123 protein-coding genes, 1 tRNA gene, 1 pseudogene and 1 riboswitch (1 of these 126 cut by a window edge) are annotated in these 115,343 nt (G+C 39.5%); of the genes and pseudogenes, 89 read left to right on the top strand and 36 right to left on the bottom strand.

What is annotated here, in order from left to right; genetic code table 11:
- From CEF22_RS13810 to pepF, 10 genes are all read left to right on the top strand, one after another.
- Positions 1-1,572, top strand: the 3' portion of a protein-coding gene (locus CEF22_RS13810; RefSeq protein ID WP_100403320.1) for a peptide ABC transporter substrate-binding protein. 75 nt of this gene lie to the left of the window's left edge; only the last 1,572 of its 1,647 coding nucleotides appear in the window; the start codon falls outside the window, past its left edge; its stop codon occupies positions 1,570-1,572.
- Between the two features lie 129 nt (positions 1,573-1,701).
- On the top strand, positions 1,702-2,631 hold the full coding sequence (gene opp3b / locus CEF22_RS13805) for an oligopeptide ABC transporter permease (RefSeq protein ID WP_100403319.1): 930 nt from the start codon (positions 1,702-1,704) through the stop codon (positions 2,629-2,631).
- 5 nt (positions 2,632-2,636) lie between these two features.
- The gene (opp3C, locus tag CEF22_RS13800; protein ID WP_100404022.1) at positions 2,637-3,659 is read left to right on the top strand and encodes an oligopeptide ABC transporter permease; all 1,023 of its coding nucleotides are present in this window, start codon (positions 2,637-2,639) and stop codon (positions 3,657-3,659) included.
- A gap of 16 nt (positions 3,660-3,675) precedes the next feature.
- Complete coding sequence (locus tag CEF22_RS13795; RefSeq protein ID WP_100403318.1) at positions 3,676-4,743, top strand: ABC transporter ATP-binding protein; 1,068 nt, start codon at positions 3,676-3,678, stop codon at positions 4,741-4,743.
- A 1-nt stretch (position 4,744) separates the two neighbouring features.
- Positions 4,745-5,677, top strand: a complete 933-nt coding sequence (locus CEF22_RS13790; protein ID WP_100403317.1) for an ABC transporter ATP-binding protein — start codon at positions 4,745-4,747, stop codon at positions 5,675-5,677.
- 199 nt (positions 5,678-5,876) lie between these two features.
- Positions 5,877-6,446, top strand: a complete 570-nt coding sequence (locus tag CEF22_RS13785; protein ID WP_100403316.1) for a GNAT family N-acetyltransferase — start codon at positions 5,877-5,879, stop codon at positions 6,444-6,446.
- Between the two features lie 276 nt (positions 6,447-6,722).
- Positions 6,723-7,118 carry a transcriptional regulator SpxA gene (gene spxA, locus CEF22_RS13780; protein WP_095479844.1) on the top strand — a complete coding sequence of 132 codons (396 nt, stop codon included), beginning with the start codon at positions 6,723-6,725 and terminating at the stop codon, positions 7,116-7,118.
- A 245-nt stretch (positions 7,119-7,363) separates the two neighbouring features.
- On the top strand, positions 7,364-8,020 hold the full coding sequence (gene mecA, locus CEF22_RS13775; RefSeq protein ID WP_100403315.1) for an adaptor protein MecA: 657 nt from the start codon (positions 7,364-7,366) through the stop codon (positions 8,018-8,020).
- A gap of 106 nt (positions 8,021-8,126) precedes the next feature.
- Positions 8,127-9,260, top strand: coding sequence for a competence protein CoiA (locus tag CEF22_RS13770; RefSeq protein ID WP_100403314.1), 1,134 nt, complete (start codon positions 8,127-8,129; stop codon positions 9,258-9,260).
- A 61-nt stretch (positions 9,261-9,321) separates the two neighbouring features.
- Positions 9,322-11,139: an oligoendopeptidase F gene (pepF, locus tag CEF22_RS13765; protein ID WP_100403313.1), complete on the top strand. Its 1,818-nt coding sequence runs from the start codon at positions 9,322-9,324 to the stop codon at positions 11,137-11,139.
- A 214-nt stretch (positions 11,140-11,353) separates the two neighbouring features.
- Here pepF and CEF22_RS13760 read toward each other — a convergent pair whose 3' ends face one another.
- The 5 genes from CEF22_RS13760 to CEF22_RS13740 form a co-directional block, all read right to left on the bottom strand.
- The gene (locus tag CEF22_RS13760; protein WP_100402120.1) at positions 11,354-12,712 is read right to left on the bottom strand and encodes an IS1182 family transposase; all 1,359 of its coding nucleotides are present in this window, start codon (positions 12,710-12,712) and stop codon (positions 11,354-11,356) included.
- 587 nt (positions 12,713-13,299) lie between these two features.
- Positions 13,300-14,094 (bottom strand): ClpXP adapter SpxH family protein, encoded by a 795-nt coding sequence (locus tag CEF22_RS13755; protein ID WP_100404021.1) that lies wholly within the window; start codon positions 14,092-14,094, stop codon positions 13,300-13,302.
- 59 nt (positions 14,095-14,153) lie between these two features.
- The gene (locus tag CEF22_RS13750) at positions 14,154-14,552 is read right to left on the bottom strand and encodes a globin domain-containing protein (protein WP_095479840.1); all 399 of its coding nucleotides are present in this window, start codon (positions 14,550-14,552) and stop codon (positions 14,154-14,156) included.
- 194 nt (positions 14,553-14,746) lie between these two features.
- Positions 14,747-15,376 carry a lytic transglycosylase domain-containing protein gene (locus CEF22_RS13745; RefSeq protein ID WP_100403312.1) on the bottom strand — a complete coding sequence of 210 codons (630 nt, stop codon included), beginning with the start codon at positions 15,374-15,376 and terminating at the stop codon, positions 14,747-14,749.
- Positions 15,377-15,388: 12 nt separating this feature from the next.
- On the bottom strand, positions 15,389-15,979 hold the full coding sequence (locus CEF22_RS13740; protein ID WP_100403311.1) for a CYTH domain-containing protein: 591 nt from the start codon (positions 15,977-15,979) through the stop codon (positions 15,389-15,391).
- Between the two features lie 156 nt (positions 15,980-16,135).
- Here CEF22_RS13740 and CEF22_RS13735 point away from each other — a divergent pair, with 156 nt between their 5' ends.
- From CEF22_RS13735 to CEF22_RS13720, 4 genes are read left to right on the top strand one after another with little or no spacing between them, the layout of a single operon-like run.
- Positions 16,136-16,510 (top strand): UPF0738 family protein, encoded by a 375-nt coding sequence (locus CEF22_RS13735; RefSeq protein ID WP_100403310.1) that lies wholly within the window; start codon positions 16,136-16,138, stop codon positions 16,508-16,510.
- Between the two features lie 30 nt (positions 16,511-16,540).
- A complete protein-coding gene (locus CEF22_RS13730) occupies positions 16,541-17,185 on the top strand; it encodes a GTP diphosphokinase (RefSeq protein WP_100403309.1) in 645 nt (214 codons plus the stop codon).
- A 20-nt stretch (positions 17,186-17,205) separates the two neighbouring features.
- Positions 17,206-18,000 (top strand): NAD kinase, encoded by a 795-nt coding sequence (locus CEF22_RS13725; RefSeq protein WP_094834650.1) that lies wholly within the window; start codon positions 17,206-17,208, stop codon positions 17,998-18,000.
- A 17-nt stretch (positions 18,001-18,017) separates the two neighbouring features.
- Positions 18,018-18,890, top strand: coding sequence for an RluA family pseudouridine synthase (locus CEF22_RS13720; RefSeq protein WP_332849174.1), 873 nt, complete (start codon positions 18,018-18,020; stop codon positions 18,888-18,890).
- Positions 18,891-18,978: 88 nt separating this feature from the next.
- On the opposite strand, the gene prpE is transcribed toward CEF22_RS13720, so the two are convergent.
- Positions 18,979-19,716 (bottom strand): bis(5'-nucleosyl)-tetraphosphatase PrpE, encoded by a 738-nt coding sequence (gene prpE / locus CEF22_RS13715; RefSeq protein WP_100403307.1) that lies wholly within the window; start codon positions 19,714-19,716, stop codon positions 18,979-18,981.
- 139 nt (positions 19,717-19,855) lie between these two features.
- Here prpE and CEF22_RS13710 point away from each other — a divergent pair, with 139 nt between their 5' ends.
- The 3 genes from CEF22_RS13710 (at position 19,856) to CEF22_RS13700 (ending at position 23,397) form a co-directional block, all read left to right on the top strand.
- The gene (locus CEF22_RS13710; protein ID WP_100403306.1) at positions 19,856-21,709 is read left to right on the top strand and encodes a monovalent cation:proton antiporter family protein; all 1,854 of its coding nucleotides are present in this window, start codon (positions 19,856-19,858) and stop codon (positions 21,707-21,709) included.
- Between the two features lie 291 nt (positions 21,710-22,000).
- A complete protein-coding gene (gene fabI / locus CEF22_RS13705; RefSeq protein WP_100403305.1) occupies positions 22,001-22,777 on the top strand; it encodes an enoyl-ACP reductase FabI in 777 nt (258 codons plus the stop codon).
- A gap of 122 nt (positions 22,778-22,899) precedes the next feature.
- Entirely contained in the window at positions 22,900-23,397 is a 498-nt protein-coding gene (locus tag CEF22_RS13700) for a CotO family spore coat protein (RefSeq protein WP_100403304.1), read from the top strand.
- Positions 23,398-23,434: 37 nt separating this feature from the next.
- Here the strand turns inward: CEF22_RS13700 and CEF22_RS13695 are convergent, their stop codons facing one another.
- Positions 23,435-23,944: a CotY/CotZ family spore coat protein gene (locus CEF22_RS13695; RefSeq protein ID WP_095479829.1), complete on the bottom strand. Its 510-nt coding sequence runs from the start codon at positions 23,942-23,944 to the stop codon at positions 23,435-23,437.
- Positions 23,945-24,049: 105 nt separating this feature from the next.
- Between CEF22_RS13695 and CEF22_RS13690 the strand changes: the two genes are divergently transcribed.
- Positions 24,050-24,412 (top strand): DUF1360 domain-containing protein, encoded by a 363-nt coding sequence (locus CEF22_RS13690; RefSeq protein ID WP_100403303.1) that lies wholly within the window; start codon positions 24,050-24,052, stop codon positions 24,410-24,412.
- Positions 24,413-24,451: 39 nt separating this feature from the next.
- On the opposite strand, the gene CEF22_RS13685 is transcribed toward CEF22_RS13690, so the two are convergent.
- Positions 24,452-26,125, bottom strand: coding sequence for a methyl-accepting chemotaxis protein (locus CEF22_RS13685; RefSeq protein ID WP_100403302.1), 1,674 nt, complete (start codon positions 26,123-26,125; stop codon positions 24,452-24,454).
- 163 nt (positions 26,126-26,288) lie between these two features.
- Here CEF22_RS13685 and CEF22_RS13680 point away from each other — a divergent pair, with 163 nt between their 5' ends.
- The 6 genes from CEF22_RS13680 (at position 26,289) to CEF22_RS13655 (ending at position 28,539) form a co-directional block, all read left to right on the top strand.
- Positions 26,289-26,741, top strand: coding sequence for a YhcN/YlaJ family sporulation lipoprotein (locus CEF22_RS13680; protein WP_100403301.1), 453 nt, complete (start codon positions 26,289-26,291; stop codon positions 26,739-26,741).
- Between the two features lie 14 nt (positions 26,742-26,755).
- Positions 26,756-27,232 carry a stage V sporulation protein AC gene (gene spoVAC / locus CEF22_RS13675; RefSeq protein WP_100403300.1) on the top strand — a complete coding sequence of 159 codons (477 nt, stop codon included), beginning with the start codon at positions 26,756-26,758 and terminating at the stop codon, positions 27,230-27,232.
- 1 nt (position 27,233) lies between these two features.
- Positions 27,234-27,590 (top strand): stage V sporulation protein AE, encoded by a 357-nt coding sequence (gene spoVAE, locus CEF22_RS13670; protein WP_100403299.1) that lies wholly within the window; start codon positions 27,234-27,236, stop codon positions 27,588-27,590.
- Between the two features lie 80 nt (positions 27,591-27,670).
- On the top strand, positions 27,671-27,805 hold the full coding sequence (locus CEF22_RS13665) for a YjcZ family sporulation protein (protein WP_100403298.1): 135 nt from the start codon (positions 27,671-27,673) through the stop codon (positions 27,803-27,805).
- A gap of 112 nt (positions 27,806-27,917) precedes the next feature.
- Positions 27,918-28,175: a sporulation-specific transcription regulator SpoVIF gene (locus tag CEF22_RS13660; protein ID WP_095479823.1), complete on the top strand. Its 258-nt coding sequence runs from the start codon at positions 27,918-27,920 to the stop codon at positions 28,173-28,175.
- Between the two features lie 109 nt (positions 28,176-28,284).
- Positions 28,285-28,539: a hypothetical protein gene (locus CEF22_RS13655; RefSeq protein ID WP_100403297.1), complete on the top strand. Its 255-nt coding sequence runs from the start codon at positions 28,285-28,287 to the stop codon at positions 28,537-28,539.
- A gap of 83 nt (positions 28,540-28,622) precedes the next feature.
- Here CEF22_RS13655 and CEF22_RS13650 read toward each other — a convergent pair whose 3' ends face one another.
- The 3 genes from CEF22_RS13650 to CEF22_RS13640 form a co-directional block, all read right to left on the bottom strand.
- Positions 28,623-29,045 (bottom strand): GNAT family N-acetyltransferase, encoded by a 423-nt coding sequence (locus tag CEF22_RS13650; protein ID WP_100403296.1) that lies wholly within the window; start codon positions 29,043-29,045, stop codon positions 28,623-28,625.
- A gap of 6 nt (positions 29,046-29,051) precedes the next feature.
- Positions 29,052-29,567: a YjcG family protein gene (locus CEF22_RS13645; RefSeq protein WP_100403295.1), complete on the bottom strand. Its 516-nt coding sequence runs from the start codon at positions 29,565-29,567 to the stop codon at positions 29,052-29,054.
- Positions 29,568-29,679: 112 nt separating this feature from the next.
- Positions 29,680-30,405, bottom strand: coding sequence for an alpha/beta hydrolase (locus tag CEF22_RS13640; RefSeq protein WP_100403294.1), 726 nt, complete (start codon positions 30,403-30,405; stop codon positions 29,680-29,682).
- 121 nt (positions 30,406-30,526) lie between these two features.
- On the opposite strand from CEF22_RS13640, the gene CEF22_RS13635 reads away from it, so the two are divergent.
- The 4 genes from CEF22_RS13635 to CEF22_RS13620 all read left to right on the top strand — a co-directional run bounded on the left by CEF22_RS13635 (position 30,527) and on the right by CEF22_RS13620 (position 34,420).
- Positions 30,527-31,081 (top strand): phosphatidylglycerophosphatase A family protein, encoded by a 555-nt coding sequence (locus tag CEF22_RS13635; protein ID WP_100403293.1) that lies wholly within the window; start codon positions 30,527-30,529, stop codon positions 31,079-31,081.
- A gap of 116 nt (positions 31,082-31,197) precedes the next feature.
- A complete protein-coding gene (locus tag CEF22_RS13630) occupies positions 31,198-32,001 on the top strand; it encodes an ABC transporter ATP-binding protein (RefSeq protein WP_100403292.1) in 804 nt (267 codons plus the stop codon).
- Positions 31,998-32,672, top strand: coding sequence for a hypothetical protein (locus CEF22_RS13625; RefSeq protein WP_100403291.1), 675 nt, complete (start codon positions 31,998-32,000; stop codon positions 32,670-32,672). The genes CEF22_RS13630 and CEF22_RS13625 overlap by 4 nt, the downstream gene beginning before the upstream one ends.
- Before the next feature lie 83 nt (positions 32,673-32,755).
- Positions 32,756-34,420, top strand: a complete 1,665-nt coding sequence (locus tag CEF22_RS13620) for an ABC1 kinase family protein (protein ID WP_157843237.1) — start codon at positions 32,756-32,758, stop codon at positions 34,418-34,420.
- Between the two features lie 45 nt (positions 34,421-34,465).
- On the opposite strand, the gene CEF22_RS13615 is transcribed toward CEF22_RS13620, so the two are convergent.
- Positions 34,466-34,538: transfer RNA gene (locus CEF22_RS13615), tRNA-Val, on the bottom strand.
- Between the two features lie 324 nt (positions 34,539-34,862).
- On the opposite strand from CEF22_RS13615, the gene CEF22_RS13610 reads away from it, so the two are divergent.
- The gene (locus CEF22_RS13610) at positions 34,863-35,231 is read left to right on the top strand and encodes a hypothetical protein (RefSeq protein ID WP_095479814.1); all 369 of its coding nucleotides are present in this window, start codon (positions 34,863-34,865) and stop codon (positions 35,229-35,231) included.
- Between the two features lie 124 nt (positions 35,232-35,355).
- On the top strand, positions 35,356-35,739 hold the full coding sequence (locus CEF22_RS13605; protein WP_157843236.1) for a universal stress protein: 384 nt from the start codon (positions 35,356-35,358) through the stop codon (positions 35,737-35,739).
- Positions 35,740-35,972: 233 nt separating this feature from the next.
- Here the strand turns inward: CEF22_RS13605 and CEF22_RS13600 are convergent, their stop codons facing one another.
- Positions 35,973-36,317, bottom strand: coding sequence for a hypothetical protein (locus CEF22_RS13600; protein WP_100403288.1), 345 nt, complete (start codon positions 36,315-36,317; stop codon positions 35,973-35,975).
- A 66-nt stretch (positions 36,318-36,383) separates the two neighbouring features.
- On the opposite strand from CEF22_RS13600, the gene CEF22_RS13595 reads away from it, so the two are divergent.
- The 18 genes from CEF22_RS13595 to CEF22_RS13505 all read left to right on the top strand — a co-directional run bounded on the left by CEF22_RS13595 (position 36,384) and on the right by CEF22_RS13505 (position 56,178).
- Positions 36,384-36,779: a cupin domain-containing protein gene (locus CEF22_RS13595; protein ID WP_232726126.1), complete on the top strand. Its 396-nt coding sequence runs from the start codon at positions 36,384-36,386 to the stop codon at positions 36,777-36,779.
- 167 nt (positions 36,780-36,946) lie between these two features.
- On the top strand, positions 36,947-37,201 hold the full coding sequence (locus tag CEF22_RS13590; RefSeq protein ID WP_100403287.1) for a hypothetical protein: 255 nt from the start codon (positions 36,947-36,949) through the stop codon (positions 37,199-37,201).
- Entirely contained in the window at positions 37,191-37,577 is a 387-nt protein-coding gene (locus CEF22_RS13585; protein ID WP_095479808.1) for a retropepsin-like aspartic protease, read from the top strand. Before CEF22_RS13590 ends, CEF22_RS13585 begins: the two co-directional genes overlap by 11 nt.
- Before the next feature lie 103 nt (positions 37,578-37,680).
- Entirely contained in the window at positions 37,681-38,442 is a 762-nt protein-coding gene (locus CEF22_RS13580) for an SDR family NAD(P)-dependent oxidoreductase (protein ID WP_100403286.1), read from the top strand.
- Positions 38,443-38,521: 79 nt separating this feature from the next.
- Entirely contained in the window at positions 38,522-39,559 is a 1,038-nt protein-coding gene (gene cobT / locus CEF22_RS13575) for a nicotinate-nucleotide--dimethylbenzimidazole phosphoribosyltransferase (protein ID WP_100403285.1), read from the top strand.
- Between the two features lie 297 nt (positions 39,560-39,856).
- On the top strand, positions 39,857-41,122 hold the full coding sequence (gene eutH, locus CEF22_RS13565; RefSeq protein ID WP_095479804.1) for an ethanolamine utilization protein EutH: 1,266 nt from the start codon (positions 39,857-39,859) through the stop codon (positions 41,120-41,122).
- Between the two features lie 156 nt (positions 41,123-41,278).
- On the top strand, positions 41,279-44,506 hold the full coding sequence (locus CEF22_RS13560; protein WP_100403283.1) for a winged helix-turn-helix domain-containing protein: 3,228 nt from the start codon (positions 41,279-41,281) through the stop codon (positions 44,504-44,506).
- A 144-nt stretch (positions 44,507-44,650) separates the two neighbouring features.
- Positions 44,651-45,250 (top strand): TetR/AcrR family transcriptional regulator, encoded by a 600-nt coding sequence (locus CEF22_RS13555; protein WP_442857372.1) that lies wholly within the window; start codon positions 44,651-44,653, stop codon positions 45,248-45,250.
- Positions 45,251-45,275: 25 nt separating this feature from the next.
- Positions 45,276-46,793 (top strand): o-succinylbenzoate--CoA ligase, encoded by a 1,518-nt coding sequence (gene menE, locus CEF22_RS13550; RefSeq protein ID WP_100403282.1) that lies wholly within the window; start codon positions 45,276-45,278, stop codon positions 46,791-46,793.
- Between the two features lie 2 nt (positions 46,794-46,795).
- Positions 46,796-47,800, top strand: coding sequence for a 3-oxoacyl-ACP synthase (locus tag CEF22_RS13545; protein WP_100403281.1), 1,005 nt, complete (start codon positions 46,796-46,798; stop codon positions 47,798-47,800).
- A gap of 246 nt (positions 47,801-48,046) precedes the next feature.
- Complete coding sequence (locus CEF22_RS13540) at positions 48,047-49,276, top strand: substrate-binding domain-containing protein (protein ID WP_100403280.1); 1,230 nt, start codon at positions 48,047-48,049, stop codon at positions 49,274-49,276.
- A gap of 73 nt (positions 49,277-49,349) precedes the next feature.
- The gene (locus tag CEF22_RS13535) at positions 49,350-50,105 is read left to right on the top strand and encodes an ABC transporter ATP-binding protein (protein ID WP_095480180.1); all 756 of its coding nucleotides are present in this window, start codon (positions 49,350-49,352) and stop codon (positions 50,103-50,105) included.
- Positions 50,102-50,809, top strand: a complete 708-nt coding sequence (locus tag CEF22_RS13530; RefSeq protein ID WP_100403279.1) for an ABC transporter ATP-binding protein — start codon at positions 50,102-50,104, stop codon at positions 50,807-50,809. The genes CEF22_RS13535 and CEF22_RS13530 overlap by 4 nt, the downstream gene beginning before the upstream one ends.
- Before the next feature lie 18 nt (positions 50,810-50,827).
- Complete coding sequence (locus CEF22_RS13525) at positions 50,828-51,688, top strand: branched-chain amino acid ABC transporter permease (RefSeq protein WP_095480182.1); 861 nt, start codon at positions 50,828-50,830, stop codon at positions 51,686-51,688.
- A gap of 5 nt (positions 51,689-51,693) precedes the next feature.
- Positions 51,694-52,698 carry a branched-chain amino acid ABC transporter permease gene (locus CEF22_RS13520; protein WP_232726125.1) on the top strand — a complete coding sequence of 335 codons (1,005 nt, stop codon included), beginning with the start codon at positions 51,694-51,696 and terminating at the stop codon, positions 52,696-52,698.
- A 175-nt stretch (positions 52,699-52,873) separates the two neighbouring features.
- Complete coding sequence (gene phaZ / locus CEF22_RS13515; protein ID WP_100403278.1) at positions 52,874-53,770, top strand: intracellular short-chain-length polyhydroxyalkanoate depolymerase; 897 nt, start codon at positions 52,874-52,876, stop codon at positions 53,768-53,770.
- Between the two features lie 10 nt (positions 53,771-53,780).
- Positions 53,781-54,521, top strand: coding sequence for a 3-oxoacyl-ACP reductase FabG (gene fabG / locus CEF22_RS13510; protein WP_100403277.1), 741 nt, complete (start codon positions 53,781-53,783; stop codon positions 54,519-54,521).
- A 142-nt stretch (positions 54,522-54,663) separates the two neighbouring features.
- Positions 54,664-56,178 (top strand): acyl-CoA synthetase, encoded by a 1,515-nt coding sequence (locus tag CEF22_RS13505; protein ID WP_100404017.1) that lies wholly within the window; start codon positions 54,664-54,666, stop codon positions 56,176-56,178.
- 58 nt (positions 56,179-56,236) lie between these two features.
- Here CEF22_RS13505 and CEF22_RS13500 read toward each other — a convergent pair whose 3' ends face one another.
- Positions 56,237-56,374, bottom strand: a complete 138-nt coding sequence (locus CEF22_RS13500; protein WP_100403276.1) for a YpzI family protein — start codon at positions 56,372-56,374, stop codon at positions 56,237-56,239.
- 105 nt (positions 56,375-56,479) lie between these two features.
- Between CEF22_RS13500 and CEF22_RS13495 the strand changes: the two genes are divergently transcribed.
- The 15 genes from CEF22_RS13495 to CEF22_RS13425 all read left to right on the top strand — a co-directional run bounded on the left by CEF22_RS13495 (position 56,480) and on the right by CEF22_RS13425 (position 75,031).
- On the top strand, positions 56,480-56,659 hold the full coding sequence (locus tag CEF22_RS13495; protein WP_094834764.1) for a YjzC family protein: 180 nt from the start codon (positions 56,480-56,482) through the stop codon (positions 56,657-56,659).
- Between the two features lie 19 nt (positions 56,660-56,678).
- Positions 56,679-56,843 carry a small, acid-soluble spore protein K gene (locus tag CEF22_RS13490; protein ID WP_095480186.1) on the top strand — a complete coding sequence of 55 codons (165 nt, stop codon included), beginning with the start codon at positions 56,679-56,681 and terminating at the stop codon, positions 56,841-56,843.
- 105 nt (positions 56,844-56,948) lie between these two features.
- Entirely contained in the window at positions 56,949-57,401 is a 453-nt protein-coding gene (locus CEF22_RS13485) for a hypothetical protein (protein ID WP_100403275.1), read from the top strand.
- Between the two features lie 215 nt (positions 57,402-57,616).
- Positions 57,617-62,185, top strand: a complete 4,569-nt coding sequence (gene gltB, locus CEF22_RS13480; RefSeq protein ID WP_100403274.1) for a glutamate synthase large subunit — start codon at positions 57,617-57,619, stop codon at positions 62,183-62,185.
- Between the two features lie 22 nt (positions 62,186-62,207).
- On the top strand, positions 62,208-63,692 hold the full coding sequence (locus CEF22_RS13475; RefSeq protein WP_100403273.1) for a glutamate synthase subunit beta: 1,485 nt from the start codon (positions 62,208-62,210) through the stop codon (positions 63,690-63,692).
- A 21-nt stretch (positions 63,693-63,713) separates the two neighbouring features.
- Positions 63,714-65,048 carry a type I glutamate--ammonia ligase gene (gene glnA, locus CEF22_RS13470; protein WP_100403272.1) on the top strand — a complete coding sequence of 445 codons (1,335 nt, stop codon included), beginning with the start codon at positions 63,714-63,716 and terminating at the stop codon, positions 65,046-65,048.
- A gap of 52 nt (positions 65,049-65,100) precedes the next feature.
- Entirely contained in the window at positions 65,101-66,936 is a 1,836-nt protein-coding gene (gene asnB, locus CEF22_RS13465) for an asparagine synthase (glutamine-hydrolyzing) (RefSeq protein ID WP_100403271.1), read from the top strand.
- Positions 66,937-67,003: 67 nt separating this feature from the next.
- Positions 67,004-68,278 carry an ammonium transporter gene (locus CEF22_RS13460; protein ID WP_100403270.1) on the top strand — a complete coding sequence of 425 codons (1,275 nt, stop codon included), beginning with the start codon at positions 67,004-67,006 and terminating at the stop codon, positions 68,276-68,278.
- 27 nt (positions 68,279-68,305) lie between these two features.
- Entirely contained in the window at positions 68,306-69,280 is a 975-nt protein-coding gene (locus CEF22_RS13455; protein ID WP_100403269.1) for a DUF294 nucleotidyltransferase-like domain-containing protein, read from the top strand.
- Positions 69,270-69,998 (top strand): exonuclease domain-containing protein, encoded by a 729-nt coding sequence (locus CEF22_RS13450; protein ID WP_100403268.1) that lies wholly within the window; start codon positions 69,270-69,272, stop codon positions 69,996-69,998. The genes CEF22_RS13455 and CEF22_RS13450 overlap by 11 nt, the downstream gene beginning before the upstream one ends.
- 374 nt (positions 69,999-70,372) lie before the next feature.
- Complete coding sequence (locus CEF22_RS13445) at positions 70,373-71,518, top strand: acyl-CoA dehydrogenase family protein (RefSeq protein ID WP_100403267.1); 1,146 nt, start codon at positions 70,373-70,375, stop codon at positions 71,516-71,518.
- Between the two features lie 19 nt (positions 71,519-71,537).
- Entirely contained in the window at positions 71,538-72,689 is a 1,152-nt protein-coding gene (locus CEF22_RS13440) for a thiolase family protein (RefSeq protein WP_100403266.1), read from the top strand.
- Between the two features lie 32 nt (positions 72,690-72,721).
- Entirely contained in the window at positions 72,722-73,492 is a 771-nt protein-coding gene (locus CEF22_RS13435) for a 3-hydroxyacyl-CoA dehydrogenase (RefSeq protein ID WP_095480196.1), read from the top strand.
- A 150-nt stretch (positions 73,493-73,642) separates the two neighbouring features.
- Positions 73,643-73,921 carry an AbrB/MazE/SpoVT family DNA-binding domain-containing protein gene (locus CEF22_RS13430; protein WP_095480197.1) on the top strand — a complete coding sequence of 93 codons (279 nt, stop codon included), beginning with the start codon at positions 73,643-73,645 and terminating at the stop codon, positions 73,919-73,921.
- A gap of 74 nt (positions 73,922-73,995) precedes the next feature.
- Positions 73,996-74,082, top strand: a riboswitch (cyclic di-GMP riboswitch).
- Positions 74,083-74,128: 46 nt separating this feature from the next.
- On the top strand, positions 74,129-75,031 hold the full coding sequence (locus CEF22_RS13425) for an amidase (protein WP_232726124.1): 903 nt from the start codon (positions 74,129-74,131) through the stop codon (positions 75,029-75,031).
- 166 nt (positions 75,032-75,197) lie between these two features.
- Here the strand turns inward: CEF22_RS13425 and CEF22_RS13420 are convergent, their stop codons facing one another.
- The gene (locus tag CEF22_RS13420; RefSeq protein WP_095480198.1) at positions 75,198-75,284 is read right to left on the bottom strand and encodes a YjcZ family sporulation protein; all 87 of its coding nucleotides are present in this window, start codon (positions 75,282-75,284) and stop codon (positions 75,198-75,200) included.
- Between the two features lie 189 nt (positions 75,285-75,473).
- Here CEF22_RS13420 and CEF22_RS13415 point away from each other — a divergent pair, with 189 nt between their 5' ends.
- Genes CEF22_RS13415 through CEF22_RS13400 form a run of 4 tightly spaced genes read left to right on the top strand, consistent with a single transcriptional unit; the run spans position 75,474 to position 78,166 of the window.
- On the top strand, positions 75,474-75,854 hold the full coding sequence (locus CEF22_RS13415; RefSeq protein ID WP_198508071.1) for a GntR family transcriptional regulator: 381 nt from the start codon (positions 75,474-75,476) through the stop codon (positions 75,852-75,854).
- Positions 75,851-76,735: an ATP-binding cassette domain-containing protein gene (locus tag CEF22_RS13410; RefSeq protein WP_100403265.1), complete on the top strand. Its 885-nt coding sequence runs from the start codon at positions 75,851-75,853 to the stop codon at positions 76,733-76,735. Before CEF22_RS13415 ends, CEF22_RS13410 begins: the two co-directional genes overlap by 4 nt.
- Positions 76,719-77,462, top strand: coding sequence for a hypothetical protein (locus CEF22_RS13405; RefSeq protein ID WP_157843235.1), 744 nt, complete (start codon positions 76,719-76,721; stop codon positions 77,460-77,462). Before CEF22_RS13410 ends, CEF22_RS13405 begins: the two co-directional genes overlap by 17 nt.
- Positions 77,463-77,464: 2 nt before the next feature.
- Positions 77,465-78,166 carry a hypothetical protein gene (locus CEF22_RS13400; protein ID WP_100403263.1) on the top strand — a complete coding sequence of 234 codons (702 nt, stop codon included), beginning with the start codon at positions 77,465-77,467 and terminating at the stop codon, positions 78,164-78,166.
- A 17-nt stretch (positions 78,167-78,183) separates the two neighbouring features.
- Here CEF22_RS13400 and CEF22_RS13395 read toward each other — a convergent pair whose 3' ends face one another.
- Entirely contained in the window at positions 78,184-78,447 is a 264-nt protein-coding gene (locus CEF22_RS13395; protein ID WP_100403262.1) for a YtzC family protein, read from the bottom strand.
- Between the two features lie 114 nt (positions 78,448-78,561).
- Here CEF22_RS13395 and CEF22_RS13390 point away from each other — a divergent pair, with 114 nt between their 5' ends.
- From CEF22_RS13390 to CEF22_RS13355, 8 genes are all read left to right on the top strand, one after another.
- The gene (locus tag CEF22_RS13390; RefSeq protein WP_100403261.1) at positions 78,562-78,696 is read left to right on the top strand and encodes a small, acid-soluble spore protein L; all 135 of its coding nucleotides are present in this window, start codon (positions 78,562-78,564) and stop codon (positions 78,694-78,696) included.
- A 149-nt stretch (positions 78,697-78,845) separates the two neighbouring features.
- On the top strand, positions 78,846-79,400 hold the full coding sequence (locus tag CEF22_RS13385; RefSeq protein ID WP_100403260.1) for a biotin transporter BioY: 555 nt from the start codon (positions 78,846-78,848) through the stop codon (positions 79,398-79,400).
- A gap of 166 nt (positions 79,401-79,566) precedes the next feature.
- On the top strand, positions 79,567-80,412 hold the full coding sequence (locus tag CEF22_RS13380; RefSeq protein ID WP_100403259.1) for a MurR/RpiR family transcriptional regulator: 846 nt from the start codon (positions 79,567-79,569) through the stop codon (positions 80,410-80,412).
- A gap of 22 nt (positions 80,413-80,434) precedes the next feature.
- Positions 80,435-81,565: a M20 peptidase aminoacylase family protein gene (locus tag CEF22_RS13375; protein WP_100404014.1), complete on the top strand. Its 1,131-nt coding sequence runs from the start codon at positions 80,435-80,437 to the stop codon at positions 81,563-81,565.
- Between the two features lie 5 nt (positions 81,566-81,570).
- Entirely contained in the window at positions 81,571-82,401 is an 831-nt protein-coding gene (locus CEF22_RS13370) for a GNAT family N-acetyltransferase (RefSeq protein ID WP_100403258.1), read from the top strand.
- Between the two features lies 1 nt (position 82,402).
- Complete coding sequence (gene menC, locus CEF22_RS13365) at positions 82,403-83,506, top strand: o-succinylbenzoate synthase (protein ID WP_100403257.1); 1,104 nt, start codon at positions 82,403-82,405, stop codon at positions 83,504-83,506.
- A 196-nt stretch (positions 83,507-83,702) separates the two neighbouring features.
- Positions 83,703-84,797 (top strand): aromatic ring-hydroxylating oxygenase subunit alpha, encoded by a 1,095-nt coding sequence (locus CEF22_RS13360; protein ID WP_100403256.1) that lies wholly within the window; start codon positions 83,703-83,705, stop codon positions 84,795-84,797.
- A 93-nt stretch (positions 84,798-84,890) separates the two neighbouring features.
- On the top strand, positions 84,891-86,324 hold the full coding sequence (locus tag CEF22_RS13355) for an amino acid permease (protein ID WP_100403255.1): 1,434 nt from the start codon (positions 84,891-84,893) through the stop codon (positions 86,322-86,324).
- Positions 86,325-86,419: 95 nt separating this feature from the next.
- Here CEF22_RS13355 and qoxD read toward each other — a convergent pair whose 3' ends face one another.
- From qoxD to CEF22_RS13330, 5 genes are all read right to left on the bottom strand, one after another.
- The gene (qoxD, locus tag CEF22_RS13350) at positions 86,420-86,704 is read right to left on the bottom strand and encodes a cytochrome aa3 quinol oxidase subunit IV (protein ID WP_094834787.1); all 285 of its coding nucleotides are present in this window, start codon (positions 86,702-86,704) and stop codon (positions 86,420-86,422) included.
- A 2-nt stretch (positions 86,705-86,706) separates the two neighbouring features.
- The gene (gene qoxC / locus CEF22_RS13345; protein ID WP_100403254.1) at positions 86,707-87,303 is read right to left on the bottom strand and encodes a cytochrome aa3 quinol oxidase subunit III; all 597 of its coding nucleotides are present in this window, start codon (positions 87,301-87,303) and stop codon (positions 86,707-86,709) included.
- Positions 87,300-89,246 carry a cytochrome aa3 quinol oxidase subunit I gene (gene qoxB, locus CEF22_RS13340; protein ID WP_100403253.1) on the bottom strand — a complete coding sequence of 649 codons (1,947 nt, stop codon included), beginning with the start codon at positions 89,244-89,246 and terminating at the stop codon, positions 87,300-87,302. Before qoxB ends, qoxC begins: the two co-directional genes overlap by 4 nt.
- 33 nt (positions 89,247-89,279) lie before the next feature.
- Positions 89,280-90,200 (bottom strand): cytochrome aa3 quinol oxidase subunit II, encoded by a 921-nt coding sequence (qoxA, locus tag CEF22_RS13335; protein WP_100403252.1) that lies wholly within the window; start codon positions 90,198-90,200, stop codon positions 89,280-89,282.
- Positions 90,201-90,608: 408 nt separating this feature from the next.
- Positions 90,609-90,983: a nucleotide excision repair endonuclease gene (locus CEF22_RS13330; RefSeq protein ID WP_100403251.1), complete on the bottom strand. Its 375-nt coding sequence runs from the start codon at positions 90,981-90,983 to the stop codon at positions 90,609-90,611.
- A gap of 165 nt (positions 90,984-91,148) precedes the next feature.
- On the opposite strand from CEF22_RS13330, the gene CEF22_RS13325 reads away from it, so the two are divergent.
- A complete protein-coding gene (locus CEF22_RS13325; RefSeq protein ID WP_100403250.1) occupies positions 91,149-91,856 on the top strand; it encodes a DNA alkylation repair protein in 708 nt (235 codons plus the stop codon).
- 65 nt (positions 91,857-91,921) lie between these two features.
- Here the strand turns inward: CEF22_RS13325 and CEF22_RS13320 are convergent, their stop codons facing one another.
- The 9 genes from CEF22_RS13320 to CEF22_RS13280 form a co-directional block, all read right to left on the bottom strand.
- A complete protein-coding gene (locus tag CEF22_RS13320; RefSeq protein ID WP_100403249.1) occupies positions 91,922-93,112 on the bottom strand; it encodes a DHH family phosphoesterase in 1,191 nt (396 codons plus the stop codon).
- Positions 93,113-93,261: 149 nt separating this feature from the next.
- Positions 93,262-93,558 carry a DUF3817 domain-containing protein gene (locus CEF22_RS13315; RefSeq protein WP_100403248.1) on the bottom strand — a complete coding sequence of 99 codons (297 nt, stop codon included), beginning with the start codon at positions 93,556-93,558 and terminating at the stop codon, positions 93,262-93,264.
- Positions 93,559-93,794: 236 nt separating this feature from the next.
- The gene (locus tag CEF22_RS13310) at positions 93,795-94,421 is read right to left on the bottom strand and encodes an FMN-dependent NADH-azoreductase (RefSeq protein ID WP_100403247.1); all 627 of its coding nucleotides are present in this window, start codon (positions 94,419-94,421) and stop codon (positions 93,795-93,797) included.
- Positions 94,422-94,534: 113 nt separating this feature from the next.
- Complete coding sequence (locus tag CEF22_RS13305) at positions 94,535-94,969, bottom strand: MarR family winged helix-turn-helix transcriptional regulator (protein WP_332849173.1); 435 nt, start codon at positions 94,967-94,969, stop codon at positions 94,535-94,537.
- A 113-nt stretch (positions 94,970-95,082) separates the two neighbouring features.
- Positions 95,083-95,658, bottom strand: a complete 576-nt coding sequence (locus CEF22_RS13300; RefSeq protein ID WP_100403245.1) for a hypothetical protein — start codon at positions 95,656-95,658, stop codon at positions 95,083-95,085.
- 41 nt (positions 95,659-95,699) lie between these two features.
- Entirely contained in the window at positions 95,700-96,122 is a 423-nt protein-coding gene (locus CEF22_RS13295) for an Hsp20/alpha crystallin family protein (protein ID WP_100403244.1), read from the bottom strand.
- Between the two features lie 36 nt (positions 96,123-96,158).
- Positions 96,159-96,662 carry a spore coat protein gene (locus CEF22_RS13290; protein ID WP_100403243.1) on the bottom strand — a complete coding sequence of 168 codons (504 nt, stop codon included), beginning with the start codon at positions 96,660-96,662 and terminating at the stop codon, positions 96,159-96,161.
- Between the two features lie 21 nt (positions 96,663-96,683).
- Positions 96,684-96,926 (bottom strand): spore germination protein, encoded by a 243-nt coding sequence (locus CEF22_RS13285; RefSeq protein WP_100403242.1) that lies wholly within the window; start codon positions 96,924-96,926, stop codon positions 96,684-96,686.
- A 72-nt stretch (positions 96,927-96,998) separates the two neighbouring features.
- The gene (locus tag CEF22_RS13280) at positions 96,999-97,241 is read right to left on the bottom strand and encodes a spore germination protein (RefSeq protein WP_100403241.1); all 243 of its coding nucleotides are present in this window, start codon (positions 97,239-97,241) and stop codon (positions 96,999-97,001) included.
- 190 nt (positions 97,242-97,431) lie between these two features.
- Here CEF22_RS13280 and CEF22_RS13275 point away from each other — a divergent pair, with 190 nt between their 5' ends.
- The 4 genes from CEF22_RS13275 (at position 97,432) to CEF22_RS13260 (ending at position 102,455) form a co-directional block, all read left to right on the top strand.
- Complete coding sequence (locus CEF22_RS13275; protein ID WP_100403240.1) at positions 97,432-98,055, top strand: superoxide dismutase; 624 nt, start codon at positions 97,432-97,434, stop codon at positions 98,053-98,055.
- Between the two features lie 316 nt (positions 98,056-98,371).
- Positions 98,372-99,982 carry an FMN-binding glutamate synthase family protein gene (locus CEF22_RS13270; RefSeq protein ID WP_100403239.1) on the top strand — a complete coding sequence of 537 codons (1,611 nt, stop codon included), beginning with the start codon at positions 98,372-98,374 and terminating at the stop codon, positions 99,980-99,982.
- 177 nt (positions 99,983-100,159) lie between these two features.
- The gene (locus tag CEF22_RS13265) at positions 100,160-100,957 is read left to right on the top strand and encodes an NUDIX domain-containing protein (protein ID WP_232726123.1); all 798 of its coding nucleotides are present in this window, start codon (positions 100,160-100,162) and stop codon (positions 100,955-100,957) included.
- Positions 100,958-100,988: 31 nt separating this feature from the next.
- The gene (locus tag CEF22_RS13260; protein WP_100403238.1) at positions 100,989-102,455 is read left to right on the top strand and encodes a nicotinate phosphoribosyltransferase; all 1,467 of its coding nucleotides are present in this window, start codon (positions 100,989-100,991) and stop codon (positions 102,453-102,455) included.
- A 93-nt stretch (positions 102,456-102,548) separates the two neighbouring features.
- Here the strand turns inward: CEF22_RS13260 and CEF22_RS18560 are convergent.
- Positions 102,549-102,668: pseudogene (locus CEF22_RS18560) on the bottom strand (VOC family protein); the annotation flags it as partial.
- A 158-nt stretch (positions 102,669-102,826) separates the two neighbouring features.
- On the opposite strand from CEF22_RS18560, the gene megL reads away from it, so the two are divergent.
- Positions 102,827-104,014 carry a methionine gamma-lyase gene (gene megL / locus CEF22_RS13255; RefSeq protein ID WP_100403237.1) on the top strand — a complete coding sequence of 396 codons (1,188 nt, stop codon included), beginning with the start codon at positions 102,827-102,829 and terminating at the stop codon, positions 104,012-104,014.
- A 74-nt stretch (positions 104,015-104,088) separates the two neighbouring features.
- Here the strand turns inward: megL and CEF22_RS13250 are convergent, their stop codons facing one another.
- Complete coding sequence (locus CEF22_RS13250; RefSeq protein ID WP_232726122.1) at positions 104,089-105,567, bottom strand: sensor domain-containing diguanylate cyclase; 1,479 nt, start codon at positions 105,565-105,567, stop codon at positions 104,089-104,091.
- 294 nt (positions 105,568-105,861) lie between these two features.
- Between CEF22_RS13250 and CEF22_RS13245 the strand changes: the two genes are divergently transcribed.
- The 3 genes from CEF22_RS13245 (at position 105,862) to CEF22_RS13235 (ending at position 107,774) form a co-directional block, all read left to right on the top strand.
- Positions 105,862-106,425 (top strand): hypothetical protein, encoded by a 564-nt coding sequence (locus CEF22_RS13245; protein ID WP_100403235.1) that lies wholly within the window; start codon positions 105,862-105,864, stop codon positions 106,423-106,425.
- Between the two features lie 82 nt (positions 106,426-106,507).
- The gene (locus CEF22_RS13240; protein ID WP_095480229.1) at positions 106,508-106,948 is read left to right on the top strand and encodes a peptidylprolyl isomerase; all 441 of its coding nucleotides are present in this window, start codon (positions 106,508-106,510) and stop codon (positions 106,946-106,948) included.
- 115 nt (positions 106,949-107,063) lie between these two features.
- Positions 107,064-107,774 (top strand): DsbA family oxidoreductase, encoded by a 711-nt coding sequence (locus tag CEF22_RS13235; RefSeq protein ID WP_100403234.1) that lies wholly within the window; start codon positions 107,064-107,066, stop codon positions 107,772-107,774.
- Positions 107,775-107,836: 62 nt separating this feature from the next.
- On the opposite strand, the gene CEF22_RS13230 is transcribed toward CEF22_RS13235, so the two are convergent.
- Positions 107,837-109,573, bottom strand: coding sequence for a sensor histidine kinase (locus CEF22_RS13230; protein WP_100403233.1), 1,737 nt, complete (start codon positions 109,571-109,573; stop codon positions 107,837-107,839).
- Positions 109,570-110,283, bottom strand: coding sequence for a response regulator transcription factor (locus CEF22_RS13225; RefSeq protein WP_100403229.1), 714 nt, complete (start codon positions 110,281-110,283; stop codon positions 109,570-109,572). Before CEF22_RS13225 ends, CEF22_RS13230 begins: the two co-directional genes overlap by 4 nt.
- Before the next feature lie 150 nt (positions 110,284-110,433).
- On the opposite strand from CEF22_RS13225, the gene CEF22_RS13220 reads away from it, so the two are divergent.
- The 4 genes from CEF22_RS13220 to CEF22_RS13210 all read left to right on the top strand — a co-directional run bounded on the left by CEF22_RS13220 (position 110,434) and on the right by CEF22_RS13210 (position 113,105).
- Positions 110,434-111,630 carry a DUF418 domain-containing protein gene (locus tag CEF22_RS13220; protein WP_100403228.1) on the top strand — a complete coding sequence of 399 codons (1,197 nt, stop codon included), beginning with the start codon at positions 110,434-110,436 and terminating at the stop codon, positions 111,628-111,630.
- Position 111,631: 1 nt separating this feature from the next.
- Complete coding sequence (locus CEF22_RS18555; protein WP_157843233.1) at positions 111,632-111,799, top strand: hypothetical protein; 168 nt, start codon at positions 111,632-111,634, stop codon at positions 111,797-111,799.
- A 152-nt stretch (positions 111,800-111,951) separates the two neighbouring features.
- On the top strand, positions 111,952-112,416 hold the full coding sequence (locus tag CEF22_RS13215) for a helix-turn-helix transcriptional regulator (protein WP_100403232.1): 465 nt from the start codon (positions 111,952-111,954) through the stop codon (positions 112,414-112,416).
- Complete coding sequence (locus tag CEF22_RS13210) at positions 112,413-113,105, top strand: hypothetical protein (RefSeq protein WP_100403231.1); 693 nt, start codon at positions 112,413-112,415, stop codon at positions 113,103-113,105. The genes CEF22_RS13215 and CEF22_RS13210 overlap by 4 nt, the downstream gene beginning before the upstream one ends.
- 52 nt (positions 113,106-113,157) lie before the next feature.
- Here CEF22_RS13210 and CEF22_RS13205 read toward each other — a convergent pair whose 3' ends face one another.
- Together CEF22_RS13205 and CEF22_RS13200 are read right to left on the bottom strand one after the other, a co-directional pair.
- The gene (locus CEF22_RS13205) at positions 113,158-114,291 is read right to left on the bottom strand and encodes an anti-sigma factor (RefSeq protein WP_100403230.1); all 1,134 of its coding nucleotides are present in this window, start codon (positions 114,289-114,291) and stop codon (positions 113,158-113,160) included.
- Positions 114,291-114,773: an RNA polymerase sigma factor gene (locus tag CEF22_RS13200; RefSeq protein ID WP_100403227.1), complete on the bottom strand. Its 483-nt coding sequence runs from the start codon at positions 114,771-114,773 to the stop codon at positions 114,291-114,293. The genes CEF22_RS13205 and CEF22_RS13200 overlap by 1 nt, the downstream gene beginning before the upstream one ends.
- A 202-nt stretch (positions 114,774-114,975) precedes the next feature.
- Between CEF22_RS13200 and CEF22_RS13195 the strand changes: the two genes are divergently transcribed.
- Positions 114,976-115,343, top strand: a 368-nt coding sequence (locus CEF22_RS13195) for a saccharopine dehydrogenase NADP-binding domain-containing protein (RefSeq protein WP_198508109.1), incomplete at its 3' end; no start/stop codon positions are given.

Here is a 115,343-nt window from a genome sequence, read left to right as displayed (position 1 = left end):
GGTGAAAAGAAGGAAAGTACAGAAAGCGACAAAAAGACAGGTAGTAACAAACAAATATTAAATTTAACTAACACACAAGATATTCCTTCAATGGATGCGAGCATTGCAACGGATGCAGTTTCTTTTGAAGTCCTAAACAATACGATGGAAGGTCTTTATCGCTTAGGCGAAAATGACAAAGCGGTTGAAGGGATCGCAGAAGGCGAACCAACAATTAGCGAAGACGGTAAAACGTGGACGTTCAAATTAAGAGATGCGAAATGGTCGAATGGGGATCCAGTAACGGCTAATGATTTCGTTTATTCTTGGAGACGTGCATTAAATAAAGACACAGCTGCTGAGTATGCTTATATTATGTATGATATTAAAAACGCTCAAGCGGTAAACGAAGGAAAAATGAAGCCAGAAGAGCTAGGTGTCAAAGCATTAGATGACAAAACATTAGAAGTTCAATTGGAAAATGCTGTTCCTTACTTTAAAGAATTAACAGCGTTCGGAACATTTATGCCATTGAATGAAAAATTTGTGACGGAACAAGGCGATAAGTTCGGTCTTGAACCAGAGACAACGCTATACAACGGTCCGTTCACACTATCTGAGTGGAAAAAAGAAGATAAATTCGTGATGAAGAAAAACCCAGAGTATTGGGATGCGAACACAGTTAAGCTTGAAGAAATTCATACGAAAATCGTAAAAGATGTACAAGCAGATGTTAACTTGTTCGAAAGTGGAGATGCAGATCGTATTATTGTAGCATCTGAATTTGTGGACAAGTATAAAGATCGAGAAGAATTCTTTACATTTGATCAAGCTTCTACATTCTTCTTACGTTTAAATCAGAAGAATGAAGTATTGAAAAACGTTGATGCTCGTAAAGCAATTGCAATGGCTTTTGACAAAACAGGTGTTACAGACGTCATTTTAAATAACGGTTCAAAACCAGCTGATTACTTTGTACCAGCGAATTTCGTTCAAGGTCCAGATGGGAAAGACTTCCGTGAAACGGCTGGAAATTACTTAACAACAGATATTAAAAAAGCACAAGAGCACTGGAAAACAGCGAAACAAGCGCTTGGTCAGGACAAAGTAACGTTAGAATTACTTACTTATGATGACAGCACAGCTAAAAAAGTATCTGAATATTTAAAAGAACAGCTTGAGACAAACTTAGAAGGCTTAACAGTGAACATTAAGCTACAGCCATTTAAGCAAAAGCTTGATCTTGAGACAAAAATGAATTACGATTTCTCAATCTCTGGTTGGGGTCCAGATTATCTTGATCCGATGACATACCTTGATATGTTTGTGACAGGTGGGGCGCATAACCAACAAGATTATTCAAATCCAGAATATGACAAGTTGGTTAAAGAAGCAAAAACAACACTTGTAATGGATCCGGAAAAACGTTGGGAAAACTTAGTGAAAGCTGAGAAAATCTTATTAGAAGAGGACGCAGCGATTGCTCCGATTTATCAAAGATCACGTGCTTATTTACAAAATACGAATGTAAAAGGTATTCTACTTCACAATGCTGGTGGAGATTACTCTTACAAGTGGGCGGAAATTCAATAAGAATGTTCCAGAAATAAAAGGGGAGGGTATATGCTTTTTTAAAAGCATATACTCTCCTTTTTCCCGAATTGAGGGTTTTTGTCAGAATTAAAAGAATTTTTTAAATTACAAAGTAAAGGAGGGGTAAAAGTGTTAAGATACACGCTTAAACGTTTATTTTATATGCTTATCACTTTATTAATTATTGCAACGATTACATTCTTCTTAATGAAACTTCTTCCTGGGTCTCCATTAACGAATCAAGAAAAACTTACTCCAGAGCAACAAGAAATTATTCTTGATAAATATGGACTCAATGATCCTCTTCCAGTTCAATATGTGAACTACATGACAGGTTTATTCCAAGGAGATTTAGGTTTGTCTTTCCAATATGATAACCGCCCTGTATCAACGATGATTATGGAACGAATTGGGCCTTCTGCCTTATTAGGTTTTCAGGCGATTGTTTTAGGAACAATTATCGGTATGATTTTAGGATTAGTAGCAGCATTAAAACATAACACGACAGTTGATTACGTAGCAACAACCTTGTCTGTTCTAGGTATTTCAATCCCTTCCTTTGTATTTGCTGGATTTTTACAATATTATTTAGCAGTTCAATTGGATCTATTTCCTGTCTTAGGTTGGGAAGACTTCTCTTATTCAATCTTACCAACGATCGCGTTATCGGTCTTTGTTATCGCCACGGTTGCCCGCTATATGCGATCTGAACTATTAGAAATATTAAGCTCAGATTATATTATGTTGGCTCGTGCGAAAGGAATTAGCGCGACTAGTATTATGGTGAAACATGCCCTTCGTAATGCACTAATTCCAATTATTACATTACTTGGTCCTCTTGCCGTTAACATTATGACAGGTTCCCTTGTGGTTGAACGAATTTTTGGTATACCAGGTTTAGGTGATCAATTTGTGCGCTCCATTACGACAAATGACTTTACGGTGATTATGGGGACTACTCTTTTCTATAGTGCTTTATTTATATTTGTTGTCTTTGTTATTGATATTCTATATGGAGTAATCGATCCACGTATCCGTATAAGTGGAGGGAAGAAATGATGAACATGGATAAATTACAGACGAACGATCAACTTTCTAAAGATCTTTTCCGACCTGCGGATAGACGTGAAAAGGACGCTGAAAAAATTAGCAGACCAAGCTTGAATTTTTGGCAAGACTCTTGGTTGAGATTAAAAGGAAATAAAGGGGCTATTATTGGTCTTATCCTAATTATCTTGATTTCATTTATGGCGATCTTTGGACCATCGATGAATGAGTACACGTATAAACAGCAAAATATTTCTCATGCAAAGTTACCTCCGAAAGTTCCAGGTCTTGAAAATATTAGCTGGTTGCCGTTTGATGGGAAAGACAAAGATGGTTTTGATATGTATGAATCAAAGAATGTCAAAGAATATTACTGGTTTGGAACAGATGATTTAGGTCGAGATTTATGGACGAGAACATGGTATGGAACACGTATTTCTATTTATATCGGGGTGCTTGCGGCGGTCATTGATTTAATTATCGGGATTGCTTACGGAGGGATTTCAGGCTTCTACGGTGGCCGAGTTGATAACATCATGCAAAGGATTATCGAGATTTTAATAGGAATTCCGAATCTCATTGTTGTCATTCTATTTATTCTCATTTTTGATCCAGGTATTTTCTCCATTACGATGGCGATGGTTATTACTGGTTGGGTGAGTATGGCTAGGATTGTACGTGGACAATTCTTGAAATTAAAAAACCAGGAGTTTGTGTTAGCTTCACGTACGCTCGGTGCATCAAACAACCGTTTGATTTGGAAGCATTTAATGCCGAACGTTATGGGACCGATTATCGTAACAACGATGTTTACGATTCCGAGTGCGATTTTTACAGAGGCGTTCTTAAGCTTTATCGGTTTAGGTATTCGTCCACCGGAAGCGTCTCTTGGATCATTAGTTAATGATGGTTTTAACTCATTGCAAATGTACCCACATATGTTAATTATTCCAGCAGTTATTATCAGTATGTTAATTTTAAGCTTTAACTTACTAGCTGATGGATTACGAGATGCACTCGATCCGAAAATGCGTAAATAGAAAGGAGAGAACAACAATGAATAAAGTACTTGATGTAAAAAATTTGCACGTCTCCTTTGATACGCATGCGGGCGAAGTGAAAGCAGTGCGTGGAGTGGACTTCCACTTAACAAAAGGAGAAACGTTGGCAATCGTAGGAGAGTCCGGTTCAGGGAAATCGGTGACGACGAAAACATTAATGCGATTAATTCCGAATCCTCCAGGACGTATTAAAGAAGGACAAATGCTATTTGAAGGAAAAGACTTAGTGAAATTGTCTGAAAAGGAAATGGAGAAAGTTCGCGGGAAAGAAATTTCGATGATTTTCCAAGACCCGATGACGTCATTAAACCCAACAATGACGGTAGGAAAACAAGTAATGGAGCCATTGATTAAACATCAAAAGATGAGCAAAGATGCGGCAAAAAAACGAGCAGTTGAGCTACTGAGTCTCGTTGGATTGCCGAATCCAGAGGAGCGAGTAAAGCAATATCCGCATCAATTCTCTGGCGGTCAGCGTCAACGTGTCGTGATTGCCATTGCGCTTGCTTGCAATCCGAAAATTTTAATTGCGGATGAACCAACAACGGCTCTAGACGTAACGATTCAAGCACAAATTTTAGAGTTAATGAAAGATTTACAGAAGAAGATTGATACATCGATTATTTTTATTACTCATGACCTTGGTGTCGTAGCGAATGTTGCGGATCGGGTAGCGGTGATGTATGGTGGTCAAATTGTTGAGACAGGAACGGTTGATGAAATTTTTTATGACCCACGTCATCCGTATACATGGGGATTGCTTTCCTCTATGCCAAGTTTAGAGGCATCGGAAGAAACAGCGTTATATGCCATTCCGGGGACGCCGCCAGATTTGTTGAATCCACCTAAAGGAGACGCATTCGCCCTTCGAAGTGAATACGCAATGGAAATCGACTTTGAGAAAGAACCACCAATTTATCAAGTGTCTGATACTCATTTTGTGAAATCATGGCTTTTACATCCTGAAGCACCTGAAGTTGAACCACCTTTAATGGTGCAACAGCAAAAGCGTCCAATGCCAGGCAATTATGCTAAGCCTGTATTGTTTGAGGAGGCTCGTTAACATGGCTGAAAAATTATTAGAAATTAAACATCTAAAGCAATATTTTAACGAAGGCAAGCCAAATATGGTGAAAGCAGTCGACAATGTCTCCTTTGACATTTATCGCGGCGAAACGCTAGGGCTTGTTGGAGAATCAGGATGCGGAAAATCAACGACGGGCCGCACCATTATCCGTCTATATGATGCCACGGACGGTCAAGTGCTGTTTGATGGAAAAGATGTTCACGGTAAAAAATCAAAATCTGAGTTGAAACAGTTTAATCGTAAAATGCAAATGATTTTCCAAGATCCATATGCCTCGCTGAATCCGCGTATGAAAGTAGCAGATATCATTGCAGAAGGTCTCGATATTCACGGGCTTGTGAAGTCGAAAAAAGAGCGTATGGAAAAAGTATACGGGCTGCTTGAGACAGTTGGGTTGAATCGTGAGCATGCTAATCGTTACCCTCATGAATTTTCCGGCGGTCAGCGTCAACGTCTTGGAATTGCGCGTGCGCTTGCTGTTGAGCCTGATTTTATTATTGCTGATGAACCGATCTCAGCGCTTGATGTATCGATTCAAGCACAGGTCGTAAATCTATTACAAAAGCTTCAAAAGGAAAAAGGGTTGACGTACTTATTTATCGCCCATGATTTATCGATGGTGAAATATATTAGTGATAGAATTGGCGTGATGTATTTTGGGAAGCTAGTGGAGCTTGCGCCGAGTGATGTGTTATACGAAAAACCGCTTCACCCGTATACGCAATCTTTACTTTCAGCTATTCCGCTGCCAGATCCGGATTATGAAAGAAATAGAGTGAGAAAAACATATAATCCTAGCATGCACCAATACACGGAAGTAGATGACGTTCAAATGCGAGAAATCGCACCTGGTCACTTTGTCTACTGTTCAGAAAAAGAAATGAAAAGGTATCAAGAAACATATAAATAAGATATGTTTATAAGGGGCTAACTTCTGAAGCGAGAAGTGACCCCTTATTTTTTATGCAAAATATATGTTTATTCATCTCGCTCGTGGGAAAAGATACACATGGCTGTTGTTTTTGCTATACTTCGCCTTTAAATCAATGACAAGTGAGTTCTATGAAAGTAAGGCTTGATAAAGTCGAAGAAGGAGAGAATTTAATTTTATGCATTGGTATGAGAAGCTAAATCAATATTTTCCGATTGAGGAAATGAAGTCAAAGGAACATATGGAAACATTATTAAAAGAACGCGGAGATATTTATCACAAAGATGAAGGACCTCATCATGTCCTTATTTACGTGGAATTCGATGAATTTGTCTTTGTTGATTATTTATTCGTATCTAAGGCTGCACGCGGTCAAGGACTTGGTCATCAATTAATTAACAAGTTAAAGAGAAAAGAAAAACCAATTATATTAGAAGTTGAACCGGTTAATTACGAAGATACGGATACGGAGAAACGGTTGAAGTTTTATGCTCGAGAAGGGTTCGATCATGCGACAAGCATCGGATACCGTCGACGCTCTTTAGCGACAAATGAAGTGAATGATATGGAGATTCTTTATTGGTCACCAACACATGAATCCGAAGAAATGATCTATGAAGGTATGGTGAAAACATATCGTCTTATTCATAAATATAAAGATGAGGAAATATATGGTGAGCCATTTGATCCAGTTCATGAAGTGTTATCTTTAGAAGAAGAGGAGAAAGATGATATATTAAAAAAATGAATCAATAGGAAAAAATTGATGAAATAAATAAAATGACGGGATAAAAGTTTAAAGTGATTATGTTTAGGGTATATAGATATTAAGTTTGCTGAGGGTTAAACGATTTATTTTTTAAAATTATTATTACAAAGTAATGAAAAGTATATTCAACGATCTTCTGTTCATGGTATAATACATACTGTAGCCGTATTTAAAGATTTGTAAGTCTTTATGAACGAAGATTCCTCATGATAAACAACTGGTATTATATTTTATTTTAAGGAGTGTGATTGAGGAATGGTTACTCTATATACATCACCTAGTTGTACTTCATGCCGTAAAGCGAAAGCTTGGTTAGAAGAACATGAAATTCCTTACGTTGAAAGAAATATTTTTTCCGAGCCTTTGAGCATCGAAGAAATTAAAGGAATATTGAGAATGACTGAAGATGGCACGGACGAAATCATTTCGACGCGCTCAAAGATCTTTCAGAAATTAAATGTAGATCTTGAGATGTTGCCACTGCAAGATTTGTTTGAATTAATTCAAAATAATCCCGGATTGCTACGCCGTCCGATTATTATGGATGAAAAACGATTGCAAGTCGGTTATAACGAGGATGAAATTCGTCGTTTCCTTCCAAGGAAAGTCCGCACATTTCAACTTTTGGAAGCTCAGCGGTTGGTCAACTAACATGTATAGAATCCCCCATGCAATTGTGTGGGGGTTTTTATTTTTGGCATTCCCTCTTGAAATAATGAAAAGATTCAGATAGAATTGCCACACACTGATATTTTTTCTAATCTTTATATTTTCTTTTATGGCTCCTTTGTCATACAATAATGATAAGGTGATGTATACCATCAGGCCATTCTGGGAAAAGCCTAATAACAAGGGGAAAATCCTCAAGTACCCTTAGAGGGAAGGGAGAGGTAGTTATGGAAATTGAGCGCATTAATGACCACACAGTTAAGTTCTACATTTCTTACATTGATATAGAGGAGAGAGGCTTTGATCGTGATGAGATTTGGTATAATCGTGATCGCAGTGAAGAGCTTTTCTGGGATATGATGGAGGAAATTCATGACGAAGAAGGATTTACTGTCGATGGGCCGTTATGGATTCAAGTTCAGGCCTTAGATAAGGGATTAGAGATTTTAGTCACTCGAGCTAATTTAACGAAAGATGGACAGCGTATTGAACTGCCGCTTCCCGGAGACAAATATCGGGATTTCCCGGTAGATGACCGTCTTGAAGAATTTTTAGATGAACATTTTAATGTCAACGAAGAAGGAGAAGAAGAGACAGGGTTAGAGTTTCTTCTTGTATTTAATGACTTTGAAGACATCATTCAGCTAAGTAAACGTTCGGATTTAGATGATCTCTTCACGCAGCTATACTCTTTTGATAACAAATACTATTTATATGTTGAGTTTGATGAAGAAGAGTTCGAGGAAGATGATATTGAAGATACATTAAGTATTCTTTTAGAATATACCCATGAATCGGGTATGACTATCTATAGGCTTCAAGAGTACGGAACATGCGTAATGGAAAAGGATGTATTCCAAACGGTCCGTCAATACTTTGACTAATATGTTCGCTGATTTCAATTTGAAATCAGCTTTTTTTTGTGTATTGAAGGGATTTTCTAATAAAAGTCGAATATCAAGTGTAGACTAAATAACAAGGAGTGAAAAGATGCTTGTTGCGTTAGATGCAAATGGAAAGCCGGTGAATCTTGCGCTCAAATGGTCACAGGAGCAATTAAGCAAGTTAAGGAAATCTTCTTATTCTTGTCCTCAATGTCGTCATCCCGTCATTTTTAAAGCGGGAGCGATCAAAATTCCTCATTTTGCTCACAAACACACTTCCACCTGTTTTTCTTTTTCCGAAAGTGAATCAGCCCGCCATTTGAAAGGAAAAGCTGATTTGTATGCTTGGATGAGTCATTATAGTTCAGTGCGACTTGAACCGTTTTTGGCGCCGCTCTCTCAACGGCCAGACATATTGGCAGCGGATCAAATCGCCGTTGAATTCCAATGCTCCTCGCTGTCTACGCAATTGTTTGTCGAGCGGACAAACGGGTATATCCAACATGGGTATTTCCCTTTTTGGATATATGGAGGCTCTGCGATTGCTAGGCAAGGAAACTATTTTAAATTTACCGCTTTCCACCGATTGTTTTTTCGGTACTCTGAAGCTTTCGGATTTTGGTTTCTAGCTTATTGCCCTGAGACAGAAATATGTACCTTTTATTCACGACTTACTCCTGTTACTTCCTCGTTGTATACAGCCTCTGTGCAAAATATTCCGCTTTCTCACTTAGCTTTTCCCCCTCTATTTTCTCAACAGCAATCCGTCCGAGCATTTTCCTTAGCTCATTGGTTAAAGCAAAAACATCAATGGATTCACAAACAACTTTATTTTCAACAAGGAAAATATCATCCTTTTTTCAGTGATGTCTATGAGTCAGGAAACAATCCGTTTTTATTACCTGAATGGGTTGGTATTCCTGTTCGGTATATGGTCCTTTTTAAAAGTCATCCATTAGAGTGGCAGTTTTATTTATGGAAAGAAGGGCTTTTGCATACAATAGAGGAAGCGGTAGTGTGCTTAGAAACCTATATAGAAAAAGGGAGACTGCAGCTGAATGTATTTCCGCTCATTCAGTCACCTAAGTTATATCAGTTAGTCGAAGAATATATCTCTCTTCTACAAAAGGCTAGTCCTGAAAGTTTAAAAAGTAGTACGCATACGTATCAACAAATGGACAGAGAAAAAAGGTTTACCGAACAATATGAAGAATTGCTTATTAGTCGGCTTTTTCTTTGAATTTCGGTAGGCGAAATAATATGATAAAGTAGTGAAATAGTAGATGTAGGAGGGATTTTAGATGACAAATAATCAAACGGCAAAACAGTTACCTTTAAGAAGTGAGGTACCCGAGGAATTAACATGGAAGTTAGAAGATATTTTTGTAAATGACGAGGCGTGGGAGAAAGAATACGCAGAAGTGAAAGAGCTTTCTAACAAAGCGCAGAGCTTCCAAGGGACACTTGGTGAGAATGCAGAACAGCTGTATCAATTTTTCACATATCAAGATCAATTGTTAGAACGTATGGGCAAAGTATATACGTATTCACATATGCGTTATGACCAAGATACGACGAATGCACACTATCAAGGAATGGACGATCGAGCGAAAAATTTATATACACAAATTGCGAATGCATTATCATTTGCTACACCTGAATTGTTAGCGATTGATGAGGAGAAGTTAAAAGCATTTGTAGATCAAGATGAAAAGTTGCAAGTGTACAAGCAGGCGATTGCTGAAATTAATTTACAGCGACCACATGTGCTGTCTGCGGCAGAAGAAAGCTTGCTTGCTCAAGCATCAGAAGTAACTTCAGCATCCAGCAATACATTTGGGATGTTAAACAATGCGGATCTTGAGTTCCCGACAATTAAGGATGAGAATGGAGAAGAGGTGCAAATTACGCACGGACGCTTTATTCAATTTTTAGAGTCAGACGATCGTCGAGTGCGTGAAGAAGCGTTTAAAGCTGTGTATGAAACGTATGGCAAGTTTAAAAATACATTTGCTAGTACGTTGAGTAGCCAAGTGAAAAAAGATAATTTTTATGCTCGCGTCCGTCATTATCAAAGTGCGAGAGAGTCTGCTCTTTCTAATAATCATATTCCAGAAACGGTGTATGATAATCTAGTAACGACGATCAACAAACATTTACCTTTGCTTCATCGCTACATTAAGCTACGCAAAAAAGTGCTTGGTGTCGATGAGTTGCATATGTATGACCTTTATACACCGCTTGTGAAAGACGTAAAAATGAAAGTCAGCTACGATGAGGCAAAAGAATATATGGTGAAAGGATTAGCCCCGTTAGGAGACGAGTACATTAGCGTATTGAAACAAGGACTAGATAATCGCTGGGTCGATGTCGTTGAAAATAAAGGAAAGCGCAGTGGTGCCTATTCATCTGGCGCATATGGTACACATCCATATATTTTAATGAACTGGCAAGATAACGTGAATAATTTATTTACGCTTGCTCATGAGTTTGGCCATAGCGTGCATAGCTACTATACACGCGCTTCTCAACCTTATGTGTACGGCAATTATTCTATTTTTGTGGCCGAAGTGGCTTCTACGTGCAATGAAGCGCTGTTGAATGATTATATGTTAAAAAATCTTGATGATGAGAAGAAGCGTTTATATATTTTGAATCATTATTTAGAAGGCTTCCGCGGCACAGTCTTCCGTCAAACGATGTTTGCTGAGTTTGAACATTTAATCCATGAGAAAGCACAAAATGGACAAGCATTGACGGCAGATGTCTTAACAACAGCTTATTATGAACTAAATAAAAAGTATTTTGGTGAGGACATGGTGGTTGATGAAGAAATCGGCCTAGAGTGGGCGAGAATTCCTCATTTCTACTATAATTACTACGTGTATCAATATGCGACAGGTTTCAGTGCGGCAACGGCTCTAAGTGCTCAAATTTTAGAAGAAGGTCAGCAGGCTGTTGAGCGTTACATTAATGAATTTTTAAAAGCGGGTAGCTCGGACTTCCCAATCGAAGTACTCAAAAAAGCCGGGGTCGACATGAACACAGCCGCTCCAATCGAAGAAGCATGTAAAGTCTTCGAACAAAAACTAGAAGAAATGGAAAAGATGTTAGGTTAAAAGCGGAAGGTGCTTGCTCATCGGCTTTTGACCTCGAGCCGATAGCGCCTGTAGCTAGATAGGTTAAAAGTGAAAGGCAAAAAAGTCTCTACTATTTAGAGACTTCAGTTTGTAGACAAAAGGGATTCGGAATGCTCTCATTCCGAATCCCTTTTGAATTTTTATTAGATTTGAAGCCCATAGAGAGAAGAACAGACCTCTTCGAGACCGTTTCTTAGGCTGTTTCTGGACCTTGCCAAGTCCAGCTTGCCAGCTTCTTCAAATTCATGGAAGCGAAAGTAAGCATCGCTTGCATCGACAATTTTTTAAGTCCCCTTAACGTTGTCCAACGCATGCCATGCTTTTCTTTTGCATCTGCGAATACACGCTCAACGGTTTCTTTGCGTTTCGCATAGATTGGTTTAACCTCTTGGTGATGGCGCAGATGTTCCGCCTCTTCCACGTATTCTTGCCAAATATGACGTGTCACCACTTTTTGATGATCTTTACTGGCTGTACAGCGCTCTAAGAAAGGGCACGTCGCACAAATATGCTTGGGCGATTTATACTCACGATAGCCCTCTTTATTCGTGGTCGAATAGTTCAACACTTCACCTGCCGGGCAAAGATAACAATCAAAGTATTCATCGTACACATATTCATGCTTTCGGAAGAACCCTTCTTTCGTACGTGGGCGTGTGTAAGGTAAGGCAGGTGTGATGTCATTTTTCAATAAGTAACTTGTAATCGCTGGTGTTTTGTATGCGGCATCTGCGGCCACAGCTTCAGGCTTCCCTACTTTTTCAATCACTTTCTCTACCAATGGCTCTAACATCTGACTGTCGTGTGTATTTCCAGGCGTCACCATCGTGCCGAGTACAAAACCTTTGCGATCCGTAGCTGCGTGAAAGGAGTAGGCGAACTGTTTCGTACGTTCGTCTTTCACATAGTAGCCACTCTCTGGATCAGTCGTGCTTTCTTTGATTTCTTTGGATTCTTCTTTATCAAACTTGTCCGGTGGAAACGGCTTTTTTCCATGGTCTTCACGATCTTGATTAATCTCTTCTTGGAGGCGTTCTTGATACGCTCTTGTTTCTTTGCGAACCACTTTCTTTTCGAATTTGCGCTTATTCGCACTCGCCTTCACATGAGTAGAATCCACAAAAACGTGTTCGGCACTGATTAACTTCTTCTCCGCAGCTACCTTTAATATACGATAGAAAATTTGTTCAAACAGGTCGGTATCTTTAAAACGACGCTCATAATTTTTCCCGAACGTAGAGAAGTGTGGCACTTTATCATGAAAGCCGTAACCTAAGAACCAGCGATAAGCCATGTTCGTTTCCACTTCTTCAATTGTTTTACGCATCGAGCGAATCCCGAAGGTGTATTGAATGAATGTCAGCTTCACCAAAATCACTGGATCAATGCTCGGACGACCTACTTCTGAATACATATCCTTCACTAAGTCATAAATAAAAGAGAAATCAATCGCGGCCTCAATTTTACGAACTAAATGATTTTCCGGCACTAATTGATCGAGAGCGATCATTTCTATTTGATCTCGTTGAATAGGATTATGTTTCGAAAGCATGGTCCTCACCTCAAAATTTATATTACTTCCATTTTATATTAAAAAAGACTGTAGGCAAACTCCATAAAATCGAGTTTGTCTACAGTCTGAAGTCTCTACTATTTAGAGACTTTTTTTGTTTTTTCTGTTCAAAAAATAGATAGGAACAAACAGGACGATGAAAAGTAGCGGTGCCGTTACATATAAAGGATATAATCTCATTAAACCTAATAAATTAAATAGAAAAGCGATCACGATCAAGCTGACGTAGAGCCAAAAGGCTAGCCATTTCATGCTTCCTCCCCCTTGAAAAATTGTGCCAGTTTATGTTAGTTTACGCTTACTATTCCATTGTTATGACAAATATGTGAAAGGTTATACAAAGTGTTGTCAATTACTATGTAAGGTGATAATATATAAAACGTGAAGTTGATCACAAACAAACATATACCCCTTTGTTTGACCGTGAAAAATTTCTCCCATCCCCTTTGTTCGTTAGAAAAGACCTTGTAGCTGATACAAGGTCTTTTCTTATGTATTCGGCTCTAAAGAAATAGCCGCTTGAGATCATAAGTTAAGCTTACGATCTCAAGCGGCTTGATTTTTTGTTATCCCTCTATATATTCCCAAAAAGATCCGTACTTTGCGGTGATTTTTCGGACTTTTCGCTGCAATTGGAGTTTTTTCATGGTCATTTCTACTTCTTTGATCGATAGATTATATACTTCACTAATTTCTTTCGTAGCGACTAGGCGAAAGTATTGTAAAAACTCTTCTAAAGAAGGAGGAGCTAGCGGCTCTGGGAGTTCCTCAAGCATCTCCTGCAGAATTTGCACATAAATCTCATAAGAGTAAAGACCAGAAATTTTAATGCCTTCTTCCTCGATATTTTCATTAAAGAAAACGAGGGTCGGTACTTCCTCTACGTCCATTTCTGCTGAGATCTTCATATCGCATTGAAAAGCTTTAGCTGCACTGGAGGAATGAATATCATTTAAAAACTCTGCTTTATCAAGCCCTGATTGATTAGCGCAATCTGTTAATATGGTAAGGTCAGAAATATTCTCATTTTCCAAAAAAAGCATTTCCTGTAATTTTCGTAGAAAACGGCTTCCATATTGTCGTCCTTGCAACTCAGCGGCTTTAATAGCGATTGAAGCAATGAAAGGGGAGGCAATCGGGTTATCGATCCAAAGACTCCCGTCACAAGACATTCCTGTTTTAGTAGCAGTCGTTTGCCATTGCTTCGCTAAGCTATTGCATTTATGTTTTTGCAGGTTCAAGGTCGACAGTCTGCCCGTGAGCACTTTTTTTAAACTGAAATAATGACCATACTCCATTTGTAGCTTTCGAATAATCGGCTCTAAAGCCCAACATTCTGGGCATAGGGGATCAACAAACATATAAATTTCCAATGGTTTTTGTTGAGTTGAACAAATTCGGTTAAGTAATACAGATGGCTTCAATCTTCTTCACCTGGTTCTTCGGGCTGATTTGTCATATGATGAGCGGTTAATTCGAGCCGATGATAAAAGAATTCGCGAAACTCTCCGTCTATTCCCGTTTCATCCATTGCCTCTGACATGCATTGAAGCCATGCGTTGGCACGTTTAGGAGTGATTGGAAAAGGCATGTGACGAGCGCGAAGCATGGGATGACCATGCTCATCTGTGTATAAAGGTGGTCCGCCTAAATATTGAGTTAAAAACTGTTTTTGCTTACGAGCAGTTTCAGTTAGGTCATTAGGGAAAATTGGAAATAAGTCAGGATGCTTGCTTACTTTTGAATAAAATAAATCGACAAGCTCCGAAAGTTTCTCTTCTCCGATAAATTCGTATGGTGCTATTGATTTTTCGGCCATACCAATAACTCCTTTTTTCCTTGTAGTAGTAAATTCATTTTAACAAGGGGGATGGTATAACACAAACAAAGTGCCTGCTCAAAAATAGTCTTTCAACAAAATCTATAAAAAGTGCTGAGCGACCTTTGGTGTTCTCGCATAGGATTCATCATGATAGAGAATCCTATGCGAAGGCAAACAGGGAAGCTTAGCACTTATGAATAGTAGGTATTCGTTACTTTTTGGACGTAGTTTTGTGTTTCTTTAAACGGCGGAATTCCTCCATATTTTTTCACATTACCAGGTCCAGCATTGTATGCAGCTAGGGCAAGTTTAATGTTTCCATCAAACTTATCTAACATTTGCCGCAAATATTTCGCGCCACCAAAGACATTTTGCTCAGGATCAAATGGATTAGTTACACCGAGGAAGCGAGCAGTAGATGGCATTAATTGCATCAAGCCTTTTGCTCCGGCGTGGCTGACGATATTTGGATTGAAATTGGATTCTTGCTTAATGACTGCTTGGATCAGCTTTTTTGGAATATTATATTTTTCCGCTGCTCTTGCAATAATGTCATCAAAATTAGTTTTTATCGGTTTCCCACCGGGATTAATTACATCGGCACCAGGCTTTGTAGGCAACAACTCTGGTAACGACATTCCCGTAGCTGGAGGTGACAAAGGAGCCCCATTCTCAAGCTTCAGCCCTTGCATCAATGCTTGCTGTAGCACTGCGCCGAATATTTGTGACGGATTCGTTGATGTAAGAGGGCTAGTAGGGAGCGCTGACATACCTTGCAACATACCTGTTTGAATAATTGTTTTAAAAAAATCGTTACTCATCGTTCTCTCCGATCATTTTTCATTTAATTGGCGTAATTTTTCTAAGAAGAATCTTCTAACTTTATTATCGGTCATTCGCCTAGGAATTTGAAATTTTTTTAGTAAATGGTCGAATATTTCTTTCCCTTTTTGCTCTTCTGTTACTTCATATTCTAATTCATAATCCTCTTTTCCTAAATAGAAACTATTGTCAAAAGTAAGAATTCCTACTTCATAAGGTATTTCTGCTCTTTTCGTTGATAACGTGCCGAAGTGATGGAAAGAATCGAAATCTAGTAAAAGTGGTTGAAGGACTTCTTTCACGATTCCTTCTGGAAATTCTCCTTTCATCAATAGCGCTTCTGCTTCTTCCTTCAGCAATAATTGATTTGTTTCTAGGAGTCCAATTTCCGCTGGCTGTTTAAGAGTAAGTTCAAACGTGCCTTCTTTTTCTCGAACGCGAAGGGCGCAGGCTTGTTCTTCTAGATGAAAAGATTTTGTGTCTAAGTAGTGGTTATGTTGTAAAGCGAAATCTTCTTCTTGTACTTGAAAGACTTGAAGGAACTGAAGGAACTCCTCTTTTGTTAGTAAGTTTTTAAACTCAATCTCCAATTGTTGACTCATACTTGCTTCCTCTTTTCCTATAGTTTATTCTGTACTTCTTATTCTAAAGGTCATGTATCTATATTTGAAAGGAAAAGATGTGTTAAAATATATAATGGGTTTTTTCGATAAAATGTACAAAACGAAACAACAGCAAGAATTAAAGGGGGAATTAGGATGAGAAAGACGATTCATTTTACAAATGCTATATGGAATGAGGAAGAGCTAGGTTTACTTTCGGAGCATCCAGTTTCATTGTCTACAGTGAAAGCAAGCGGACAAATGATTGTTGATTCAGACCAAAAAGCATTTGTTTATTTAGCAGAAGAAAATGATGAATTCATTTATTTATACATACATGAAAGTGTTTGGACGGAGTTGCAGACGGCGATGAAAAAAGAAGCTAGCCTGTTTGCTATTGGAGCGGATGCTCGTCTTCAGCTAAGCAACTGGAGCGAAGAACTTTCTTATTTAATCAATAATATTGAAGGCAATAGCAACTACGGAGAAGAGATGGTTGAAGCTGTAGAGAAGATCTTTTTGCATCAATAACGATGCAACTATGTTTGAGAGGGAAGATAGATGATACGTTGGGATGAGTTTTTATCACCTTATAAACAAGCGGTAGAAGAGTTGAAAGTGAAGCTTAGGGGGATGCGGACTCAATTTGAGCTTGAGGATGAGCATTCGCCAATCGAATTTGTGACTGGCCGCGTCAAGCCGATTGCCAGTATTCTTGAAAAAGCATATGAAAAGGGCATTCCATTCGAGCGCTTGGAAACAGAAATTCAAGATATTGCAGGCGTACGGATGATGTGCCAGTTTGTCGATGATATTAAAAAAGTGGTGCAGAAGCTGCGAATGCGTAAAGACTTTACGATCGTAGAGGAGAAAGATTATATCTCTTATAAAAAGCCGAGCGGTTACCGATCTTATCATTTAGTGATTGAATATCCAGTTCAAACGATTAATGGCGAAAAGAAAATTTTAGCTGAAATTCAAATTCGCACGTTAGCGATGAACTTTTGGGCAACGATTGAACATTCTTTAAATTATAAATATGATGGGCAGTTTCCAGAAGAAATTCAAATGAGGCTGCAGCGAGCGGCTGAGGCAGCTTTCAGGCTCGATGAGGAAATGTCTTTAATTCGCGAAGAAATAAAGGAAGCTCAAGCTTTTTTTACAAAGAAAAAAGAGCAAACGAATGAGCACAGGAAGAAAGAATAAACGGAAAAAGGGTGGCTGACATGAAATTTGCAATTACGTCTAAAGGCGATGCAAAATCCAATGCCTTAATGCATAAAATTCGCACTTATTTGCTTGATTTTAAGTTAACGTATGATGAAAAACAGCCAGATATCGTTATTTCTGTTGGTGGGGATGGGACGCTCTTATATGCCTTTCATCGCTATAGTTCTAGGCTTGATAAAACGGCATTTGTCGGTGTTCATACCGGTCATTTAGGCTTTTATGCGGACTGGGTGCCTGACGAAATTGAAAAGCTCGTCATTGCCATTGCTCGCACGCCTTATCAAATTATTGAATATCCGTTGTTAGAAACGATTATTCGATATCAGCATGGCGGTAAAGAAACGCGATACCTTGCCTTAAATGAATCCACGGTGAAAAGTGTGGAAGGCACATTAGTAATGGATGTGGAAATTCGTGGCGATCATTTTGAACGGTTCCGAGGTGACGGTCTATGCGTATCAACTCCTTCAGGAAGCACCGCGTATAACAAAGCACTTGGTGGAGCGATTCTACATCCGTCAATTCGTGCTCTGCAATTGGCAGAGATGGCTTCTATTAATAACCGAGTGTTTCGTACAGTAGGCTCCCCACTCATTTTGCCCGCTCACCATACTTGCATGCTAAGACCTGTGAATAGACCAGATTTCCTTGTGACGATTGATCATTTAACGTTGCTTCATAAAGATGTCAAATCTATTCAATATCGGGTAGCTAATGAAAAAATTCGCTTTGCTCGTTTCCGTCCATTCCCTTTTTGGAAGCGAGTTCATGATTCGTTTGTTAGTAGCTAATGGATAAGAGATTTCGTTTGATTTGGACCGTTGAAGCAAGTGATTGCGGGAAACTGTTGCGAGAATTTTTAGCTAGTAAAAAAATCTCTAAGCGAGCATTGACCGATATTAAATATAACGGCGGCCAAATTTTAGTGAATGGTCAAGAGGAAAATGTCCGTTATTGCATAGAAGTAGGAGACCGAATTGAACTGGTTTTTCCTCGGGAAATACCGAGTGACGGGATAAAAGGAGAAAGATTGCCGCTGTCGATCGTTTTTGAAGATGATTATGTGCTAGTGGTAGCAAAGCCCGCTGGCATGAATACGATTCCGTCTAGGGAGCATCCAACAGGAAGTTTGGCCAATGCTTTAATCGGCTATTATGAACAACAGGGAATCGAGGCCACTGTGCATATTGTTACACGGCTTGATCGTGATACGTCAGGTCTTGTGTTAGTAGCGAAACATCGACATATCCATCATTTATTATCAGATATGCAAAAAAAACGGCTTATTTCTCGATCGTATGTGGCTCTTGCTTCTGGTTTGCTTGCTCATACAGTTGGTGTGATTGAACAACCTATTGGTCGAAAAGAGACGAGCATTATTGAGAGAGAAGTAAGAGCGGATGGTCAATATGCCTGCACTCGATACGAAGTATTAGCCCAATATGAAACCTTTGCTCAAGTTCGATTAAAGCTAGAGACTGGTCGCACTCATCAAATACGGGTACATCTTTCTTATATTGGGCATCCATTGTTAGGTGACGACCTGTATGGGGGGCCTATGGAGAAAATTGATCGTCAAGCTCTTCATTGTAGTGACTTAGCTTTTCTTCATCCTGTCACTGAAGACGAGCTACGGTTCCACTTGCCGCTCGCTACTGATTTGCAGAGGCTACTAGGGTAAAGAAGTAGCTGGAAAGTCGAAGAAAGTATCGCGAAGGTCGAAGAAACTCATAGTAAAGCCCGCCAATTGAATGAGGCGGGCTTGTTTTTTACTCAAAGCTTCGAAATTTTTCTGGAACGAAAGGCATAGATGATGGGACAGAGACGATCTCTTTTTCAGGATAACGGAAGGCGGAGAGCTTTCCACCAAAGACGGCGCCTGTATCGATGTTAGCGGTATGGTGGATAAGTCGCACTTCTTTTGTTGGTGTATGACCGTAAATAATCCAAGGCTGCCCTTTATATTGCTTAGCCCAGTCCCGGCGTACGGGAGAGCCATCGGGATGTTTTTCTCCTGTGATATCACCATATAGGACAAATGTTTTTACTTTGGAAGTGAATTTGCCGATATCTTGCTCGCGGATGCCAGCATGAGCGATAATTAATTGACCTTCATCTAAAATTTGATAAAGTGGCGATTGTTCATAAAGGTTCATAAATTTCTTCTTCACACGCTTAAAGTCTCGATTGTCTAGCTGTTCTAGCTCGGCTACGGTCGTTTCTAGTCCATGTGTGACTTGAACGTTGTTTCCGCAAAACCACCGATACAATTTATTACAATGGTTGCCAGGGGCATAATAAGCCAATTGTTTTTCCCATAAGTCATGCACCACTTCGACCACTTGAAGAGAGGCGGGACCGCGATCAGCTAAATCGCCGACAAATCCAAGGACTCGTCCTTTGGGATGGAGAGGGAGTTCGCTATCCCATGAATAACCAAGCTTAATCGTTAACTGTTTAAATTCTTGAAAGCACCCGTGGATGTCTCCGATAATATCGATATTCATAAGTATGACACTCCTTTAATCATTAGTTTTTCCTAGTTAAAACTTAATATAAGATTAATCTTTTTTAAAAGACAACTTCAAATGATTTTGATAGTATAGTGAGTACAGCTTAATTAATGAGTGGGGAAGGAGAGAATTTATGGAAGAACATGCTTCGTTATTTTCATTACTAATCGTTGTTGTGGCTGCTTTTTTCACACCGATATTATTACACCGATTGAAGTTAAATTTCATTCCGGTCGTCATTGCAGAAATCATCGTAGGTCTTATTTTAGGAAAAAGTGGCTTTGATATAGTTGAACCCGATGCTTGGTTGGAGATTCTATCAACACTTGGATTTCTTTTTCTTATGTTTTTAAGTGGACTTGAGATTGATTTTTCTGCATTTTCCTCAAATAAAAAGCGAAAGAAGAAGCACTTGAAAACAAATGAGGAGCCGAATGCCTTTGTAGCAGCGACTATGGTGTTCATTGGAATACTCGTTTTGTCGTACGGGCTATCCTATTTGTTTGTTTTGTTAGGTTTAATAGAAGATGCATTTTTGATGACGTTAATTATTTCGACAATTTCACTAGGTGTGGTTGTTCCAACGCTAAAAGAAGCTCATTTAATGAAGACGGTTATCGGGCAAATTATTTTACTTGTGGCTGTTATTGCCGATCTAGTGACAATGATTTTGCTAGCTGTTTATGTGTCGGTTAATGGTACGGAAGGTGGCAATATGTGGCTACTCCTTGTTCTCTTTGGAGTGGGTGTCCTTCTTTACTTTATCGCTAAAAAGTTTAAAAATAATCCTTTTTTCGAAGTGTTATCGACTGGTACCGTGCAAATTGGTACTCGCGCCGTCTTTACATTAATGCTTGTGCTTGTGGCTCTATCTGAATATGTAGGTGCTGAAAATATTCTTGGTGCCTTTTTAGCCGGAGTGCTTGTTTCATTGTTAGCACCGAAAAACGAGCTAGTACGTCAACTTGACTCATTTGGATATGGCTTTTTAATTCCAATTTTCTTTGTGATGGTCGGGGTAGAACTTGAGTTATGGTCTCTTTTAAGTGATAAAAAGACGTTATTGCTCATTCCATTATTAATATTGGCTTTATTTATTTCCAAAGTATTGCCAATGTTATATTTGAAAAAATGGTACGATATGAAAACCATTATAGCATCGTCTTTCCTATTAACATCAACATTGTCACTAGTGATTGCGGCAGCTAAAATTGCCGAGGGTCTTGGTGTAATCACGGCACAAATGAGTGGAACGTTGATCTTAGTTGCAGTTATCACTTGCTTAATTACGCCAGTCGTCTTTAAAAAGCTATTCCCGCCATATATGAGGGAAGAAAAGCAAATTAAAGTGGCTTTCGTTGGAGCGAATCAGTATACTATGCCGATCTCTAAAGAGTTGAAGTCTTCTTTATACGATACGGTTGTTTACCGCAAAAAACCAGAAATCCAAGAGGGACATTTAAGCAAGTCTGTTTTTGATATTATCGAACTAGATGAATTATCAGTAGGCTTATTGGCTGAAAATGGTGTGTTTGATGCTGATATTCTCGTGATCACAACAGGGGATGAAGCACATAATGCGCATCTAGCTATTGAAGCGAAAGAAAGAGGCGTCGAACGAGTCATCGCTCATGTGGAAAGAGAAGAACAAGAGAAGCGGATGATTCAAGAAGGCATCGAAACGTTCTCTTATTTCCTTTCTTCAAAAGCGTTGCTAAGAGCGCTTATTGAATCGCCAAGTATTATTAGCATCTTAACGAACAAAGAAACATCTCTATACGAAATCGAGTTGCATAATGCTGACTATGAGGGAATTTCACTTAGAAAATTCCCATTTACAGGGGATGTCATCTTCGTTCGAATCTTCCGTGGTAACGAATCGATCGTTCCTCACGGGGATACAGAATTACACTTAAATGATCGCCTCATCGTCACCGGCTCCAAAGAATACGTAGACGAACTAAAACGCGAACTAGAATTTGATTAATAGAAAAGTGGAAGGCGCTGCTCAGCGGCGTATGGACTGGAACGATCCGCACGAGATAAAGGAAACACGATGAACGATAGTGAATCGATGTTGACTTATCGCAAGGAGGATTGTGGAAGTCCACTAGTCGTTAGCGCCTGAAGCTGGACAAAGAAAAGCGGAAGAGCTCTTAAAGTAGCAAACATTGTGGACTTTAAGAGCTCTTTTTTCATTCATTGCTTTTCATTTTCAATAATTCCTGTTAATATTATTACTAGGTACTAATAACTTGTAATAACAGGGGGAACGAAAATGACACTTTCATTAGCTGGAAAAACATTTGTTGTGATGGGTGTAGCCAATAAAAGAAGTATTGCTTGGGGAATTGCTCGCTCTTTACACGCAGCAGGTGCTCGCCTTATTTTTACCTATGCAGGTGAACGCCTTGAGAAAAATGTCCGTGATCTGGCAGAAACGTTAGAAGGAAATGAATCAATTATTTTACCGTGTGATGTGACGGTTGATGCTGATATCGAAAAATGCTTTGCACAAATTAAAGAAGAAGTTGGCACGATTCATGGGTTAGCTCATTGTATCGCTTTTGCGAATAAAGAAGATCTAGATGGCGAATTCGTTGATACTTCACGCGAAGGTTTCCTCCTTGCTCATAATATTAGCTCTTACTCACTAACGGTTGTAGCAAAATATGCAAAGCCTTTAATGACAGAAGGAGGCAGCATTGTCACATTGACCTACTTAGGCGGAGAGCGAGTGGTGAAAAATTACAACGTGATGGGTGTGGCGAAAGCTTCTTTAGATGCGAGCGTTCGTTATTTGGCAGCTGACCTTGGTAAAGATGGAATTCGTGTGAACTCCATTTCTGCTGGTCCGATCCGTACGCTAGCGGCGAAAGGTATTAGCGACTTTAACTCTATTTTAAAAGATATCGAAGAAACAGCTCCGCTTCGTCGTACAACAACACAAGAAGAAGTGGGAGATACGGCTGTCTTCCTATTCAGCGATATGTCTCGTGGAATTACAGGTGAAAACCTTCATGTTGACTCTGGCTTCCATATCATTGCACGATAATATTATTCTGAAAACCCGCTTATTGAAGCGGGTTTTTTTATTGCGTTTGAAAACATCAGTTTTTATTCTTATCTAAGAGTCACAGACATATATTTAACAAGAGCCTTGCAGGAGGTGTTTATATGAAAAAGAAGCAGGAGAAGCGTGAGCCGCTTATGTATATTGAACAGCCTTCTTTACATTACCCGGAAACTAATATGCAGCAATCTTTTCATGCGAAAAATGTGGAGGTAACAAGTGTAGAGCAGAAAAAGAAAAGAGGGAAAAGTCATCATTTAGTTGAGAAGTGGGATGTCGAAGAGGATGTTTATCAGGAAGCGAAAGAGCAAATAAAGCCGGAGCAGCCAATAGAAGAGTCGATTGAAGAAAAAAAGCAGCCGTCTTGGTTAGGAATTAAGCCAGTGAAATCTTTTCAAGACATGACGATTGATGAAAAGTTGGAACACTTGTCTAGACAATTTATTCCTTTTCCATGTGAGTTTATTTGTAAAGATCAGTCTTATCGAGGTGTGTTAAAGGAGTGGGACAATAAACAGATGAAGGTGAAAAGCTTCAAAGAGGAGATTGTGATGATCGATCGAGAGGATTTAAAACAGATTAAGCTTATTGGTCCAAGATAAAGACAGGCGGCGGATTATCGCCCGCTGCCTGTTTGAATTAATCACAAATATTTAAGTTTACGTCTCTAATACATTGTACAGCGCAGAAGCAGTTCAGATCGACAGTTACACAGCTGCGAGTCGCACGGAAGTTTCTTACTTTACACACTTTTTTCAAGTCCACGCAACAGTCATCAGTAATATTTACTGGATCTCTCTCATCATCTAGTGGCACTAATACACGAAGACGAGCACAGCAGTTATCGAATACTTCTTCTACACGGAAGAAAATGGATACGCAAACTTCATCACAATGATGATGGTTGCCATCCTCAATTGGTCCAAAGAAAGCGAAAAATGGATTTCCCTCTTTCGTTGTTAATGTAAATACGCGAGTGTCGGCGTTACGACGACGAGGACCTGCTAGGTCACCAAGTGGTTCCACTAAACAATCCTTACAATCTAAACAATCATCACCAATATTTGCGTTTTGAAGGTCATTAATGGCACGCACCACTTCACAAACACAGCCTCTTTGAGCAGAACCAACATTATCTTTGCAACTCATATAAAAGCTCCTTTCCTATTTTTCTTACAGTATTAACATATGGCTTAGGTGGGTTAAAGGTATGGATAAATAACCTAGAAAATAATATTTTTTAAAAGGTGAAGCATGGATATGACGGTATTGGAAATACTTATTTTCATTTTAGCTTCCTTTCGTCTTACAAGATTAGTGGTGTTCGATGAGATTACAGAGCCGTTGCGAAGGCCATTTTTTATAGAAATGATGGAACAAACGGAAAATGGTGAGACGGAAACGTTTATCGTCCCGAAAGAAAAAGGAGTTATTGGCTTTTTAGGGAGGCTACTTAGCTGTTACTGGTGTACGGGTTTTTGGGTATCTGTCTTTTGGGTTCTCTTCTATTTTTTCTTTCCGATAATGGCTGAGCCGTTGCTGTTGATTTTTGCGATTGCAGGAGGGGCGGCGTTAGTTGAAACGGTCGTTCAATATTTGATCAAGGATAACGAATAATAAACACGCAGATGATCAAGTGGTCATCTGCGTGTTTATTTATATTTTAAACTTCGAAATCATGGCATGTAATTCATCTGATAAACGTGAGAGGGAAGAAGCCGCTTGAGTGATTTCTTCCACAGAAGCGAATTGTTCCTCTGTCGCTGAGGCGATGTCCTCTGTATTGTTTGCTGTCTCTTTGGAATGCTCTCCGACTTCTTCAATTGACTGTTGAACCAGTTCAAAGCTAGAAGAGATTTGTTGGGTAGTAGCGGCCGCTTCTTGAATTTTCGCTGTCACTTCATCAATTGAATGAAGGATATTCGTAATTCCAGTTACCGTTTGTTTAGAAAGTTCGATTCCAGATGAGACATTTTCTTTTACGAATCGAAGGCTGTTGACAGTGTCGGCTGATTCACTCTGGATCGTCGTCACGAGTTGATGAATATGGCTAGCTGATTGGCTCGTTTCGTCCGCTAATTTTCTCACTTCTTCGGCAACAACGGCAAATCCTTTCCCATGTTCTCCTGCTCTTGCGGCTTCAATGGCAGCGTTGAGTGCTAACAAGTTCGTTTGAGCAGAAATGTCGGTAATCAATGAAGAGATTTGGCTAATTTCTGTTGCGCTTGTCGCTAAAGAGTGAAGGCCTTTATCTGCTAATTCAACGGATTGATCAATCGATTGCATTTGGGCTAATACTTCATTGACTGAATTGGCCTCTGAATTGGCTTGCTCTTTCATCATGGTCGAAAGTGAGGCGACATGATGAGTATTGGAAGCAACATCGCTCATATGACGAAGAGAGTCTTTCAGTGAAGTTAAACTATTTTCCATCACATCATGTTGTTCATTGTTATGGCTAACGATTAATTGCATCGAATGGCTCACTTGTTCCGCTGTCTCTTTTGAGTGCTCTGCGCTCGCCGTTAACTCTTGAGACGAAGCCGATACTTGATCTGATGAATGACTAATTTGGACAACGAATGTTCTTAATGATTCAACAAATGCATTAAAGGAGAGCGCTAATTGACCAAATTCATCCTCTCGGTTCACATCCATTTTTTTCGTTAAATCTGCCTCGCCACGAGCAATTTCATCAAGCTGACGGTTCACTCGTTTTAAAGGTGTCAGAATGGCCCGGATCAGTAAGCCACCGAAGATTATGCCAGCAATGGTTGAAACGATGGTCACGATTAGCAACATCGTTTTACTCCGACTCGCTTTATTTTCAATCGCCTCTTTTAAATGAGTGACATCTTGATCTAACTGATTGACGATGTCATCTACAGCAGGGTCTAATACTTCTTTTCTTAATTTGCGTTCTTCACCGAAGTGTAAAGCTTTTGCGACTTCTGGTTTCGAAGCATAGCTTGTGATGACTTGTTGATTTATCGTCCAAAATTGCTGAAAGCTTGTTTCTAATGCTTGTCTTTCTTCTCGATAATAATTTTGATTCAATTGCTCGATCGTTTGCTGAATATTTTCGGCCTTTTCTTTCATTCCGTCTGCAAACTCTTGTTTGCCTGTGATAATATAAGCGCGTTCATCGTTAGATAAACCAGCTAATCGAAATTGAATATGCTTCACATTTTTTTGCATTTCCATTTTGTCTTTTAACACGCTGTTGTTATGGATGGTTGAATTGATGATATAAACGGAAAACGATCCAAGACAGACGATGGTTATGATGAAAATGGAAATAACAGATATTAATTTTGTTTTGATGTTCATATTATTTTCCCTCTTTACATAGTGCTAACGTTGGTAAAACTCCCAATCATTATTATCGGGATTTTCGACAATTTTTTTAGAGGGAAAGAAGAATTTTATAAATAAAAATGACAAAACAGGCGAAATATAAAAGATAAACGGCGGTTCGAATGGAGGAATCAGCATGAAGTGGGTCGTTTTTTTTATGAGTGTAATTTTGTTAATGGGCTGTAATGCGAACAAAGACCAAGAAGACAGTAAGTTGGCACTCATTAAAACAACAAATCCGACGCCTATACAATTAGAGGAAAAGGGACCGAAAGTGGAGGAAATCAAAAAAGAAGTCGAGCGGATAGATGAAATATATGATGTGGCTGTCATTAAAGATGATCATCATATTTTGATCGCCTATAAAGTAAAGCATTTACAGCGATTTCGGATGAAGAAAATCGAGAAAGAATTAAACAAGCGCTTAGAAAAAGAGTACAAGGATGAAGAGTTTATCGTTTCTAGTGATTATAAAATTTTTCTTGAAGTCGTTAGGTTAAGGGAGAAAATAGATGCAGGGACAATTAATAAAAAAGAAGCTCAGAAACGGTTTAATGAAATTCTCGAATTAAAGAAAGAAATGACGTAGAGGGAGGATATACAGTGGCAAACAACAATGAAAAAAAGACCCCTGCTCAACAACAATATGACAAATTGAGTAAAAAGCATGAAGTGAAAAGGCCACTTATGAAAAATTGTTTAAGGGCTTTCTTTGTTGGGGGGATCATTTGCACAATTGGTCAAGCCATTACTTATTTCTACATTTACTTTTTTAATTTCACGGAGCAGACAGCTGGCAACCCAACGGTGGCGACGGTTGTTTTCCTATCAATGTTGCTTACAGGGTTTGGGGTATATGACCACCTTGGACAATATGCGGGAGCAGGGAGTGCAGTGCCGGTCTCTGGTTTTGGAAATGCGGTGATCTCTGCTGCAATTGAGCATCGAACAGAAGGATTTGTGCTTGGAGTAGGAGGCAATATATTTAAACTAGCGGGGTCCGTCATTGTATTTGGGGTATTTGCTGCCTTCATTGTCGCCCTTATTAAAACCATTCTTCTGCAATGGGGAGGTTTGTGACATGCTAGGTATGTTTTTTTGGGCATTTGTTATCGGAGGATTGATTTGTGTCATTGGTCAACTCATGATGGATGTAGGTAAGCTTACTCCTGGTCATACGCTTAGCTATTTAGTTGTCGTGGGAGCCATACTTGCAGGCTTTGATCTTTATGAACCACTGATCGATTTTGCTGGAGCAGGCGCGACCATCCCAATAACAAGCTTCGGAAATTCATTGGTAGCTGGAGCGATGCAGGAATCGGAACAGCATGGGCTTGTGGGAGTGCTATCAGGGATGTTTGAAGTCACTAGTTCAGGGATCTCAGCTGCCATCGTTTTTGGATTTATGGGAGCTCTATTATTTAAACCAAAGGGATAATAATTATAAATATTCGCCCAAACAAAATTAAACTTTTCTCATATAGTAACAGTGAGCTAAGAAAAAGCGAGGTGAATAGTATGGGTTACGGCTTTGGAGGCTACGGTTGTGGAGGTTACGGTGGCTACGGAGGATATCGCGGAGGATCTACATTCGTGTTAATCGTCGTGCTGTTTATTTTATTGATTATTGTTGGTGCGAGTTTCTACAATTAAAAAAGAAAAAAACAGACTTAAACATTTTTCCGTTTAAGTCTGTTTTTTTGTTTGCTTTCAACATTTCGTGGTTTCTGCATAAGATGAAAAGGAGTAAAAGGAGGATGAAAACATGGATAACGGATTATTTAAAAACATTGAGAAAAAGACGGGCGTGAATATGAAAGATGTCATTGACCTTGCTAATTCTTTGCAACATGCCAATTTTAAAGATGAAAAGACGGTTAGAGGTGTCATCCAAAAAGTATCAAGGCTAGCCAATAAATCGGTTCCGAAAGAGCTTGAAAATCAAATTGTACAGACAATTGTTAAGGATGGCAGTAAGCTAGACATTCAAACGATTACGGACATGATCAATAAAAAAAGATAATAATATTTTATTTTTCAAGCTCGGATTTCCGGGCTTGAATTTGTTTACTATCGAGAAAAAACGGGTAAAGATAAGTAAGAAGCAAAGTGGATTAAAGGAGGCGAGAAAAATGGGCTACATATTACCGATTCCCAACTATCAATATCAACAATATCGTGAGCGGGTAGTAAAGGCACATGAAGTGAATTATTCCTTTATTGACCCAGTTCAAAAAGCGGCCTTTCAAAAAGAGTTAGACGAACGCGAGAATGTACCTAGTCACAACGCTAATCCAAACGCTGCAAAAAGAAAGAGCTATAATCCATTTGAAGCACAACTAGCGAAAATTAGCGGTAAGGGAATGCAGTTAAACAAACTGGCTTAAGTAGAAAGGAGATTTAACTTGACCATGGAAGAACATTCATAAAAAGGCTTATTCTCATCGACTAGAGAATAAGCCTTTTTCATTTAAAATACTTTTTTCATCGTTTTATGTGGAATACCTGCATCCATATATTCTTCAGAGATGATATCATATCCTAGTTTTTCATAGAACGGAATAGCGTGAATTTGAGCGCTTAATATGACTCCAGGTAGGTGCTGTTCCTTTGCAACATCTTCAAGCGCATTCATAATGAGTTGTCCAGCCCCTTTACCACGGGCATCTGATAATACACAAATTCTTTCCGCTTTTCCCATGCCATCTTTCGTCCGAAAACGTCCCGCTCCACACGGCTTTTCTGCATCATATAACACAAAATGGGTAGATGAATTCTCATACTCATCAATTTCTAAATCAAGAGGAACAAGTTGTTCTTCTACAAATACTAGTTTGCGAATGTGAAGAGCATCCTGCAACTCTTTTTCCGTCTTAACTGTGATTACTTGCACTATATTTTATTCCTTTCCTAACAGAAATGTTTCATGCACGGTCCAAGCACCGTTTTCTAATTGGTAAAGTAAGTGGAAACGATCGACCGTTTCTTCTTGATCAAATGCAAGCATATTTAATGAATTATAAACATCTGCATGTTCAGCATTTGAAAGCTTTTGGGCAACTGTTAGATGGGGAACGTAAGCATATTCAGCTGGTCCGCCCACTACATTGTCACCATGAAGCTCTTCGTTCATCATTGTCAATGTTTCATTCGGTTCTACTTTAATATAAATAACATTATTTAGTGGTTGGAAAGACTTCACTTTACTAAGCTGGTACGTGAATGGCTGATGTTTTTTCGCAGTATCTTTTAACTGTTCGACTAGCTTTGGTAGGTCACTTTCTTCTGCATCGAATGGACCTTTTAAAGTCAAATGTGGTGGAATTAGAGAGTAATGAGGATCATATCGCTTACGATAAGAATTAACTAAATCTTGTGTCTTTTTTGATGGGAAAATAACTACGCCAAATTTCATATAACTTCACTCTCCTCAAAAGTAAAAAAATTGACTTGCATTGTTAGAATATTATATCAAATTTTTCGCAATTGCGATAGAAAAGTGAATTTTCTATCGCAAATAGTTATTATTACTCAAACATTCTCAAAAGAGCTCTCTTTAAATCTGGCTGCCAGTATTTCCATGTGTGAATACCATCAAATTCGTCATAAAACGAATCAAAGCCTTTTTCATCTAGTAAAGCATGGAGTTTGCGATTTGGTGTAAGGAAGTCGGCAATCGTACCATTTGTCGTCTTCACTTCAGTTTCTCCTGTACCGATCACATGATAAAGACTTAAATGTTTATAGTCTTCGGCTACTTCAACAGCTTGAAGCACTTTGTCATCGACATAAGGGGAATGCATAATGACTTTGCCAAAGGTATGAGGGTAACGAAGCGCTGTCATTAAAGAAACGGTGGCAGCTAGTGAGTCACCAGCTAGAGCGCGTCCGTATCCGACATGGTACACTGGGTATTTTTCATCAAGAAATGGCACAAGCTCATGAGCTAAAAAGCGAATGTATGCTTCTTGCTGTTCGCCATCGGGATGATATTTTCTTCGACGGTCCTCCACATTAGCATAAGGAACGCCAACAATAATTACGTTTTCAATCTCTTCTTCTGCAAGTAGCTCATCAGCCACTCGTGGAATTCGCCCCATTTGAAAGTAATCCTTACCGTCTTGGGCGATTAACAAGGCATACTTATATAATGGTGAGAAGTTTGCCGGAAGATACACGAGTAGCTCGATTTCCTCTCCCAGCTCTTTAGAATAAATTTTTTCATCTTGAATGGTGCCACGTTTGATCGTCATATTTCTCCTCCCAATCACTTCAACAGGTTCACCTAATTTTAGCATAAAACCGATGAAAGTGAATTTGACATGACTTGTTTGCTCATTTTCATTATAATGGTCATGGGAGGAGAGAACTAAGATGAAAAAAAGAGTACATTCCCAAGAAGTAACTGAAGCAGCAAAACAACGCTTGCTCGAACGTGGCGTCACAGTGGAAGATATTGCTGAGATCGTGCTGAAAATGCAGCTACCATTTAACACAGAGCTCACACTGCTTGAATGTATCGATAGTGTGGAAAAAGTGCTATTAAAACGAGAAATGCAGCATGCGATCCTTGTTGGCATCGAACTGGATGTACTAGCTGAACAAAAAAAGCTATCTGAACCATTGCAAACGATTATTGAAACAGATGAAGGCTTATTTGGTGTGGACGAAACGATTGCGCTCGGTGCAGCATTAGGCTATGGAAGCATTGCTGTCACTACGTACGGCTTCTTAGATAAAAACAAAGAAGGAATTATTCGTAAGCTTGATACAAAAACAGGCGGAGGCGTTCACACTTTTTTAGATGATATCGTTGGAGCCATTGCGGCAAATGCAGCTTCTCGAATTGCACACCGTATTCGTGACTATGAAGATAGCATCGCTGAAGCGACAATGGTAGAGAAAGATGAAGAAGAATTAATAGGATGATACTTAATTGGGACCCTTCATTTAAAGGGTCCCTTTTTGATTGACATGACTAGGAATAATTATGGTAGGATTTGAGAGTTGAAGGTGGTCGATAAAATGTGTGAAGGGGACAAAAGATGATGATCGAGGCGATTCAAGCCAATATTACTCGAAATGGACAACCGATTTTATCTCAGATCGATGTGAAGATTACGAAAGGGATGTCCGTTGTCGTAACGGGTGCCAATGGTTCAGGGAAAAGCTCGTTGATTAAGTTATTAGCGGGTATGTATGAGCCAGAGCAGGGGAGCGTCAACAGAAGTTTTCAATCGTATGCTTACGTGCCAGAACATTTTCCTGAGCATTTGCCGTTTACCGTTGAAAAGTATTTGAATTTAATGATGGAGATGGGAAGAGGTGTGGATAAAGCGAAGCTCGATTCATACATAGATCTTTTCCAGCTACAACCTTTTTTGCATACATCGCTTAAGAAATGCTCAAAAGGGACGAAGCAAAAGGCAGGAATCATTCAAGCATTAATGAAAGAATCCGCTGTGCTTTTCCTTGATGAACCATTTACTGGACTAGATGAATCAATATGCGAGACAGTAGTGGAGGTACTACTTGAATTAAAAGGAAAGAAAACGATGGTGTTTGTGTTACATGAAGAACAGCTTGTTCAAAAGCTAGCCACACATCGAGCCAAGTTGGAAAATGGTCGTTTAGTGGATTTCTCTCCCATACAGCTGGCCAACCCGAGTCTACATATCACTTTTTCTACAAAACAACCTTTGTCCAAAAGCCTGCAACAAAAGGTGAAACAGGTATCGGACGAAAAAATGAAACTAACGGTGGCAGAGGCAGAATCAGATTTTGTCTTAACAGAGCTGTTGAAGCAAGGTGCTCACATTCTTGAAGTGAAAGAGGGGGAGAATGAATGAAATCATTGATAAAATATCAGCTCCTGTCCTTTTTTTACTCACTTCAATGGATTGCACCAGTTGTTTTATACATTTGTTGGATTTTCACTCAATATTATTATCAAGGTTTACCGATTACTGAGAGCTTCTCTATTTCTGCTCTGTTTTTATTTCCCACGATGGTGTGGGTTTCAATGAAGCTGTTTTCCTTGGAAAAAGGTAGTGAAAAATCGATTTTGCTATCGTATGTACAGAAAAAGCAATCGTTTCTTTATGGAAAAATGATCGTTATTGTGATCATCGGCTTGTTGTTAATGGGTGTATCCTTTAGCACTCCACTCATTCTCCGTACCTTTACTGAATCATTAACGATACAGCATATTGGAGCTTTCCTATATAGCCATCTGCTCTTTTTATTCTTTGGCTTGTGGATCGGTGGGCTATTTAGTGTGACAGACCTTGCCGGGAAGAAATATTCATGGGTCGCCGCAGCCTTTTTCACATGCGCATCGATCGTTGGCGAATCTTTAATGGAAGATTTGCCGTCAGTTCTTAAATGGCTCGTTTATTTGTTGCCGCCAGTGTCCGTCGTTGAAGCGGATGTGACGGGAAATATGTGGGCTGTTGTGTATGTAGGTTGTTCTTTATTATTGCTTGTCGTCCTATTTTTAAGGAAAGAGCGGATAGGTTGAGGAGTTTTTTATATTTTAGCGTGGCTTTCATTCGCAGTTTCATGGAATAATTGCTATCATTTGAAAAAATGGAGGGGGAGTTTATGACAACTTGGAATGCATTAACAAGGCTTCCTGAAATCATCACCATCTTGATGAGGCACGGTTTTACCGGCTATTTAAAAGATCTCGGATTAAGTGAAAAAATTCCGTTTCATAAGCGGGGAACAACAGAAGAAAAGAAAGAGCATGTCAAAGGAGAAGAACTGCGAGCGGCATTTGAGGAACTAGGACCAACGTTTATGAAGCTCGGTCAATTTATAAGTACGCGGACGGACATTCTTTCATCGGAGTGGACAGTGCCTTTGTCTAAGCTGCAAAGTAATGCACCTCCGATTCCTTTTGACGACATTAAACAAATTATCGAATTCGAATCAGGCGGTCCGCTCGAAAGTTCTTTTATCGAATTTGATGAAACGCCCATTGGCACTGCTTCCCTCGGTCAAGTTCATCGCGCGGTCCTATATTCAGGAGAACAAGTAGCAGTCAAAGTTCGCAGACCACATATCGAAATGGTCGTGAACCAAGACATTCAAGTGCTACGTCATTTAGCGGCGATTGCCGAGAAAAATTCAAGCTTAGCGCGGCAATTTAGCTTGAGAGAAACGATCGATGAGTTTGCGTCCTCTTTGTTAAAAGAAATGAACTATCGATTAGAAGCGGCTGAAGCATTGAGTGTGAAAGCACAAATTGACAACGAGTGGATATATGTCCCGGCAATCTTTCCAGACTACACAAGCGAGCGAGTTCTTGTGATGGAACTAGTAGAGGGTAAAAAATTAACATCAGAAACGATCCATCAACTTAGTTCACAAAGGAGAAAAGAATTAGCGGAAGCCCTAGCGGAATCGGTGCTAGCACAAGTGTATGTGAAAGGCGTGTTCCATGCCGACCCCCATCCAGGAAACTTAATTTTATTAAAAAATGAAACGCTTGCCTTAATTGATTTTGGCAATACGGGACGTCTTTCTGAAGAAATGAAACAATTGTTAGCAGAATGCCTGTTTTCTTTAAATGATCGCGACTCAGTATCATTATCACTCGCTATTCAATCGTTGGGGGCTAATCGGGAAGTTGATACGAAAGCGATGCGTCGCGACCTTGATACTTGGATGAACACATATTTAGATCGCGCTTTACAAGAAGTAAAAATGGGGACGATGTTCCAAGAACTATTTGCACTGGCTGCTAAACACGGCATCCGAGTTCCACGCGAATTTATCCAAGTCGGCCAAGCTTTTTTAAAGGTAGAGCAAACGGTCTCCGCACTAGACCCTGACATCCGCTTCAATGTTATTTTAAAAGATACCGGCGAACGACTCATGTGGGAACAATTGCATCCGAAGCGGCTACTAAGGGAAACACGCAAACTGACTCGCCAAGTCCAACTATCCGCCCGCAAACTGCCAACCGTCCTTAACGAGACAATAAGAAAATGGGAAAACGGCGAGCCGCACTTGCAAATGAACATCAAACCAGACGATGATATGATGAGTCGCATCGAACGCATCGCCCATATGCTCATACTGAGTATTATGATGCTTGCCTTTAGCATTATCATTGCCGGTGTGATCATCGGCATCAAAATCAGTGGGGATAACTCACAGCTAACTAACGTGTACACCTTTCAAATCGTCCTATCCATCGCTTTTTTGATTACCATCTTATTTTTAATTACGATTTATATGATGTGGCGAAAGAAGAAATGAAAAAAAGGCATCAATCCCAATCGAGGATTGATGCCTTTTAACGTATGATTCCGACTGGGTTCGAACCAGCGACCTCTACCCTGTCAAGGTAGCGCTCTCCCAGCTGAGCTACGGAATCGTTTAACTGACAAGTATCATTTTATGAAAATTGCGAAGGAAAGTCAATGGTTTTTAGAAAAAATTTTCGATTCATGATGAATTAAGTATCATTTGATTGATATGTTTCATTCTTGCTTGTCGCATGAAATGTTAAGTTTTTTTAAATGTGACCAATTCGTTAAAAATTATGACAATAGTCCCTCAATTATTTTATATAATAGTATTATAATATTAGTTGTGTAGAGGGTTAAGGTGGTAATCATTAGAAAAAAGGGTATTTAATACTGGTAATATATGATTAAAATCAAGAAATAGGTAAATAATTTTTAGGGGGAGAATTGCTTTGGAGTTAAAGCATTTAATAATTGAGATTAATCGAAGTGTGGATGAGTTAGACTATGTTAAAGCTAGAAAGTATATTGAAGATAATATGGAAGTGTTGGAAGGAAATAGAACTAGCTTGAAAAGCAATGCTAGAGAAATTATGAAGTTTGTCAAAGAGAGGGTTAATTCAGGGATTGAGCCTATTTCTCGACAAGAGTTAGCGATTATACAGGCGGTTAACACATACGCTAATAAATTCGATTTGCGAGGAATTAAGACTGTTTTGAGAGATAAAGCAAAAGTATTTCAACGTGAGGATATTATTGATTTTCTAAATAGCGATGCTAAAACAATTTTAGAAAGTTTAGGTGTTATTAAGAAGCATTAATGAAAAGTCGACTAAAGAGTTGGCTTTTTTTTATTTAGCAATTTTAAAGAAAGAGCCTTTTCTTGCTACTAGAAGGCGAAAAAACTAAGATGGAGTTATGAATCAGATAATGGAGGGAACTCAAGTGGCGAAAACAATTATTGTACCAGTAGACGGCTCCGATGCAGCGTTGAAAGTAATCCCCTATGCAACCGAACTAGCTCAAGCATATGGAGATGATCTTCTATTGCTCAACATTCAAGCAACATTAAAAGAGTTAGGGATGCCAGCGATTACAAAAGCAAGTAGCATGATTGACCATAGTGAATATACCGTTGCTACAAAAATTAGAGTCGGTATTCCAGCAATAGAAATCGTTACAGAAGCACATGACCCAAACGTTCGATGTGTCGTCATGGCGATCGGAAAAGGACACCAAGAAGAAATAGGAAGCGTTAGCAAGCAAGTATTAGAACTGGCAACATGCCCGGTGATGTTAGTGCCTGAACATGCGGAAAATAGAAAGTGAGAGATAAAGAGATCGTTTTGAAAACCTGTTGCTTAGTTGGTAGGCAGCGGGTTTATTAAGTGTGTTCAAAAAAGTCGAAGAAATCGCTCGTAAAGTCAAAGAAACAGCTAGAAAGTCGAAGAACCTGCTCGTAAGGTGAAAGAAACGGCTAGAAAGTCGAAGAATCTGCTCGTAAGGTGAAAGAAGCAGCCAGAAAATCAATGAAAACTGACTTTCTGGACAGCTCCATCGTGTCATTTTTGTCTGAAATTTGGCTTGATTTTTATAGAAGTGTTTGCGCTAGCTGATATAGCTAATAAGTCCATTAAATATTTAGTGTTTGATTGTTGGTCACTAAGCTTTGCCTTTTCTGATGAAATTTCAATTTTAGATTCTTTTATTTCTGAAATTAATATTTTTGAGCCATCTTGCTTAATGATGTATTGCCTAATATAACCGTTTTCTCTTCGGGTTTCAAATTTCCCCTTTTTTCCTTTCCCATCTTTATCTTCTGGTAGTTTAAAATCTTCGAGTGTATAGGATTTGTTTTCGTTTCTTGAGTTTTTGTAGGACATAGAATCGATATTTCCGATTTTCATTTTGATTTCACCTCCTAATTATTTGTATCGGTAATATTTGGTGGATTTTGAGGCGTGTGTTGATTTATGATGGAATGGAAGGATTTAGAGTTAATCGATTTTTCTATCCTTGATGTAACAACATTGATTATTAAAACTTTAAAAAATGGGGGAAGATTAATTATGAAAATTGTTCATACACCGAATCATTTAGAGGCAAAAAATAAGCATGTGGAGAAATGTATTCAGTTTAATGAAACAAACGTGTTGAACATTCAATTAAAAGCCAATGAATTCATCCCAGAACACGACTTCAATGGCAATGTTTTAGTCATTGTCAGAAAAGGAAAAGTCCTTTTTGATGTAGAAGGCGAACAAGTAGAATTAACAAATGAGAATGTATTACAAATCGCTCCTCTCGAAAAACATGGATTGAAGGCGTTGGAGGATTCTGATATTTTGGTTGTTAAAACTTTGAGTTGAGTTTTTGGGGAAGGGATAGCGCAAGGTTTTATTGTAAAATTTGTTAAAGAGAGCGTTACCTTGACAGGGGAGAGGTCGTTAGTTCGTTCGAATCTAGTGGGTTGTTCTTTTTTTCTTTTTATTGGTAATGCTATAATAAAGCTAAAGAACAAGTTGAGGTGATCGAAATGGAATGGAAGGAAGTACGTTCATTGTATCCGAATCAATTTGTGAAATTGCAGGTGTTGAAATCTCGTTTAGATGGTAATCAGGAATTCATCGAAGATATAGCTGTTATTGGCACGGTCTCTGACGATAATGCGACTCTTGAGTTATTGCAGTCAAAAGGTGATCAACTTGTTTATCATACGAGTCACGAGGAGATTATTCTAAAAGTTCGTGGAGCTATTGGCTTACGAGGAAAAATGCGTTATGCAGATTGAGTATCGTGATGGTTTATTATTTACATCAATGGTGATTGTTTATCGAGGGAAGTCTAAGCTTATTGACAATATGGTTATTGATACAGGGGCAGCTAAAACATTGATTTCTCAAAATGTCGTAGAGGATATTGATCTTCGAGTAGAGATGGGAGATCATGTTGTTACGTATTATGGAATTGGTGGAAAAGAGCATGCTTTTACCAAACAAATTGACTCTATTTTTTTAGGGACGTTTCATAAAAGAGAGTATGAAATTGATTTTAGTGGAATGGATTATGAAGGTATCAATGGTTTATTAGGATTAGATATATTACTAGATGCTGGGTTTACGTTAGATTTAGAGAGATTAGAAATGTATCAAACTGGACAAAAATAAAGTCTGTTCCTTCATTCACAAGGAATCAGGCTTTTTTTACTTAGCTCCTTCCCTCCAAAAGGTTATAATAAATCCATCATCAAAATCTCTAGGAGGTTATTCAATGGATCTACAACTACAAGGAAAAAACGTTCTAATCACTGGCGGCTCTAAAGGAATCGGCAAGGCGATTGCTGAGGTGTTTTTGGCTGAGGGAGCGAATGTGTCGATTGCCGCTCGTGGGCTAGAGGCATTAGAGCAGGCGAAAGAGGAGCTTGGTGAGAACGTCGCTATTTATGCAGCGGATTTGACGAAGGCAGATGAGCGGGGAAAGTTGATGTCGTCTTTTATTGCTGAACATGGAACGATGGATGTGCTGGTTAATAATGCAGGTGGCAGCAACGGCGGTAAAGCGATGGAGACGGAGATGGATTTGTTTTATGAGGCGATGGAGCTGAATTATTTTTCAGCCGTTCATTTAAGTAAGTTAGCGGTGGTACATATGAAGCAAGCAGGCGCTGGGTCGATTGTGAACATTACGTCGATTTTTGGAAGAGAGAGCGGGGGCAAGGCGACGTATAATAATGCGAAATCGGCGTTGATTAGTTTTACGAAGTCGTTGGCCGATGAAGTGATTGCGGATGGTATTCGAGTTAATAGCATTGCGCCGGGGAGTGTTTTGCATGAAACGGGCAATTGGAAAAAGCGGTTAGAGGCAGATCCGGAGGGAATTCGAACGTTTGTGGACAATGAGATTCCAGCGGGGCGTTTCGGTACACCGGAAGAAGTGGCAAATGTGGCTGTTTTTCTTGCATCTGAAAAAGCATCTTGGATTGTCGGAGCGAGTATTAATGTCGATGGTGGTCAATCGCGAATGAATTTTTAAAATTATGTATTTTTCGAAAAAACGATAACTGGTATGATGATTATATTCGATATTTTCATCAGGAAAGAGAGGAATACAGATGTTAAAACAGCAAATTTCTCCATTGAATAAAGAGGTTGGTCAGCAAGTGGCCGCTTATATTGATACGTTAACGAAGCCGAAAGGGAGTCTTGGTCGTTTAGAAGAGTTGGCGATTCAGCTCGCTGAAATGACAGGACAGTCTTTTCCAGAGGTGACGCCACCGGGAGTGATCGTGTTTACGGCGGATCATGGGATTGCGAAGGAAGGTGTGTCAGCTTTTCCACAGGAAGTCACGGTCCAAATGGTGAGTAATTTAGTGCATGGCGGAGCAGCGATTAATGTGTTTAGTCGACAAATAGGAGCGATTTCTAAAGTGGTCGATGTCGGAGTTGCGGGTGATGTGAAGGAAGCAGAGGTCTTGAATCGAAAAGTTCGCTATGGAACAGGTAATTTTTCAAAGGAACTAGCGATGACAAGAGCAGAAGCGCAGCAAGCGTTAGAAGTTGGTTATGCAGAAGCGGTCGATTTAATTGAAAAAGGGATTAAATGTTTAATTGTTGGTGAAGTAGGTATTGCGAATACAACGACGAGTAGTGCAATTTTAGCGAGTATTACCCAGTGTGATCCTGCTTCGATTGTCGGACATGGGACAGGCATTACGACGGAGCAATTGAAGCATAAAGCTGAGGTGATTGAGCGAGCGCTTGCTTTTCATCAACCTAATGCTGAGGACGGCTTAGATATTTTATCAAAAGTGGGCGGTTTGGAAATTGCGGCGATGGCTGGAGCGATGATGGCGGCGGCTGAGCATCGGATTCCAATTTTACTAGATGGATTTATTTGTTCGACAGCGGCGTGTGTGGCGAAATTAATGGAGCCGTTAGTTGCGGATTATATGATTTTATCTCATCATTCGGTTGAACCCGGACATGTGCAAGCGATGGATTATTTACAAAAACAGCCGTTGTTGCAGTTAAATATGAGATTAGGAGAGGGAACAGGAGCGGCTGTTGCTTTTCCAATTTTGCAATCGGCGACGTTGATGGTGAAGGAAATGGCGACCTTTACTTCGGCGAATGTGTCGAATATAGAGTAAAAGAAGAAGGGGACATGCGTAATTTGTTTATGCATGTCCCTTTTATTCATACTAAAGGCTTGTACAAAAGTGCAAGCTTTTTTGTTTTGTCGTTTATTCATTTCGAAATGAATTATGATCATTTGCATAAAGGGAAATTTCTATCAGGATCTTGTTTTTTCTGTTTTTTATGGGAAAAACAAGGATTTAAAGGGATTTTAAAGTTAAATTTGTCTATTTTTCAAAAATGGCATAAATGTTGCAAATATTTTTAAAATTTAATATTGACATAATTTATTTTAGGAAGGGTTGTGCTATATGGAGAACTTGGGGACTTATGTTATTTATGTGATTATGGCTTTTGCGATCCTAGGGGCGTTTGCAGCAATTCGTAATGAAGAAGAAGGAATGGGAAAAGAGTTTATGGAAGGGATCTACACGATTGGTCCGATCTTTATTCCGATTGCGGCGACGTTAGCTTCGATTCCTTATTTATCAAAGTTTATTGAATTCGCTTTTGGTCCGCTTTTTTCAGCGATTGGTGCGGACCCAGCGATGGCAGCGACTACGTTCATTTCTAGTGATATGGGTGGGTATCAGCTTGCCGATGTGTTAGCAAGTGATCGGGAAAATTGGATTATTGCTACGGTGAACGGCATTATTATGGGACCTCATATTATTTTTACGATTCCAGTGGCACTGGCGATGTTGCAAAAACGTGATCATAAATATTTAGCGCTTGGGATGATGTCGGGGGTGCTTACTGTTCCAATTAGTGTGTTTATTACAACGAGCATTTTGGCATTAACGGATGCGAAAATACGAGATACGATTAGCACAACAGCAGATTCGACGTATCAGTTGTCGATGTCGATCAGTACGATTTTAATTAATCTTCTGCCGTTAATAGCTGTTGGGGTGTTTATCGCTATTGGGCTACGGATGTTCCCTAATGCGATGATTAAAGGATTTATGGCGATTGGCTGGTTTATGAGAACAGCAATGATCTTAATTCTTGTTTGTTCGATTGTTGAATATTTTACAGGTGTGTTTTCGACGATATTCGGGGGCTGGGGCTTCGATCCGATTATTGCGGATGCCGAGGATCAGTTTAGGGGATTAGAGATTGCTGGATATATCGGCATTATGCTCGCTGGGGCGTTTCCGATGGTGTATGCGATTCAAAAATATTTGGCGAAGCCGCTTGAATTTTTCGGTAAGAAATTGGGTTTGAGTAGTATAGGAAGTGCTGGAGTGATCGCTGCAACAGCCAATCCACTTGCTTTGTTTAAAATTATTCAAGACATGCCAGCAAAAGACAAAGTATTAACGATTGCCTATGCGATTAGCGGAGGTTGGATGATTGGGGACCAGTTAGCGTTTCCGGCAAACTTCCAACCAACGATTATTATTCCGGTGATGCTAGGAAAATTTCTGGGGGCGATTTTAGCGATTATGCTAGCGTATCGTATTTCTGTCCCAAAAGCGTTAGAGCTTGAGAGAATAGAGAAGCTAGATGAGGTAGCAAATCAGAATAAAGGGAAAGTGAATGAGAATCAATCTTCTCTTGAAGCAACAAGTTAATAAGAAACGCCAAAAATCGATAATAAACGATAAAATCACAGCAAATATAAGGGGGATTAATGGGAAATTCCCAACTTTAGACTCGAGTTATTTCGAGTCTTTTTTTAGTTTCCGCATGATAAAATATTGACATAATTATGAAAAAAGGAGGATGTCATGTCTATTCCAATTATGAAGACGAAGTTAATGGTTCCAACGGTTCATGGAGATTTTATTCGATTGGCAAGACTGTTTAAAAAGCTGAAAACTATATCAGATTATCCGTTAACATTGATTCATGCCAGTGCTGGTTATGGCAAAAGTACAGGGCTTGCGTTGTACGCGCAAGATGAGAATGAAAGATGTTGTTGGTATACGGTTTCCGCTATGGATGATGACATGATCCCGTTTTTAACTTATTTGGTTCATGCGGTACGGTCAAAGTTTCCGATGTTTGGAGATGAGTTATTACAGTATATGGATCAAATGGATCGCTACATACGTGAGGATGAGCTGAATGCTCTTTGCTCGTTGTTTATTAATGAGGTGGTTTCATTACAGGAGGAGCTAGTAATTATTCTGGATGACTTTCATCAAGTGGAACATTCGATGATGATTAATCGCTGGATGGAGAAAATGATTGAGCACCGTCCTCATCAGCTTCATATCGTAATCGCCAGCAGAAGTCGTCCGAGCTGGCATGTGCTGACGAAAATGAAAGTGAGTGGACAATTGTTAGAGATTAGTCAGAAGGATTTAAAACTGACGATGGAAGAAATGGAATTACTATTTACAGAGTTTTATCATGTGTCGTTAACAGAAAGAGAGTTACAGCAAATTTATGAGTGGACAGAAGGCTGGGTCATTGCATTAGGGATGATGGCGCAGCATTTGGCGGAAAACGGTGATTTAACGAATGTATCTAGTCAAGCATCATACTCCCTGCAAGAGTTGTTTCAATACTTGTTGTTTGAGGTATTCTCTAAACAACCGTCCATGATCCAACAATTTTTGGAGCAGACCTGTATTTTTGAAGTGGTTTCTGAACAGAAATGCACGCATATACTAGGCATTCCTTATTCAGGAGCGATGCTTGAGGAGTTGACAAGTAAAAATTTATTTATCCAAAAAATTGGTGAGGATAAGTACAAATATCATGCCTTGTTTCGCGAGTTTTTAGAGAAGCAATTTCGGACGAAGCAGCCGGAGCGGTATGAGCTGTTACAGAAGCAAATTGCTTGTTTTTTTGAACAAAATGGGCAGTGGGAGCAAGCGTTAATTTTTTATAAAAAATTAAATAAGCTAGAGTCGATGGCGGCGATCTTAAATAAATATGGGTTTGCAATGTTGCAAAGCGGCAAGCTTGAAGGGCTTTATGATTGGCTTTCGCTTATTCCAGACACCGAATTAAATGTTTATTATAAGCTTTGGCATTTAAAAGGAGAGGTGCTTCGCTATCGATCAGCCTATCAAGAAGCGGAGTACTGTTATGATCAAGCGATTATTTATGCCGAAACACAGCAGGACTATCTTGAAAAAAGTCGGGCGTTAGAAGGGAAAGCGCGCATTTATTTAGACACGATTCAGCCTTACCATGCGGAGCGTCTGTTGTATCAAGCGATTGATTTAAGGGAAAAAAATGAGGAAAGTACGACAGAAGAGATTGCGGAGTTGTATCAGCTTCTGGCTGAAAATTTAATCAATGCTGGAAAGGCTTCCAAAGCGGAGAAGTGGATTCAGCGAGCAAAAGCGTTAAATGTGCCGATAAAAGATCGTCATTTAGAGGCGCGTTTATATTTACGGACTGGCCGATTTAAACGTGCAAAAGAGATGTTAACGGAAACGCAACTAGCGATAGACATCGATGAGAAAAAAGAGTTGCCGCAGTCTCATCGGGAAACGGAGTTATTGCTGTCGTTAATTGCTTCATTCACTGGAGACGGGAAACAAGCGAAGGAGCTAGCTCAAGATTCGATTGATCTTGGTTTACATGTGGAAGCGCCTTTTGTGGAAGCGTGTGGATGGATTCGCATGGGTCATGCCGTACAGCTCACAGATCAACATGAGCTTTCTTTAGCGAAGCAGTGTTATGAAACATCTCTGCAAATGATGGACGATCTCCATGTGAGCCGTGGAAAAGCTGAGCCTCAAATGGGATTATGTCTTTTGTTTGGGCGAAGCGGAGAGTATGAACGAGCAATCGAAGCGGGAAGAAGTGCTCTGAAGGAAACGGAGAACGTACATGATGTGTGGCTATCAGCCCTCATTACGTTAAGTATGGGACTTGCGGCTATTTATAATCGTCGAATAGAGGATGCGATCGACTTTTTGAAAAAGGCAGAGCAACTGGCTCGTCTAACGGAAGATGACTATATTAAGATGTTTTGTCATTTCTGGCAAGCGGTTATTTATTATGAACGAGCGGAGAACGAATTATTTATTAAACATTTCTCGCCATTTATGAAGCTCGTTCAACTGCGAGATTATGAATTTATTTTTTATCATCGAACGATGTTTGGACCGCTCGATTTGCAATTATTTCCTCACTTATTTGTAGAGGCTACTAAGCAAAATATCTATCCTGATTATATTGCGAGGCTGCTGCACCGAATGGGGTTAGCGAAGCTGCAATCTCATCCTGGATATACGCTGCGTGTACAAGCTCTTGGCCCTTTCCGTATTTGGCTTGGGGATAAAGAGGTGGAAGAGCGTCAATGGCAGCGTGGCAAGGCAAAAGAGTTATTCCAGTTGTTTATTACTCATCATAAACAGCTACTACCGAAAGAAGAAATTTTTCAAAAGCTATGGCCAGATCAAGATGAAGTCAGCTGTTCCCGGGATTTTAAGGTAGCATTAAATGCTGTGAATAATGTATTAGAGCCACAAAGAAAGGCCCGTTCAGCGTCATTTTTTATTAAACGGGAAGGCACAACCTATGGTCTTAATCCAGATGCTGTGCTTGAAATGGATGTGACTCAATTTGAGCAGTGGATTGAAATGGGATTAGAAGAAGGAGATAAAGAAAAAGCATTATCGTGCTTAGAAAAGGGAATGAAATACTATAATGGCGACTTTTTAGCCGAGCGCCGTTATGATGAATGGTGCAGCAGTGAACGAGAACGTTTGCTCATCTACTATTTGCGAGGAGCCGAAAAGCTGGCTCAGCTCGCTGTTCGCAACGAAAACTACGAAGCAGCTATTCAATGGTGTGAAAAAATTATTGAGCGAGATGAAACTTGGGAAGAGGCGTATCGCTTACTGATGTACAGCTATTATCGAAAAAATAATCGGCCACAAGCGATTAAATGGTACCAAAGATGTAATCAAATTTTGGAAGAAGAACTGGGCGTTCGCCCGCTCGAACCAACGCTATATATGTATCAAATGATAATGGAAGCGAAATAAAGTGATGTTAAACCCGCATTTTTTTGCGGGTTTATTAGTGTTGATCGGTAACTTTAATTTTTAGAAAAATCAGAAAATAAAACTTTTGGTCTATTGCTGAACAGAATAACACCTCTTTATAATAAAAACTGAGAGGTGAGTCAGTTGTCAGAAAATACATCAGCCAAAATAAAGTTAACAGCAAAAGGTCAAATGACACGTCAAAAGCTACTTGCAACAGCAGAAATCATCTTTGGAGAGAAAGGCTATTATGAAACGTCTGTTGTTGATATTACGCAGCGAGCGGGTGTTTCACAAGGAACATTTTACAATTACTTTCCAACGAAGTATGCGATTTTTGAAGAGTTAGTCATGCAGTTGAGTAGAGATGTGCGGTTTGAAATCAAAAAGGCGATCGCCGCTGCCGAAAGTCATGAAGACGCTCAACGAATTGGCTTTCAAACATTTTTCTTATGGGTGAAAAATCATCACAATCTATACAGCATCATCCAACAAGCGCTTCTTGTTGATGTCAAATTGTATCGCTATTACTATGATCGATTAGCGAATGGCTATATGAAAGCGCTCTCGAAAGCGATGGAGGATGGTGAATTTAAATCGTTAAATCAAGAGGCGATTACTTATTGCTTAATGGGGATTGGACAGTTTTTAGGGATGAGATGGGTGTATTGGGAAGAAGAGTCCGTACCTGATGACGTGTTCGAAAGTGCGATGGATATGGTGTTTCATGGTTTAAAGCAATAAATTATTAAAGGAGATGAAAGCGAGGATGGAGCAAATTTCTACATGGATTGAAAAACGGGCAATGATAAATCCGCATCGTCTGGCGCTATTAGATCAAAGGCGCCGACTCACCTATTTTGAGATGAATAACGAAATGAATCGATGGGCTTATTATTTGCGAAAAATAGAAATGCTTCAACAAGGGGATCGAGTTGGGCTGTATTTCAATAATCGAATAGATTACGTGTTATTGCTGTTTGCCATTGCTAAAATTGGGGCGATCGCTGTTCCGCTGAATACTCGTCTTACTTCCGAAGAACTATCGTATCAAATGGCAGATAGTGAAATGAGTATGCTGATCTATGAACATGAATTTCATAGGACAGTCGCAACATTAACAAACGAACATCCACAAGTTACCACTCAATCGATTGAATCTATCACTTTACCACCACTTCAAGAAACCTACACTTCACATGATTTTCCAATCATCGATGCTTCCACACCTTATATGATTTGTTATACATCTGGTACGACAGGTCGTCCGAAAGGCGCCGTTTTAACACAAGAAAATATGTTTTGGAATGCGGTCAATAATTGCACGAGTATTGACATCAATTCAATGGATCGCACGCTTGTCTTATTGCCGTTTTTCCATATTGGCGGAATTGGGTTATTTGCTTTTCCAACATTTTTTGCCGGCGGAACGGTAGCGGTATTAGGTAAATTCGATCCGGGCGAGGCGTTAAATATGATCCAACGTGAACAGATTTCCGTCATTATGGGGGTTCCGACCATTTTTGATGTGATCCGAAAACATGAGGACTTTTTCCAGACGAATTTAAGCTCCGTTCGTATCTTTTGCAGTGGAGGAGCCCCTTGTCCGAAAGAGTTGATTGAGTTTTATTTACAGCAAGGACTGCCCTTTTATCAAGGCTATGGCTTAACGGAAACGTCACCTACCGTATTTATGCTCGCAAAAGAAGATTACAAGCGAAAAATAGGTTCGGTAGGTAAGCCTGTTTTGTACACGGATATTAACATTGTAGATGAAAATCATTGTCCAGTAGCGGTCGGTGAAATTGGAGAATTGGTCGTTAAAGGACCTAACGTGATCAAGGAATATTGGCGGTTGCCTGCCGAAACGAAGCAAGCGATAACAGATGGCTGGTTTCATACCGGAGACTATGCGAAGGCAGATGAAGAAGGCTTTATCTATATCATCGGTCGCAAAAAAGAGATGATCATTTCCGGTGGAGAAAATGTGTATCCGCTTGAAATTGAACAAGTGTTGAGAGAAGAAGTAGCAATTGATGAAGTGGCCGTCATTGGTGTTTCAGATGAGAAGTGGGGAGAGGTTCCCTTTGCTTTTCTCGTCGTAAAAGAAAACTATTCCATCACGGAAGAACAGTTAAAGCAAGCTTGCTTAAGTAAACTAGCAAAGTATAAAATTCCTAAATCATTTGTCATCGTATCTGAACTACCAAAAAATGCAGCGGGGAAAGTGGATAAAAAGCAATTAAAAGCTTTATTAACAAAAGAAAGTATGTTGAAAGGAGAATAGTCATGATCGGTATTTCATCTACAGCTATTTATACACCGAAACATGCTGAAACAGCTGCTGATTTAGCAGGAAAAACAAGCATTCCGGAAGAGGTGATCATTGAAAAATTTGGCTTGTGTAAAAAGCATGTTGCTCTAGAGAATGAACATGTATCGGATTTGGCGATTAAAGCAGGAATGGAAATTTTAAAAGAAGTAGACCCGGAGGAAATTGATGTCGTGATTTATTTTGGCAGTCCTCATAAAGATTATTATGTTTGGTCTGTCGCCACGAAAATTCAACATGAGCTTGGGTGCAAAAATGCCTATGCGTTTGAGCTAATGAATGTAAGTTCCTGCTTCCCCATTGCTTTAAAAGTAGCGAAGGATATGTTGAAATCTGATAAAACTATTCGAAATATTCTGTTAGTAGGCGGCTGTAAGGAGTCGCAAATTATTGATTATGAAAATCCACGTTCACGTTTTATGTTCAATTTTGCCGATGGAGGAGCGGCAGCATTAGTTTCAAGAAATTTTTTAAAGAGTACGATCTTATCATCAGCTATCATCACAGACGGGTCATTCCATGATGATGTCAAAATTCCAGCTGGAGGGTCTGTGCTAGTTCCAAGTGTGGAAACAGTAGCTGAACGTCAGCATTATATTGATGTAAAAGACCCATTAAGTATGAAAGAACGGCTAGATCCCGTGTCTATCCCAAACTTTGTGTCGGTCGTTGAACAAGCTTTAGATCGAAGCGGTTATTCTGTTGGAGATATTGCGATGCTTTTACCGCTTCATACGAAACGCTCAATGTTTCAAGAGCTTTTGACCGCTTTACAGTTAAAGGATCACCAAGCTCTTTATTTAGAAGATTATGGCCATATGTCTGCCTTAGATCCTTGTTTTGGTTTGCACCTAGCAGAGAAGCAGGGGCTTTTGCATAAGGATGATCTAATTGTCACTGTGAGTGCAGGAACTGGATACACCTGGGCGGCGACTGTTTTGCAATGGCAAGGAGATGTCTAAATAGTCCGTGCGCTGCTGAACAAGCGCCTTCCGCTTTTCGCGATGTCCAGCTCCGCCTCCTAGACACTCGAGTCAAATGCCAGCCTGACTGCATGGCTGAAGAACGCCATTTCGTCATTCTGTCATTTGCTTGTCGTGTCTGAACAGTCGGCTCCGCTTTTCTATGTAACTCATTTGTAACTTGTTTTATTTATGATAGGTGTACAGAGGGGATTTTATTTTGAATATGCAAAAGGGGGAAGAGAAATGAAGAGGATCACGCGTCATACGTTGTTTTTGTTAATGGTTGCCTTTGTTATGGCTTTTGCTAGTGGTTGTACGTCTAGTGATACGAACAGCGGTGGGGATAGCAATGGAGGAAATAGTGAGGAACCGATTAAAGTCGGGGTGTTGGCTTCGTTAACGGGTGGACTTGAGGCGTATGGAAAGCAGACGGTGAATGGGTTTGAGCTTGGTTTAGATTATGCCACGGATGGTACGCAAGAAGTAGCTGGAAGAAAAATCGAATTTATCGTTGAAGATACGGAAACAAAACCGGAAGTAGCGGTTCAAAAAGCAACGAAATTGTTAGAGGAAGATGAAGTGGACTTTTTAGTTGGATCTTCAAGCTCAGGAGATACATTAGCGGTTTTACCGTTAGCTGAGGAATATGAAAAAATTATGATCGTTGAGCCTGCGGTAGCTGATAGCATTACAGGTTCTGAATTCAATCCTTATATTTTTAGAACAGCTCGTAACTCGTCTCAAGATGCGATTGCTGGAGCGGCAGCTATCGCCAAAAAAGGTGTGAAAATTGCTACTCTTGCACCAGATTACTCCTTTGGTCGTGATGGAATTAAAGCGTTTAAAGAAGCGGCGACAAAGCTAGGAGCTGAAATTGTTCACGAGGAGTATGCGGATCAAAAGGCAACAGATTTCACATCTAATATTCAGAAAATCATTGATGCGAAGCCTGATTACTTATTTGTTGTTTGGGCAGGGGCGAATTCTCCTTGGAATCAAATTTCTGATATGAAGCTACAAGAAAAAGGCATCAAAATTTCAACAGGTGCGCCAGATATTGCCGCTTTATCTTTAATGAAGCCATTAGTCGGTATGGAAGGGTTCACTGTTTATTATCATGAACTTCCAAACAATGATGTGAATAAGTGGCTCGTTGAAGAACACAAGAAGCGTTTTGATGGCCAAGTACCAGACTTGTTTACGCCTGGTGGGATGACTTCTGCGATGGCGATTGTTGAGGCGGTAAAACAGACAGATGGTGATACAGATGGACAAACTCTCATCGACACAATGGAAGGGATGAGCTTCGAGTCTCCGAAAGGGAAAATGACATTCCGCCCGGAGGATCATCAAGCATTGCAAACTTTATACGCAATTAAGCTAGAGGAAAAAGAGGGGGTAGATTATCCTGTACCGGTTTTAATTAGAGAATTAACACCGAAAGAAACAGCTCCTCCGATTTTAAATAAATAATCTTCATGTGGGCTGTCTCAATCGTATGTATGAGACAGCCTGCTCTAAATTGAACACATTGGTGGTGAATAGGATGAATGCACTCATTGAAACGAAGGATGTAAGTATTCACTTTGGTGGTCATACAGCGGTCGATGCTGTGACTTTTGAAATGCCTGAGCATCATTTTAAATCGATTATTGGTCCGAATGGGGCTGGAAAAACGACTTTTTTTAACTTGCTTAGTGGACAATTGATGCCTAGTAGCGGCCAAATTTATTTTCGAGGAAAAGATATCACGAGTTTATCTCCAACCGAGAGAACACGAACAGGGATTGGACGATCCTTTCAAATTACAAATGTTTTTCCGAATTTAACGGTATTAGAAAATGTTCGCTTAGCCGTTCAGTCGCAGTTAGGGGTGCGCTATCAAATGCTCGTTCATTCGAAAAAGTACAAGGAGATGACAGAAAAAGCACTTCAATGGCTAGAACTCGTTCTGTTAGCAGACAAAAAAGATGCATTAGCCGTCAACTTAGCACATGGAGAAAAACGAAAGCTAGAAATTGCGATGCTTTTAGCACTAGAAACGGATGTTTTACTTTTAGATGAACCGACAGCTGGTATGTCACTTGAAGAGGTGCCAGCGATATTAGAAACGGTGAAAAAGATTAAAGACAAGGGAGATCGAACGATTATTTTAATCGAGCACAAAATGGATATGATTATGGATTTATCCGATTCGATTATGGTGTTGTTTAACGGGCGGTTGCTTGCCGATGATACACCGGAAGCGATTATGAAAAATGAAACCGTTCAAACAGCATATTTAGGAGGTCTATATGAATGAGTACACTTTTACAAGTGGATCAAATTGAAACGTATATTGACCAATTTCACATATTGCAAGGTGTTTCCTTTAACGTTAAGCAAGGAGAGGTGACAGTTTTACTTGGGCGAAATGGAGCTGGAAAAACGACAACGTTGCGAACGATTATGGGCTTAAATCCGGCAGCGACAGGAACGATTCTTTTTAAAGGTCAAGAAATTCAACAGCTGCCTACGTATACGATTGCTTTAAATGGAATTGGCTACGTTCCAGAGGATCAGGGGATTTTTTATGATTTAACGGTGGAAGAAAATATGAAGGTAGCTATGAGGAAAGAAAACGATGTCACAAAGGAACGGCTTGAATGGATATTGGCGTTGTTTCCGGATTTGAAAAAATTCTGGCATAAGCCGGGTGGGTTGTTAAGTGGAGGACAAAAACAAATGCTCTCGATTGCGCGAGCGTACGTTAATGAAAATGACTTGCTTTTGATTGATGAGCCGAGCAAAGGGCTTGCCCCAATTGTTGTTGATAAGGTGATGGAGTCGATTATGCAGATGAAGGAGAAAACGACGATCGTGCTTGTGGAGCAAAATTTCTACATGGCGAGTACGATTGGAGACCATTTTTATATTGTGGATGACGGGAAAACCGTGACAGATGGTGCAATGAAGGAATTGAAAGAAGATGAACAACTTCGAAGAAAATATTTGGGAATTGCTTAAAGAAGGGAGGGTATTTCCGTGGATGTGTTAATGAACCTTGTTTTAAATGGACTAGCGACAGGGATGCTCATTTTTTTACTGGCTGCTGGGTTAACGCTGATCTTTGGATTAATGGATGTATTGAATTTCGCTCACGGTGGCTTGTTTGCTTGGGGAGCTTATAGCGGTGTTTGGTTTTACTCTGTGACGGGAAGTTTTTTTATCGGAATTATTGGTGCGATTATTACGGGGTGTTTATTAGGGCTGATGACGGAAAAGTGGATTATTAAGCCGGTTTATGGGAATCATGTGCAGCAAATTTTAATTACACTTGGCCTTATGCTCGTACTATCGGAAATGCTGAAAGTCGTTTGGGGACCGAATCAAATTTCAGCCGCGCCTCCCGATTATTTGACAGGAAGTTGGGAAGTGGCTGGGATTACGATCATTAAATATCGTGCGTTTATTATTTTGATTGGCTTTCTTGTCTTTTTCCTTGTTCAATACGTATTGAAAAATACAAAAATTGGTCTTGTTGTTCGAGCTGGGGTGATGGATAAGGAGATGATCCAAGCGCTAGGGATTAATATTCAGAAGGTATTTATGCTTGTGTTTATGGTTGGGGCTGGAATGGCGGCACTTGGTGGAGTGCTGTTTGGTCCATATTCTGGCGTGATTCATGCTGGAATGGGAATGGAATTTGCGATTCTTGCGTTTATCGTGGTCGTCATAGGTGGGATGGGAAGCTTTAGTGGTTCGTTATTTGCAGCGATTTTAGTTGGTTTATCAGGTTCATTAATGGCCTATTATGTACCGGATTTAGCGTTAGCGGCCAATATGTTATTAATGGCGATCGTCTTAGTGTTTCGACCGCAAGGATTATTTGGGGCGAAGGGGTGAAATTTGTGACTTGGTATCAACAAAACAAACAGACGGTGTTGTATTCGATCATTGCAGCTTTTCTCCTTTTATTGCCGTTTATTTATGATTCGCGCAGTATGTTAATTTTGTTCACGCAAATCTTTATCTTTGCTATTTTTGCGATGAGCTATGATATTCTTCTTGGCTATACTGGAATTGTTTCTTTCGGTCATGCGATGTTTTTTGGAATTGGCGCTTACACGATGGGAATCTTTATGAAGCAATTTGAACCGACTCCCTTTTATTTTTTATTAGCGGTACTTTTCACTGTTTTATTTACTGGGATATTAAGCTATATTGTTGGCTTATTGACATTGCGATTGAAAAGTCATTTCTATGCGATGCTCACGTTAGCTCTTTCTGGTTTATTCCTCGTATTAGCGGAAAAGTGGCGGACGTTAACATTTGGGAATGATGGGTTTACGTTTCGTGTGCCGGACTTCGCCAAGGATCGTACCGATTTTTATCTTATCTGTTTAGTTACTATGATCGTTGTGTTTGTCTTGTTACAGCGATTTACTCATTCACCATTAGGGAAAGTGTGGCAAGCGATTCGGGAAAATGAGCAGCGAACAGAGTCACTCGGTTATCAAGTGCTTCATTATAAAATTATTGCCTCGGTTGTCGCTGGAGTCATTGCGGGTTTAGCAGGAAGTTTATACTCGGTGTCGTTACGATTTGTGAATACGAGTGTGTTTGCGATGGATGTGACCTTGGATGCTCTATTAATTACGATCATTGGTGGTGTAGGAACACTAGTTGGAGCGATTATTGGGGCTGGATTGATTGAGTTTGCTCATCATTGGTTAACGGAACTTGCGAAAGTGCATTGGATTTTCGAACGGTGGATTATCTTCTTTGGGATTATTTATATTTTAGCTGTTATGTTCTTTCCACGCGGTATCGTTGGCACATTGGCGAAACTAAGAAATAAGCGGAAGAGCAAAGCGCAAGAAGCTCCTCAACAGAAAAAAGATATAGCCAGCTAAAACATCGTCATATATCTGCTGAAACCGACAATAAGTGGAAAATAGCTAGCGATATAAGCAGGAATTTTAGTTTATATCGTGGAAGAAAGGAAGAGTTAGAATAAATTCCTAATTTTTGACGAATGAACGTACGAGGGGTGTAAAAACATTTCAATAAGGGAAAAGGGGAATAAATATGACAACTGTTGCATTAAATAAAGTAACATTAGCTAATGGAGAAACATTGTCGTATCGAGAACGCCAAGGTGGAAGTGAACCGTTATTGTTAATTCATGGGAATATGACCTCTTCTAAACATTGGGATGTGCTCATTGATCATTTGGACAAGCAGTATAAGGTATATGCTGTTGACTTGCGTGGGTTTGGAGGATCAACTTATCATGAGCCGGTTCGGTCGATTAAAGATTTTTCTGATGATGTGAAACAGTTTGTTGATGAAATTGGATTGGAAAACTTCTCTATCATCGGTTGGTCCACAGGTGGGGCTGTCGCTATGCAGTTCGTTGCAGATCATCCAGGGCTATGTGACCAGCTCATCTTATTGGCATCTGCTTCTACTAGAGGATATCCGTTTTTTGGGTCGACTCCAGAGGGGCTACCGGATGTATCGAACCGTTTAACCACATATGAAGAAATAAAAGCAGATCCTACAAAAACGATCATGATTCAAAAAGCTTATGATATGAATAATCGAGAGCTACTTAAAGGACTTTGGAACATGTTAATTTATACAGAGAAGCAGCCTGAGCCGGCTCAGTTTGAGGCATACGTAGATGATATGCTCACTCAGCGAAATTTAGCTGAAGTATATCATGCGTTAAATACGTTTAATATCAGTAAAGCTTACAATGGGGCGGTGGATGGAACGAATCAAGCAAAGGACATTACGATTCCAGTTTTAGTGCTGCGTGGTGATCGAGATTTTGTTATTACGGCGGAAATGACATCGGAAATCATCGAGGATTTAGGCGATCATATTGAATTTGTTGAGCTAACGAATTGTGGTCATTCTCCACTTGTTGATGATCTGGAGCAGTTAAATTCAGAAATCACTAAATTTTTAGAGAAATGAGGAACGAAGAATGAGATTAAAAGACAAGGTTGCGATTATTACGGGGGCAGCTAATGGGATCGGTCTTGCGGCAGCGGAGCTTTTTGCTAAACAGGGAGCAAAGGTTGTTATCGCTGATTTTGATGAGGAGCTAGGCGCAAAACGTGTTCAAGAGTTGACTGAAAAAGGCTATGATGTCGCTTTCTCAAAGGTGAATGTCGTTGATCGTGATAGTGTCGATGCAATGGTAAAGTTAACAATAGACCGCTATGGTCATATTGATATTTTAGTAAATAACGCTGGTATTACGCGAGACGGAATGCTTTGGAAACTGTCAGCGGATGATTTTCAACGGGTGCTAGATGTAAATTTAAAAGGGGTATTTAATTGCACTCAATCCGTGATCCCTCATATGATTGCACAAGGGAGCGGAAAGGTGATTAACACCTCATCTGTCTCAGGTGTCTATGGAAATGTCGGACAGACGAACTATGCGGCAGCTAAAGCTGGCGTGGTCGGTATGACAAAATCATGGGCAAAGGAGCTTGGACGAAAAGGAATCAATGTTAATGCAGTAGCTCCTGGCTTTGTCGAAACTTCCATGGTAGCAACTGTACCTGAGAAAATTTTAGACCAGCTAAAAACAACGATTCCACTTGGTCGCTTAGGAAGTCCAAATGATGTGGCTAATGCATATTTATTCCTTGCCTCTGATGAATCTAACTATGTGAATGGAATCACGCTTCATGTGGATGGCGGGATTATGATGTAACTATATATTTGTTCAAAAAGCAGAGGAGACATCCTCTGTTTTTTTTGTAACTATGTTGTAACTCTCAAACAGTATGATTAATACATAGGGTGGAGAAATGAAAGAATGGATGACATTTATGCTGGAAGTGAGGGGGAATAATGTGAAATGGGAATTAGACTGGCTTGAAAATAGGACACGATTAACACCGTGGAAAACAGCAGTGATTGATGCGGAGCTTCAGCAAAGGTGGAATTATCAACAAATCAATCGGCGAGCACAAGCTTTAGCTTGTTTTTTATTAGAAAAAAAGGTGGAGAAGGGAGATCGTGTTGCCCTGATCTCGCCTAATCATATTAGTTATTTTGATTTTATGTTTGCTTGTGCCAAAATCGGGGCGATCTTTGTTCCGATCAATTGGCGCTTATCTATTCAAGAAGTGAAGTGCATTTTAGTGGATTGCTCGCCAAAATTAGTTGGTTACCATGATGTATTTAAAGAAATGATGGATGCGCTTTCGTTTCAGCAAGAACGCTATTTTTGCGTTTCATCATTTGAATATGAAATAGGAATGAACCAAGAAAGTGAACCATTTGTGTTGACTGTTGCGATCGAACAGGAAGATCCGCTGATGATGATCTATACAGGTGGAACAACAGGAAAGCCAAAAGGAGTCGTCTTGTCTCATCGGGCGATTTTATGGAATGGATTGAACACCGCTGTTAGTTGGAATTTAACGGCGGATGATACGACACTCACGTATTTGCCGATGTTTCATACAGGAGGACTGAATGCCTTAACAACACCAGTACTGATGCTCGGCGGTACCGTCGTCATCGGCCGTCAGTTTGATCCGCTTGAGGCGATGGAAGCATTAAATCAATATCGTTGTACCATTGTGTTATTCGTGCCAACGATGTATCAAATGATGATTCAGGAGCCGGCATTTGATGAAAGCTCATTTCCGTCGATGAAGGTATTTTTATCTGGAGGAGCTCCTTGCCCATTAAGCGTTTACGAAGCGTTTATAAATAAAGGAATAGCTTTCAAAGAAGGATATGGATTGACGGAAGCGGGGCCGAATAACTTTTATATTGATCCAGAAGAAGCAAAATTGTATCGTGGTTCAGTTGGAAAGTCGATGCTCTTTAATCAAATCAAGTTGTTAAAAGAAGATGGAACAGAAGCGGCTGTAGGCGAGGTTGGGGAGTTGTTAATTCAAGGAAAGCATACGTTTTCTGCTTATTGGAATAATCACGCAGCGACGGCTGAAGTGTGGCAAGATAATTGGCTACACACCGGTGATTTGGCGAGAATCAATGAAGCGGGCTATTGCTTTATCGTTGGTCGAAAGAAAGAAATGATCATTTCAGGTGGAGAAAATATTTATCCGCTTGAGGTCGAGCAATGCCTATTACAATTTCCTGAGATTGAAGAAGTAGCTGTGATCGGATTACCAGATGAGAAGTGGGGAGAAAAAGTCGTTGCTTTCATCGTCACATCTAACAAGCAGCCCATCTCTGTAACAGAAATGAAGCTCCATTGCCAACAAGCCTTGGCGAAATATAAAATTCCTAAACAATTTACGTTCATCGAAGAACTTCCGAAAACGCATGTTGGAAAAATCGATAAGAAGCTGCTAGTGGAAATTGGGAAGGGATCTTTGAATATAAAGTGAGTTTGTTAAAGAGGAGAGAATTTTTATAAAAAATGGGAAGCGAACTGCCTCCCATTTTTTATTCATCATGAATACGTTTTCCTGCTTCGCCTTCTTTTTCAAATCGAGTCGCTCCTCCGTAATGCAAAGCTTGATCTCGATCTGATTCCACTTGTCGTTTGTTTTTAAGCTTTTTCTCTTGCCGATCTTTTCCCATGTGGATCACCTCCATTTTTAAGCTTTCCTGTATCAGTGATTTCATACATCGAATTAACTTCTTCCGGACATGCTAAAAGAGTAATCTTGAAAAGGAGTGAATGATGTGGGGCAAAATCACCTCTTTAAGCCAGGACAAAAGGCACCGAATAATGGAGCTTATGTAGAGATTGGTGAAACCGGAAGTACGGTCAACAAACCGAAGAAAGTGAAGCTTGAGGCAGGCGATAGATTTCCAGAGACGACTAATCGCGATCGTGTTTGGATGTATCAGCGCAAACCTTAATCAACTTGGAGGCGATTATATGAGAAATAAAGCAAAGGATTTTCCGATCAAAAGCATGAAAGGGGAAGCTGGAGAAGCGCGAGCTAAATCTAATAATGCTTCTAAACGCCCGAATGGCACGATTAATACGGACCCGCAAGATCGGATGATGGCGGCCAATCAAACGACTGGGGAAGAAACTTAAATAATGCAGAAGGAACTTGGGCATTTAAGCTGCAAGTTCCTTTTTTTGTTAGGGGCTATGCTATACTAGAAGAAATAACATGGGTGTAGACAGGGGGGATTTACATTGCCTGAGTGGATACTACTTTTGTTAGCGATGCCTGTAGTGGGTGTGGTTGGATATACATCGCTTGACCGTTGGATAGGGAGACTAGATTCGAAAGTGGAAATCAAAACGGCGATAGCTGAATTAAATCAAGTAAAAGAATGCGGAAAATGTGGCCGATTCAGCCGTGATTATCAACGACAGCTTGCTCGTTACGATTTTTTGCTAAAAGGAAAGTCAGTGAAGCAAACTGGTAGTATTTTTGCTGTTGAACCATGTCCTCATTGTCAACAAGAAGCCGCTTTTCAACCTATTCCTCATACTCTTACATTCCACGATCATCATTTAGATTGTTTACCGTTAGAAGTAACAGAATATGCTGAGCATCAAAAGCAGATTGAGGAGTGTGAGCAGCTTTTGTATGCAAGGAAAGTGAATGAAGCTTTTAAAAGGCGCTTAGTAGAAAGTGAATAGGTGACCAATAGACCTCATTTGAATATGGGGTTTATTTTTTTGCTGTTGTAATGAGAGGGTATTTTGGAATAATCACTCAATTATTCTCAAAAATAGATTAATTTCATGCAAACAATATATTGTTCAGATTGACTAATATCGCATACAATGGTTCACAAGAGGAATAATTCGAATTTTCTTAAAAAAACCGCAGTTATTTTAGAAAGGGTGATACGATGAAATCAAATAACCTTCCACTAAAACAAGGGCTTTACGATCCAACCTTTGAACATGATGCTTGCGGGATTGGATTCGTTGCAAATATAAAGGGAAAACCTTCTCGTGAAATTATTAAGCAAGCAACAGTGATGCTTTGTCGCTTAGAGCATCGTGGCGGACAGGGAAGTGATCCGGCTACAGGTGATGGGGCAGGGATTATGGTACAGTTGCCACATCAATTTTTTCAACTAACTTGTTCAAGTTTTCACATACCCGAAGTTGGTCAGTATGGCGTGGGGATGATGTTTTTACCACAAGGTGTTGAGAATCGAATGAAATGTGAAGAACTGCTCAATCAAATCGTTGCAGAAGAAGGACAAAAGTTATTAGGCTGGCGGACAGTTCCGGTGAATGATACGAATATTGGGGAAACAGGTAGAGTCAGTCAGCCATTTATTCGCCAAGTGTTCATTGAGAAATCGGCTGAACTTGCTGATGAACGATCATTTGAACGCAAGCTCTATGTCATTCGTAAGCGAGTAGAGTTGGCTGTTGAAGAGCAAAATCTTGCTGGAGAAGAAACTTTTTATGTAGCTAGCCTTTCCACTCGAACGATTGTATATAAAGGAATGTTAACGCCTGATCAGATAGATACGTATTATCTCGATTTGCAACACTCTTCCTTTGAATCGGCGATGGCACTTGTTCATTCGCGTTTCAGTACAAACACTTTTCCAAGCTGGGAACGAGCTCATCCGAATCGGTATATGATTCATAATGGCGAAATCAATACGTTAAAAGGTAACGTTAATTGGATGAAAGCGCGTGAACAATTATTGGCATCGGACTTATTCGGAAGTGATATGAAAAAAATCGTGCCGATCATTGATACAAATGGTAGTGATTCATCGATGTTCGATAATTGTTTAGAGTTTTTGACGTTATCTGGCCGATCGTTACCTCATGCGGCGATGATGATGATTCCAGAGCCTTGGGATAAAAATCCGCTAATGAATGAGTCATTAAGGGCTTTTTATGAGTATCACAGTTACTTCATGGAGCCTTGGGACGGACCGGCAGCGATGGCATTTACCAATGGCCGTCAGATTGGGGCGATGCTCGATCGAAACGGGCTACGTCCAGCTAGATATTATGTAACGACCGATGATACGATTATTTTTTCATCAGAAGTGGGCGTGTTAGATGTTTCGGCTGAAGACGTGTTAGTGAAGCGGAGATTAAGCCCGGGGGAAATGTTGCTAGTTGATTTAAGTGAAGGACGAATTGTGCCAAATGAAGAACTAAAAAGTAAAATGGCCAATGCGAAACCATATCAACAGTGGTTAAAGGCAGGAATCATTTCGATTGATTCAGTGGAGCAAGAAGAACAAATGGATGACTTCCGATTCCCTTTGTCGAAGTATCAACAAGCATTTGGCTATACGTATGAAGAACTGACAAAGCAATTAGCACCGATGGTTACAGAAGGGAAAGAGCCGCTCGGTTCGATGGGGAATGATACGCCACTCGCTGTGCTTTCGAATAAACCCCAGCTTTTATACAATTATTTTAAACAACAATTTGCTCAAGTGACCAATCCACCGATTGATGCGATCCGTGAAGAATTTGTCACGTCGACGATCACGATGCTAGGGGCGGAAGGAAATTTGCTTCATCCAGATGAAAGCAGTTGCCGTCGTATTCGCCTAGAAACACCGATTTGTTCAGATGCTCAGTTAGCAAGTATTCGTCAACAGTCAGAATTTCAAGCTCAAACGTTTGCGATGCTGTTTGAAGCTAAAAATGGGGAACAGTCATTAGATGTAGCTATGCAACACCTATTTCATTCTGTTGATCAAGCTATTGACGCTGGCGTAAGCTTCATTATTTTATCGGATCGTCAAATGAGCGAAGAATTAGCTCCTATTCCTGCTTTATTAGCGGTGAGTGGATTGCATCATCATCTCGTTCGTCAAGGAACAAGAACGAAGGCTAATATTATAGTAGAAACAGGTGAAGCGCGTGATATTCATCAATTTTGTACGCTGATTGGCTATGGAGCGGATGCGATTAATCCGTATCTTGCCTTCGCTAGTACTAATCAGATGATTGAAAATGAACAGATCAAACATATCTCTTACGAGGAAGCTGTGAAAAAATATATGGATGCAGCGACGAGCGGCATTGTTAAAGTGATGTCTAAAATGGGGATTTCCACGATCCAAAGCTACCGAGGAGCGCAAATTTTTGAAGCAATTGGTATAGGTCAAACAGTGATTGATCGTTATTTTACTGGAACGGCTTCGCAAATTGGGGGCATTTCCTTAGAGACGATCGCAAAAGAAACGTTGATGCGTCATCGTCAAGCTTTTCACTCTCAAAATGAATCACTTGAATCAGGAAGCGATTTTCAATGGAGACAAAATGGGGAGTTTCATGCTTTCCGTCCAACGACGATCCACACGCTCCAGCAAGCTTGTCGAACGAATAATTATGAGTTGTATAAAAAATACGCCGAAATGGCGAATGAAGAGCAGCTCATCTTTTTAAGAGGACTGTTCGGCTTTAGAGAGACACAAGCGCTTCCTATTGAAGAGGTAGAATCGGTCGAATCGATTTGCCGCCGCTTTAAAACTGGGGCGATGTCGTACGGCTCATTAAGCCAAGAGGCTCATGAAACGCTGGCGATTGCGATGAACCGCATCGGTGGAAAAAGTAATAGTGGAGAAGGAGGGGAACATCCAAATCGCTATTTACCTGATGAAAATGGAGATTTGCGTCGCAGTGCGATTAAGCAAGTGGCGTCTGGTCGTTTCGGTGTATCGAGTCAATATTTAGTTAATGCAACAGAAATTCAAATTAAAATGGCGCAAGGAGCTAAGCCGGGAGAAGGCGGACAGCTACCAGGAGAAAAAGTGTATCCATGGATTGCGGAAGTACGCGGATCAACACCGGGTGTTGGCTTAATTTCACCACCGCCGCATCATGATATTTACTCGATTGAAGACCTTGCTCAACTCATCCATGATTTGAAAAATGCGAATCCAGCCGCGAGAATTAGCGTGAAACTTGTGGCAAAAGCCGGTGTGGGAACGATTGCTGCTGGAGTTGCTAAAGGGCTTGCTGATGTGATTTTAATTAGCGGATATGAAGGTGGAACAGGTGCTTCTCCAAGAACAAGTATTAAACATGCAGGAGTTCCATGGGAGCTCGGACTGGTTGAAACACATCAAACGTTGATGTTGAATGATCTTCGAAGTCGAGTGGTTTTAGAAGCGGATGGTAAACTGATGACCGGACGTGATGTCGTTGTAGCGACTTTACTAGGAGCAGAGGAATATGGTTTTGCGACAGCCCCACTCGTCGTATTAGGCTGTGTACTGATGCGAGTTTGTCATCTAAATACTTGCCCTGTCGGTGTAGCGACACAAAATCCCGATCTCCGGAAAAAATTTATCGGTACAGCTGAACACGTTGAGAGTTTTATGAGATTTATCGCGCAAGATGTCCGAGAAATAATGGCGGCATTAGGATTTCGAACGATTGATGAAATGGTCGGTCGCACAGATACATTGGTCGTAAATGACAAGATCAAAGCGCATTGGAAAGCGAAAGAATTAGATCTTTCCTCACTTCTGTATCAACCAGCTCTCTCTGAAAAAGTCGGAATGTTCTGTCAGGAACAACAAAATCACCGTTTAGATCAATCGCTTGATGAAACAGAAATTTTATCTGTTTGTCAGCCAGCTATTGAGAGGAAGCAATCAGTGCAAGCAAGTTTTGTGATTCAAAATGTTCATCGGACAGTTGGAACCATTTTAGGCAGTGAAATAACGAAAAGATACGGTCAGGAAGGACTTGCCGAAGATACGATCCAGTTAACATTCACAGGGGCGGCTGGTCAAAGCTTTGCGTCCTTTTTACCGAAAGGCGTCACGATGTCCCTTCAAGGAGATGCGAATGACTATGTTGGTAAAGGATTGTCTGGAGGAAAGATTATTGTGAATCCGGCTGAAAACTCTACTTATCTCCCTGAAGAAAATAGCATTATCGGTAATGTCGCTTTTTACGGGGCTACAGCTGGCGAAGCGTATATTCATGGTCTTGCAGGTGAGCGTTTCTGTGTTAGAAATAGCGGTGTGCACGCAGTTGTCGAAGGAATTGGCGATCATGGCTGCGAGTATATGACAGGCGGACGTGTCGTGGTGCTTGGCGCAGTTGGTAACAATTTCGCGGCAGGGATGTCTGGTGGAGTGGCATATGTATTTATTCAAGGAACCAACGATTTTCAGCGACGCTGCAACCAGCAAATGGTGAGTTTAGAGTCATTGGAAGTAACGGCTGATCAAGAAGAGGTTAAACAAATGGTCATTCGTCATTATCAGTATACGAATAGCTCTCGTGCACGATACATTTTAGATCATTGGGAAGAGCTATTACCACAATGGGTGAAGGTGATTCCGAAAGAGTATAAACAGATGGTGGAATCGATTGAACAAATGCAACAGGCGGGACTTTCATTGCAGGAAGCAAAACTCCACGCTTTCACTGAAAAATCTCAACTGAAAAAATTGGAGCATGCTTAATTAGGAAGGAAGTGACATATATATGGGGAAAGCTACAGGATTTATCGACTATGAGCGGCAAGTGCCAGAAGAAAGACATCCTCTAGAGCGAATCTATGATTGGAAAGAGTATCAACAATCTTTATCTGATGATCAGTATCAAACTCAAGGGGCTCGATGCATGGATTGTGGAACGCCGTTTTGCCATACAGGCATTCAAGTGGCAGGGATGGCGATGGGGTGCCCGTTATACAATTTGATTCCTGAGTGGAACGACCTTGTCTATCATGGTCGCTGGCAAGAAGCACTAGAGCGCTTGTTAAAAACAAATAATTTCCCTGAATTCACTGGCCGGGTATGTCCGGCTCCGTGTGAGGGATCATGTACGGTAGCGATTAGCAATTCAGCGGTCACGATTAAGTCGATTGAGCGAGCCATCATTGATAAAGGTTTTTCGGAAGGATGGATCGTACCGAAGCCACCGAAAACACGTACGGGAAAAAAAGTAGCGATTGTTGGTTCAGGACCAGCCGGACTTGCAAGTGCCGATCAATTAAACAAAGCAGGGCACCTTGTAACAGTCTTTGAACGAGCTGATCGCATCGGTGGTTTACTCACTTATGGGATTCCTAATATGAAGCTAGAAAAAAGCATCGTTGAGCGGCGTGTGCAACTACTACAAGCGGAAGGGATCACGTTCGTTACGAATACGGAAGTAGGAAAGGATATTTCCCCACAACAATTACGTGCGGAATTTGATGCAGTTATTCTTTGTACAGGAGCTCAAAAGCATCGAGATGTAGCGATTGAAGGTCGAGAGTTAAAAGGGGTTCATTTTGCGATGGATTATTTAACACTCAATACGAAAAGTCTATTAAATTCTAATCTTGAAAATGGACAGTTCATTTCAGCGAAAGGGCAGGATGTGATCGTCATTGGAGGTGGAGATACGGGAGCGGACTGTGTAGCTACTGCTTTGAGACATGGATGTAAAAGCGTTGTCCAGTTTGGTAAGCATCCACAGCTGTCAACAGAAAGAAGCGACAATAACCCGTGGCCACAGTACCCTCAAGTGTTCTCACTTGATTATGCTTATGCAGAAGCGGCTGCTCAAACAGGCAAGGACCCTCGTGAATATTGCATTTTAACGAAGAAATTTGTTGGAAATGAAGCTGGTCATGTCAAGGAGCTTCATACGGTACAAATGGAAAAAGTAATTGGCAAAGATGGTCGAGTCGTCTTTCATGAAATCCCTAGCACAGAGAAAGTATGGCCGACTCAGCTCGTATTCATTGCTGCTGGATTTAGCGGACCAGAGCAAGAAGTGATTCAATCCTTTGACCTTCATCAAGATGAACGGGGGCGTGTAGAAGCATCTTTTGGAATATACACAACGAACATGGATGGTGTTTTTGCGGCAGGGGATGTACGCAGAGGGCAAAGTTTAATCGTTTGGGCGATTAATGAAGGACGCGGGGTAGCTCGTGAATGTGACCGTTATTTGATGGGAGAGACATTTTTACCTTAAAAAAAGAGGGGAGCTAGTGAAATGGCTAAATATAATAAAGAAGAGATTGTTCGTTTAGTTGAAGAAGAGAATGTGAAATTTATTCGCCTCCAGTTTACCGATATTTTAGGAACAATTAAAAACGTAGAGATCCCTTCCTCTCAGTTAGAGAAGGCATTAAGTAATAAGATGATGTTTGACGGGTCGTCGATTGAGGGGTTTGTCAGAATTGAAGAATCTGATATGTATTTATATCCGGACTTAGACACGTTTGTTATTTTTCCATGGACGGCTGAAAAAGGGAAAGTCGCTCGTTTTATTTGTGATATTTATCATCCAAATGGTCAGCCATTTGAAGGCGATCCACGCAGTAATTTAAAGCGGCTATTAAAAGAAATGACCGATTTAGGATTTACCGAATTTAACTTAGGGCCAGAACCAGAATTTTTCCTTTTTAAGTTAGATGAAAAAGGAAAGCCTACCCTTGAGTTGAATGACCAAGGAGGGTATTTTGATTTAGCTCCGACCGATTTAGGTGAGAATTGTCGCCGCGATATTGTGTTGGAATTAGAAGAAATGGGCTTTGAGATAGAGGCTTCCCATCATGAAGTAGCTCCTGGTCAGCATGAAATCGATTTTAAGTATACGGATGCAGTGAAGGCTTGTGATGATATTCAAACATTTAAGTTAGTTGTCAAAACGATTGCTCGTAAGCACGGCTTACATGCCACTTTTATGCCGAAACCATTGTTTGGCGTGAATGGTTCCGGGATGCATTGTAACCTTTCCTTATTTAAAAATGGTGAAAATGCGTTTTATGATGCCAATGGCGAGTTAGAGTTAAGTGAAACGGCACGTCAATTTATCGCCGGAATCATCAAGCATGCTCCAAGTTTTACGGCGGTTACGAATCCAACGGTCAATTCTTATAAACGGTTAGTCCCAGGCTATGAGGCACCATGTTATGTTGCATGGTCAGCGAGAAATAGAAGTCCTCTCATTCGAATTCCGGCTTCTCGAGGGTTAAGCACTCGCGTGGAAGTTCGCAGTGTTGATCCAGCCGCCAATCCGTATTTAGCGATGTCTGTCCTGCTTGCAGCTGGTTTAGATGGCATCAAAAATCAACTAACGCCACCGAAATCAGTCGATCAAAATATTTACGTGATGACGAGAGAAGAAAGAGTGGCGAATGGTATTGTCGATTTACCGGCGACATTAGCGGAGGCGCTAGATCAATTAAAAGTGAATGAAGTCATTGTGAATTCGTTAGGCGCTCATTTATTTGAACATTTCGTTGAAGCAAAACAAATTGAATGGGATATGTTTAGAACTCAAGTTCATCCATGGGAACGGGAACAATATTTGACGCAATATTAAATCTATTCAGAGCGCAAGCAAAAAAAATCCTATTTAAAGAAGGTGAATGCTTGTGTGTGGAATTACAGGTTGGATTGATTGGGATCAAGACGTCAGCAAACAAGTGTCTATTGTGGAAAAAATGGTCGCGACATTAAGTAAAAGAGGACCAGACGCTTCTAATATTTGGAGCACCCTTCATGCAGCACTGGGTCATACGCGGCTTGTCGTTGTTGACCCTGCTGGTGGCGCTCAACCGATGGAGAAAGATGGATATACGCTAGTGTATAATGGTGAGCTTTATAATACGGAAGAATTGCGAAAGGAGTTGTTGAAAAAAGGGTACTCTTTTCGCTCTCATTCCGACACAGAAGTATTATTGACTGCTTACATTGAATGGAAGGAAGCATGTGTTGACTATTTCAACGGAATTTTTGCTTTTGCTATTTGGGATCATCAAGGTGAGCGATTGTTTGTAGCGAGAGATCGGCTTGGCGTCAAGCCTTTATTTTACAGCGAGAAAGGGCAGTCTCTCTTATTTGCATCGGAGTTGAAAGCTTTGTTAGCTCATCCGAACATAAAAAGCGAGGTCGGAAGGGAAGGATGGCAAGAAGTGTTCGGATTAGGTCCTTCGCGAACGCCTGGGCAAGGTGTTTTTCGAGGGGTAAAAGAGCTACGTCCCGCCCATGCCTTAACTTATGACCGTCAAGGAGTGCGTATTTGGAGATATTGGAATGTGGAAAGCAAAAAGCATGAGCATTCATTGCAAGAAACGATCGAGCATGTGAGATTTCTCGTGCAAGATGCGGTGGAACGACAATTAGTAGCCGATATGCCTGTTTGTACCTTTTTGTCGGGTGGTGTCGATTCCAGTGCTATTAGCGCGATTGCTGCTAATTATTTTGCTAAAACAAATCGTGGACCGTTGCACACATACTCGATTGATTATGAGCAAAACGAGCAGTTTTTCCAGGCTAATGCCTTTCAACCAGATGCGGATTCTCCATGGATCGAGCGCATGAGGCAATATATAGCATCTATCCATGGGTCAGCTGTAATTGACAACAAGCAGCTTGTGGAAAGGTTGAAGGATGCCACGATGATGAGGGATTTGCCAGGGATGGCCGATGTGGATTCGTCGTTATTATGGTTTTGTGAGCGAATTAAGAAAGATTTTACTGTGGCGTTGTCAGGTGAATGTGCCGATGAGATATTTGGCGGTTATCCTTGGTTTTATAAAGAAGAAATGTTGAATGAAGGAGCCTTTCCATGGATGAGATCGCTAGATGAGAGAGAGCAGCTATTGTTACCACACTGGCAAACGAAACTTGATTTAAAAGGGTATGTACAAGAAAAATACAATGAAACAGTGAAGGAAACCCCTCAATTAGTTGGAGAAAGCCCTCTGGAAGCGAAGCGTCGGGAAATGTTTTATCTCAACATGATTTGGTTTATGACCACATTGCTTGAGCGGAAAGACCGTATGAGTATGGGGGCAAGCTTAGAGGTTCGTGTTCCCTTTGCTGATCATCGGCTCGTTGAATACGTCTGGAATATTCCTTGGGAAATAAAAATGTTGAATGGGCGTGAAAAAGGGCTGTTGCGTCGAGCTTTAGAGGGGGTACTTCCCGATGATGTCCTCTATCGTAAGAAAAGCCCCTATCCGAAAACTCATCATCCAGAATACACAAAAAGAGTAAAACAGCAATTGACAGCCATCATTGAAAACAAAACCTCTCCTATACTTGAATTACTTTCCAAGCAAAAAATGAAAGAAATCATCGATACAAATGGCTCATCACTGAAAAATCCTTGGTTCGGGCAGCTAATGACAGGACCTCAACTCATTGCTTACCTCACTCAAATGAATGATTGGCTCAAGCACTACAACATTAACATTATTGATTAAATAAAAATCATTTAAAGTGTTGGGGGCATTCTCCCAGCACTTTATACAAATAAAGGAGGAATGCATAATGGATGAGCTATATTTGTTAAATAGTGTGTGGATTATGTTAGGGGCGATATTAGTTATATTGATGCAAGGTGGATTTATTTTGTTGGAAGCGGGATCGACACGGATGAAGAATGCGGGGCATATTGCTGGGAAGACCATTTTTACATTTGGTCTCGCGTCTCTTGTGTTCTGGGCGGTTGGATTCGGTTTTATTTTTGGTGATCATGCAAATTTCTTTGTTGGTTTATCTCATTTTTTCTATTCGGGATATGAAATGGAAGGAATGAATTACTCGACGGCTGCATTTTTTCTGTTTCAACTTGCATTTGCAGGCATCGCCTTAACGATCGCGTTTGGAGGCTTTGCCGAGCGGGCAAAATTTTCGGTCTACCTAATTTTTTCGATTCTATTTTCAGTGTTCGTGTATCCGGTTGTCGCTCATTGGATTTGGGGGGGCGGCTGGTTAGCGGAGCATGGAAAACAAGATTTTGCTGGTTCAACGGTCGTTCATTTAACGGGTGCCATGGCTTCTCTTGCGGCTACGATTTTACTGAAGCCAAGAATCGGTAAGTTTAACAAGGATGGCTCAATCAACAATTTATACGGCCATAGCCAAGTGTTTACGGCATTAGGTGTATTAGTTTTATGGTTTGGCTGGTTTGGTTTTAATGCAGGGAGCACGCTTAGTGTTGACGAGGGGTTTTTTGGATTTGTTGCCTTGAATACGAACTTGGCAGCTGGGGCTGGAGCGGTTAGTGCTTTGCTTATTTCATGGGTAATGATCGGGAAATCAGATGTTCCGACGATGTTAAATGGAGCATTAGCTGGTCTTGTTGCTATTACCGCTTCTTGTGCCTTTGTGGAAACATGGGCAGCCGTTGTTATTGGTTTAGTGGCTGGTGTGCTTGTTTTTTACAGTGCGAGATTCGTTGAAAAGCTAAAAATTGATGATCCAATCTATGCACTGTCTGTTCATGGAGTGGCTGGTGTTTGGGGGACGTTATCTACAGGGTTATTCGCCACACCGGAGCTGGCAACCGTAGGGCTACCAGGATTGTTTTACGGAGGAGGCTTCACACAGCTAGGAGTTCAAGCACTAGGTGTTGCTGTATGTGGTGCTTACGCATTCGCTGTATCTTTCGCTATTTTATTCATCATAAAAAAAGTGTTGCGAGGACTTCGTGTATCGGAGGAAGAAGAGTTAATTGGTTTGGATATGAGCGAACATGGAAGCTATGGATACCCTGAAGCCTTTCTATCGAAGGATCAACAGCTGATTCACTCTGAAAAATGATTCTAGCTAGGTAAAGGAAGTGTTTATATGGAAGCTGATTTTTCTCGCTATCAATCGTTAAAGAATTGGCGTTCTGAGCAGATGTTTACTCATCAGTCTAGTACTGATGAGTTCAATTGTTTTCATGAGCTTATTATCAATAAGGTATTTAGCCTAACGATCGATGACATGGTGAAAGAGCATGGGTCTTTGCCTAGTGATTTTTCTTGGTTTGTGATGGGAAGTACAGGTAGATACGAACAGGCAGTGAACAGTGATCAAGATCATGGACTAGTGTTTGAAAATAATGATGAATACACGAATGAGTATTTTCTTACTTTTGGAAAGCGGTTATGTGTGAATTTACAATTTGTTGGTTACCCCTATTGTATGGGCAATGTGATGAGCTCGAATCCGCTTTGGTGTCAATCGATCGAGTCGTGGGAGCGCCAGTTGGATCAATGGTTGCTGGAAGAAAGCTGGGAATCAATTCGGTATTTACTTATATTTTATGATGCAAGAGTCGTTGTGGGCGAAGCGAGTCCCATTCAGAAATTGAAACAAAGGCTGCATCAATTTCTTCACCAAAAGCCCCACTTACTGAACCGTTTTTTTGACAATACAAGTTATATGAAAAAAGGAATCGGTGTGTTTGGTCAGTTTTTAACAGAGTCGAATGGACGTTACAAAGATTGTCTTGAATTGAAACATACCGCCTTTTTCCCCTATGTCAATTCGATTCGATTATTAGCTATCAGGGAGAATCTCGAACAAACATCCACATTGTCTAGAATAGATGCTCTTTCTAAGTTACCAGCCTATAATCGGCAGCTAGAGCCATATGCTGATCATTTTGACAAGCTATTATCTTACCGTCTTCAGTATGCGGACGGTTATTATTTGAATGTGAAGAAGCTCAATAAAATAGACAAATTGGGATTAAAACAAATTATATTAGGTGGAAGAGATCTTCAACGCTATGCAGAGACGACGGTTAAAAGGGTGTTGAAAAATGAGATTTGAACAAATTATTCATTGGATGAAGCAGCTAAATGGAAAGACGAATTCGGCCTTATATGCTCCGTTACTAAGACAAAATAATGCTGAACATTTGGCATTTTTAAGAAACTTGGAAAAAGAAATGGAAAGAGAAAATACATTATTTACTCCTTTGGAAAAATTAAAAGTTGTTGTCTTTGACCTAGAAACAACCGGCTTTTCTCCTGACAAGGGAGATCAAATTCTTTCAATGGGTGCCATCAAAGTAAATGGAGTGGAAGTTATTCCTGATCAAACCTTTTATTCGCTCGTTCATTACGAAGGAATACTTTCCACTGAAGTTCAACAACTGACAGGAATGATAGATGAAAACCTTAAAAATGCTCCAGCACTAGTAGATGTACTTCTACGATTTTATCAATTTACGAAAGGCACCACTCTTGTCGCTCATCATGCGAGTCATGAAAAGAGCTTTCTGCAACAGGCGAACTGGAAGCTATTTGAAACCCCGTTTAAACAGCGAATAGTTGATACAGCTTTTCTCATAAAATTAGTAGAAACTAAAAATGAACTATTCCACCTTGAGGACTGTTGTTCTTATTATGGGATTAATATTCATGAGCGACATCATGCGTTAGGTGATGCGAAAATGACGGCCCAATTATGGGTTCGATTGGTGAAAAAACTGAAAGAATTAGACTGTCAAACATTATTCGATGTGTATGAACGCTACAGGAAATAAGGGCCCGTCTTAACTACGTATAAGACGGGTCTTTGCTTTGAAAATAGACAGAATTTGTGCAAAAGTGTCCGTTATTTGTACAGCTGGGTGTCCATATCGATGAATTTCCCACGAAATATCGTTGGCACGATACTTGCAAAATAGTTAGGTAGTTACGTGAAAACATTATCCCGCATTAACGAGCTGTAAGACTCCCACCTCAACATGGAAGAAGAGCAGACATGTAGGTGGGAGATCAACAGCCCGTAAACGCCCGATCCGTTCAACTAACAATCAGTGGAGGATGAAGAGAACAACCACTGATTGAAGTTTCACTTTATCGATCGATTGAGCGTGCGTTCATTCACTCATTTTACAGTTAGGAGGAAAAGTAAATGACTCATCGATATCTAACAGAAGAACATCAAATATTGCGAGAATCGTTTCGGAAGTTTTTAAAGAAGGAAGCCGAGCCTTATTTTGAAGAGTGGGAGAAAAATCGCATCATCCCTCGTGAGTTTTGGACCAAGCTAGGAGAACAAGGTTTTTTATGCCCGGCTGTGGATGAAGAATATGGGGGCATGAATGCTGATTTTGGCTATTCGGTTGTGATTACAGAAGAGTTAGAGCGAATCGGGACGAGCTTAGTCGGTGTTGGGTTACATAACGATATCGTCGTACCTTATATCGATTCCTATGGAAATGAGGAGCAGAAAGCTCGTTGGTTGCCTAAATGTGTGACAGGAGAGTACATCACCGCCATTGCGATGACGGAGCCGGGGGCTGGGTCTGATTTAGCTAATATTAAAACGACTGCTGTACGTGAGGGAGATCATTACATTATTAATGGAGAAAAAACATTTATCACAAACGGCATCCACTCTGATTTGATTGTGGTGGCTTGCAAAACGGATACAAAGGTACAGCCAGGATATAAAGGCATTAGTTTAATTGTTGTTGAACGCGATACTCCAGGATTTAGAAGAGGGAAAAAGTTAGAGAAAGTTGGTCAATGGGCACAAGATACAGCCGAATTAATTTTTGAAGACGCGAAAGTTCCGGTCACCAATTTGCTTGGACAAGAAGGAAAAGGCTTTTATTACATGATGAACAAGCTTCAGCAAGAACGTCTCATTGTGGCGATTGAGGCAATCGTCAGTGCAGAAGAAATGTTGGCATTTACGGTTGATTATGCCAAGAGTAGAAAGGCGTTCGGAAAATCAATTAGCCAATTTCAAAATACGCAATTTAAAATGGCAGAAATGGCGACAGACATTCAAATTGGTCGAACATTTATCGACGACTTAATTGTGAATCATATGCAAGGAAAAGAAGTCGTCAATCAAGTGTCGATGGCGAAATGGTGGACGACGGACATGGCGAAGCGAGTGGCGGCTGAATGTATGCAACTTCACGGAGGCTATGGTTACATGGAGGAGTATCCGATTGCTCGCAGATATCGTGACATAGCCGTTCTTTCGATTTACGCGGGAACGAATGAAATTATGAAACAAATTATTGCTAAAAATCTAGAACGATAAAAAGGAGCGTGTCAAGTAAATGAGAGAAGTCGTGATTGTAGAAGGTGTTCGTTCAGCAGTAGGCAGACGTAAAGGAGCATTTAGTCATACACGTCCAGATGATTTAGCGGCAGAAGTGTTAAAAGGACTCGTTTCTCGGGCAGGGATTTCAGCGGATATGGTCGAGGATGTTATCTTCGGTTGTGTGTCGCAAGTAGGGGAGCAATCGGTCAATATCGCAAGACAAGCTTCATTAATCGCTGGTTTTCCAGTGAGTGTCCCAGGAACAACGATTGATCGTCAATGTGGTTCCAGTCAGCAAGCAGTCCATTTTGCTGCTCAGGCGATTGCATCGGGTGATATGGATATTGTGATTGCTGGTGGAGTGGAAAGTATGACGCGTATACCGATGTTTTCTAATCGGCTAAACGCTGAATGGAGCGAGCAACTCACTTCTCAACATGAAATCATTCACCAAGGTTTATCAGCGGAAAGAATGGCTGATAAATGGGAATTAAGTCGTGAGACATTAGATGAATTTTCTTATAATAGCCATCAAAAAGCGTTAAAAGCTCAAGCGGAAGGCCGATTTAATAAAGAAATTTTGCCGATTGAAGTGACGCTAGAGGATGGATCTAAAAAGCTGATCAGTGAAGATGAAGGTCCTAGAAAAGAAACAACGGTGGACATATTAAATGGCTTGAAGCCAGTCTTTAGAGAAAACGGAAAAATTCACGCGGGAAATGCCAGTCAAATGAGCGATGGGGCTGCGGCTTTGTTAATTATGTCTCGTGAAAAAGCGGAGCAGTTACAATTAAAGCCTCGTTTTCGAATTGTTGCACGGACGGTTGTCGGTTCCGATCCGACGTTAATGCTGACGGGACCGATTGATGCAACAGCGAAAGCATTGGAAAAAGCAGAATTAACGATTGATGACATTGATTTATATGAAGTAAACGAGGCGTTTGCTTCTGTTCCACTTGCTTGGTTATCAGATACTGGTGCAAATCCGGAGAAGTTGAATGTGAACGGTGGAGCGATCGCTTTAGGGCATCCGCTTGGGGCAACAGGAGCAAAATTGATGATTACATTGATGAATGAATTAGAAAGAACGAATGGCCGTTACGGCTTGCAAGCAGTATGTGAAGGACACGGTATGGCGAATGCAACAATCATTGAGCGGATCGATTAATTTTTTTATCTAATACAAGGGGGGGAATGGAGATGGAATTGAATCAAACTGTAGCAGTCGTAACGGGTGGAGCTTCAGGATTAGGAGAAGCGACGGTCAAACATGTTGTGGAACATGGTGGAAAGGCTGTTATTTTAGATATGAATGAAGCAAATGGAGCTACTCTTGTGGAACAGCTTGGGCATGAGAATGCTATCTTTGTCAAAACAGATGTGACGAATGAAACAGAGGTTACAAATGCTTTAGACGAAGGAATTAAAGTATTTGGAAAAATTAATTTGGTCGTTAATTGTGCTGGGATTGGTACACCGAAGAAAGTGTTGTCGAAAGGGAAGGCGGCTAGTTTAAGTGACTACAATCAAGTCATTCAAGTGAATCTTGTCGGTACATTTAATGTTATTCGTTTAGCTGCAGAGCGCATGGTCACAAATGATGCAAATGAAAAAGGAGAGCGAGGAGTCATCATTTCAACAGCTTCGGTTGCAGCGTTTGAAGGTCAAATCGGTCAAGCGGCTTACAGTGCCTCTAAAGGCGGTGTCGTCGCTATGACATTACCAATTGCTAGAGAACTAGCGAAAGATGGGGTTCGAGTGATGGCGATTGCGCCAGGATTATTTGAGACACCGATGTTTAATACATTACCAGAAGCGGCACGGGTAGCACTTGGAGCGATGACGCCATTCCCATCGCGACTTGGTAGACCACAGGAATATGCTCAATTAGTGCAAGCCATCGTAGAAAATTCGATGTTAAATGGAGAGGTTATTCGCCTAGACGGAGCGATTCGTATGCAGCCGAAATAAAAAGAATAGTGGAGTTTTATGAAGGAGCTGACATTCATCATTATCGTCAGCTCTTTTTTGAAAATCAACACATATTAATTTCTTTTTATTTACATTTGTAGTAGAAAATATGATATAATTTCTACAATGAATGTAAAGGGGGGACGAGAAATGAAGTCAACCGGAATTGTTCGAAAGGTAGACCAATTGGGGAGAATTGTTGTTCCGAAAGAATTGAGAAAAAATTTATCGATTGATATAAAAGATGCCATGGAAATTTTTGTGGATGAGGATAAAATCATTTTAAGGAAGTATAAGGCAGAACAGGCTTGTATCATTACAGGTGAAGTGACATCTGAAAACATCAGTCTATTTGATGGGAAAATCCACTTAAGTCCAAATGGGGTAGAACTATTAAAGAACGAATTAGAACGAATTAGTGACAATTGATAGAAGTATGAAACATTTATCTCATGAATTTTTGCTATATCTATAAAAAATCTCTTATATATGTCGATATAAAGAGTGTAAAAAGGCAAACTTGATGAAAATCAAGGACGCAAAGCTACGGACCTAAGCAGTTTTAGCTGTATGGCCGCCGGGCTGCCATTCTCCTTTTTGAAGTGAGATGGCAACTTCGATGAGGAGATGTTCAGTATGAAGATGTTAAGAAAGCTTGTATTCGTATGTATCGCTGTATTACTTTTAGAAAGTGCAGGTTTGGCTATGTTCAAGCAAAGTGCGGCGGCAAACGAACAACCAATGCAAAAAGCAACATGGTTATGGCATACAAAAGAGATTGTATCTAATAAAGATCAGTTGTTAGACTTTATGCAACAAAATCAAGTAACAGATGTCTATTTGCAAATCAATAAGGATATTTCTGTAAGTGCTTACAAAACATTTATTCAACAAGCAAGCGCAAATGATATAAAAGTACACGCACTTGATGGTGCACCAGCTTGGGTATCTAAAAAAGGTCTTGCTTCTCAAGAAAGTTTTTTTGCTTGGGTACAGGATTATCAGCTTCAGGCTGCACCTGAAGAACAATTTTCAGGTATTCATTTAGATGTGGAACCTTATTTATACAAAGGTTGGAAAAAGCAATATCAACAAACTGTCCAATCTTATCAAGCGCTACTGATGAAAGCCAATCAATCAGCTCAACAGTTAGGGTTACCACTTGCCGCAGATATCCCATTTTGGTTTGATAATCGATTTTATAATAATCAATTTGGAAAAGGGAAGCTATCTGATTGGGTGATTGCTCATACAGATTCTGTGACTATTATGGCTTATCGTGATCAAGCGTTAGGTTCAAATGGAATCATTAAGCTGGCTCAAGATGAAATCAATTATGCAGCATCAATGAACAAAAAAGTATCCATCGGTGTAGAAACACAGGCTTCACAGGAGGGAGAATTTATCACTTTCTATGAAGAAGGACAAGCAGCGATGTGGGAGCAATTACAAATCGTACAGAATTCCTATGAAAACCAGTCCAGCTTTGATGGATTTTCGATTCATTACCTACAAAGCTGGATGAAGTTAAAACAATAAATTTACTAAAAAACACGGCTTTATTGGCCGTGTTTTTTGTATGCCATTTTCTTTTTTGCAAAATAAGGCTAAACTTCTCCAAGTTGAAGAAGCCTAGGACTTATTTGAGAAAGCCTTTGTGAGCAGCGAAGAAACAACGAAGAATTTGGAGAAATGAATGATCTGTTTAGTATACGAAAGAAGCACCGATGATAATTAACAAAATGAACAAAACGACAAGTAAAGCAAAGCCACCGCCGTAACCGTAACTCATATTTTTCACCTCCTTGTTGAAGGGAATAATACATAGTATGAAACGTCGGCAAAAATGTTTAGACTTTTACAGTTTGTCTATTGAATAGATGGGTGTTTTTTTATTTAAAAGAATCTTGATTTATTTGGTAAAATATTATACAGTACATTACAACAGTAATGTACTGTATTGGAGGATGGTGATAGAATCTTGATATTAGATGCAGATGGAATGAAACCAATTTATGTCCAGATTTCTGAGTGGATCGAGGCAGAAATTTTAAATGGACATTTCCAAGAGGACCAAAAAGTTTATTCTCAGTATCAATTGGCGGAAATGTTTAATATTAATCCAGCAACAGCAGCGAAGGGACTTAATTTATTAGCCGATGAACATATTTTATACAAAAAGCGCGGACTTGGAATGTTTGTTTCAGCGACAGCGAAAGCAACGATTGTCAATAAGCGAAAAAACCAAACGTTGAAGAGATTAGTCACGGACATTGTGAAGGAAGCGAAACAACTCCATGTAAGTGAAGAGGAATTAATAGACATGATCAAGACGGAGAATGGTAAAGGAGGAGCAAAATGAATGCAGTTCAATGTGCGAATATAACGAAAGTATTTGGGAAATCAAAAGCGTTGAATGATCTGTCGTTTACGATTGAGGAAAACAAGATTACTGGATTAATTGGCCGAAACGGGGCAGGGAAAACCACCTTGTTAAAAATTATTTCAGGGTTCATCAAACAAACTGCTGGAGAGATCCAGGTTTTTTCTGAAGATCCATTTAACAGTCTTTTTGTATCAGCTAACTCTATTTTTATTGATGACCAGATGAGCTTACCGACATCATTAAACCTTGAAGAGCTATTAACAGTAGCGGCTGATTTTTATGAACATTGGGATCAAGAATTAGCTAACCGATTAGTGGATTACTTTGCTTTTGACCGCAAACAATATCATGACCACCTGTCAAAAGGAAAAAAGCATACCTTCAATATGATCCTTGGGCTGTCGTCGCGCTGTGCATTAACGATTTTTGATGAACCAGCAAATGGAATGGATGCGGCTGTGCGAAAGGACTTTTTTCGGGCGTTGCTGAAAGATTATCTAGTCTATCCTCGTACTATCATTATTTCTACTCATTATTTAGATGAGATTGAGGATTTATTGGAAGAGGTTTTGTTAATTTGTGATGGGAAGAAACACCTTCACCTCCCCATGACCGATTTAAAAGAATGGGCGATTGGTGTCACAGGAAAGAGTGCGGATGTGATGGAGTGGATTAAAGATAAAGAAGTGATCCATCAGCAAAGCGTGGGTATTGATCGTCAGTATGTGGTGTTAAGAAATAAAGATATACTCTCGAATTTGCCAGTAGGGATGACGGCTTCAGCAGTTCGTCCATCTGATGTATGCGTGTATTTGACAAATAACACAAAAGGAGGGATTGATGATGTCTTTAACTAATGTCACTTTAGGAAATGTAGTAAAAAAGCAATATCTATTTAAGTTGAAATCTTATATGGGTGCTTTAACTGCCCTGATTTCTGTCCAGCTAGTGGCCATGTTGTTTTCATTTAACGGTTCTGGTATGAGTGGAAGAGGTCAAGAAAATGTTACTGTGAATGTTACGCACTATTCGGCTGATATTATTGTCATGTTCACCATTGTTTGGGCGTTTATTATCGCGAGTATTTTGCCAACAAAAGCTTATAGGAATGATGATTTCATCTTTGTAGCCAATCGAGTTAGCAGTCATCTATCTAATATCCTTATTTTATTAACGATGAGCGTACTAGGAGGGGTCACTGCTATTTCAGCGAGTTTTTTGTTAAGAGTTCTCATTTATTTTTTCACTGATATTCAACTGATAAATACTAACTATTTGTTCTATGCACCACATCATTTGTTAATGGGAATCATTGCAGCCAGTCTCTATATGTTCTTATTTAGTGCGTTAGGTTATTTTGCGGGCACGCTCGTTCAACTTAGCCGTGTGTTTATTTTCTTATTACCGATGTTATATTTAAGTCCATTGTTAATAGGAGTTACGATTGGGAGAGATATGACAGCGATCTATCAATTTTTTTTGGCGGAATCGTCTATCACACTGTTTGCAATAAAAGTCTTCATCACCGTTGCTCTACTTTTTACTTGCTCAGTTACTTTATCGAATAGAATGGAGGTTCGGTAAATATGAGTTCATTAGTTGTTGTTTCTTTTATTATCATATTTGTCATTTTTGCTATTTTGGTGAGAGTAATCAATAAATCGGGGAAATTATTCTCTTACAATCAAGTAAAATGGCTGTTTATTAGTTATCTCTTTGTGTTAGTAGCTTCTATCGTTGTTTATTGCTTTCTTCCCTATGAAAAAGTTAATGGAAAAAAAGAGGATAAAAACAATTTAAATGTAGTTGAAACAGTACTTTCCGGTAAAGTAGATCAAATAGATGATTCTTTTAAGAAGAAAGAGTGGGCTTTTAAATATAAAGGGAATTGGATTGAACTAAGTTTGCTTAATGATTTTTATTCTGAATTCACCATTGTGATTGACAGAAAAGACAAAAATGATGACGAGATAGAAGCAATTCTTTATCAGCCAAAATCTTTTGTTAATGATATAGATATTACAGATGAGCTTGGGTTGATCGATCTTCAGTTGAAGAAAGACAAACTTATACTAGCTAAACCACAGGAAGTCCATTTGGAGTTTAGCCAGTTTACGAAAGAATTCCCTATCACTCAGTTTACTGGAGAAAATTGGATGTCAGATGATTTGATTTCCATCAATCCAGGAATACTTTATTTACGCATTCCTAGTCATTTAAATATAGTGGAGGTCACCAATTTATTAAATGTCCATTATGTTGACGAAAAACTCTCCCCTCTGCAATAAAGAGGGGAGTTAACGGTTTAATGATCAAGTAAAATCATCTCATTTTGCTTTTGTTGAATTTGTAGTTTCATTCGCCTTAGCTCTTCTTTTTGCTGAGAATTGGCACTATGACTTAACTTATCAAGGTTGTTAAGGGTCTGTTCGAGCGTAAGCTGTGCTTGGCTAAATTCAACATCATTGTAATGTTCTTGGGTGGAAGCCTCTTTATATTGCTGTTCTGCAAAATCAAGAGCTCCCTTGCATTGCTCAATAAATTGTTCAACTGCTTGCCTTGTCGCCACCTAGATCATCTCCTCATTCGGAAATTGATGAAATTCATCCTCCATAGTTTTTCCGTTTTTCGCTTGGATTATCAATGAGTTTTTTGTAAATAGTATAAGCAGGAGGTGTTTCTCATGGGTAAAAGTAAAAACCGAGGCAATCCAGTAAGCGGTGTAAATCCTCAAGGATACTCTGGTGGAGGAAAAGGAGACACAAGCCCGAAATCTCGCTTAGAAAGCATCGCTAAACATAGCAATACGAAAAGATAATGGGGTGAGGGTGTCATGTTGAGACACCCTTTCATTCTATTGTACAGATTGATAACGACAAAAAATGTAAACTTATTTTATTTTTAAGTTTACATTTATAATCCCCTATTATAAAATAAAGTTACTTTTATTGGAATAGGGGGATATGAATGAAAACGAGGGATATTACATATGTTGCTTTATTCGCTGCGGTGATGGGAGCATTAGGCTTAATTCCACCAATTCCATTGTCGTTTACTCCAGTTCCTATTACGTTGCAAACGATGGGAGTTCTTCTCGCTGGGGGGATTTTAGGTGCGAGGCTTGGATTTTTTAGTATCGTGACATTCTTATTGCTAGTTGCAGCTGGCGTTCCGCTCTTGACAGGTGGGCGCGGAGGACTAAGTGTATTCGTGGGACCGAGCGCCGGTTATTTATTTGGTTATGCTATCACAGCTTTGGCGGTCGGCTATCTGATCTCACGTTTTGAGACAACTGCATTCAAGAATATTTTGTTTGTAAACTTAACGGTCGGTATGTTTATGCTCTATCTGTTTGGCATTCCTGTTCAATCGTTTGTGATGGACCTTCCATTAGTAGAGACGATAAAAGTTAGTCTTGTTTTTATTCCAGGAGATGTATTGAAAGCAACATTTGCTTCCTACTTAGTTTATAAGTTGCGGAAGTCTCCCGTTATTTCTAGACAATTAGTAAAGGTTAGTTGAGGCACTTAATGTGTCTCTTTTTTATTTTTTGAGTTTTAACCAATTGAATATTCAGAAAAAATATTGATTATTTATAATGAATATGATAACTTATTACTCAATTATGAAGTTTAAACTTCTTTAATTGAGTAAATGTAGCTTAAACTTCATATAAGGAGAATTTAATATGGAGATATTTAGTGAAATAAAAGAGAAGTATTCACAGTTATCTAAGGGACAGCAAAAAGTTGGTGAGTATTTGCTGAAGAACCCAGAAGAAATTGCGTTACAACCGGCAAACCAAATTGGTCATCGCATCGGTGTGAGTGAAACGACTGTCATTCGTTTTTGTTATTCATTGGGGTTAAGTGGGTATTCGCAGTTACAAGCAATGGTTCGGGAGCATCTCATTCATCAAAAAAGCCACTTAAATAATTACTATTCTTCCAAAAAAGAGATGGCTCGAGAACCGCATTTATACGCGCAGGTGATGGAAAACGATGCGGAGAATATTAGAAAAATGCAAGCTAATATTCGAGAAGCGGATATCGAGCAAGCTGTGATCAAAATCATGGAAGCGAACAAAGTATATATAACAGGAATGCGAACGGCTTTCGCACCGGCTCAATGGTTTTCCTTAGTGTTAGGGTTAGCGCGAGATGACGTTTATTTATATCAGCCGGCTATGGATGATTTAATGGCTATGCTTCAACAATTGAACAAACAATCAGTATTTGTCGCCATTACGTTTCATCGCTACGTAAAGGAAACGGTGAAGTTAGCGGAAATGGCAAAAGAGCAAGGAGCATTTGTAATCAGTATGACCGATTCGGAACTAGCCCCTATTGCGCGATTTAGTGATATTACCTTTGTTATTGGAGAAGGGAAAGATACAACTTTAGATGTGTTTCCTCCGCTTTTTTCATTGCTAAATGCGCTAATAGCGAGTATTTCTGTTCAATATGATGAACCAATAAAGGAACGGCAAGAAAGGTATGAACGGCTCAGTTCCAATTATTTATTTTTTAAATAGAGAAGAGAAAGGAAGTTTTGTTGTGAAAAAACAACTAGAGGATTTAAAACCGACTATTCAGCAACTATACCAACATTTGCATACTCATCCTGAGATCAGTTGGGAAGAGGTAGAAACGACAAAATATTTAGCTAATCTATTAAAGAATTACGGATTCCAGCCACAAACATTTGATGATTGCACTGGGCTAGTCGTTGAAGTGGGAGAAGGAGAAGTCGCTGTTGGACTGCGCTGCGATATCGATGCCTTATGGCAGGAGGTTGATGGGGTTTTTACTTCTAATCATTCTTGTGGACATGATGCTCACATGACGATGGCTGTTGGGACACTATTGCTGTTGAAAAAGTTGTCGTATCAACCAAAAGGAAAATTAGTGGTGATTTTTCAACCAGCTGAGGAACAAGGAACCGGTGCATTAAAAATGATTGAAAAAGGTTTAGTTGATGAATTGGATTATTTGTACGGTGTTCATGTAAGACCTATTCAAGAGTTGTCACATGGACAGGCCTCTTCAGGTATTCAACACGGGGCGTCTAAATTTATTGCAGGAGAAATTATCGGAGAAGATGCCCATGCGGCAAGGCCTCACCTTGGGAAAAATGCAATTGAGATTGGTGCCGATTTAGTCCAATCTTTAAGTCAAATTCATATGGACCCTTCTATTCCTTCTTCAATTAAAATGACCAAGTTTCAAAGTGGGGGAGAATCGAGCAATATTATTCCAGGAACAGCTTCTTTTTCTTTAGATCTTCGTGCACAAACGAATGAAGCAATGAATGAATTAACGGAGAAAGTCGCTCAAGTATGCAAAGGATTAGAGATCCTGCATCATGCGACGATTGCACTTGAAACGAAATCTACCACAGCGGCAGCTATCATATCGGAAGAAGCATCTGATATTATGGGCAAAGCCATTAGCAAAGTGCTTGGGGATGAGAAGGCTGTTGCTCCAATCGTGACGACCGGGGGAGAGGACTTTCATTTTTATACTTTAAAAAACCCAAAGCTAAAAGCAACAATGCTAGGTCTTGGCTGTGACTTACAACCAGGGCTGCATCACCCTAAGATGACATTTAATGAAGAAGCTATTTATTCAGGCATCGAAATAATAGCTGAAACGATCATGAGTACATTTGAACAACAGGAAGGATGAGTAGTATGACGAAAGATTATATAATTCGACCATTCCAAGATCGTAGTGATTTTGAAAAAATGCAGGAATTAGAACAAAAGGTTTGGGGAAGTGAACCGATTCCGATCCCACAAACATTAACGGTTCATCAAAATGGCGGTTTATTAATGGGGGCTTTTTCAGGAGAGAGGTTAATTGGTTTCAGTTATGGTTTCCCTGGTTTTTCTAACGGTCACACGTATTTATGCTCGCATATGTTAGCGATTGATCCTGACTATCAAAAAACAGGCATTGGTAAGGTATTAAAGGAAGAGCAAAGACAAGAAGCAATTCGTATAGGCTATGATTTATTAACATGGACATTTGATCCGTTAGAAAGTGTGAATGCTTATTTAAATTTGACGAAATTAAAGGCGATCTGTGATACATATAAAGTGAATTGTTACGGAGAAATGAAGGACGGATTAAACAAAGGCCTCCCTACGGATCGTTTGAAAGTGGATTGGTGGATTCAAAGTTCTTATGTAAATGGCGAGCAAACATTTACTGATGAACAAGCAACGGTACTTGCCGACTATGAAGTAACACCAGCGGGTTTTCCGAAAATCTCGTTGATTCATTCTGAAGATGTAAGTAATAAAAATAGTGTGCTCGTTCCTATCACGAAAAGTTTTCAAGAGATTAAAGCGAAAGATCAGGATTTAGCGATGGATTGGCGAATGAACATACGTGACATGTTCACACGTCTGTTTGCTGAAGGGTATGCCGTTGTCAAATTGATTCAGCGACCTGATGAGCCTGTGCATTATTATTTATTTGTCAAAAAGGATGCAATAAATTTAGAGAAGGAAGGGTAAAATGAACATTCAAGAAGTTGTGTTACGACATTTGAAAATGGAATTGAAGTTTCCTTTTACGACTAGCTTTGGCACGATCCAAATGAGAGAATTTATTTTAGTTGAAGTAAAGGATGAAGAAGGAAGATCGGGCTGGGGAGAATCCGTCGCTTTTATGTCTCCCTTATATAGTGAAGAGACGCTTCAAACGAATTGGCATATATTAGAGGACTTTCTTATTCCGATGTTAAAAGGAAAAGAAATTTCTCACCCGGATGAGTTAACTGAGTTGTTTGCTTCCATTCGAAAAAACAATATGGCCAAATCAGCTATTGAAGGCGCTGTTTGGGACTTATATGCGAAGAGACAAAACCTACCTTTGTACAAATGTCTTGGCGGGGAACGAACGTCGATTGAGGTTGGAGTCAGCATTGGTATTCAAGATACCATTGAAGAGCTGCTTGCGATTGTTAAACAGCATGTAGAGGAAGGGTATAAGCGAATTAAAGTGAAAATTAAGCCGGGCTGGGATGTCGATGTGATTAGAGAGATTCGCCGTATTTATCCGGATATCGCTTTAATGGCTGATGCCAACTCTGCTTATCGATTAGAAGATTTAGATTTATTGAAGCAGCTAGACGAATTTAACTTAATGATGATTGAACAGCCATTAGCATCGGATGATATAGTTGACCACGCAACGGTTCAAAAAGAATTAAGCACGCCGATTTGTTTAGATGAAAGCATCCATTCTTGTGAAGATGCACGTAAAGCTATTCAACTAGGAAGCTGCAAAATTATTAATATTAAAGTCGGCCGAGTGGGCGGTTTAACCGAATCGAAGAAGATCCATGATTTATGTAAAGAGAAGGGGATCGATGTTTGGTGTGGCGGAATGCTTGAAGCAGGTGTTGGCAGAGCGCACAATGTTGCCTTAACGACATTGAGTAACTTTACATTGCCGGGAGATACGGCAGCTTCTTCTCGTTATTGGGAAAAGGATATTATTCAGCCAGAAGTGATTGTACATGATGGCTTGATCACTGTTCCAGAAACAGCGGGAGTAGGTTATGAGATTGATTTGGATGCCGTAGAACAGTTCACAATTAAAAAGCAAGTATACTAACGTGATAGGTAACTATAAAGCAGCCCTCGAAATGAGTGGCTGCTTTATTATTTCAATGGTTAAAAGTAACAAAATTTCAAGCAGGAAAATCCTTAATTTTGGTTAAAATAAATATATAATTCAGAATATTTTTGATATAAAATCAAATAAATATATTCTTTATTAAGAACCAACATATATAGAGGGGGTTATTTAGTTGAAAAAGCCGGAAGTAAGAGTGAGTGAAAAATTAAGTGAAGCGTATACACTACCATCATGGCTTTATACAAACCCGGAAGTGCTTGAAGTTGAAAAGCGAGAAATTTTCAAGAAAACGTGGCAATATGTCGGCCACATTAGTCAATTTAATAAACCAGGTGATTATATCACAACTGAAGTAGCGGATGTTCCTATTATTATTTCTTATGGGAACGATCGGGAATTGCGGGCGTTTTATAATGTTTGTACACATAGAGCAGCAAAGCTTGTTGAAGGAGAGGGGAATAAAGCTATTTTTTCCTGTCCTTATCATGCTTGGACATTTAAATTGGATGGATCGCTAAATAGAGCACCGAATATGAATGGGGTTGAAAACTTTGAGCATAAGGATTTTTGTTTAAAGAAGATTCAATTGGAAGTGTTTGAATCGTTTATCTTTGTGAATTTAGACCCTCAGTCACCCTCTATGTCTACGTTATTCCCTGATTTATTTCAACATGTGAAAACTCAAAACCTCGGAGATTTTAAAAGAGTACGCGTTAAGGAATCTATTTGTCAGTCAAACTGGAAAATCGGGATTGATAATTATCTAGAATGTGATCATTGCTCAATCGTTCATAAAGCGTTAGTTTCTAAATTAGATATGAATCAGTACGAAGTGGCTCAATACGAGAATTATTCCTATCAAGGTACTCCGTTAAAAGGGAAGATGAGCCAATTTAGTTTAGGAGAAGGTGGAAGGTATTATTGGCTTTATCCTAATACTTGGTTTTCATTTGATCCTGGACCGGCTAATCTGTCTATTCATCAATCCATCCCCATTGATCATAAAACGACGAAATATGTGTACACTACTTTTTTTAAAACAGATGAAATTACAGAGGAAGAGCAAAGTTTAATAGCCATTGATGAATTAGTAAGGAAAGAAGATCTAGAGATTTGTGAGACGGTTCAGAAAGGAATAGAAACCGGCGTTTATACACAAGGAAGGTTTTCGCTGACAGAAAACTGTGTTCATCAATTTCATTTACTGCTGCAAAAAGACTTAGAAGAAAAGCTACCATTGCAGCCAGCGCCATCATCCGCATTTTAACTCATTGATTTATTAAATGAATTCTATCTGAATATTTGTAAGCGTTTACTTTTTGTTGATGCTATAAAAATATGAAAAAGGTAGGTGGATTGGATGAGTGGAAATCATGAAGGTCAACCGCAAATGAAGCGATCGATAAAGAGCCGACACTTATTTATGATGTCGCTCGGTGGGATTATAGGAACTGGATTGTTTTTAGGTTCTGGTTATGCCATTGGTGAAGCTGGTCCTGCTGGCGCGATATTGGCTTATTTAGTAGGCGGGCTCCTCATGTTTTTAGTAATGGTTTGTTTAGGTGAGTTATCTGTTGTGATGCCTGTATCGGGTTCTTTTCAGGCACATGCTACGAAATTTATTGGTCCTGCAACCGGTTTTGTCATTGGCTGGGTGTATTGGTTGAGTTGGGCATTGTATGTCGGCCTTGAATTTATTGCAGCGGGTATGTTAATGAAGAGATGGTTTCCTGATGTACCTGTTTGGATTTGGTGTGCTTTATTCGTCCTATTACTTTTCTTCATTAATTCACTGGCAAGTAGAAGTTTTGCTGAGACTGAATACTGGTTTGCTGGTATTAAAGTGTTGGCGGTCATTCTCTTTATTATCATAGGTTTGGCTGCGATGTTTGGTGTATTGAAGATGGAAAGTGCATCGGCTCCATATTTGTCTCATTTTATTGGAGATGGACTGTTTCCAGCAGGTATAGTCGGTGTATTTATATCGATGATGACTGTCATTTATGCGTTTCAAGGATCAGAAATTATGGGTGTAGCAGCCGGAGAAACAGAGGAACCAGAAAAGAATATTCCGAAAGCGATTCGGAATATTGTTGTGCGTGTTGTATTGTTTTACATTATGGCTATTTTTGTGTTGTCAGCGCTTGTTCCATGGCAAGACGCTGGGGTGTTAGAAAGCCCGTTTGTTACAGTGTTTGATATGGTAGGCATCCCGTATGCCGCTGATATTATGAACTTTGTTATTTTGACGGCTATTCTATCTGTTGGAAATACCGGCTTGTTTGCTTGTACACGCATATTATATTCACTTTCCTTAGATGGGATGGCACCTAAAGCTTTCTCGAAATTAAACAAGCGTGGGGTTCCTTCTATTGCTTTAGTCGTTACCCTTATATTTGCTTTAATTTCGTTACTGACAAGCATTGTGGCGGCAGATACGCTATTTGTTATTTTACTCGCCATCAGCGGAATTGGAGGAACGTTAACGTGGATGACGATTGCTATTGCTCAGCTGATGTTCCGGAAACAATATATTCGAAATGGGGGACAAGTGGAGGATTTGAAATTTAGAGTTCGCTTCTATCCGTTTGTACCGATCCTCTGTATTATTATGTGCGCCTCCATCTTTGTGTTTACTGCATTTGATCCTGTTCAACGAATCTCTCTTTATTGGGGTTTTGGTTTTATAGGAGCGTGCTATTTGTATTATTATATGATATTTGCAAGGAGGAAGGCGACTTTGCCAGCAACTGTGGATCTAGAAGCAACTACTACCATTAAAAAAGAATTTTAATCATTTGAACATATGAAAAAGCCACCATCCGAAATTCGGATGGTGGCTTTTTCGATGAGTATCGACAAAACTCGGGGAGTGACAGGCACTCTCTATCACATATAACCCCAAATCATTGTGAACATTGATCCAAGGATTGTAATAACTCCGACAAATAAAGCGTAAGCAATATTTATATATAGAGAAGCTTTGTCAGATGTTTCTCCAATGTGCATGAATAGTAGTAACTGAACGCTAGCTTGAGCAGCGGCAGTAACGAGTAGTACAGTCATGCCAGCTGTAAATGACATGTCAAAATACCAAACTGTCAGGGCAGCAAGTGAAAGGACTAGTGAAAAAACGAATCCCATCACATGATGTCTAGGGAAATATTGTTTCATCATTACATCAATCCTTTCAAGTATACGAAGCTAAAGATAAAGATCCAAACAACATCAAGGAAGTGCCAGTATAAAGAGAAGATAAACGATTTATTAGTTGTTTCAGGCGTTAAACCGTGTTTCTTCACTTGCATCATAATAGCGGTTCCCCATAGTAAGCCGAACGTAACGTGAAGTCCGTGGGTACCAAGTAAAGTGAATAAGCTAGATAAGAAGGCGCTTGTTTGCATCGTAGCTCCTTCATGAACGTATGTGAAGAATTCGAAAATCTCAACGCTCAAGAATCCTAAACCTAATACTAAAGTGATACCAAAGAAGGTCATCATTGCTTTTTTCGCACCAAGGCGCATCGCATTGATACCAAGGCCGATTGTAAAGCTACTTGTTAATAAGATGATTGTTTCTAACATAACCGGTGCCATTTCAAAAATTTCAGAACCAGCTGGACCATTACCTGTACGGTGTTCTAATACAAAATATACAGCAAATAGAGTGGAGAAGAGGGCAATTTCTGCCCCTAAAAAGATCCAAAATCCTAAGATCTTTAATCGATTCTCCTCTGTACTATATTCTAAAGGTAGCGAGTTATCTATTTTCATTTTCCTTCACCTCGCAATGCTTTTTCCGTGCGTTCAATCTCCTCAACAGAGACGTAGTAGCCATGATCTTGTTCAAATGTGCGATAAGTCATTGTAGCTAGTACAACTAGACCAGCAATGATTGCAAGGTTCCACCAGTTGAAGACTGCGAAGAATCCTAAGAAGAAGAAAGCTACACCCATGATAAACGGTTGTCCGCTATTGTTTGGCATATGGATTGGCTCATATGGACCATCATCTGTTAGCGGTTGATTATCTTTCTTAGCAAACCAATAAGCATCGATCGACTTAATAGTTGGTACTTTTGCAAAGTTGTAGAATGGAACTGGACTATGCGTGCTCCACTCCAATGATCTTGCATCCCAAGGATCGCCGTTCGTATCACGAGGGCTGTAACGGATGCTCCAATAAATGTTGTAAACAAGAATAATGAAACCAAGCGTTAAGCCTAGGGCACCGATAAATGAAAGCATATTTAATGGGCCATAGCCTGTGCTTGCTGAATACGTAAACATACGACGTGTCATTCCATCAAGTCCTAGAATGAACAGTGGGAAGAATGTTACGTTAAAGCTAATAGCAATAATCCAGAAAGAAATCTTTCCAAGACGCTCGTTCAAACGGAAACCGAATACTTTCGGGAACCAGAAGTAGAATCCAGCAATAACTGCGAAAACTGTTCCTGGAATTAATACGTAGTGGAAGTGAGCGACAAGGAACATTGTATTATGGTACTGGTAGTCAGCACTTGCCATCGCAAGCATAACTCCAGTTACCCCACCGATTGTAAAGATCGGAATAAAGGCAAGGGAATAAAGCATTGGTGTAGTAAAGCTGATTTTCCCTTTGCGTAAAGTAAATAGCCAGTTGAATATTTTAACCCCAGTTGGTACAGCGATCGCCATTGTTGTGATCGAGAAGACGCTGTTAACCATCGCGCCATGTCCCATTGTATAGAAATGGTGTGCCCATACAACGAAAGATAACAAGGAAATAACGACCATACTCGCCACCATTGATTTATAACCATATAGGTTTTTGCGAGCAAATGTAGAAATGATTTCACTGTAAATTCCAAAAGCAGGTAAGATAACGATATATACTTCAGGATGCCCCCATACCCAGAACAAGTTTGCCCAAAGCATGTCCATACCACCATTATCCATAGCAAAGAATTGCGTACCGAATTGGCGATCTAACATCATTAATGCAAGAGCAACTGTTAATACAGGGAAAGCAAATACGATAATTACGTTTGTAATTAATACAGACCAAGTAAACATTGGCATTTTCATTAAAGTCATACCTGGTGCACGCATTTTTAAAATCGTGACGATGAAGTTAATTCCCGTCATTAACGTCCCAAGTCCCGCAATTTGTAGGGAAATAGAGTAATAGTTATTTGCTACTCCTGGACTAATATCCGGACCTGACAACGGGAAGTAAGCTGTCCATCCTGCGTCAGGAGATCCACCGATAACGAAGGAGATGTTTAATAGCATCGCACCGAAGAAGAATAACCAAAAACTTACGGCATTCAATCGTGGAAACGCTACGTCGCGAGCTCCAATTTGAAGTGGAATAACAACGTTCATCAATCCAATGATAAATGGCATAGCCATAAACAAGATCATGATGAGTCCGTGTGTTGTAAAGATTTCATTGTAATGTTGTGCGTTTAAAAGTCCGTTTTCCGGTACCGCTGTTTGTGCACGCATTAATACAGCGTCGACGCCTCCGCGGAAAAGCATCAATAAAGCAGCGATGATGTACATAACACCAATACGTTTATGATCAACAGTTGTTAACCATTCAGTCCAAAGATAACCCCATTTTTTAAAATAGGTTAATCCGGCAACGATGGAAACCGAAGCGACGACGATGCTGACCATGGCACCGTAAATCATCGGATCACCGGTTACGAAAAATTCGTCCCATTTCATAGGTGTGACTCCTTTCGTGTTCTATAAACAGTATTATTTTTCTTCATTTTGCTGTGTGTTGTTGCTTGCAGTCGGTATGCATATTTCTTTTCCGTCTGCACTTGCTCCATGGTTATGTCCAGCGTGGTCACCCTCTGGAGCTGGGCGGAAGTCTAGATGAGTGGAGTTGTATGTTTCACGTCCAACAAACTCAGCTTTTAAAAGTTTATCAAACTCTTTTTCTGTTAAATCAGATGCTGTGTCTTTAACGTCATCTACCCACTCATCATAATCAGCTGGAGTCATTGCTTGCGCTTCAAACTCCATATGAGCGAAACCTTTCCCGTTAAAGTTTGAGTTTTTACCCATATAAGATCCAGGTGTATCAGCAACAAGGTTAATCTTTGTCACCATGTCACTCATTGCGTATTTTTGTCCAGCTAATTGTGGAATCCAGAAACTCGTAATTGGACCGAATGAATACAGTCGAAATTCAACTGGTCGATCAGTCGGAAGGTTTACATAGTTAACTGTCTCAATTCCTTCTTCAGGATAGCTGAAATGCCATTTCCAGTTAGAAGAAGAAGCATAAATGACTAATGGTTTTTCATCAGCATACCCTTTTGGTGTCGTTTCAACTTCATATGTTGTCTTTACAGTAACAACAGATAAGAAAGTCACGATAAGGATCGGAATAACCGTCCAAATGATTTCTAACCAGTGATTTCCTTCCTCATGTGGAGGTTCATAATCCTTATCTAATTTCGAAGCACGATACTTTGTAAGTACATAGACATAAAGTACGTAAACGACGAGCAAGATACCTGCCATCACGATAATCGAAAGAATAATCGTGTCAGATAAAGTTTTGGCAGATGGTCCTTTTGGATCTAAGACCATCAATGAATTTCCACAACCTGTAAGAATCGTGGAAATAGTGAAAATAACAAATAAAAAAGCCCATTTCATCTTCATAGTGTACTCCTTCCTAAAACATAATGAATCATAGCCAAACAATATGTTTGGCTCATTAAATATTTCACGATAATTCTCCATGGATAAGAGCTGTAAATTAATTGAAATATATATCCATAACTCATATCTTATTCTCATTTGATTTAAAAGACAATTAAAAAATAATTATGTCACAAAAATTTCACATTGTAAGTTAATGATTAGAAAATAGGTATTAAAATGGGATTTTTATCGATGTGATAAAATGGAAGTGAGCAACTTCGAATACTGCTCTTTGCTACAGGTTTTAGGGTCAACGTGCGAGAAGAAGCTTTGTATAAGTTTGAGTTTTTAGTTTAACACCAAAAAGACCGCTGTATTAAAAATAGCGGTCTTTTCGACAAAATCCGAGGAGTGACAGGCACCTCTTTATTTAAAGAAAACTTTGTCGATATTGTATTTGGCTTGAAGTTCATTGATGATGTAGGTTTCGTAAATTTCTCGTTCAACCGGGTCTTCAATATAACAAACAGCAATTTTATATACGTCATCTCTATGATTTTTGATAGGGGATACTGTATCTTCGAAGTTTTTGCGAATTCGCTGTCTAAGTTTTCTTGCTTTTCCTACATAAAGCAGTTGGTCGTGAACATCGAAAAACATGAAGATGCCGCCTTTATCGCGGGCGATCTTCGTATAATCAGTAAAGCCATACTCGGTACTTAGTGCTGGTTCTCCCGCTTCTCCAACTTGTTTACTTTTCTTAATGACGACATTTGGTTCAGGGATCGTAATTTTAATCAATATAAGTCACTTCCTACTATTATTTATAGAACTTGTTTTAAATGGATATCCCACTATAGCATACTTCTGTTGTTTTCACCATAGGGAGGGAAGTCGTTCATTTGTTGCCTCTCCATTTTTAAGGCTCTATAATTGAAGTATCTTACAATACAAGAGGTGGTATAGTTGACGCTTGATGAAGTGATGGATCAACTCGAACAGTTAGGTACAGAACAAACGAAGAAAACATATACTCGTCACGGGGCGAAAGAACCTTTTTTTGGAGTGAAGATTGGCGATTTGAAAAAGTTGGTTAAACACGTTAAGAAGGATCAGGAGTTAGCTTTAGCATTATTTGATACGAATAATCATGATGCGATGTATTTAGCAGGACTCTCTGTCAATCCGAAATTGATGAAAAAAGAAACGCTGCAACAATGGGTCAAAAAAGCCAATTGGTATATGCTTTCGGAGTATACAGTAGCTAGTGTAGCAGCAGAAAGTTCTTATGCTCTTGAATTAGCTAGAGAGTGGATCAATTCAAAGGAAGAAATGATTGCAACCTGTGGCTGGAGTACGTACGCCAATTATTTATCGATCACTCCAAATGAGGAGATAAATTCACAGGAAATTCGATCGTTAATGAATCGAGTCAAAGAAACAATTCATGAAGAACAAAATCGAGTGCGTTACACGATGAATGGATTCGTCATTAGTGTAGGAACGTATGTCACATCTTTACATGAAGAAGCGATGAATGTTGCTGAGCATATTGGAAAGGTCCATGTAGATGTTGGAAATACAGCTTGTAAAGTACCACTTGCAAGTGGATATATTGAAAAAGTAAAACAAAGAAACAAGGTTGGGATCAAAAGAAAAACTTGTATATGTTAGGTCAAGTGTTTGAAATATACGTTTAGTGGGGGATGGAGACAGCCCCCACTAATTGAAGATTCACTTTATTTCTCTTGTCGAGTCTTTTTTACACGATCCATTAAGTGATGAACGAACACATCATCTCTTACAAGCCAGGCTGCGTATTTTCTTTTAAGAAAGCTTTCCGCTTCCAGAAAATTTGTAAAAGTTTCTGTTATTTTTAATTCGCTATGGTTGATGGCCCATCTATGATCGTTGATGGGATGCAGAAGAAATGTTTCTTCCATTCGACTTTCATACAAGGAGCCAAAGGAGGACCCTTTCATGTTGTAGCGGTTTCTTTTGGCGTCTTCTCGTAATGGTTCGAGATGAAAGGTGCTAGTAACAAACAATTTATAAGCGTCTTCTGTTAATGAACAGCCGGCAGCTTTCGCATGTCCACCACCGCCAAAGCCGCTGGCAATTTCAGAGACATCAATATGATCATGGATCGTTCGAAACCCGATGCGTTTTCCACCAATGTTTAAAATAGCGATATAATCTAGGTGTGGATATTCTTTTCCTAATTCATTGCCAAGCTCTGAATGGTAAGATTCAGCGTAGACGATTCCGGACAAATATTCTCCGATTGGCGCTTGGATGAGTTCACGTCGTTTTCGGCGAATATAACGTTCGATTTTGTTCTCTTCCATGTCTAATATTTTTTGTTCGAATTCGTCAAAGAAGAAATGGTCACTCTGTTTGAGCCGGTTGACCATTTTTTCTTCAAATTCATCAATGGAAACTAAGAAGAACAGAGCGTTTAGTCGGTGAGCGTCTTCGTTATCATTTTTCTCCCATTCCCAAGTATCATATTGTCTCACGAGTTCCACAAATTCAGCCACCGCGGGAGAAGGTTCCATTAGTTTGTGCTTGATCAGGTATTCATATAGCAGAGAAGTAGCTGATGTTAATTTTCCTTCATCATTCTCCACCACAATATGCCCCCAATCGTACTCATTCAGATGCAGGGCGGTTTTATGATGGTCGAGCAGTTGGACTTTTCCTCCGGCTTGATAAAACTCATTGAGTCGCTTTTCATTTTCCTCATTCACTGATAAATCTGTAATTAATAAAAATGTTTGTTTATCTCCATTTTCTAAAAACCATTGCACTTCATGATTGAGACCTGAAATCGAGTTGTAGCGGACTTGGACTTGTTTCCCGAAAGCGAGCTTTGCTAGAACGCCACAGCCAACCCCATCTAAATCATTATGTGATAACAATCGATACATCTTGTTCACCTCCTGTTTAGTATGGCGAAAAAGGAGAAAAATATTGAGAAAAAGACGGACTCGAAAGAATGAAATTCTGCTTTCGAGTCCGTTTTATAAAGTGAAACTTGAATCAGTGGGGGTCTTACAGCCCGTTAATGCGGGATAAATTAATTGGCTTCAAGTTGCTTCAGTTTTTTATCGAGAATTAAGTTACCAAAGGGAATAAACGCAACAATAACAGAGACAATCGGCCATAGTAGGTTCCATCTTGTTTTAAAGGTGACATACATAATGACTAGGCAATAAGTGATAAATAAAGCGCCATGAATAGAACCAACGATTCGCACAGCTTCAGGAATATCTGCCCAATATTTAAGAGGCATCGCAATAAAAAGTAAGATTAAAAGAGAGGCTCCTTCAAAATGGCCCATCAATCGTAATTTGCCGATCGGTGTTTTTAACATATATAAATTTCCTCCTGTCAAATAAAAAACACTAATAAATTTTAACATAGCGAATGTACAGGTGAAAATCATCTAATTTCTCTTATGTTCACGTTTTTGTCAGAAGTCTATATTAAATGATAAGGACAGTTAGACAGAAAATGGGAGAATCCAAAAAAATAAGCCCAAGCTCCTTAGTAAGGGAGTTGGACTTTGTTTTTTTGTAATTCGACAAAATCTGGGAAGTGACAGGCACCTTAGAACTGTACTGCTAGTTTTGTTGCTTTTTCCATACCTTGTTCAATGATTTCCTCAGCTTTGTCTGGGAATTGGTTATGACCTTCGACAATGACAGTAGATAGATCAGTGATTCCTAAGAATGTAAGAATGCTTGTTACGTAGTTAACAGCCATTTCCATTGATTGGGCTGGCCCTTCAGAATATACGCCACCTCTTGCGTTAAGTAGAATGACTTTTTTATCTGTCAGCATACCTACAGGGCCTTCAGGTGTGTAACGGAATGTTTTACCTGCTTGACATAAATAGTCAAAATACGTATGTAAAACAGCAGGGACTGTGAAATTCCAAAGTGGGAAGGCGATCACAATTTTATCAGCAGCAAGGAATTGGTTTAAATATTTATTCACTACATCAGTAGCTTGTTGTTCTTCGGCTGTTAATTCCATTCCTTTTGCTAGTTTAAACATTCCATTAATTTTTGTTGTATCGTAATATGGCAAGTTCTCTTCAAATAAATCTAATTCTGTGATCTTGTCTTCTGGATGAGCTTCTTTATAACTGTTCAGAAATGATTGGTAAAGTTGTACACTGACAGCTTGTTCTAGTGGTCGAGAGTTCGCTTTAATAAATAATACGTTTTCCATCTGGATCGCCTCTTTTGTTTAAATTTTACTTAATAATATGTGTAACTACGCAGGTGAACATTTGAATTTAAGATGTTGCTATAGCAACTTTATGACTTCAAAAAGAATGAGAACTATCGCAAATTCTCACGCATTTTTGATAAGACAGATCTAACGGTTTGCAACTCTTCTTCTGAAATGCCTTTGTAAATTTGCTTGTTGATCTCCTTCGCGATCGGAATAATGATCTCTTTAAGATTATCTCCTTTTTCTGTAAGAAATACTTTGAGCGAGCGGCGATCATGCTGACAGCACACTCTACGAATGAGCCCTTTTTGTTCTAAGTTGAGCAGCATGCGGGCAATATTGGTTTTGTCTTTTTTTAGCTTTTCAGCAATTTCCTGCTGGCTTAGTCCATCTTTCTTCCAAAGGAGCATCATCACTAAATTTTGTTCAGGGGCGATGTTGAAAGGAGCTAGTCTACTCTTCACTTCACTCGTAATGAGCAAATCGGTTTGATGAATGTAAATACTAATATATTCATCTAAGGATACATTCAAATTAATCACCTACAAATAGTTGTTATACATACTATTAACAATGATAGTGTAATCAATGAGGTGTAGACTGTCAATCACTAAGTTTGGCGTCGTAAAAAGTGACTCCAGTTATTATACGAGAGTCACTTTCTTTTTTTGTCCTGCTTCAGTTTTTCGAGTTGTTCTTTCTGTTTGTCCGTCATTGGTTTGGAATGAGGCATGTTCCCGTGAGAGGCTCCAATATGAAGTGTACCATGCAGGTCTTTAATACCAAGTTGTCCTAAATTATTCGTCAATTCGTACTTATCGAGATACAGCTTGTCGATATGGAATTCTTGGTAAATGATTGACCCTTCACTTGGTGAGGAGGAAAGGAGGGTGTTCAATTGCTTCATTTCTTTTTCTAACAGTTCAAGTTGTGTTTGAACTAAGGACATTGTGTGTACGATCTGGACAGCATAGCTTTCTAATTGGCTCAATTTCAGCTGGGATTGTTTTATATGATCTGTTGAGAGTGTGGATTGTGTATCAGAAAAGGAATGATGAATAACAATCGGTGTGTTCGGTTGCTGTTGGATTTGTTGTAATAATTGCTTCACTTCTTGGATAGAAGAAAATTGTTTTTCTACTTGGTGAACATCATTGATCTGAAGTTGCAATTGTTTGAATTGGGCTTCTAATTTGGAAATAGCCGTTTTAACGTTGTAATTAGGATTCATTGACCATACTCCCTCATACATTTTTTGTTAATGAAGGAGGGTCATTCGATAAAAATATGTTCCTCCTTAGTATAAGTTCGGAAATAGCTGAGAAAAAGGAGTCCATGATAAAATTTAGCGGAAACATTTCTACCTTCAACTGGCTCAGGAAGTTGCACTGTTCGCTTGAATTCTCCATAATATCGTTCTTGTAACGTTGGAGAGACGGTGAAAAAGTTTTTGACTTGGCCTTGAATGGTTAGTGTAGTTCCGGAAACGGACACTTGTATATCATCTTTCGTTAGTCCAGCTAGTTCAATTAAAATGATCACTCGAGATTCTTCAACGTACACGTCAATAGGAGGGAAATTCTCTATTGATTGACCAGGTGTTGCTTTTGATTGGTCAAAAATATGGTTCCAGAAATCACCGGATTGATAGTGCTGGGCAAAGTTCATCCATTGCTTAAACTTTTCAAAATCCAAGGCTCATTCCTCCTTGTGCTCACCGGCTATTAATACTTATTCCAAATCAGGTACATCGATTTCTGTATATTGTAAATCAATATCTTTTGGGATTTTAATTTGCAAGATGCCTTCTTTAAAATGAGTGACGCCTCCTTTTTTCTTCACGATAGCTGGGAGAATCACTACTTTCTTATCCTCAGATGTGGGGATACCTTCAATAATGACTTGATTAGATGTATGGTAAATTTTTAAATGGGAAAACATTGAAGCATCTTCTACAGGGAATTTTACATACACATCTTCATGTGTCTCAAAGACAGAAATATGGATGGTTGGAGCTTCTTTTGTTGGAGGTGAATCGATCGGTTGTTGATTGTCAATGGAAGAAAAAGGAGTGTGTTTTAAAAAGTCAAATGGTTTTTGCTGCTTCTGTAAAGAGTCTGGCATCGATTGTGTTAAGACGTTCTGTACGTATTTTTCAATATCGCCATGATTAAATTGCTTCATCCACTTTTGCCATTCTTCATTAGAAGAGAAGGGCGATTGAAAAGGAAACATAAGGTTCACTCCTTTCAAGGATTAAAATTGGTTAGAAATTGGTAAAGCTGGGTTGGCGATTTGATCTTGGTCGCTTACGTCAGCATCAAGTACACTGTTGCCCATGCAAGAGGAAGTAGGTGAGAAATCGCCTAATGAAAAGTTAGCACCGACAAGCTTACTATTGGCTGTATGACTATTATGAACCGTTCCTCCGATATCAATATTTCCGTTCTGAGTCACTCCGTTCGTTTTCATATTCACGATATTAATAATAAAAGGCATAGGTATTCCTCCTTTTTCTGTCCCTAAGTTACTATATGACAGTCGCCGAAAAAAGGAATCAAATGATAGTGATTAAAATTGGGTAGAGTTCACATGTGTTGGGTCCGCAATATCGCCCATATCATTGACGTCTGGATCGATAAATACATTCTCCATCATCGACTCAGTTGGAGAAATATCTCCATAAGATGAATTGGTGCCTTGGGACTTGGCGTTGGCTGTATGTGCATTATGCAAAGCATCCCCAATATTTAAGGAACCATTATTAGAAATGTTATTAATCTTCAAGCTATAAATGTTAATAACTGTTGGCATAATCGCTCCCCTCCATATCCTGATTGTCACTAATTTATGCAAAAAAGGGTGAAGGTATGACAGGTGCTTGTCCTCTGTTTTCATTCAAAATGGAGAAAAGTAGTTGACATTTTTATTTATTTACGATAAATTTTGCATATGGTAAATTATTTTTACCTAAGCAAACTTTTATTGCGAGGAGGGGACTGAATTGTCTAGTTTTTTATTGCCGAAATTGCCCTATGATTATGATGAATTAGAACCATTCATTGATGGTCGAACGTTAGAAATTCACCACGGGAAGCATCATGCAACGTATGTGAACAATTTAAATCATGCGTTGGAAGGATATGAAGATTTACAAGAGAAATCTCTTGACTATTTGCTTTCTCATCTATCAGAGCTTCCTAAAGAAATACAAACCGCTGTTAGAAACAACGGTGGAGGTCATTATAGTCATAGTCTATTTTGGGCGTTAATGAGTCCAAATGGAGGCGGTGAGCCCAATGGAGATATCGCTAAAGTGATTGATCATTATTTTAACTCGTTTGATAACTTTCAGGACAAGCTATCGCAAGCAGCGATATCAAGATTTGGCAGTGGTTATGGCTGGTTAGTGATGGATGGTGAAGAGCTGTCTGTGATGAGCACGGCTAATCAGGATACACCGCTGATGGAAGGAAAGACGCCTTTGTTAGTAGTCGATGTGTGGGAGCATGCCTACTATTTGAAATATCAAAATCGACGTCCAGAGTTTGTAGCCAATTGGTGGAACACAGTCAATTGGGATGTAGTGAATGAATTGTACTTAAAAGCTAAGCGTCAAATTGCATAAGGGTAATTGGAATGCCATAATAACCTCCTGGGACTGGTAACCTAGGAGGCTTTTTTTATGCGCTTAATACCATTTTTGGAATGTACATAAAAAATTTTTCTGATATAATTAACAATGAAGATAGGTTTCCTTATGAAAGCGTTTTCAATCAGCCTTAATTATTTTATAAAGGAGCTGCTTTATATCGACGATAAATAGAACAATTACTGTCATAATTATATAATATAACAAATGTTGGTGTTCGATTACGGGAGAAAAGATAAAGTGGAAAGGTTACTACCATTTTATTGATAGCTATTAGGAGGAGTCATTTAGTATGTCTGTAGAAGGAATTTTTCTCATTATTGTATCAATCATTTTATTGGCGATCATTGTGCCATTAGTTATCTTTGCTTATTTATGGAGATCTGATCATAAGCAAAAACAACATGCTATTTTACGTAATTTCCCGGTTTTAGGGAAAGCGCGTTATTTATTTGAAATTATTGGGCCGGAATTCCGGCAATATTTCTTTGATAATGATACTGAAAGTAAACCGTACTCGCGTGTGGATTTCCTAAATGTTGTATTGCCATCTAAATATTTAGAGTACGTGATTCCATTTGGATCTAAACGTGACTTTGATAAAGAAGGTTACTATATTCGAAATGCGATGTTTCCTAAGCAAAAAGCAGAGTTAGCTGTTGATAATGAGGAAGCGGTTTCAACAAAGAAATATATTATTGATAAACAGAGTGTTATTAACCGTAAAGAGCACGCGGAAGAAGTGTCAGCTGATCCATGGTTATTAAAAGAAGAAGATACGATTATTATCGGACCAAAAAGAAGGCAGCCTTTTTTCGTTCGTGGACAAATTGGCATGAGTGGAATGAGTTATGGTGCCCTTGGTGAGAATGCGATTACAGCTTTATCTGAAGGATTAGGACTTGCACAAGGAACGTGGATGAATACTGGAGAAGGTGGAGTTTCTCCTTATCATTTACAAGGAAATACCGATATTATTATGCAAATTGGTCCTGGCCTTTTCGGAGTGCGTGACACAGAGGGGAATTTTTCTTGGGAAAAATTTAAGGAAAAAAGCACAATTGAACAAATTAAAGCGTTCGAATTAAAATTGGGCCAAGGAGCGAAAATTCGTGGTGGTCATATTGATGGGTCAAAAGTATCGTCGAATATTGCTGAAATCCGCGGGGTTGAACCATATAAAACTGTTGATAGTCCAAACCGCTTCAATCAATTTAATGACTTGCCATCTATGTTTGAATTTGTTGAGGAAATGCAGCAAGTAGGCGGGAAGCCAGTAGGAATTAAAATCGTTGTCGGTGCCTATGATGAGGTAGAAGAATTAGCCAGATATATGAAGGAAACAGGAAAAAGCCCTGACTTTATCACCGTTGATGGTGGGGAAGGTGGTACAGGTGCTACCTACCAAGAATTAGCTGATAGCGTTGGTTTACCGATTAAGAGTGCTCTTTCTTTACTAGATAAAGCATTGCGTCAACATGGTGTGCGCGATCAAGTGAAGATCTTTGCTTCAGGCAAGCTGTTTACACCGGATCGTGTAGCTGTCGCTTTAGGGATGGGAGCGGATTTAGTAAGTATTGCGCGTGGGTTTATGTTTGCTGTCGGTTGCATTAATGCTCAGCATTGTCATACGAATAAATGTCCAGTAGGTGTGGCAACGACAGATCCAGAATTACAACGAGCGCTCGTTATTGACGAGAAAAAGTATCGTGTCGCTAACTATGTGATCGCTATGAGAAAAGGATTGTACAATATTTCTGCAGCTACAGGAATCGATAACCCAACACAGTTCTCTAAAGAACATATCGTTTTCAAAGATGCTTATGGGCGTGTGACATCACTACAAAAAATTGCACAGGATGAAACGTCCGAACGAACAAAAGAGCATTCTTTTGTAGGATAAGAGACAATTAATCCTAGCTGAAAAATCCACAGAACGTATGAAAAGTTCTGTGGATTTTTTAATTGTATAAAAAACAGAAAATTAAAACAAAACTTGCTTTTTTAATGTATATATAGTATTTTTTGATTAACTAATCGTTAATCATTATTTAGAGGGAAAGTATTGAGGTGGATTGTTTTGTCAAAAGAGTTCATCAGTGATCAAGAGGCACTAGAGGCATATGATATAAAAAAGTATCGTACGCCTGATGGGTATACGAGTGATATTGTGATTTTTACGATTACTCGAAATGAAAAGGTAGAGTTAGGACGTTCACTAAGCATTTTGTTAATTAAACGAGCGGTGGAAAATGCGGAAGGCCACCCGAATATAGAAGGAGGCAAGTGGGCGCTTCCAGGAGGTTTTGTCGGACCTCACGAAACAGCCTTCGATGCGGCGCTGAGAGAGTTAGAAGAAGAGACCGGTATTCGTGGTATTCATTTGAAGCATTACGGAGTTTATGATAAAGAGGGAAGAGATCCTAGAGGATGGATGATTACGAATGCTCATTATGCGGTCGTGCCAGAGCATTTGCTTGCTGAGAGAAAAGCCGGTGATGATGCAGTAGATGTTCAATTATTTCACGTTCAAGAAGCGCTGGAATTACCGCTCGCTTTTGATCATAAAGCGATCGTTGAAGATGCCCTACGAATGATTCAAGTAGATATGCTACAAACGACGCTGGCAAAAGAATTTCTTCCGCAAGAGTTTACACTGTCAGAATTGCGAAATGTGATTTTGAGTGTATCAGAAGAAATCGTCGATGAAGTCGTAAAATCGGAACCGTTTTTTTGGCGGAAAGCACCGAGCCTTCCGTTTCTTGAACTTGTCACATTAGAAAACGGTCAACCAAAGACGACGCAAAGAAATTCGAAGTATAAAACAAAGCTCTATCGCTTTAATGAACATGTACCAGTTAAAAGTATTTATAAATAAAAGGAACGATTTAAATTTGGAGGGTATAAATATGAGTAAAAGATACCAAGATGATGGGCTAGCATTACATACAGACTTATATCAAATTAATATGGCAGAAACGTATTGGAACGATGGCATTCACGACAAAAAAGCGGTATTTGAATTGTATTTCAGAAAGCTTCCATTTGGGAACGGCTATGCCGTTTTTGCCGGGTTAGAACGAATCGTGGCCTACTTGCAAAATTTTAAGTTCACTGATAGTGACATTGACTATTTACGCAAAGAGGTTGGTTACGAGGAAGATTTTCTCGCCTACTTGCAACAGATGAGGTTCACTGGCACAATCTATTCTATGAAAGAAGGAGAGCTTGTATTTGGAAACGAACCGATTCTTCGGGTAGAAGCTTCCCTTGCTGAGGCGCAAATTATTGAAACAGCCTTGTTAAACATTGTGAATTACCAAACACTCATTGCGACGAAAGCCTCAAGAATCAAACAAGTCGTTGGCGAAGAAGCAGCGATGGAATTTGGAAGTCGTCGTGCACAGGAAATGGACGCGGCCATTTGGGGAACGCGAGCTGCTTTTATCGGCGGTTTTGAAGGAACAAGCAATGTTAGAGCTGGGAAACTATTTGGCATTCCGGTCTCAGGCACACATGCCCACGCTCTTGTTCAAACGTATAAAGATGAATATATCGCTTTTCATAAGTATGCTGAACGCCATAAAAATTGCGTCTTTTTAGTGGATACATATGATACGTTGAAATCAGGAGTGCCGACCGCGATTAAAGTGGCAAAAGAGCTGGGAAATCGTATCAACTTCATCGGTATTCGTTTAGATAGTGGAGATTTAGCCTATTTATCAAAAAAAGCGAGAAAAATGCTAGATGACGCAGGATTCCCTCAAGCGAAAATTATTGCCTCGAATGATCTTGATGAGTATACGATTATGAACTTAAAGGCAGAAGGGGCACAAATCGATAGCTGGGGAATCGGAACGAAGCTGATTACTGCCTTTGATCAAGCGGCTTTAGGGGCTGTATATAAACTGGTATCGATTGAAAACGAACAAGGAGAGATGGAGGATACGATCAAAATTTCTGGCAATCCAGAAAAGGTAACCACTCCTGGCTTGAAGCGAGTGTATCGTATCATTAATAAAGCGAACGGAAAAGCTGAGGGTGACTACATTGCGATGCAAGATGAGAGCCCGCAAGAAGAAAAGCGTCTGAAAATGTTTCACCCTGTCCATACGTTCATCTCTAAATTTGTGACCAATTTTGAAGCGAAAGAGCTTCATGAACAAATCTTTGTTGATGGAGAGCTTGTTTATCAGTTGCCGGAAATTAAAGAGATTCAACAATATGCGAAAGAAAACTTACAGCTTTTATGGAAAGAATATAAGCGTTCTTTAAACCCGGAAGAATATCCCGTCGATTTAAGTCAAGCTTGCTGGGATAATAAAATGAAGAATATTGAGGAAGTTTGGAAAAAAGTAAAAAAGATGGATGTATAAATTAATAATAAAATTAACTATTATTTTTCACACGATCCTTTTATCTATTTTTGATAAAAGGATCGTGTTTTTTATGGAGATTTGATGATTAAATTATTTATCGTTAGTAGCTTGCGTTGAAACTTGCCAAGTTATCCCGAATTTATCTGTTACTTGTCCGTATAATGGACTCCAGAATGTTTCTTGAAGAGGCATCATAACTTGACCGTCTTCTCATAAATTATATACATGTGCAACGCTCTTATTGATCATATAAAAACGGCACTCCTTTTTATATGATCAATAAGAGCGTTCTGTTTATTTTTGCGATATACTATCAATAGTAAGATAATTTAGAAAAGATGAACAACTTGGTGAAGGGGCGAAATACAATGAACAAAAGATATAAAAATATGGAAACTTCGATTATTCATGTGGGCTATGATGCCAAGGAGCATTTAGGTAGTTTGTCGACACCGATTTTTCAAACCTCTACTTTTACTTTTGATAGCGCGGAGCAAGGGGAGAAGCGGTTTGCGGGTGAAGAAGAAGGATATATTTATTCAAGACTAGGTAACCCGACCGTACGAGCGTTAGAGGAGCGGATTGCAGAGCTTGAAGGAGCGGAAGCGGGGCTTGCTTTTGGTTCAGGGATGGCAGCTGTGTCGGCAATTTTATTTTCCTTAACAAAAGCGGGAGACCATATTATATGTTCGCAAGGTATTTACGGTTGCACATTTGGTTTGTTGGAGTTGATGAAAGAGAAATATGCGATTGCTCATGATTTTTGTGAGATGGACACAGAGGAACAAATTCGCCAACTAATTCGAACTGAAACAGCTTGTATTTACATCGAAACGCCAATTAACCCTACGATGAAGTTGATTGATTTAGAGATGGTGGCGAAAGTAGCGCAGGAAAAGGATATTCCAGTGGTCGTTGATAACACTTTTTCCTCTCCTTACTTACAACAGCCGCTACAATCTGGATGTGACGTCGTGCTTCATAGTGCAACGAAATTTATTGGTGGTCATGGCGATGTCATTGCGGGTCTGGCCGCTGGGAAACAAGCGTTTATACAGCAAGTGGCGATGACGACATTAAAAGATATTGGTGGAGTAATTTCTCCATTTGATGCTTGGCTATTGTTAAGAGGAATGAAAACATTGCCTGTTCGAATGGATCGTCATTGTGAAAACGCAGCCTATATTGCTGAACAATTAAAGCAACACTCCTTCGTGAAAAGAGTGTTCTATCCAGGGGACGCAGAAAGCAAAGACTACGCGATTATGAACAAACAAATGAAAGCCGGCGGAGGGTTAATTTCATTTGAAATTGATGGTAGCAAAGAAGAAGCTCAAGCTGTACTAAACAAGCTATCGCTTATTAAAATTGCTGTCAGCTTAGGAGATACAGAAACGCTAATTCAGCACCCGGCGACGATGACACATTCTAGTATACCGAAAGAAATTCGAGAACAAATGGGCATTACCGACCAACTCATCCGTCTGTCTGTCGGTCTTGAAGCGAAACAAGATATTTGGCAAGACCTTGAGCAAGCGTTGACTAATAGAACATAATTCTATTTTCAAGAAAAAGGGTGACTCGACAGCAGAAGAAATGATTGCTGTTACAGTCACCCTTTTAGAGCTATTTAGACCTGACACAGTTGCTTATAAGTGACCGTTTGATTTCTTCCTAAGTTTTTTGCTAAGTATAAGCATTCATCAGCTTGATTAAACAATGTTTCAACTGTCTTTGCGTGATGAGGAAAAGTAGAAACTCCTATAGAGATGGTCAAGTTTTTTCCACAAGGACTGACTGTGTTTTCAATTGTATTTCGAAGCTTTTCGGCTAGTTGATAAGCTTCTTCTTCATTTGTTTTGGGCAGCAGGAGAACAAATTCTTCTCCTCCGTAACGACAGCAAATATCGTCTACTCTGGCAATTTCCTGCATTTGTTGTGCTAAAAACAGCAGAACTTCATCTCCAACCGTGTGTCCGTAAGTATCATTCACTTGCTTAAAATGATCAATGTCTATAAGAAGGAGTGAAAACGATTGCTGCTGCTCTATCCATTCACTCATATACGTATTCAGCGTTCGGCGATTATAAAGCTTCGTTAACGGATCAGTTGTTGATTGATACATGAAGTCATTCACTTTGTCATGTAAAGCGGAAAAACTAAATACCAATGCTTTTTTTAGCTGAATCGCTTCATAGTACCACGTATGAATATTTTTAATACTTTGTTCTTGGTTTTGTTCTGTACTATGCTCCGCATGATAAGCAAGCTGTTGTAACGGTTTAGAAATTCGCTTGGAAAGGAACCAAATAAATAGGATGGACACTAAGATCAGCGGCAACGATGTAAAGAGCATTTCCTTCACCATCTCTTTAGATGGAGCGAGAGCGATATTCGTCGGTTGTTGAGCGACAGTCCCCCATTTAGCGGTTGGAATATAAGCATAGCCTGCTAACATATCTTTACCTTTCGTATTGACAAGGCGTTGTGAGCCACTTAGGCCTAAGATTACCCGTTTAACGACAGGGTTGTCAGTTGCTATATCTCCGATTCGTTCTTGTTCTGGATGGTAAATAATTTGCCCATCTTCGTCTACAACATATACATACGATCCATCTTTATAAAAATGTTCCCCTAAAAACTCATAAAGAATATTCATTTCTTTTAAATAAAGAGATCCCCCGACTAACCCAAGATACTGACCATTTTTATCAAAAATAGGATAAGAAATAAAAATCACTAGTTTATTCGTTAAAGAGATGTACGGTTTAGAAATGAGCGGTTTTTTCAATTTTAACGCTTGTTTTCCTCCAGAAGAGCTAAGTGGTCGATCAACTAAATCTACTGTTTCTGGCGCATTTACGAGAACCTTTCCCGTATGATCTAAAATGAGCACCGCATTAAATGTATCTGTTTGATTTTTTAAGCGGTTGGCCTCTTTTGAAAGATACGGTTCATTATTCTCCTTCATATAAGGGGCTAGTTCTTCAGCACTAGTTGCTAATGTTTGTAAGGTTGATTGTAAAAATACATCGGTCGAGTTGGCTAACTTCTGAGCATATACTTGATTTGTTTCTAACGTCTGCTTTATTAAAGTATTTTGAGACATTTGGTAACTTGCTACTACACCACTAGTCAAGGTGAAAATAATCGAAATTAGGGCAATGAACAGAAATAAATGTCTTAAAGAAATATTCATAAGCTTATATAATGGCTTCCTTTGGAAAGTATTTTTTTAGATAAAAATGTAAAAAAACAGTGAGTAAATATCTAAATTTATTTCTATTATATATTAAATTAGTAGATAAGTAGAAACTTTTATTTGGTTGTTCGAGAAGTGGTTGTTGAATTATATCCATTTTTGACCATTTGTAGTAAGGTGGAAGGAGAGGAGGGAGAGAAAATGAAAAAAGAAGATTTAATCCAATTACGAATGTTTCAATTAATTTTATTAAATGTCCTTATGTCTGTTTATTTAGTCATCCTTTTTTTATTCGGCACTTCTGGAATGAAGCAATCCACTTTTTTTCTGTTGCTTGCAGGCTTTATGTTTTTTGAAGGGGGAGTGGTTGTTTTAAAACGAGTTCCATCTTTGTATTTTGTGTCAAAGAAAATGCGGCGCTTGATTGAATATGAGAAGGGAAAGATGGGAGAAGAATGGAGGAAACAGCAACGGTATCAAGGGGTGTCTCAATTGTTAATAGGGTGTCTGTTTCTTTTGAATGCTTTTCTCACTTTCGGGACAGATATAAAAATGGCATTTAGTCAAAGTGTTCCTATCATGATTATTATCTACCTTTTTGCTATATTCTTCTTCAATATTATGCATGCCATTCAAGTCCGAAAAGTGGATCAACGCCCCGTAAGTAAATGGGAAGGCCACACTAAGCGGATGATTAAAGTCAATCTGATTGTTTTGTCCATTGTGGTATTCACTAGCTTTTTAATCGGCTTCCTTCTCATTTAAAAAAGAAATGGCTTAAGCTTTTCTTTCGTGCGTCTGTCCGTTATAGTAGAAACTGAAAACTACTACATAAGGAGACGATATTATGGCAAAAAAAGGAACGATCATTATGGAAAACGGTGAAAAAATCGAATTTGATTTATTCCCAAATGAAGCACCGAATACAGTAGCCAACTTTGAGAAGTTAGCGAATGAAGGCTTTTACAATGGTGTAGTTTTCCACCGTGTCATCCCAGGCTTTGTGAGCCAAGGGGGAGATCCGACAGGTACAGGTGCTGGCGGTAGCGGTACAACGATTAAATGTGAAACAGAAGGCAACCCTCATAAGCATGAAGCAGGAAGTCTTTCGATGGCTCATGCTGGAAAAGACACAGGTAGCAGCCAATTCTTTATCGTTCACGAGCCGCAACCACATTTAAATGGCGTTCATACTGTATTTGGAAAAGTGACGTCTGGACTTGAAACAGTTCTTGCGATGAAAAATGGCGATATGATGAAGGAAGTAACAGTTGTAGATGCTGAATAAGTAAGTGGAAAAAAGAGAAGCGATGAGCTTCTCTTTTTTTATGTAAGCATAAGAAGCATAAAAACCTATGGGAGTATGCTAAAATGAGCGAGAAACGATGAAAAGGGGTGTAAGAATGAAAATTGAAATATGGTCTGATTTTGTTTGCCCTTTCTGTTATATTGGAAAGCGTCGGTTAGAAAAGGCTTTGGAGCAGTTTCCACATAAAGACGAAGTAGAAGTCGTGTATAAAAGCTATGAGCTTGATCCGAATGCTAAGCAAGAAAATGAACAACAGATTCATGAAGCATTAGCTGCAAAGTATGGAACGAGCATAGAGCAAGCGAAACAAATGACGGAAAATATTAGCCGTCAAGCAGCTGAAATAGGATTACCATTTAATTTTGACAATATGCGATCAGTGAATACGTTTCACGCTCATCGACTCGCTAAATACGCGAAGGACCAAGGCAAAGAAAAAGAAATGGTCGAACGCCTATTAAAAGCATACTTCACCGACTCAATGAACGTGAATGATCAAACTATACTTGTGGAATTAGCAAAAGAAGTAGGACTACACGAAGAGAGTGTGCAAGCGCTACTTGTAAGTGATCGCTTCTCTGAAGAAGTAAGAGCGGATGAGAATTTAGCACGAAAGCTCGGTGTGCAAGGTGTTCCGTTTTTTGTCATTAATGAGAAATATGCTATTTCAGGTGCTCAACCGCCTGAAGCTTTCTTAAGTGCTTTGCAAAAAGTATGGGAAGAAGAAAATGCAAGCCCTGTTCTAACGGATTTGTCAACAAAAACGACAGGTTCCACTTGTACAGATGAAGGTTGTGATATTTGAATAAAAACTAGCGACTTCACTCTTGAGGTCGCTAGTTTTTATTCGGTTTTTTACGAAAGAATTCAGCTTTTTGGAAAGTAGATTTCTACAATAGTTCCTTTTCCAACTTGTGAGCGAACATTTACTATAGCACCGTGAAGAGTGGCGATTTGTTTGGCAATGCTCATGCCAAGTCCAGCACCTTCCATTCGTTCGTCTGTATTTGTTCCGCGGTAGTAGCGTTCAAATAATTGTTCCATCGTGTCTTCATCCATGCCGACACCATTATCTTCAATCCAAATGTGTAAGCCGTCTTTTGAGTGGGGGAGGCGAATCGTTACAGTTGTTCCGCTTGGATTATGCTTGATCGCATTAAAGATTAAATTATCCATCATGCGCTCAAACCACTTTCGATCGGCTTCTATCTCTACCTGTGTCATTATAGGTTCGAAATGAAAATGATAATCTTGCAATGTTCGATCGTGAATAAACTTAGACGTAATGGCTGCAAGGAGCTGATTCACTTCAAGCGTTTCTTTTGCCAAATGAAGTTCATTATTTTTTAACTGGAAGGCAAGTGAAAAGTCTTCAATTAAATGAAGCATATATTCACCCTTTTCGCGAATGGTTTGCCCCATTTCTTCCAGTTCTTCTTTCGACCAATGATATTGGCCGCTTTCTAATAAATGTCCATACCCTTGGATAGTAGATAGCGGGGTACGAAGGTCATGGGATATACCTGTCATCCATTCTTCTCGCGTTTTTTCTAGTTTAGCTCGCTCCTTTACTGATGAATCGAGCTTTTCTGCCATCGCATAAAAGGCATTGATCACTTCTTTGTACAAACGATAGCGGGTTTTGATCTTGCCGTTCTTTCGGAAGATTTTTTTTCGTTCTTTTGTTGTGAGTACCTCATCATAGTTGCCTTGCTCCATTCGTTCTAGCCAACTAGTGAATAAGAGTAATGGGCGACCATAACGGAATCCATTCCAAAAGGATAGACTAAGTGTAATGAGCAAAAAAAACGCCCCGATAAGTCCAAATCCTATTAATAATTCTTCTAAAATCGATAACTTTTCATATTTTTCTTTGTTTTTTGGTGTATGCAAAATCCATGTTTGATTAGAATACGGATCGTCATAAGTAGCTGTTACTGTGGAATAAGTGCCTGGCATCATTTTTTGAGATAAAATATCTAGTGGATCATATTTCCGCTTCTTCATTGGGTTCCCAGCAGCGAATATAATCTTCCCATGTTCATCAATGATATGAAGAGATCCATTGATTTGGCTTAATTTCTTTTCTAATTCTTCTTTGTTAATTTTGGATATTTTCCCCTTTGTACTATAAGTTGCGACTAGCTCTTCTAGCATATTTTGCTGTTTATCTTTATATCCAATCACGTAAATCATTGGGTGCTCATAAGTATCATCTATTTCTGCTAATACTGTATACTCATGAAATTGTTTCGTTTCTTCTATTTGTAAAATATCATTGACTGTATATGTTTTAGGCAAGGTAGTAGGGGAGTTGATTGATCCGATCACTTCACCTTTATGATTGATGATTTGTAGCCACATGTTTCTTTGCTTTAGTCTTGCTTCCCATTTTTCATCGATGTTAGCTATGTTATTCTCTATGGTGGTTTCTATTGTGATGTTTTCTAATACCCCTACTGGGAAATTTCTTTTTACTTCTTCATCAGCTAAATGCTGAAGTAATAGGAATAATAAAGCGAAAACAATTACAATAATTGTAATTGTTAACGTAATAAATTGTATGGAAAAATGCCAAATCAGTCTTCTTCTTAATGATTTCATGTCATTTTTCCTTTAACCAGTTTGTAACCAAGACCGCGGACGGTTACTAAAAATTGCGGTCGGCTTGGATCTTCTTCAATTCGTTCTCTAATTCGTCTTATATGAACGGATACCGTATTGTCATCGACGTAATGGTTATAGCCCCAAACCGCTTCAAGTAGTTCAGATTTAGAGAAGACTTTATTTGGATGCTTACAAAAATACAACAAAAGTAAATAGACTTGGGTTGGGCATGAAACAGCTTGACCATCTACTAATAATTCCCCTTTGTCTTCATCTACTAAAAACCTTCCAAAGTTAAATGTTTTCTTTTTGTTCGCTGTTGGTAATGTTTCAACGGATGAAATTCTGCGAAAATGAGCTTTAATTCTCGCGGCGATCTCCAACGGGTTAAACGGCTTCGTGACATAGTCATCTCCACCAATAGCAAACCCGGTCAATACATCTAGATCGGATACTTTCGCTGTGACAAATAAAATATAGGCTTCTGATATTTCTCGAATTTTAGGGCATAATTCAAACCCGCTATAATCAGGTAACATCACATCAAGCACAATTAAGTCAATCTGTCTTTTTTCTAATATAGCTAGCGCCTCGTTTGCAGTGTGTGCGGTATAAATATGTTCAAATCCTTCTTTTCGCAAAACGGTTTCAATCATTTTCACAATCGCTTTTTCATCATCAACGAGCAATATGTTTCTTGTTTCCATTTCTATACACCTCGTTTCTTATAGTAGCATATGAACATTACGAGAACTTGAACAGAAGAGAAAGAGTTTATGAAATGTTAATCTATTGTTTCTTTCCAAGAAACCTTTCTTGTGTAAATTAATAGTATCAACGCATGTGAGGAGAATTTCATGGATAAATATAGAGTTTCGGCGATTGATGGCATGAGAGGCTTTAGTTTATTAGGGATTTTATTAGCCAATATGCTGATCTTTCAATATGGGATTTGGGGAAAGGACGAAATCGGTTTTTATTCGTTATCAGCAGCTGATTTAGGAGCCTATAAACTAGTCAAAGTATTAGTTGAAGGCAGCTTTATGCCAATCTTTACGTTTTTATTTGGCTATTCGATGATTAAAATGAAGGAAAGTTTGGAGCGTAAAGGAGTACCGTTAAAACGATATTTTGTCAGACGATTTTTATTCTTGGTGTGCGCGGGGCTTTTACACTCCACTTTCTTATGGGAAGGAGATATTCTCTTCTTTTATGGTTTCATGGGCTTTTTTCTCTTGTTGTTTATGAATCGTAGTAAAAAGACGCTACTTATTTGGGGAACATCTTTATTAATTCTCATGTCATTTTTGGGATATGGAAACATGGAAGAGTCAGCCGAGGATAAAAAGATCATGGCTGAATATGTTGAAGAAACAAAAACAATCTATAGTAGCGGTAGTTATTCTGAAATTAAGGCCCATCGTAATAATGAAGATCCACTCAATTTACCGGATGCTTTTTATGTAGTTATATTGATTTTGGCTCCCTTACTTACGGCTCCGCTCTTTTTATTTGGGATGTTTGCGGCAAAAGCGAACGCATTTGTTCACTTGCAAAAGGAGCGATCGCTATACATAAAAGGCTCGCTACTTATGTTGCCAATCGGTATTGCACTAAAGGTCATTCCACACGTCAGCGAATCGGCTTGGAGTGGTGTGGCTGAAATGCTTGGAGCCAGCTTGTTAGCACTCGGGTATATTTTTCTGTTTGCTCTGCTCTATACAAGGAAGCCCAATAAGATATTTCCTGCCGCATTTGAAAGTGTTGGCAAGTTGTCGTTAACGAATTATTTAATGCAGACCGTGATTTGTACGACGATTTTTTATGGCTATGGTTTCGGATTATTTGGGAAATTAGGCATGATCTGGGGGATAGTGTTAGCGGTCATGATTTATGCTCTACAAGCAATCGCCAGTCATTATTACTTGAGAAGGTTCAAAAGAGGACCAATAGAACAACTGTTAAGAATATGGACGAATTTTTCATGGAATGGTCGTGTTAGACAGAAAAAGCTGCGAATTGAGGAAGGGCCTAAAAAAGCGGAGGGGATGTAGGATGCCAAAACGAATGATTTTCGGATCCATACTGGCCGTTGTTGGTGTCATTCTTACCTTTTGTAGCTATTCGCTTCCTGTTGAAAAGCATTTCTGGCAAAAGATTGGCTGTTTGCTAGTAGTGACTGGAGTATTTCTCGCACCTAATTGGATCAATAAGGAAGAATGAGCACCTAAATTAGGTGCTTTTTATATTGGAATATTTTCTATTTTAGTATAAAATTACACTAGTAAAGATTGTTTAATAAGTTGCAGATAGCGATAGAGGCTCGTAGAAGTTTTTGAACGACCCTTGCACCAAAAGGAATGAAGGTGATACAAATGGATAAGCAACAAGTAAATGAATTATTGTCCGGTAAGCTCAAACTGATTCGCACAGAAAAAGGCTATACGCAAGATAAAATGTCAGAAGTGCTTGGCATGTCTAAAAAGACGCTTGTGCAAATTGAAAAAGGAAGAACGTTGGCTGGCTGGACAACGGTTGTCGCTTTATGTGCGTTATTTCGGGAAAGTGAAATTCTGCAAGGATGCCTCGGTGATGATCCAGTGGAGATGGTTGAGACAATTGCTCACAACAGCATTAGTACGCCAAAAGAGAAAACGATGGGAGGGCGTGTTTGGTGGCGAGAAGTGGAGTCCTGTCACGGTGTTCGTTTACAGCAGAATGTGATTAGCGGTCATTTTCGCATTTTAGATAAGGAAGATTATCGGCTGTTTAGTGGGTACGACAAGGAAGAAGCGTATCGAGAATGGCAAACAGCTTGTCAAAGTGGGGAGAATGAATGAAAAAGAGCAGAAAAAAATTTTTAGTAGTTAGTCTGATATTACTTAGTTGTATCGGAAGCTTCGTTTATGCGTATTTTAACGGCTTACCTTGGAAAGAGAAGCAAGTGGCAAATGAGCTTCAGCAATATCTTGAAGAGAGATATGACGAGTCTTTTGTTTTGAATAGTACGTTTTTTGATGAGGAAGAAAGAGTCTATGGCGCGATTTTTTCACCAGCTAAAGATCAATCGATGGCCTTTAATGCAAGAAAAGAAAGTGAAGACGCAATAATGGATGATTATCCAGAAGGTGTGTGGCAAAGAGAGTTTCAAGAAGACGTCGAGCCAGCAGTTAGAAAAAACTTTCCGAAATTAAAAGATTGGTATGTCGGTACAGCTTATGGTCAAAGCGGCGAATTAGTAGAGGGGCCAACGATTCCGACTTATCAAGAAGCCGGTGCTTTCATGTGGGTAGAGGTGAGTAAAGCAGGGGTTTTTAATGATTCAGAGCAGCAGTGGGAACAAATTTATCAACTTGTTCACGAAGTACATAAACTAACGAGTACAGCGGAAGTATCCTTTTCCTTTGATGAAAAAAAAGGAGCTAACGAAGAAGCAGAAGTATATATTTCTTGTATGCCAGCAGAAGTGATTCCAGTGAAAACTGTGCAAGATGCGAAAAATGCTTGTGAAGTGACTAGGTTTGACTAACAGAAAAGTAATCAATCGTCCGATGGAGAACAAGCCATCGGACGATTCGTTTTTAGTAGGAAAACCTTTGTCCTTGAAAATGAGGAGAGTACCAGTTCCAAAGTTCTGTTTCTCCGACTGTAACGAAACGAATAAAGGGGCCGTCTTTTAGTTTTAATAGTTCCTTCGTAGGGCCGGTTATTACAATTCCATATGTCTTTACACTGTTTTTCTTTACATATTCGTACCGTTCGTTTAATTTTATTTCTTGATTTTCTCCACTATTATAAAATGGTTCGACCCACTTTTGATGATCCTTTAGTAACTTCATCATTTTGACTACGTCTTCTTCTAGTGTTTCATCGCTATACTCTTCTCTATTTGGATAGAGCTCAATGTTTGAAGGGAATCCAAAGATTTGCTCGCGAATTAGAAAGGGGTCATCTGTCTTTCTCTTATATTCATAGCCTGTATCTAGTGCGTACCAAGTGATGTCATATAAATCTTCGTTTAAAGCTTCTTTATTGATCTCCTTATACACTTCTTCTACTGTCAGCGTGTGTGTAAAAGAAATAGCCAACTCAGTGACGGTGCCTTCAGGTAGCTTTTCTAACACTTCCCAATATTCTTTTTGAATATCATCTTCTAATTTTTCATGATAATCTGGATGAACAAAGGCAAACTGATCTTTCATGCTGCCGTTATTCCATTCAATAGATTGATTCACAAAGGAAAATCGTGCGTTTGTATGCAATTTTCCAACTGAATGTTGCTCTCTGCCAATCGTTTTTTGTAACTCGGCTACTCGTTGCTGGTTAAAGAGTGTACCGATCTTCGTAGTGCTTGAGCCGACTTCAAGCCCAGGATTTAGTGCTTGAAATGCTAGACTAGACACCGCATTAATTCTCTCCCCACGATCGCCAATTCCGTAATAAAGGGCTGAAAAAATACTACCGACAAGGTACACAAACACAACAATACCGAGCAGAAAAGATAGTTGATTCCAACGCTGTTTCCACTTCGCTTTTCGTAAGATGTTTCTCTCGTTTGGTAAAGCTGGTATAGGCTCGTTCTTTTCGGTCATATCGATATAATTCTGGCAGTGGATACATGTTTCGATATGTTCAATTAACTGTTGGTCTTCTTCTTGTGAAAGTTCCTCCTTTTTTAATAAACTTCGAAAATGTTGGCATGAATCTTTTTCCATCAATCTTCTTCCCCCAGTCTTTTTCTTACCTCTTTTCTAGTACGATGCAAAATGACTTTTACGTTCGCGGTGGTCAAGTTTAAAAACTCAGCAATTTCCTCATAAGAAAACCCATAATAATCACGTAGTAAAATAGCATGCCTTTTCGTTAAAGGAAATTGCTGGAGAATAAGAAGCCAGTCATTAATTTTTGCTTGAGTCAAAACAGTTTGTTCAGTACTCTGAACAGTTGGTAGCATCGTTTCTGTCATTTCTTGTTGGTACCGCTTCTTTTCGCTTCGTGTCCAGTCAATAAATGCGTGATAAGCAATTTTAAATAGCCATGGCTTAGGATTTTCACCCTGATAACTGTCCAGATGAATATAAGCACGGTAAAAGGTTTCTTGCAAAAGCTCCTCAGCGACATGAGAATTACGGGAAAGAGAGAGAAGGTAAGTATATAAACCTTGAAAATAAGTGCGATATAAATCTTCAATCGACATCGATCAACCTCCCTCATTAACATAACGGAAAGAACGACGAAAGGTTACATTTTTCAGAAATGTTTTTTTAGGTTTGTTAAAGAGAAATAACTGGGAATAAGTAAGTATATACTTTAATAGGGAAGGACTAAAGTCGATTCTCACATTAGAATAACTGAACGACGCAACAATAAACACTTCCGAAAATAAAGGAGGAATTTATATGCGCGTATTAGTGTTAGGAGCAGGGTTAATGGGGAAGGAGGTGGCGAGGGATTTAGTGAATAGTGAACGGGTGTTGAAGGTGACACTTGCTGATATGGATATGGAAAAAGCGAAAAAAATCTGTAGTAGCTTACAGTCGTCGAAGCTAGGAGTAGCATTTGTGAATGCAACAAAAGAGGAACAATTAATTCATATGATGGGCAGACATGATATTGTAGTGAATGCTCTTTTTTACTCTTTTAATGAAAGTGTAGCGAAGGCAGCTATTTCGGCAGGTGTGCATTGTGTCGATCTCGGTGGTCATATTGGTCATGCAACGGATCGTGTATTAAAGCTTCATGATCAAGCAAAGGCAGCGGGAGTGAC

Origin of the sequence: Bacillus sp. FJAT-42315, from assembly GCF_002797375.1 — a bacterium.
GTDB lineage: Bacteria > Bacillota > Bacilli > Bacillales > Domibacillaceae > Bacillus_CE.
Note: the sequence above shows the minus strand (reverse complement) of the source record. Positions and strands in the feature narration are given on the sequence as shown.

Coding starts and splice junctions, on each gene's coding strand:
- opp3C (WP_100404022.1), top strand. CDS start 2,637: ATGGATAAATTACAGACGAACGATCAACTTTCTAAAGATCTTTTCCGA.
- CEF22_RS13795 (WP_100403318.1), top strand. CDS start 3,676: ATGAATAAAGTACTTGATGTAAAAAATTTGCACGTCTCCTTTGATACG.
- CEF22_RS13790 (WP_100403317.1), top strand. CDS start 4,745: ATGGCTGAAAAATTATTAGAAATTAAACATCTAAAGCAATATTTTAAC.
- CEF22_RS13785 (WP_100403316.1), top strand. CDS start 5,877: ATGCATTGGTATGAGAAGCTAAATCAATATTTTCCGATTGAGGAAATG.
- spxA (WP_095479844.1), top strand. CDS start 6,723: ATGGTTACTCTATATACATCACCTAGTTGTACTTCATGCCGTAAAGCG.
- mecA (WP_100403315.1), top strand. CDS start 7,364: ATGGAAATTGAGCGCATTAATGACCACACAGTTAAGTTCTACATTTCT.
- CEF22_RS13770 (WP_100403314.1), top strand. CDS start 8,127: ATGCTTGTTGCGTTAGATGCAAATGGAAAGCCGGTGAATCTTGCGCTC.
- pepF (WP_100403313.1), top strand. CDS start 9,322: ATGACAAATAATCAAACGGCAAAACAGTTACCTTTAAGAAGTGAGGTA.
- CEF22_RS13760 (WP_100402120.1), bottom strand. CDS start 12,712: ATGCTTTCGAAACATAATCCTATTCAACGAGATCAAATAGAAATGATC.
- CEF22_RS13755 (WP_100404021.1), bottom strand. CDS start 14,094: ATGTTTGTTGATCCCCTATGCCCAGAATGTTGGGCTTTAGAGCCGATT.
- CEF22_RS13750 (WP_095479840.1), bottom strand. CDS start 14,552: ATGGCCGAAAAATCAATAGCACCATACGAATTTATCGGAGAAGAGAAA.
- CEF22_RS13745 (WP_100403312.1), bottom strand. CDS start 15,376: ATGAGTAACGATTTTTTTAAAACAATTATTCAAACAGGTATGTTGCAA.
- CEF22_RS13740 (WP_100403311.1), bottom strand. CDS start 15,979: ATGAGTCAACAATTGGAGATTGAGTTTAAAAACTTACTAACAAAAGAG.
- CEF22_RS13735 (WP_100403310.1), top strand. CDS start 16,136: ATGAGAAAGACGATTCATTTTACAAATGCTATATGGAATGAGGAAGAG.
- CEF22_RS13730 (WP_100403309.1), top strand. CDS start 16,541: ATGATACGTTGGGATGAGTTTTTATCACCTTATAAACAAGCGGTAGAA.
- CEF22_RS13725 (WP_094834650.1), top strand. CDS start 17,206: ATGAAATTTGCAATTACGTCTAAAGGCGATGCAAAATCCAATGCCTTA.
- prpE (WP_100403307.1), bottom strand. CDS start 19,716: ATGAATATCGATATTATCGGAGACATCCACGGGTGCTTTCAAGAATTT.
- CEF22_RS13710 (WP_100403306.1), top strand. CDS start 19,856: ATGGAAGAACATGCTTCGTTATTTTCATTACTAATCGTTGTTGTGGCT.
- fabI (WP_100403305.1), top strand. CDS start 22,001: ATGACACTTTCATTAGCTGGAAAAACATTTGTTGTGATGGGTGTAGCC.
- CEF22_RS13700 (WP_100403304.1), top strand. CDS start 22,900: ATGAAAAAGAAGCAGGAGAAGCGTGAGCCGCTTATGTATATTGAACAG.
- CEF22_RS13695 (WP_095479829.1), bottom strand. CDS start 23,944: ATGAGTTGCAAAGATAATGTTGGTTCTGCTCAAAGAGGCTGTGTTTGT.
- CEF22_RS13690 (WP_100403303.1), top strand. CDS start 24,050: ATGGATATGACGGTATTGGAAATACTTATTTTCATTTTAGCTTCCTTT.
- CEF22_RS13685 (WP_100403302.1), bottom strand. CDS start 26,125: ATGAACATCAAAACAAAATTAATATCTGTTATTTCCATTTTCATCATA.
- CEF22_RS13680 (WP_100403301.1), top strand. CDS start 26,289: ATGAAGTGGGTCGTTTTTTTTATGAGTGTAATTTTGTTAATGGGCTGT.
- spoVAE (WP_100403299.1), top strand. CDS start 27,234: ATGCTAGGTATGTTTTTTTGGGCATTTGTTATCGGAGGATTGATTTGT.
- CEF22_RS13665 (WP_100403298.1), top strand. CDS start 27,671: ATGGGTTACGGCTTTGGAGGCTACGGTTGTGGAGGTTACGGTGGCTAC.
- CEF22_RS13660 (WP_095479823.1), top strand. CDS start 27,918: ATGGATAACGGATTATTTAAAAACATTGAGAAAAAGACGGGCGTGAAT.
- CEF22_RS13655 (WP_100403297.1), top strand. CDS start 28,285: ATGGGCTACATATTACCGATTCCCAACTATCAATATCAACAATATCGT.
- CEF22_RS13645 (WP_100403295.1), bottom strand. CDS start 29,567: ATGAAATTTGGCGTAGTTATTTTCCCATCAAAAAAGACACAAGATTTA.
- CEF22_RS13640 (WP_100403294.1), bottom strand. CDS start 30,405: ATGACGATCAAACGTGGCACCATTCAAGATGAAAAAATTTATTCTAAA.
- CEF22_RS13635 (WP_100403293.1), top strand. CDS start 30,527: ATGAAAAAAAGAGTACATTCCCAAGAAGTAACTGAAGCAGCAAAACAA.
- CEF22_RS13630 (WP_100403292.1), top strand. CDS start 31,198: ATGATGATCGAGGCGATTCAAGCCAATATTACTCGAAATGGACAACCG.
- CEF22_RS13625 (WP_100403291.1), top strand. CDS start 31,998: ATGAAATCATTGATAAAATATCAGCTCCTGTCCTTTTTTTACTCACTT.
- CEF22_RS13620 (WP_157843237.1), top strand. CDS start 32,756: ATGACAACTTGGAATGCATTAACAAGGCTTCCTGAAATCATCACCATC.
- CEF22_RS13600 (WP_100403288.1), bottom strand. CDS start 36,317: ATGAAAATCGGAAATATCGATTCTATGTCCTACAAAAACTCAAGAAAC.
- CEF22_RS13595 (WP_232726126.1), top strand. CDS start 36,384: ATGATGGAATGGAAGGATTTAGAGTTAATCGATTTTTCTATCCTTGAT.
- CEF22_RS13590 (WP_100403287.1), top strand. CDS start 36,947: ATGGAATGGAAGGAAGTACGTTCATTGTATCCGAATCAATTTGTGAAA.
- CEF22_RS13585 (WP_095479808.1), top strand. CDS start 37,191: ATGCAGATTGAGTATCGTGATGGTTTATTATTTACATCAATGGTGATT.
- CEF22_RS13580 (WP_100403286.1), top strand. CDS start 37,681: ATGGATCTACAACTACAAGGAAAAAACGTTCTAATCACTGGCGGCTCT.
- cobT (WP_100403285.1), top strand. CDS start 38,522: ATGTTAAAACAGCAAATTTCTCCATTGAATAAAGAGGTTGGTCAGCAA.
- eutH (WP_095479804.1), top strand. CDS start 39,857: ATGGAGAACTTGGGGACTTATGTTATTTATGTGATTATGGCTTTTGCG.
- CEF22_RS13560 (WP_100403283.1), top strand. CDS start 41,279: ATGTCTATTCCAATTATGAAGACGAAGTTAATGGTTCCAACGGTTCAT.
- menE (WP_100403282.1), top strand. CDS start 45,276: ATGGAGCAAATTTCTACATGGATTGAAAAACGGGCAATGATAAATCCG.
- CEF22_RS13545 (WP_100403281.1), top strand. CDS start 46,796: ATGATCGGTATTTCATCTACAGCTATTTATACACCGAAACATGCTGAA.
- CEF22_RS13540 (WP_100403280.1), top strand. CDS start 48,047: ATGAAGAGGATCACGCGTCATACGTTGTTTTTGTTAATGGTTGCCTTT.
- CEF22_RS13535 (WP_095480180.1), top strand. CDS start 49,350: ATGAATGCACTCATTGAAACGAAGGATGTAAGTATTCACTTTGGTGGT.
- CEF22_RS13530 (WP_100403279.1), top strand. CDS start 50,102: ATGAGTACACTTTTACAAGTGGATCAAATTGAAACGTATATTGACCAA.
- phaZ (WP_100403278.1), top strand. CDS start 52,874: ATGACAACTGTTGCATTAAATAAAGTAACATTAGCTAATGGAGAAACA.
- fabG (WP_100403277.1), top strand. CDS start 53,781: ATGAGATTAAAAGACAAGGTTGCGATTATTACGGGGGCAGCTAATGGG.
- CEF22_RS13500 (WP_100403276.1), bottom strand. CDS start 56,374: ATGGGAAAAGATCGGCAAGAGAAAAAGCTTAAAAACAAACGACAAGTG.
- CEF22_RS13490 (WP_095480186.1), top strand. CDS start 56,679: ATGAGAAATAAAGCAAAGGATTTTCCGATCAAAAGCATGAAAGGGGAA.
- gltB (WP_100403274.1), top strand. CDS start 57,617: ATGAAATCAAATAACCTTCCACTAAAACAAGGGCTTTACGATCCAACC.
- CEF22_RS13475 (WP_100403273.1), top strand. CDS start 62,208: ATGGGGAAAGCTACAGGATTTATCGACTATGAGCGGCAAGTGCCAGAA.
- glnA (WP_100403272.1), top strand. CDS start 63,714: ATGGCTAAATATAATAAAGAAGAGATTGTTCGTTTAGTTGAAGAAGAG.
- CEF22_RS13460 (WP_100403270.1), top strand. CDS start 67,004: ATGGATGAGCTATATTTGTTAAATAGTGTGTGGATTATGTTAGGGGCG.
- CEF22_RS13455 (WP_100403269.1), top strand. CDS start 68,306: ATGGAAGCTGATTTTTCTCGCTATCAATCGTTAAAGAATTGGCGTTCT.
- CEF22_RS13450 (WP_100403268.1), top strand. CDS start 69,270: ATGAGATTTGAACAAATTATTCATTGGATGAAGCAGCTAAATGGAAAG.
- CEF22_RS13445 (WP_100403267.1), top strand. CDS start 70,373: ATGACTCATCGATATCTAACAGAAGAACATCAAATATTGCGAGAATCG.
- CEF22_RS13440 (WP_100403266.1), top strand. CDS start 71,538: ATGAGAGAAGTCGTGATTGTAGAAGGTGTTCGTTCAGCAGTAGGCAGA.
- CEF22_RS13435 (WP_095480196.1), top strand. CDS start 72,722: ATGGAATTGAATCAAACTGTAGCAGTCGTAACGGGTGGAGCTTCAGGA.
- CEF22_RS13430 (WP_095480197.1), top strand. CDS start 73,643: ATGAAGTCAACCGGAATTGTTCGAAAGGTAGACCAATTGGGGAGAATT.
- CEF22_RS13425 (WP_232726124.1), top strand. CDS start 74,129: ATGAAGATGTTAAGAAAGCTTGTATTCGTATGTATCGCTGTATTACTT.
- CEF22_RS13420 (WP_095480198.1), bottom strand. CDS start 75,284: ATGAGTTACGGTTACGGCGGTGGCTTTGCTTTACTTGTCGTTTTGTTC.
- CEF22_RS13410 (WP_100403265.1), top strand. CDS start 75,851: ATGAATGCAGTTCAATGTGCGAATATAACGAAAGTATTTGGGAAATCA.
- CEF22_RS13405 (WP_157843235.1), top strand. CDS start 76,719: ATGATGTCTTTAACTAATGTCACTTTAGGAAATGTAGTAAAAAAGCAA.
- CEF22_RS13400 (WP_100403263.1), top strand. CDS start 77,465: ATGAGTTCATTAGTTGTTGTTTCTTTTATTATCATATTTGTCATTTTT.
- CEF22_RS13390 (WP_100403261.1), top strand. CDS start 78,562: ATGGGTAAAAGTAAAAACCGAGGCAATCCAGTAAGCGGTGTAAATCCT.
- CEF22_RS13385 (WP_100403260.1), top strand. CDS start 78,846: ATGAAAACGAGGGATATTACATATGTTGCTTTATTCGCTGCGGTGATG.
- CEF22_RS13380 (WP_100403259.1), top strand. CDS start 79,567: ATGGAGATATTTAGTGAAATAAAAGAGAAGTATTCACAGTTATCTAAG.
- CEF22_RS13370 (WP_100403258.1), top strand. CDS start 81,571: ATGACGAAAGATTATATAATTCGACCATTCCAAGATCGTAGTGATTTT.
- menC (WP_100403257.1), top strand. CDS start 82,403: ATGAACATTCAAGAAGTTGTGTTACGACATTTGAAAATGGAATTGAAG.
- CEF22_RS13355 (WP_100403255.1), top strand. CDS start 84,891: ATGAGTGGAAATCATGAAGGTCAACCGCAAATGAAGCGATCGATAAAG.
- qoxD (WP_094834787.1), bottom strand. CDS start 86,704: ATGAAACAATATTTCCCTAGACATCATGTGATGGGATTCGTTTTTTCA.
- qoxC (WP_100403254.1), bottom strand. CDS start 87,303: ATGAAAATAGATAACTCGCTACCTTTAGAATATAGTACAGAGGAGAAT.
- qoxB (WP_100403253.1), bottom strand. CDS start 89,246: ATGAAATGGGACGAATTTTTCGTAACCGGTGATCCGATGATTTACGGT.
- qoxA (WP_100403252.1), bottom strand. CDS start 90,200: ATGAAGATGAAATGGGCTTTTTTATTTGTTATTTTCACTATTTCCACG.
- CEF22_RS13320 (WP_100403249.1), bottom strand. CDS start 93,112: ATGTATCGATTGTTATCACATAATGATTTAGATGGGGTTGGCTGTGGC.
- CEF22_RS13315 (WP_100403248.1), bottom strand. CDS start 93,558: ATGTTAAAAACACCGATCGGCAAATTACGATTGATGGGCCATTTTGAA.
- CEF22_RS13310 (WP_100403247.1), bottom strand. CDS start 94,421: ATGGAAAACGTATTATTTATTAAAGCGAACTCTCGACCACTAGAACAA.
- CEF22_RS13300 (WP_100403245.1), bottom strand. CDS start 95,658: ATGAATCCTAATTACAACGTTAAAACGGCTATTTCCAAATTAGAAGCC.
- CEF22_RS13290 (WP_100403243.1), bottom strand. CDS start 96,662: ATGTTTCCTTTTCAATCGCCCTTCTCTTCTAATGAAGAATGGCAAAAG.
- CEF22_RS13285 (WP_100403242.1), bottom strand. CDS start 96,926: ATGCCTTTTATTATTAATATCGTGAATATGAAAACGAACGGAGTGACT.
- CEF22_RS13280 (WP_100403241.1), bottom strand. CDS start 97,241: ATGCCAACAGTTATTAACATTTATAGCTTGAAGATTAATAACATTTCT.
- CEF22_RS13270 (WP_100403239.1), top strand. CDS start 98,372: ATGTCTGTAGAAGGAATTTTTCTCATTATTGTATCAATCATTTTATTG.
- CEF22_RS13260 (WP_100403238.1), top strand. CDS start 100,989: ATGAGTAAAAGATACCAAGATGATGGGCTAGCATTACATACAGACTTA.
- megL (WP_100403237.1), top strand. CDS start 102,827: ATGAACAAAAGATATAAAAATATGGAAACTTCGATTATTCATGTGGGC.
- CEF22_RS13250 (WP_232726122.1), bottom strand. CDS start 105,567: ATGTCTCAAAATACTTTAATAAAGCAGACGTTAGAAACAAATCAAGTA.
- CEF22_RS13245 (WP_100403235.1), top strand. CDS start 105,862: ATGAAAAAAGAAGATTTAATCCAATTACGAATGTTTCAATTAATTTTA.
- CEF22_RS13240 (WP_095480229.1), top strand. CDS start 106,508: ATGGCAAAAAAAGGAACGATCATTATGGAAAACGGTGAAAAAATCGAA.
- CEF22_RS13235 (WP_100403234.1), top strand. CDS start 107,064: ATGAAAATTGAAATATGGTCTGATTTTGTTTGCCCTTTCTGTTATATT.
- CEF22_RS13230 (WP_100403233.1), bottom strand. CDS start 109,573: ATGAAATCATTAAGAAGAAGACTGATTTGGCATTTTTCCATACAATTT.
- CEF22_RS13225 (WP_100403229.1), bottom strand. CDS start 110,283: ATGGAAACAAGAAACATATTGCTCGTTGATGATGAAAAAGCGATTGTG.
- CEF22_RS13220 (WP_100403228.1), top strand. CDS start 110,434: ATGGATAAATATAGAGTTTCGGCGATTGATGGCATGAGAGGCTTTAGT.
- CEF22_RS18555 (WP_157843233.1), top strand. CDS start 111,632: ATGCCAAAACGAATGATTTTCGGATCCATACTGGCCGTTGTTGGTGTC.
- CEF22_RS13215 (WP_100403232.1), top strand. CDS start 111,952: ATGGATAAGCAACAAGTAAATGAATTATTGTCCGGTAAGCTCAAACTG.
- CEF22_RS13210 (WP_100403231.1), top strand. CDS start 112,413: ATGAAAAAGAGCAGAAAAAAATTTTTAGTAGTTAGTCTGATATTACTT.
- CEF22_RS13205 (WP_100403230.1), bottom strand. CDS start 114,291: ATGGAAAAAGATTCATGCCAACATTTTCGAAGTTTATTAAAAAAGGAG.
- CEF22_RS13200 (WP_100403227.1), bottom strand. CDS start 114,773: ATGTCGATTGAAGATTTATATCGCACTTATTTTCAAGGTTTATATACT.